General features: G+C 35.5%; 115 protein-coding genes, 2 tRNA genes and 3 other annotated features (2 of these 120 running past the window's edge). Of the genes, 20 read left to right on the top strand and 97 right to left on the bottom strand.

What is annotated here, in order from left to right; translation table 11 throughout:
• The 19 genes from recN to IGI65_RS06350 form a co-directional block, all read right to left on the bottom strand.
• Positions 1-1,261: the 5' portion of a DNA repair protein RecN gene (recN, locus tag IGI65_RS06440; protein ID WP_438773614.1), read on the bottom strand. Its footprint begins 416 nt before the window's first position; 1,261 of the gene's 1,677 nt are visible here — the first part of the coding sequence; its start codon is at positions 1,259-1,261; its stop codon lies beyond the left edge, outside the window.
• Positions 1,262-1,279: 18 nt separating this feature from the next.
• Positions 1,280-1,729, bottom strand: coding sequence for an arginine repressor (argR, locus tag IGI65_RS06435; RefSeq protein WP_438773613.1), 450 nt, complete (start codon positions 1,727-1,729; stop codon positions 1,280-1,282).
• Between the two features lie 280 nt (positions 1,730-2,009).
• Positions 2,010-2,825, bottom strand: coding sequence for a TlyA family RNA methyltransferase (locus tag IGI65_RS06430; protein WP_438773612.1), 816 nt, complete (start codon positions 2,823-2,825; stop codon positions 2,010-2,012).
• A complete protein-coding gene (locus IGI65_RS06425; RefSeq protein ID WP_438773611.1) occupies positions 2,826-3,722 on the bottom strand; it encodes a polyprenyl synthetase family protein in 897 nt (298 codons plus the stop codon).
• Positions 3,719-3,940 (bottom strand): exodeoxyribonuclease VII small subunit, encoded by a 222-nt coding sequence (locus tag IGI65_RS06420; protein ID WP_071863613.1) that lies wholly within the window; start codon positions 3,938-3,940, stop codon positions 3,719-3,721. Before IGI65_RS06420 ends, IGI65_RS06425 begins: the two co-directional genes overlap by 4 nt.
• 67 nt (positions 3,941-4,007) lie before the next feature.
• Complete coding sequence (gene xseA / locus IGI65_RS06415; RefSeq protein WP_438773610.1) at positions 4,008-5,345, bottom strand: exodeoxyribonuclease VII large subunit; 1,338 nt, start codon at positions 5,343-5,345, stop codon at positions 4,008-4,010.
• Positions 5,346-6,203: a bifunctional methylenetetrahydrofolate dehydrogenase/methenyltetrahydrofolate cyclohydrolase gene (locus IGI65_RS06410; protein ID WP_438773609.1), complete on the bottom strand. Its 858-nt coding sequence runs from the start codon at positions 6,201-6,203 to the stop codon at positions 5,346-5,348.
• A 152-nt stretch (positions 6,204-6,355) separates the two neighbouring features.
• Positions 6,356-6,805: a transcription antitermination factor NusB gene (nusB, locus tag IGI65_RS06405; RefSeq protein ID WP_071863610.1), complete on the bottom strand. Its 450-nt coding sequence runs from the start codon at positions 6,803-6,805 to the stop codon at positions 6,356-6,358.
• Complete coding sequence (locus tag IGI65_RS06400) at positions 6,798-7,220, bottom strand: Asp23/Gls24 family envelope stress response protein (RefSeq protein ID WP_071863609.1); 423 nt, start codon at positions 7,218-7,220, stop codon at positions 6,798-6,800. The genes nusB and IGI65_RS06400 overlap by 8 nt, the downstream gene beginning before the upstream one ends.
• Before the next feature lie 26 nt (positions 7,221-7,246).
• Positions 7,247-7,804 carry an elongation factor P gene (gene efp / locus IGI65_RS06395; RefSeq protein WP_071863608.1) on the bottom strand — a complete coding sequence of 186 codons (558 nt, stop codon included), beginning with the start codon at positions 7,802-7,804 and terminating at the stop codon, positions 7,247-7,249.
• Positions 7,805-8,133: 329 nt separating this feature from the next.
• Positions 8,134-9,201: a M24 family metallopeptidase gene (locus IGI65_RS06390; protein ID WP_438774416.1), complete on the bottom strand. Its 1,068-nt coding sequence runs from the start codon at positions 9,199-9,201 to the stop codon at positions 8,134-8,136.
• A 191-nt stretch (positions 9,202-9,392) separates the two neighbouring features.
• A complete protein-coding gene (locus tag IGI65_RS06385; RefSeq protein WP_071863607.1) occupies positions 9,393-9,629 on the bottom strand; it encodes a GlsB/YeaQ/YmgE family stress response membrane protein in 237 nt (78 codons plus the stop codon).
• 115 nt (positions 9,630-9,744) lie between these two features.
• A complete protein-coding gene (locus IGI65_RS06380) occupies positions 9,745-10,134 on the bottom strand; it encodes a DUF956 family protein (protein WP_095007112.1) in 390 nt (129 codons plus the stop codon).
• 108 nt (positions 10,135-10,242) lie between these two features.
• Positions 10,243-11,154, bottom strand: a complete 912-nt coding sequence (locus IGI65_RS06375; protein WP_071863777.1) for a PTS system mannose/fructose/sorbose family transporter subunit IID — start codon at positions 11,152-11,154, stop codon at positions 10,243-10,245.
• 22 nt (positions 11,155-11,176) lie between these two features.
• Entirely contained in the window at positions 11,177-11,986 is an 810-nt protein-coding gene (locus tag IGI65_RS06370; protein WP_412259390.1) for a PTS mannose/fructose/sorbose transporter subunit IIC, read from the bottom strand.
• Positions 11,987-12,010: 24 nt separating this feature from the next.
• Positions 12,011-13,003 (bottom strand): mannose/fructose/sorbose PTS transporter subunit IIB, encoded by a 993-nt coding sequence (locus IGI65_RS06365; protein ID WP_071863604.1) that lies wholly within the window; start codon positions 13,001-13,003, stop codon positions 12,011-12,013.
• Positions 13,004-13,090: 87 nt separating this feature from the next.
• Positions 13,091-13,582: a PTS system mannose/fructose/N-acetylgalactosamine-transporter subunit IIB gene (locus tag IGI65_RS06360; RefSeq protein ID WP_180708274.1), complete on the bottom strand. Its 492-nt coding sequence runs from the start codon at positions 13,580-13,582 to the stop codon at positions 13,091-13,093.
• A 229-nt stretch (positions 13,583-13,811) separates the two neighbouring features.
• Positions 13,812-16,661, bottom strand: coding sequence for a sigma-54-dependent transcriptional regulator (locus IGI65_RS06355; protein WP_438773608.1), 2,850 nt, complete (start codon positions 16,659-16,661; stop codon positions 13,812-13,814).
• 152 nt (positions 16,662-16,813) lie between these two features.
• Complete coding sequence (locus IGI65_RS06350) at positions 16,814-16,987, bottom strand: hypothetical protein (RefSeq protein ID WP_169818335.1); 174 nt, start codon at positions 16,985-16,987, stop codon at positions 16,814-16,816.
• 192 nt (positions 16,988-17,179) lie between these two features.
• On the opposite strand from IGI65_RS06350, the gene IGI65_RS06345 reads away from it, so the two are divergent.
• Positions 17,180-17,252, top strand: a tRNA-Glu gene (locus tag IGI65_RS06345).
• Positions 17,253-17,318: 66 nt separating this feature from the next.
• On the opposite strand, the gene IGI65_RS06340 is transcribed toward IGI65_RS06345, so the two are convergent.
• The 5 genes from IGI65_RS06340 to rplU all read right to left on the bottom strand — a co-directional run bounded on the left by IGI65_RS06340 (position 17,319) and on the right by rplU (position 19,262).
• Complete coding sequence (locus IGI65_RS06340) at positions 17,319-17,876, bottom strand: GNAT family N-acetyltransferase (protein WP_438773606.1); 558 nt, start codon at positions 17,874-17,876, stop codon at positions 17,319-17,321.
• Positions 17,877-17,945: 69 nt separating this feature from the next.
• The gene (locus tag IGI65_RS06335; protein ID WP_071863600.1) at positions 17,946-18,155 is read right to left on the bottom strand and encodes a cold-shock protein; all 210 of its coding nucleotides are present in this window, start codon (positions 18,153-18,155) and stop codon (positions 17,946-17,948) included.
• A gap of 124 nt (positions 18,156-18,279) precedes the next feature.
• Positions 18,280-18,573, bottom strand: a complete 294-nt coding sequence (gene rpmA, locus IGI65_RS06330; protein WP_016172551.1) for a 50S ribosomal protein L27 — start codon at positions 18,571-18,573, stop codon at positions 18,280-18,282.
• A gap of 12 nt (positions 18,574-18,585) precedes the next feature.
• Positions 18,586-18,930, bottom strand: a complete 345-nt coding sequence (locus IGI65_RS06325; protein ID WP_071863599.1) for a ribosomal-processing cysteine protease Prp — start codon at positions 18,928-18,930, stop codon at positions 18,586-18,588.
• Positions 18,931-18,953: 23 nt separating this feature from the next.
• Positions 18,954-19,262 carry a 50S ribosomal protein L21 gene (gene rplU, locus IGI65_RS06320; RefSeq protein WP_016172553.1) on the bottom strand — a complete coding sequence of 103 codons (309 nt, stop codon included), beginning with the start codon at positions 19,260-19,262 and terminating at the stop codon, positions 18,954-18,956.
• Between the two features lie 19 nt (positions 19,263-19,281).
• Positions 19,282-19,353 (bottom strand) — a sequence feature (ribosomal protein L21 leader region).
• A 167-nt stretch (positions 19,354-19,520) separates the two neighbouring features.
• On the opposite strand from rplU, the gene IGI65_RS06315 reads away from it, so the two are divergent.
• Positions 19,521-20,153, top strand: a complete 633-nt coding sequence (locus tag IGI65_RS06315) for a uracil-DNA glycosylase (protein ID WP_438773605.1) — start codon at positions 19,521-19,523, stop codon at positions 20,151-20,153.
• Positions 20,154-20,253: 100 nt separating this feature from the next.
• On the opposite strand, the gene IGI65_RS06310 is transcribed toward IGI65_RS06315, so the two are convergent.
• Positions 20,254-21,303 carry a glycosyltransferase family 4 protein gene (locus IGI65_RS06310; RefSeq protein ID WP_438773604.1) on the bottom strand — a complete coding sequence of 350 codons (1,050 nt, stop codon included), beginning with the start codon at positions 21,301-21,303 and terminating at the stop codon, positions 20,254-20,256.
• Positions 21,304-21,573: 270 nt separating this feature from the next.
• Between IGI65_RS06310 and IGI65_RS06305 the strand changes: the two genes are divergently transcribed.
• Positions 21,574-22,230 (top strand): hypothetical protein, encoded by a 657-nt coding sequence (locus tag IGI65_RS06305; RefSeq protein WP_438773603.1) that lies wholly within the window; start codon positions 21,574-21,576, stop codon positions 22,228-22,230.
• Positions 22,231-22,480: 250 nt separating this feature from the next.
• Positions 22,481-22,630: a hypothetical protein gene (locus IGI65_RS06300; RefSeq protein ID WP_438773602.1), complete on the top strand. Its 150-nt coding sequence runs from the start codon at positions 22,481-22,483 to the stop codon at positions 22,628-22,630.
• A gap of 927 nt (positions 22,631-23,557) precedes the next feature.
• On the opposite strand, the gene IGI65_RS06295 is transcribed toward IGI65_RS06300, so the two are convergent.
• The 4 genes from IGI65_RS06295 to IGI65_RS06280 all read right to left on the bottom strand — a co-directional run bounded on the left by IGI65_RS06295 (position 23,558) and on the right by IGI65_RS06280 (position 25,895).
• Positions 23,558-23,631: transfer RNA gene (locus IGI65_RS06295), tRNA-Arg, on the bottom strand.
• Positions 23,632-23,712: 81 nt separating this feature from the next.
• Positions 23,713-24,531, bottom strand: coding sequence for an alpha/beta hydrolase (locus IGI65_RS06290; RefSeq protein WP_438773600.1), 819 nt, complete (start codon positions 24,529-24,531; stop codon positions 23,713-23,715).
• Positions 24,532-24,588: 57 nt separating this feature from the next.
• Positions 24,589-25,269, bottom strand: coding sequence for an O-methyltransferase (locus IGI65_RS06285; protein ID WP_438773599.1), 681 nt, complete (start codon positions 25,267-25,269; stop codon positions 24,589-24,591).
• A gap of 116 nt (positions 25,270-25,385) precedes the next feature.
• Entirely contained in the window at positions 25,386-25,895 is a 510-nt protein-coding gene (locus tag IGI65_RS06280; RefSeq protein ID WP_095007120.1) for a signal peptidase I, read from the bottom strand.
• A 330-nt stretch (positions 25,896-26,225) separates the two neighbouring features.
• Between IGI65_RS06280 and IGI65_RS06275 the strand changes: the two genes are divergently transcribed.
• Together IGI65_RS06275 and proS are read left to right on the top strand one after the other, a co-directional pair.
• Positions 26,226-28,070: a hypothetical protein gene (locus IGI65_RS06275; protein WP_438773598.1), complete on the top strand. Its 1,845-nt coding sequence runs from the start codon at positions 26,226-26,228 to the stop codon at positions 28,068-28,070.
• Between the two features lie 320 nt (positions 28,071-28,390).
• The gene (gene proS / locus IGI65_RS06270; RefSeq protein ID WP_438773597.1) at positions 28,391-29,830 is read left to right on the top strand and encodes a proline--tRNA ligase; all 1,440 of its coding nucleotides are present in this window, start codon (positions 28,391-28,393) and stop codon (positions 29,828-29,830) included.
• A gap of 45 nt (positions 29,831-29,875) precedes the next feature.
• Here the strand turns inward: proS and IGI65_RS06265 are convergent, their stop codons facing one another.
• From IGI65_RS06265 to IGI65_RS06220, 10 genes are all read right to left on the bottom strand, one after another.
• Positions 29,876-30,880, bottom strand: a complete 1,005-nt coding sequence (locus IGI65_RS06265; RefSeq protein ID WP_438773596.1) for a lipoate--protein ligase — start codon at positions 30,878-30,880, stop codon at positions 29,876-29,878.
• Positions 30,881-30,932: 52 nt separating this feature from the next.
• Positions 30,933-31,667 (bottom strand): MBL fold metallo-hydrolase, encoded by a 735-nt coding sequence (locus IGI65_RS06260; RefSeq protein ID WP_438773595.1) that lies wholly within the window; start codon positions 31,665-31,667, stop codon positions 30,933-30,935.
• A 195-nt stretch (positions 31,668-31,862) separates the two neighbouring features.
• Positions 31,863-32,945, bottom strand: coding sequence for a M42 family metallopeptidase (locus IGI65_RS06255; RefSeq protein WP_438773594.1), 1,083 nt, complete (start codon positions 32,943-32,945; stop codon positions 31,863-31,865).
• A 174-nt stretch (positions 32,946-33,119) separates the two neighbouring features.
• Positions 33,120-34,379 carry a D-alanyl-lipoteichoic acid biosynthesis protein DltD gene (gene dltD, locus IGI65_RS06250; protein WP_438773593.1) on the bottom strand — a complete coding sequence of 420 codons (1,260 nt, stop codon included), beginning with the start codon at positions 34,377-34,379 and terminating at the stop codon, positions 33,120-33,122.
• Between the two features lie 2 nt (positions 34,380-34,381).
• Entirely contained in the window at positions 34,382-34,618 is a 237-nt protein-coding gene (gene dltC / locus IGI65_RS06245; protein WP_016172567.1) for a D-alanine--poly(phosphoribitol) ligase subunit DltC, read from the bottom strand.
• A 16-nt stretch (positions 34,619-34,634) separates the two neighbouring features.
• Positions 34,635-35,831, bottom strand: a complete 1,197-nt coding sequence (gene dltB / locus IGI65_RS06240) for a D-alanyl-lipoteichoic acid biosynthesis protein DltB (RefSeq protein WP_438773592.1) — start codon at positions 35,829-35,831, stop codon at positions 34,635-34,637.
• Positions 35,831-37,342, bottom strand: coding sequence for a D-alanine--poly(phosphoribitol) ligase subunit DltA (gene dltA, locus IGI65_RS06235; protein WP_438773591.1), 1,512 nt, complete (start codon positions 37,340-37,342; stop codon positions 35,831-35,833). Before dltA ends, dltB begins: the two co-directional genes overlap by 1 nt.
• Positions 37,343-37,355: 13 nt before the next feature.
• Positions 37,356-37,505, bottom strand: coding sequence for a teichoic acid D-Ala incorporation-associated protein DltX (locus tag IGI65_RS06230; RefSeq protein ID WP_438773590.1), 150 nt, complete (start codon positions 37,503-37,505; stop codon positions 37,356-37,358).
• A gap of 195 nt (positions 37,506-37,700) precedes the next feature.
• On the bottom strand, positions 37,701-39,749 hold the full coding sequence (locus IGI65_RS06225; protein WP_438773589.1) for an ABC transporter permease: 2,049 nt from the start codon (positions 39,747-39,749) through the stop codon (positions 37,701-37,703).
• Positions 39,739-40,506: an ABC transporter ATP-binding protein gene (locus IGI65_RS06220; RefSeq protein WP_438773588.1), complete on the bottom strand. Its 768-nt coding sequence runs from the start codon at positions 40,504-40,506 to the stop codon at positions 39,739-39,741. The genes IGI65_RS06225 and IGI65_RS06220 overlap by 11 nt, the downstream gene beginning before the upstream one ends.
• A gap of 433 nt (positions 40,507-40,939) precedes the next feature.
• On the opposite strand from IGI65_RS06220, the gene nrdD reads away from it, so the two are divergent.
• Complete coding sequence (gene nrdD / locus IGI65_RS06215) at positions 40,940-43,129, top strand: anaerobic ribonucleoside-triphosphate reductase (RefSeq protein ID WP_438773587.1); 2,190 nt, start codon at positions 40,940-40,942, stop codon at positions 43,127-43,129.
• Between the two features lie 106 nt (positions 43,130-43,235).
• Positions 43,236-43,838 carry an anaerobic ribonucleoside-triphosphate reductase activating protein gene (gene nrdG, locus IGI65_RS06210; protein WP_438773586.1) on the top strand — a complete coding sequence of 201 codons (603 nt, stop codon included), beginning with the start codon at positions 43,236-43,238 and terminating at the stop codon, positions 43,836-43,838.
• Positions 43,839-44,012: 174 nt separating this feature from the next.
• Here nrdG and dinB read toward each other — a convergent pair whose 3' ends face one another.
• The 10 genes from dinB to dnaX all read right to left on the bottom strand — a co-directional run bounded on the left by dinB (position 44,013) and on the right by dnaX (position 52,615).
• Entirely contained in the window at positions 44,013-45,149 is a 1,137-nt protein-coding gene (gene dinB / locus IGI65_RS06205) for a DNA polymerase IV (protein WP_438773585.1), read from the bottom strand.
• A gap of 269 nt (positions 45,150-45,418) precedes the next feature.
• Positions 45,419-46,300 carry a 16S rRNA (cytidine(1402)-2'-O)-methyltransferase gene (rsmI, locus tag IGI65_RS06200; RefSeq protein ID WP_438773584.1) on the bottom strand — a complete coding sequence of 294 codons (882 nt, stop codon included), beginning with the start codon at positions 46,298-46,300 and terminating at the stop codon, positions 45,419-45,421.
• A 75-nt stretch (positions 46,301-46,375) separates the two neighbouring features.
• A complete protein-coding gene (locus tag IGI65_RS06195) occupies positions 46,376-46,717 on the bottom strand; it encodes a DNA replication initiation control protein YabA (protein WP_034864815.1) in 342 nt (113 codons plus the stop codon).
• Positions 46,704-47,588, bottom strand: a complete 885-nt coding sequence (locus tag IGI65_RS06190; RefSeq protein ID WP_438773582.1) for a PSP1 domain-containing protein — start codon at positions 47,586-47,588, stop codon at positions 46,704-46,706. Before IGI65_RS06190 ends, IGI65_RS06195 begins: the two co-directional genes overlap by 14 nt.
• A gap of 51 nt (positions 47,589-47,639) precedes the next feature.
• A complete protein-coding gene (holB, locus tag IGI65_RS06185) occupies positions 47,640-48,578 on the bottom strand; it encodes a DNA polymerase III subunit delta' (protein WP_438773580.1) in 939 nt (312 codons plus the stop codon).
• Between the two features lie 12 nt (positions 48,579-48,590).
• Positions 48,591-48,920 carry a cyclic-di-AMP receptor gene (locus IGI65_RS06180; protein WP_071863575.1) on the bottom strand — a complete coding sequence of 110 codons (330 nt, stop codon included), beginning with the start codon at positions 48,918-48,920 and terminating at the stop codon, positions 48,591-48,593.
• Positions 48,921-49,064: 144 nt separating this feature from the next.
• Positions 49,065-49,703 (bottom strand): dTMP kinase, encoded by a 639-nt coding sequence (gene tmk / locus IGI65_RS06175; RefSeq protein ID WP_016172582.1) that lies wholly within the window; start codon positions 49,701-49,703, stop codon positions 49,065-49,067.
• 60 nt (positions 49,704-49,763) lie between these two features.
• Positions 49,764-50,360 (bottom strand): recombination mediator RecR, encoded by a 597-nt coding sequence (gene recR, locus IGI65_RS06170; RefSeq protein ID WP_071863574.1) that lies wholly within the window; start codon positions 50,358-50,360, stop codon positions 49,764-49,766.
• Between the two features lie 37 nt (positions 50,361-50,397).
• The gene (locus IGI65_RS06165) at positions 50,398-50,712 is read right to left on the bottom strand and encodes a YbaB/EbfC family nucleoid-associated protein (protein WP_071863573.1); all 315 of its coding nucleotides are present in this window, start codon (positions 50,710-50,712) and stop codon (positions 50,398-50,400) included.
• Positions 50,713-50,737: 25 nt separating this feature from the next.
• Complete coding sequence (gene dnaX, locus IGI65_RS06160; protein WP_438773578.1) at positions 50,738-52,615, bottom strand: DNA polymerase III subunit gamma/tau; 1,878 nt, start codon at positions 52,613-52,615, stop codon at positions 50,738-50,740.
• A 206-nt stretch (positions 52,616-52,821) separates the two neighbouring features.
• Between dnaX and IGI65_RS06155 the strand changes: the two genes are divergently transcribed.
• Genes IGI65_RS06155 through IGI65_RS06145 form a run of 3 tightly spaced genes read left to right on the top strand, consistent with a single transcriptional unit; the run spans position 52,822 to position 56,087 of the window.
• The gene (locus tag IGI65_RS06155; RefSeq protein ID WP_438773577.1) at positions 52,822-54,075 is read left to right on the top strand and encodes an SPFH domain-containing protein; all 1,254 of its coding nucleotides are present in this window, start codon (positions 52,822-52,824) and stop codon (positions 54,073-54,075) included.
• A gap of 45 nt (positions 54,076-54,120) precedes the next feature.
• Positions 54,121-55,284 (top strand): TFIIB-type zinc ribbon-containing protein, encoded by a 1,164-nt coding sequence (locus IGI65_RS06150; RefSeq protein ID WP_438773576.1) that lies wholly within the window; start codon positions 54,121-54,123, stop codon positions 55,282-55,284.
• Positions 55,281-56,087, top strand: a complete 807-nt coding sequence (locus tag IGI65_RS06145; RefSeq protein WP_412257817.1) for a TPM domain-containing protein — start codon at positions 55,281-55,283, stop codon at positions 56,085-56,087. The genes IGI65_RS06150 and IGI65_RS06145 overlap by 4 nt, the downstream gene beginning before the upstream one ends.
• 76 nt (positions 56,088-56,163) lie before the next feature.
• On the opposite strand, the gene IGI65_RS06140 is transcribed toward IGI65_RS06145, so the two are convergent.
• From IGI65_RS06140 to ptcA, 7 genes are all read right to left on the bottom strand, one after another.
• Complete coding sequence (locus IGI65_RS06140) at positions 56,164-57,135, bottom strand: pyridoxal-phosphate dependent enzyme (protein WP_071863568.1); 972 nt, start codon at positions 57,133-57,135, stop codon at positions 56,164-56,166.
• Positions 57,136-57,284: 149 nt separating this feature from the next.
• Positions 57,285-58,082 carry a MurR/RpiR family transcriptional regulator gene (locus IGI65_RS06135; RefSeq protein ID WP_071863567.1) on the bottom strand — a complete coding sequence of 266 codons (798 nt, stop codon included), beginning with the start codon at positions 58,080-58,082 and terminating at the stop codon, positions 57,285-57,287.
• A gap of 8 nt (positions 58,083-58,090) precedes the next feature.
• Positions 58,091-59,188: an agmatine deiminase gene (gene aguA / locus IGI65_RS06130; protein WP_438773575.1), complete on the bottom strand. Its 1,098-nt coding sequence runs from the start codon at positions 59,186-59,188 to the stop codon at positions 58,091-58,093.
• Between the two features lie 151 nt (positions 59,189-59,339).
• Positions 59,340-60,326 carry a carbamate kinase gene (gene arcC / locus IGI65_RS06125; RefSeq protein WP_438773574.1) on the bottom strand — a complete coding sequence of 329 codons (987 nt, stop codon included), beginning with the start codon at positions 60,324-60,326 and terminating at the stop codon, positions 59,340-59,342.
• A gap of 2 nt (positions 60,327-60,328) precedes the next feature.
• Positions 60,329-61,429 carry an agmatine deiminase gene (gene aguA, locus IGI65_RS06120; RefSeq protein ID WP_071863564.1) on the bottom strand — a complete coding sequence of 367 codons (1,101 nt, stop codon included), beginning with the start codon at positions 61,427-61,429 and terminating at the stop codon, positions 60,329-60,331.
• Positions 61,416-62,804: an APC family permease gene (locus IGI65_RS06115; protein WP_071863563.1), complete on the bottom strand. Its 1,389-nt coding sequence runs from the start codon at positions 62,802-62,804 to the stop codon at positions 61,416-61,418. The genes aguA (IGI65_RS06120) and IGI65_RS06115 overlap by 14 nt, the downstream gene beginning before the upstream one ends.
• Before the next feature lie 104 nt (positions 62,805-62,908).
• Complete coding sequence (gene ptcA / locus IGI65_RS06110; protein ID WP_438773573.1) at positions 62,909-63,943, bottom strand: putrescine carbamoyltransferase; 1,035 nt, start codon at positions 63,941-63,943, stop codon at positions 62,909-62,911.
• Positions 63,944-64,338: 395 nt separating this feature from the next.
• On the opposite strand from ptcA, the gene IGI65_RS06105 reads away from it, so the two are divergent.
• Both IGI65_RS06105 and IGI65_RS06100 read left to right on the top strand, forming a co-directional pair.
• A complete protein-coding gene (locus tag IGI65_RS06105; RefSeq protein WP_438773571.1) occupies positions 64,339-65,040 on the top strand; it encodes an MgtC/SapB family protein in 702 nt (233 codons plus the stop codon).
• A 66-nt stretch (positions 65,041-65,106) separates the two neighbouring features.
• The gene (locus IGI65_RS06100) at positions 65,107-65,979 is read left to right on the top strand and encodes a helix-turn-helix domain-containing protein (RefSeq protein WP_438773570.1); all 873 of its coding nucleotides are present in this window, start codon (positions 65,107-65,109) and stop codon (positions 65,977-65,979) included.
• Between the two features lie 221 nt (positions 65,980-66,200).
• Here IGI65_RS06100 and IGI65_RS06095 read toward each other — a convergent pair whose 3' ends face one another.
• The 4 genes from IGI65_RS06095 to IGI65_RS06080 form a co-directional block, all read right to left on the bottom strand.
• The gene (locus IGI65_RS06095) at positions 66,201-67,418 is read right to left on the bottom strand and encodes a M20 family metallopeptidase (protein WP_438773569.1); all 1,218 of its coding nucleotides are present in this window, start codon (positions 67,416-67,418) and stop codon (positions 66,201-66,203) included.
• A 79-nt stretch (positions 67,419-67,497) separates the two neighbouring features.
• Positions 67,498-68,343, bottom strand: a complete 846-nt coding sequence (locus IGI65_RS06090) for a MetQ/NlpA family ABC transporter substrate-binding protein (RefSeq protein WP_412257835.1) — start codon at positions 68,341-68,343, stop codon at positions 67,498-67,500.
• A 27-nt stretch (positions 68,344-68,370) separates the two neighbouring features.
• The gene (locus tag IGI65_RS06085; RefSeq protein WP_438773568.1) at positions 68,371-69,051 is read right to left on the bottom strand and encodes a methionine ABC transporter permease; all 681 of its coding nucleotides are present in this window, start codon (positions 69,049-69,051) and stop codon (positions 68,371-68,373) included.
• 1 nt (position 69,052) lies between these two features.
• Positions 69,053-70,123: a methionine ABC transporter ATP-binding protein gene (locus IGI65_RS06080; protein WP_438773566.1), complete on the bottom strand. Its 1,071-nt coding sequence runs from the start codon at positions 70,121-70,123 to the stop codon at positions 69,053-69,055.
• 131 nt (positions 70,124-70,254) lie between these two features.
• Positions 70,255-70,490, bottom strand: a binding site (T-box leader).
• 38 nt (positions 70,491-70,528) lie between these two features.
• Positions 70,529-70,777, bottom strand: a binding site (T-box leader).
• Between the two features lie 275 nt (positions 70,778-71,052).
• Between IGI65_RS06080 and IGI65_RS06075 the strand changes: the two genes are divergently transcribed.
• Entirely contained in the window at positions 71,053-72,162 is a 1,110-nt protein-coding gene (locus IGI65_RS06075) for an ABC transporter ATP-binding protein (protein WP_071863555.1), read from the top strand.
• A 111-nt stretch (positions 72,163-72,273) separates the two neighbouring features.
• Here IGI65_RS06075 and celB read toward each other — a convergent pair whose 3' ends face one another.
• The 24 genes from celB to IGI65_RS05955 form a co-directional block, all read right to left on the bottom strand.
• Positions 72,274-73,614, bottom strand: a complete 1,341-nt coding sequence (gene celB / locus IGI65_RS06070) for a PTS cellobiose transporter subunit IIC (protein WP_438773564.1) — start codon at positions 73,612-73,614, stop codon at positions 72,274-72,276.
• A 14-nt stretch (positions 73,615-73,628) separates the two neighbouring features.
• Entirely contained in the window at positions 73,629-74,132 is a 504-nt protein-coding gene (locus IGI65_RS06065; RefSeq protein WP_438773563.1) for a hypothetical protein, read from the bottom strand.
• Positions 74,133-74,211: 79 nt separating this feature from the next.
• Positions 74,212-74,541: a PTS cellobiose transporter subunit IIA gene (locus IGI65_RS06060; protein WP_071863776.1), complete on the bottom strand. Its 330-nt coding sequence runs from the start codon at positions 74,539-74,541 to the stop codon at positions 74,212-74,214.
• Between the two features lie 48 nt (positions 74,542-74,589).
• The gene (locus tag IGI65_RS06055; RefSeq protein WP_438773562.1) at positions 74,590-76,572 is read right to left on the bottom strand and encodes a BglG family transcription antiterminator; all 1,983 of its coding nucleotides are present in this window, start codon (positions 76,570-76,572) and stop codon (positions 74,590-74,592) included.
• A 16-nt stretch (positions 76,573-76,588) separates the two neighbouring features.
• On the bottom strand, positions 76,589-76,903 hold the full coding sequence (locus tag IGI65_RS06050; protein ID WP_071863551.1) for a PTS cellobiose transporter subunit IIB: 315 nt from the start codon (positions 76,901-76,903) through the stop codon (positions 76,589-76,591).
• Between the two features lie 23 nt (positions 76,904-76,926).
• Positions 76,927-78,360: a 6-phospho-beta-glucosidase gene (locus IGI65_RS06045; RefSeq protein ID WP_438773560.1), complete on the bottom strand. Its 1,434-nt coding sequence runs from the start codon at positions 78,358-78,360 to the stop codon at positions 76,927-76,929.
• Positions 78,361-78,650: 290 nt separating this feature from the next.
• Positions 78,651-80,018: a gluconokinase gene (locus tag IGI65_RS06040; RefSeq protein ID WP_438773559.1), complete on the bottom strand. Its 1,368-nt coding sequence runs from the start codon at positions 80,016-80,018 to the stop codon at positions 78,651-78,653.
• 161 nt (positions 80,019-80,179) lie between these two features.
• Complete coding sequence (locus IGI65_RS06035) at positions 80,180-81,538, bottom strand: PcsB-like coiled-coil domain-containing protein (RefSeq protein WP_438773558.1); 1,359 nt, start codon at positions 81,536-81,538, stop codon at positions 80,180-80,182.
• Positions 81,539-82,078: 540 nt separating this feature from the next.
• Positions 82,079-82,555 (bottom strand): glutathione peroxidase, encoded by a 477-nt coding sequence (locus tag IGI65_RS06030; protein ID WP_095007146.1) that lies wholly within the window; start codon positions 82,553-82,555, stop codon positions 82,079-82,081.
• A gap of 260 nt (positions 82,556-82,815) precedes the next feature.
• Positions 82,816-83,454 (bottom strand): bifunctional 2-keto-4-hydroxyglutarate aldolase/2-keto-3-deoxy-6-phosphogluconate aldolase, encoded by a 639-nt coding sequence (locus IGI65_RS06025; RefSeq protein ID WP_095007147.1) that lies wholly within the window; start codon positions 83,452-83,454, stop codon positions 82,816-82,818.
• Between the two features lie 9 nt (positions 83,455-83,463).
• On the bottom strand, positions 83,464-84,006 hold the full coding sequence (hxlB, locus tag IGI65_RS06020) for a 6-phospho-3-hexuloisomerase (protein ID WP_071863545.1): 543 nt from the start codon (positions 84,004-84,006) through the stop codon (positions 83,464-83,466).
• On the bottom strand, positions 83,993-84,628 hold the full coding sequence (locus IGI65_RS06015) for an orotidine 5'-phosphate decarboxylase / HUMPS family protein (protein ID WP_438773556.1): 636 nt from the start codon (positions 84,626-84,628) through the stop codon (positions 83,993-83,995). The genes hxlB and IGI65_RS06015 overlap by 14 nt, the downstream gene beginning before the upstream one ends.
• Positions 84,629-85,588 carry a sugar kinase gene (locus IGI65_RS06010; protein ID WP_438773555.1) on the bottom strand — a complete coding sequence of 320 codons (960 nt, stop codon included), beginning with the start codon at positions 85,586-85,588 and terminating at the stop codon, positions 84,629-84,631.
• A gap of 24 nt (positions 85,589-85,612) precedes the next feature.
• Positions 85,613-86,884: a gluconate:proton symporter gene (locus IGI65_RS06005; RefSeq protein ID WP_438773554.1), complete on the bottom strand. Its 1,272-nt coding sequence runs from the start codon at positions 86,882-86,884 to the stop codon at positions 85,613-85,615.
• Positions 86,885-86,896: 12 nt separating this feature from the next.
• Entirely contained in the window at positions 86,897-87,142 is a 246-nt protein-coding gene (locus tag IGI65_RS06000) for a hypothetical protein (RefSeq protein WP_071863541.1), read from the bottom strand.
• Positions 87,139-87,879 carry a sugar phosphate isomerase/epimerase family protein gene (locus IGI65_RS05995; protein WP_438773553.1) on the bottom strand — a complete coding sequence of 247 codons (741 nt, stop codon included), beginning with the start codon at positions 87,877-87,879 and terminating at the stop codon, positions 87,139-87,141. The genes IGI65_RS06000 and IGI65_RS05995 overlap by 4 nt, the downstream gene beginning before the upstream one ends.
• A 184-nt stretch (positions 87,880-88,063) precedes the next feature.
• Positions 88,064-89,050, bottom strand: a complete 987-nt coding sequence (locus tag IGI65_RS05990) for a LacI family DNA-binding transcriptional regulator (protein WP_438773552.1) — start codon at positions 89,048-89,050, stop codon at positions 88,064-88,066.
• Positions 89,051-89,218: 168 nt separating this feature from the next.
• Positions 89,219-89,536, bottom strand: a complete 318-nt coding sequence (locus tag IGI65_RS05985; protein WP_438773551.1) for a DsrE family protein — start codon at positions 89,534-89,536, stop codon at positions 89,219-89,221.
• A 29-nt stretch (positions 89,537-89,565) separates the two neighbouring features.
• Positions 89,566-90,714 carry a cation:proton antiporter gene (locus IGI65_RS05980; RefSeq protein ID WP_438773550.1) on the bottom strand — a complete coding sequence of 383 codons (1,149 nt, stop codon included), beginning with the start codon at positions 90,712-90,714 and terminating at the stop codon, positions 89,566-89,568.
• A gap of 210 nt (positions 90,715-90,924) precedes the next feature.
• Positions 90,925-91,812 carry a diacylglycerol/lipid kinase family protein gene (locus IGI65_RS05975; protein ID WP_438773549.1) on the bottom strand — a complete coding sequence of 296 codons (888 nt, stop codon included), beginning with the start codon at positions 91,810-91,812 and terminating at the stop codon, positions 90,925-90,927.
• A gap of 342 nt (positions 91,813-92,154) precedes the next feature.
• Entirely contained in the window at positions 92,155-92,586 is a 432-nt protein-coding gene (locus IGI65_RS05970) for a hypothetical protein (protein WP_438773548.1), read from the bottom strand.
• 804 nt (positions 92,587-93,390) lie between these two features.
• On the bottom strand, positions 93,391-94,371 hold the full coding sequence (locus tag IGI65_RS05965; protein WP_071863529.1) for a hypothetical protein: 981 nt from the start codon (positions 94,369-94,371) through the stop codon (positions 93,391-93,393).
• Positions 94,372-94,905: 534 nt separating this feature from the next.
• Positions 94,906-95,283, bottom strand: coding sequence for a DNA cytosine methyltransferase (locus IGI65_RS05960; RefSeq protein WP_071863528.1), 378 nt, complete (start codon positions 95,281-95,283; stop codon positions 94,906-94,908).
• Positions 95,284-95,318: 35 nt separating this feature from the next.
• Positions 95,319-95,501, bottom strand: a complete 183-nt coding sequence (locus tag IGI65_RS05955; protein ID WP_084035430.1) for a DNA cytosine methyltransferase — start codon at positions 95,499-95,501, stop codon at positions 95,319-95,321.
• Between the two features lie 284 nt (positions 95,502-95,785).
• Here IGI65_RS05955 and IGI65_RS05950 point away from each other — a divergent pair, with 284 nt between their 5' ends.
• Positions 95,786-96,064 (top strand): hypothetical protein, encoded by a 279-nt coding sequence (locus tag IGI65_RS05950; protein ID WP_084035429.1) that lies wholly within the window; start codon positions 95,786-95,788, stop codon positions 96,062-96,064.
• Positions 95,950-98,370, top strand: a complete 2,421-nt coding sequence (locus tag IGI65_RS05945) for a TrlF family AAA-like ATPase (RefSeq protein ID WP_346190129.1) — start codon at positions 95,950-95,952, stop codon at positions 98,368-98,370. Before IGI65_RS05950 ends, IGI65_RS05945 begins: the two co-directional genes overlap by 115 nt.
• Before the next feature lie 135 nt (positions 98,371-98,505).
• Here the strand turns inward: IGI65_RS05945 and IGI65_RS05940 are convergent, their stop codons facing one another.
• From IGI65_RS05940 to IGI65_RS05900, 9 genes are all read right to left on the bottom strand, one after another.
• On the bottom strand, positions 98,506-99,258 hold the full coding sequence (locus IGI65_RS05940; RefSeq protein ID WP_071863527.1) for an ABC transporter permease: 753 nt from the start codon (positions 99,256-99,258) through the stop codon (positions 98,506-98,508).
• Positions 99,255-100,142 (bottom strand): ABC transporter ATP-binding protein, encoded by an 888-nt coding sequence (locus tag IGI65_RS05935; RefSeq protein ID WP_095007159.1) that lies wholly within the window; start codon positions 100,140-100,142, stop codon positions 99,255-99,257. The genes IGI65_RS05940 and IGI65_RS05935 overlap by 4 nt, the downstream gene beginning before the upstream one ends.
• Positions 100,143-100,157: 15 nt before the next feature.
• Positions 100,158-101,822 (bottom strand): ABC transporter transmembrane domain-containing protein, encoded by a 1,665-nt coding sequence (locus IGI65_RS05930; protein ID WP_071863525.1) that lies wholly within the window; start codon positions 101,820-101,822, stop codon positions 100,158-100,160.
• Positions 101,823-101,843: 21 nt separating this feature from the next.
• The gene (locus tag IGI65_RS05925; protein WP_071863524.1) at positions 101,844-103,073 is read right to left on the bottom strand and encodes a radical SAM/SPASM domain-containing protein; all 1,230 of its coding nucleotides are present in this window, start codon (positions 103,071-103,073) and stop codon (positions 101,844-101,846) included.
• A gap of 2 nt (positions 103,074-103,075) precedes the next feature.
• Positions 103,076-103,321 (bottom strand): hypothetical protein, encoded by a 246-nt coding sequence (locus IGI65_RS05920; RefSeq protein WP_438773547.1) that lies wholly within the window; start codon positions 103,319-103,321, stop codon positions 103,076-103,078.
• A gap of 237 nt (positions 103,322-103,558) precedes the next feature.
• Positions 103,559-104,035, bottom strand: coding sequence for a CPBP family glutamic-type intramembrane protease (locus IGI65_RS05915; RefSeq protein WP_161870181.1), 477 nt, complete (start codon positions 104,033-104,035; stop codon positions 103,559-103,561).
• 651 nt (positions 104,036-104,686) lie between these two features.
• A complete protein-coding gene (locus IGI65_RS05910; RefSeq protein WP_071863521.1) occupies positions 104,687-105,952 on the bottom strand; it encodes a sensor histidine kinase in 1,266 nt (421 codons plus the stop codon).
• A complete protein-coding gene (locus IGI65_RS05905) occupies positions 105,949-106,680 on the bottom strand; it encodes a LytR/AlgR family response regulator transcription factor (protein ID WP_071863520.1) in 732 nt (243 codons plus the stop codon). Before IGI65_RS05905 ends, IGI65_RS05910 begins: the two co-directional genes overlap by 4 nt.
• Before the next feature lie 23 nt (positions 106,681-106,703).
• A complete protein-coding gene (locus IGI65_RS05900; RefSeq protein ID WP_438773546.1) occupies positions 106,704-107,564 on the bottom strand; it encodes a helix-turn-helix domain-containing protein in 861 nt (286 codons plus the stop codon).
• 178 nt (positions 107,565-107,742) lie between these two features.
• Here IGI65_RS05900 and IGI65_RS05895 point away from each other — a divergent pair, with 178 nt between their 5' ends.
• The 4 genes from IGI65_RS05895 to IGI65_RS05880 all read left to right on the top strand — a co-directional run bounded on the left by IGI65_RS05895 (position 107,743) and on the right by IGI65_RS05880 (position 110,755).
• Entirely contained in the window at positions 107,743-108,093 is a 351-nt protein-coding gene (locus tag IGI65_RS05895) for a hypothetical protein (protein ID WP_071863518.1), read from the top strand.
• Positions 108,094-108,297: 204 nt separating this feature from the next.
• Complete coding sequence (locus tag IGI65_RS05890; RefSeq protein ID WP_095007162.1) at positions 108,298-109,143, top strand: rolling circle replication-associated protein; 846 nt, start codon at positions 108,298-108,300, stop codon at positions 109,141-109,143.
• Positions 109,144-109,164: 21 nt separating this feature from the next.
• The gene (locus tag IGI65_RS05885; RefSeq protein ID WP_071863516.1) at positions 109,165-109,437 is read left to right on the top strand and encodes a DNA-binding protein; all 273 of its coding nucleotides are present in this window, start codon (positions 109,165-109,167) and stop codon (positions 109,435-109,437) included.
• A gap of 94 nt (positions 109,438-109,531) precedes the next feature.
• A complete protein-coding gene (locus IGI65_RS05880) occupies positions 109,532-110,755 on the top strand; it encodes a site-specific integrase (protein ID WP_071863515.1) in 1,224 nt (407 codons plus the stop codon).
• A 31-nt stretch (positions 110,756-110,786) separates the two neighbouring features.
• On the opposite strand, the gene IGI65_RS05875 is transcribed toward IGI65_RS05880, so the two are convergent.
• The 4 genes from IGI65_RS05875 to nagE form a co-directional block, all read right to left on the bottom strand.
• Positions 110,787-111,050 (bottom strand): type B 50S ribosomal protein L31, encoded by a 264-nt coding sequence (locus IGI65_RS05875; protein WP_071863514.1) that lies wholly within the window; start codon positions 111,048-111,050, stop codon positions 110,787-110,789.
• 98 nt (positions 111,051-111,148) lie between these two features.
• Complete coding sequence (rho, locus tag IGI65_RS05870) at positions 111,149-112,447, bottom strand: transcription termination factor Rho (RefSeq protein ID WP_438773545.1); 1,299 nt, start codon at positions 112,445-112,447, stop codon at positions 111,149-111,151.
• A complete protein-coding gene (locus IGI65_RS05865; protein ID WP_438773544.1) occupies positions 112,444-113,721 on the bottom strand; it encodes a UDP-N-acetylglucosamine 1-carboxyvinyltransferase in 1,278 nt (425 codons plus the stop codon). The genes rho and IGI65_RS05865 overlap by 4 nt, the downstream gene beginning before the upstream one ends.
• Before the next feature lie 187 nt (positions 113,722-113,908).
• Positions 113,909-115,343 carry the 3' portion of an N-acetylglucosamine-specific PTS transporter subunit IIBC gene (gene nagE, locus IGI65_RS05860; protein ID WP_438773543.1) on the bottom strand. It continues 533 nt past the right edge of the window, so 1,435 of the gene's 1,968 nt are visible here — the last part of the coding sequence; its start codon lies beyond the right edge, outside the window; it ends in the stop codon at positions 113,909-113,911.

The following is a 115,343-nucleotide window of genomic DNA, read 5'->3' as shown; positions in this document are numbered from 1 at the left end:
TAGTAGTTAAGTAAAATTCCACTTCATCAAATCCAGCTTCTTGGAGTATTTTTTTTCCATTCAAAAAGCGTACTTCAAATTGACTGTGTTCCATATACAATTCCTTTAGCTCTGTGACGATTGCTTGGGAAAGTTTATGAGCAATTTGTTTTCGCTCTAAGTGGAGCTGCTCCGCTAAATTCCACGTTACTTCTTCTTGCTCTTTGACCTCTTTTTCTAAATGTTCCAACTGCCCTTCTGTATAAGCAGATTCCGTTAATTCTTTTGTGATCTCTTCATGATAGGCTAAAATTTCTGGAACAGTTTCGCCATATTTACGTTTTAATTGCCGAATTAACTCTAAGCGCTGGTTCACTTCTTCTAGACGCCCCTCATCAAAGGCTAAACTATCAAATTGGCGTGAAATATCGCCTGCTGCCTCTTGCAACAAATAAAAAGCTGATTGTAAATTTTCACTAATCGTTTCATACTCACTATCTAAATGCGCAATATCTTGCATGCTGGTCAAAGCTGCGCCTACACCGTCTAAACTGTTGCCTTCATCATTAGTTAAAAGGGCATAACTCTGGGCTAAACTATCGACAATTTTTTGATAATTACCGAGTTTTTCCCGTTCCTCCACTAGCTCTTCTTCTTCATTTGGCAAAAGATTGGCACTAGCAATTTCATCTTGTTGAAAATGTAACATATCCATCCGCTGGACATATGATTGCTCATTGGCTTGAATTTTTCGCATTTGTTGCTTTAAATGCTGATACGTTTCAAAAGCTTGGCGGTATTTTTCTAATAATCCTTGAAATTTTTTACCTCCAAATTGATCCAATAAATGCAAATGCCGCTCAGGTTGTAGTAGCTCTTGATGCTCATTTTGACCTTGAATATCAACTAAAAAAGCACCAATTCGTCGCAAATTAGCTAAAGTTAATGTCCGGCCGTTGACCCGACAAATATTTTTACCACTTTGGCTAATATCCCGCTGGACGATTAACAACTCGTCTTCTGTTTCAATCCCCAGCTCACTTAAAAGCTCATGAAACGCATGGTCATTTGGCAATTCGAATAGACCTTCTAAACTACATTTGGTCGCACCTTCACGAATATAGTCAGCCGAGCCACGACTCCCACATAAAAGCCCCATTGCATCAATAATAATTGACTTACCAGCCCCGGTTTCTCCGGTTAATGCCGTCATACCTTTATGAAATTGGAGACGCAAACTGGAAATAATGGCAAAATTCTTAATTCCTAATTCTACTAACATCTGCCTCAACTCCTGCTTTTATAAAAAGCGTAAAAATTCTTGTCGTAAGTCTTGCGCTACTGTTTCTGTCCGCGTAATCATTAAAACGGTATCATCATCATTTAAAACAGAAAATAAGCTTTCTTGAAATCTTTTTTCAATTAAATTAGCAATCGCAGAAGCATTACCTGGCAATGTTTTTAACACCACAAATTTCTCCATTTGATCAACAGAAACAAAGGCATCTTTTAACATTTTTTCTAATTTTACCCCTACATCTTCTGCCGTTTCAGCCGGTAAGCTGTAACGATAACCGCCTTCTTGGGAGGGAACTTTAATCAATTTTAACTCTTTAATATCCCGAGAAATTGTCGCTTGGGTAACCACCACACCCCGACTTTTTAATAACTCGACAAAGTCTTCTTGTTTTTGAATATTTTTTTCTGTCAACAAGCGGGTAATCAAACGATGACGCTCTTTTTTTCTCATAGCTTGCTCCTTCACATAAAATAAAGCCGCAGTAATTGAAACTACCTCCAATTGACACGCCTTTTCCTCAAAAATTATTTTACTTTGAATTCTTATTAATAATAACGTATTTTTCCGTATAAATAAAGGCAACACAAAACTAAAATTTGACGGTTAAGTTGACCTAAGAAAAGAAAAAACCAAACAGTTGCTGTATTGAAGTATTTACTATCACGCATGCTAGTAAAAATTACTAACATTTTCAATATAGCACCTGTTTGGTGATATTTTTTACAAAAGATTATTGCTTTAATTGTTCATGGGCTGCAGTTACAACAGTGGCAATATCAATCTCAGGGGCAATTAGAGGCATATTGCTTTTTTGTAAATGGGTAATAAATTCAATATTCCCCTCACCACCTTTAATTGGAGAATAATCGAGCCCTATTACAGAAAAACCATTTGCTAAAGCCATGGCTAACGTCTTTTCCAACACATTTTGATGAACTTTGGGATCTCTGACAATTCCATGTTTTCCTACTGCTTCTTTTCCTGCTTCAAATTGTGGTTTAATAAGTGCCATGACATCACCGTCTTCAACTAAAATCTTTGCCAATGGCGGCAAAATTAGACTTAAAGAGATAAATGAAACGTCAATCGTGGCAATTTGTGGTAATCCTTCAGTGAAATCCGCTGGTTTGCTATAACGAAAATTCGTCCTTTCCATCACAATCACGCGCGGATCTTGGCGTAATTTCCAGGCTAATTGATTATAGCCCACATCTAAAGCATAACTTAGCTTTGCACCATTTTGTAAAGCTACGTCGGTAAACCCACCAGTTGAAGCACCTATATCCAATAAAATTTTATCTTGCATAGTTAATTGAAAAACTTGCAAGGCTTTCTCTAATTTTAATCCACCACGTGAAACGTAAGGTAGTTTGGCACCTTTTAACTCCAACAGTGAATCTATAGGAATTTTCTCACCCGGCTTATCTAAACGCTCACTATTTTTTGCCAAGTAAACTAAGCCAGCCATAACCCCTCTTTTGGCCTGTTCTCTAGTTTCAAATAAACCTTGTTGGTGCGCTAAAACATCCACTCGTTCTTTTTTCATTTACGCTTGCACCTCCAAAGTCAATTCTTCGATTAAAGACATTAATAATTCCGGTTTGACCAATGAAGTCATTTGTAATGTTTTAAGACAGTCCTTTGTTGCAGCCAATTCAGCAGCTAATAATTGTGAACTTTTTGCAACACCTAATAAAGCTGGGTAGGTGCTTTTATTTAATGTAGCATCATGTCCGACGTTTTTGCCTAGCTCGTCTTTTGTTGCGGTAACATCAAGGAGATCATCGCGAATTTGAAAGGCAAGGCCCAAATGTTGCGCTAAAGTTTGTAATAAATCAACTACACTTTCTTCTTGTTCTGCTAACAAGCCACCAGCAGTCAAAGCAAATGTGAACAAAGCGCCGGTTTTACGCTGATGAACGAAGGCCATTTCCTCTAGGCTCAACAACTTCCCTTCCCCTTGAACATCTGCTGCCTGGCCGGCAACCATCCCCACGGTACCACTTGCTTTAGCTAAATTTTGTAATAACAATAACCGTAGCTCACTGGATACTTCTGCTCTACTTAATAAATGAAAAGCTTCAGTTAATAGACCGTCGCCTGCTAATGTGGCCATTCCCGCCCCAAATTTGATATGATTCGTTGGTATGCCACGGCGTAATTCATCGTTATCCATTGCCGGTAAATCGTCATGAATTAACGAATAAGTATGAATCATTTCCAAAGCCGCGGCGGTTTGATAGGCACCTAAAGTAATCTTCTGATTAAAACCGGCCATTGTAGCAAGTAGTAACAACGGACGCAAGCGTTTTCCCCCGGCGTCAATGGAATAGAGCATACTTTTTAATAATGTTTCATCTGTGGTCTGTTGTCGCAAAAATTGGCGCATTTCTGCTTCAACTTTTGTGAGATGAATTTCTTTAAATTCGGTCAATAAACTCATTTTTCTTCCTCTTCAAAGACAACAGCCTCGCCATTTTCTTGCATAATTTTAGTCAAAGCATCTTCTGCTTTAGTCAACGTTTCTTGGCATTGTTTACTCAACGTAATACCTTTTTTAAAAGCTGCTAATGCTTCTTCTAAAGGGACATCGCCTTGTTCTAGTTGCTTTACAATTGCTTCTAGTTCTTGTAGTGATTCTTCAAATGTTTGTTTAGCCATTATTTCCTCCATTTTACTCATCTGATTATTTAAAGTGAAAATCTTAAACTTATAATTTGTTCACTGCTTACTTTTCTTCAGACGTGATTTTTGTTACCGCAGCTTCTACCTGACCATCTTGGTAATGAATAACTAATTGATCACTAGGTGCAATTTCTTTTACACTTTTGATTACCTTTTCTTCTTTAGTCGTATAACTATAGCCTCTCCCCATAATTTTTAAAGGACTGAGTAAATCTAAAGATTGGACGACATTTTGAAAAGATTGCTGCTTTTGTTGGAAAAGCTGTTTCATACTTTTTTCTAAGCGTTCTTGTAAATAATTCTGTTGTTGTTTTAATTCATTCACCCTATTTTTAGGATTAAATTGCCTTAAATTGTGATTTAATTGCATCACTTTTCTTTCTTCTTCAAAAAGTCGGTTTTGTGTACTTTGCAACAGACGTTGGGTTAATTGATCTAACTTTATAGATTGGGCTTCATAAAGTCGTTCCGGCTGTCGCAGAACATAAGATGCACTTAAGCGTTCATAGCGCTCTTTTTTTAAAGCCAATTGATGCATAAAGGCCTGTTCTAATCGCGTTTGTTTTTCTTTAATTTTTAAAATTTCATCACTTAAAACCGGAACTGCTAACTCAGCTGCGGCAGTAGGTGTTGCCGCCCGCACATCGGCTACTAAATCTGCGATAGTAGTATCTGTTTCATGTCCGACCGATGATATAATTGGCGTCTTTGCCGCAAAAATAGCACGAGCAACTTTCTCTTCGTTAAATGGCCATAAATCTTCAATGGAACCACCACCACGTCCAATAATCATCGTATCAAAATCCCCAATGGCTTCTACGCGAGCAATATTAGTAACGACATCTCCTGCTGCTTTGTCTCCTTGTACGACAGTAGGAAATAAAGTAATTTCCGCAATAGGATACCGTCTTTTCACCGTTGTCATAATATCTCGAATCACAGCACCACTAGGACTAGTTAAAACCGCAATTTTTTTAGGATATTTGGGTAAGTTTTTTTTAGGCGCTAAAAATAAACCTTCTTTGTCCAACTTTGCTTTTAATTGTTCGTAAGCCTGATATAAAGCCCCAATGCCGTCTGGTTCCATTTGCTCGACATAAATTTGATAATTGCCACTGGCTTCATATAATGAAATGCGGCCAACAACAAAAACTTTCATCCCTTCTTCTGGTTGAAACTTCAATTTACTAAACGCACCTTTGAACATTACAGCCGAAATTTTAGCTCCATCGTCTTTTAAAGAAAAATATTGATGATTAGGTCGCAAACGAAAATTAGAAATTTCACCAGTCAAATAAACCTTTTCTAAATAGGGATCCACATCAAATTTGCGTTTTAAATATTTGGTTAAAGCCGTAACTGTTAGATACTCTTGGGCCATCTAAACACCTGATTTCTGCAAACGATACGCTTTAATGGTTTGATAAAGTAACATGGTAATGGTCATCGGACCTACACCGCCTGGAACAGGTGTAATAAAATCGGCCATTGGTTTGACAGCCTCAAAATCAACATCTCCAATTAGTTTATTATTCGCGTCACGGTTCATCCCCACATCGATTACAACCGCACCTTCTTTAACGTAACTTTCATCTACTAAATGTCCTACACCGACTGCGGCAACTAAAATATCTGCTTTTTTGGCAATTTCAGGTAAGTTTTGTGTTTTAGAATGTGCAATTGTCACAGTTGCATTTTCTTGTAATAAAAGATGTGCCATTGGTTTTCCGACAATATTACTCCGACCGATTACCACAGCATTTTTGCCGGCCACTGAAATATCATAAGCTGCTAAAAGTTTCATAATGCCATAAGGGGTACATGGAATCATTACTGGATCACCTGTAAACAAGCGACCAATATTTAAAGGGTGAAAACCATCAACATCTTTTTTGGGATCAATTGCTAAAATTACTTTTTCTTCGTCAATGTGAGCTGGCAGAGGCAGTTGGACCAAAATTCCATGAAACTGCTCATCTTGATTATACTTTTCAATTAAAGCCAACAATTCAGCTTCTGTAATTGTTTCAGGACGACGATCTACTTTAGAATAGATGCCCATTTTGCTGGCAGCGACTTCTTTATTGCGCACATAAATTTGACTCGCTGGATCTTCTCCTACTAAGATGACAACCAATCCAGGCACAGTACCATCTTTTTCTTTTATAGCCGCTACTTCGGTTTGCATTTTTGCTTGCATTGTAGCTGCTAATTTTTTTCCATCTAATATTTGGGCCATGAAAAATCGCCTCTTTCATTCATTTAGCCTTATTCTAGCACAGGGAGGTTTTGTTGTGAAAGTTCAGCAGATAATTTTACTGAAAATTTGGCAATCAAACAAAAAAGCAGCTAAGAATAATATTCTTAACTGCTCCAAGTTCTAGACAATTCTTATGCTTCCTTGGTTAAATCGGTGTTAATTGCTGATAAAACACCGTTAACAAACTTACGTGATTGATCGTCACTAAAAGTTTTTGTTAACTCTAAAGCTTCGTTTAATGCCACTTTATTAGGCACGTCTGCTTCATACATCATTTCATAACTGGCAATACGTAAAATACACAAATCCATTTTAGAAAGACGTTTAATACTCCAGCCTTTTTTCAAGTGTTTTTGAATCAATTCGTCTAAATCAGCCTTGTGTTCACAAACTCCAGCCACTAATTTATCCAAATATGCTGGTACAAAATTTTCTTGTTCTTCATCCACCATTTCGTGGTGTTCTAACTCAATCGCTTGCATAATGGCATCTTTTTTATCCAAATCTTGATTAAAATCAAGGGGAAACAATGCTTGTAGTGCCATTTTTCGAATCTCGTGTCGAGACAATTCTTTACTCATTTTCTTCCTCATTTTCAAATAATTCATCTAAATCTGGTGTTTCAACTTTTTCAGGTACCACTGCCACCACATGAACATTTACTTCTGCTAATTCAACATCTGTCATAAACAAGACTTGTTGTTTGACACGTTCTTGAATTTCCATAGCCGTTTTAGGTACAGAAATACCATACTTCATGTAGCAGTAAAGGTCAACCTTAATTCCATCTTCTGCAATGGTTAAAGATACCCCTTTACCGTGATTGGAACGCCCGAGTAATTCTGTTACATTACTCGTAAAACTTCCTTGCATGTCATAAACACCGTCAACTTTGGAAGCGGCAATTCCAATAATTACTTCAATCACTTCAGGAGCGATGACAATTTCACCTAAATCTTGATTTGTATCTAGTATTAAATTTTTTTCGTCAGCCACAATGACTTCCTCCAGTCTAATTACAATTATGCGCGAGAAACATAGGAACCATCAGTTGTATTGATGATTAATTTATCTCCTTGATTAACAAAAAACGGTACATTTACCGTAACACCGGTCTCCATTGTTGCAGGTTTTGAACCACCAGAAGAAGTATCTCCTTTGATATTTGGTTCTGTTTCAGCAACTTCTAAAACGACAGTATTTGGTAAATCGACCCCTAAGATCTCTGAACCATACATGATAACTGTTACTTCCATATTTTCCAACATATATTTTAGTTCATCTTTAATCTGTTCTGTCGGAATTTCAATTTGTTCGTAAGTGTCTAAATCCATAAAGACATGACTATCGCCACTTTCGTACAAATATTGCATTTTACGATTGTCGATTTGCGCTTTGGCAACTTTTTCACCGGCACGGAAAGTTTTTTCCTGAACAGCACCTGTTCGTAAATTTTTAAGTTTTGAACGAACAAACGCAGCGCCTTTACCAGGTTTCACGTGTTGAAAATCGACCACGCGCCAAATATCACCATCAACTTCAATTGTTAAACCCGTTTTAAAATCATTCACTGAGATCATGGCTATCCTCCTTATTTACAATTACCAAAAGGCTATAAAAAAAATCCTGCATATTCGTTAATAGTTTATCATTATTTTAAAACAAAGGCTATAAAAACCCATTTTTCAAATAGCAAAGACGACTCATACACAAAATGCAACACAGACTCCTTTGACTCTCAAGTAATAAGATTCAATTTTAATAAATTGTTCCTCAAATTTTTTATATTCCATCTCAAAGATACTATGAATTTGTTTCTAAAAGTATTGCAGTTATTTATTGCAAAAATCACCACTTCTTTATCAATAAAAAAACCACGCTACATCCTTTCGTAGCGCGGTCATAATTTCTATAAAATAATCAATTCTTTCGGTGATTTGGTTAGGACTTCATTACCTTCAGACGTAATTAACAAATCATCCTCAATCCGAACGCCACCAATACTAGGTAAATAAATACCAGGTTCATCGGTAATGACATTATTGACTACAAATTGCTTATCGGCTCTAAAGGAAACATTCGGTCCTTCATGAATTTCTAAACCAATTCCATGTCCAGTTGAGTGGCCAAAAGCTTCACCATATCCAGCTGCTGCAATGTGATCTCGGGCAATAGCATCCAATTGAATTCCTGTTAAACCAGGCTGTGCTGCTTCAATCACTTTTAATTGAGCCTCTAAAACGATTTGATAAATCTCTTTTAATTTTGTACCAGGATCTCCGATAGCAAACGTTCTCGTCATATCCGATACATAGCCATCATAGTAACAACCAAAGTCTAATGTAATCAAGTCACCTTGTTCAATTACTTTTTCACTTGCCACACCATGAGGCATTGCAGAACGTAAGCCGCTTGCCACAATTGTATCAAAAGAAACGCTAGTAGCTCCTAAAGAACGCATATAAAAATCTAATTGGTTAGCCACTTCAATTTCAGTCATGCCTGGACGAATAAATTTCAGCACATGCTCAAAACCTTGGTCGGCAATCTGACAAGCTCTTTTAATTGTTGCAATTTCATTTTCGTCTTTCACTTCTCTTAATTCTTCAATCATACCGTGAATTGGCACTAATGGCGTTTCTTCAATAATCTCTTCTAAAACGGAGTACTCAGAAAAACTGACAAAGTCTTCCTCAAAAGCAAGTGCATTAATATTTTCGTCTGCACAAATTTTTGCTACTTCATCAAAAATTGGTCCTACGTTTTTAACTATTTCAAAGTCTGGTGCTTGAGCTGCTGCTTGTTCTGTATACCGAAAGTCTGTTACAAAAAAAGCTTTATCTAAAGTAATTACAGCTAAACCAGTCGTGCCAGTAAAATTAGTTAAGTAACGCAAATTATATGGACTTGTTATTAAAAAACCATCCACTTGTTCTTTACGCATTGCTTGTCGCAGTTTTTCTACACGTAACATCATCATTAAATTCCTTCTTTCTTTTGCATTTCCTTATTCATTATAGCAAATAAGCCACAAAATAAAAAAGATTGCGACAATATTATCATAGCTACCATAAAAAAATTCTTTGTGTTAGCCGCAATATAATTTTGGCCAATACAAAGAATTAACAAAATGAGAACAAGCAAAACAAAATTTTTCTAAATTGTATCTTACTGCTTCGTTTTTCCAAAGAAAAATGAAACGACAGCAACAATAATAACCGCGCCTAAAATTGCAGGGATTACAGCCATTCCAGCCACATGTGGTCCCATATCGCCAAACAAAGCCTGCCCCACAGAAGCTCCTGCTAAACCAGCAATAATATTAAACAAACAACCTCTTTTTTCACCGGTAATGCCACCAGCAATCGCACCAATAATAGCACCTACGATTAATGTCCAAAGCATATTTCCCACCTCTTATTCTTCACTATTTTACTTCAATTTATGGTAACACATTTCAAAAAAATAATAAAAATATGTAATCAAAAAAAAATAACCATAAAAGCATAAGCCTTCACGGTTATTGGTTCTTTTTCGTTAATTTCATTTTCCATCCCTTTAAACCACGTTTAACAACTTGGAAAAAGGTTAATGAACGCACAAGATGATCAGCTGGAACATAATTGCCTATCGCCCGCAACACTTTTTTTGGTTGCTTTGAGGAAAACGAATAAATCCCATTTTTCTTTGTTTGAATAGCATAGCGGGGAATCCACTTACCTTTTAAATAAACAGAAGCTACGACAAAATCCACTTCTTCCCAAGGGATCTGAATAAATTTATTAATATCGCGATCATTATAAAATTCAAAGGCCTTATCCCCGACCATAATTTTACCATATTCACCGATGCCTAAATAAGACGTTGCATCAATGGTTAAATCGACCTTCGTATTTAAAGACTGAACCATTACTGACACTCCATTCATGGATATTTATTAAGTATTATAGCTAACATTTGTCCTCAATGTAAAATAAAAGCTCAGGGAAAAGTCCCTGAGCACTTGTAAAAAATCCAATTACATGATGTGTAATACGTGTAAACCAACACCGACAATAAACAAGCCAATGATGATAACGATTGGAGAAACTTTTTTCTTCAATAACCACATGCAAAGTAATGTTAGTAATAAACCAGCAAGGCCTGGAATCAATTGATCCAAGTTATCTTGTAATGTTGTAACTTTTGTAGGTGTTTGAGAAAGACCAGCACCTACTTGACTGAAGGCTTCTTTAATACCTTCCCAACCATCAGGTAATTTATCCCAGTGGATGTAAGCTTTGTCGTCTAATTGAACTTCTGAGACAACCGGTGTAAATTTAACACTTACCCAACGTTGTACCAATGAACCTAAAACGAACATCCCTAAGATAGAAGCACCTTTAGTAACTTTTTGTAATAAACCGCCAGATAAGTCATCTGTAATTTTAGAACCAGCTTGGTAACCAAATTCTTGTGTGTACCATAAGAATGCAATACGGATAATATTCCAAGCAAAGAAGAATAATAACGGACCCATGATGCTACCGCTCATTGCAAGTGAAGCACCTAGCGCACCTAACATCGGACGTACAGTAAACCAGAATACTGGGTCACCCACACCGGCTAAAGGTCCCATCATACCAACTTTAACCCCTTGAATTGCAACATCATCAACAGGTGCACCATTGGCACGTTCTTCTTCAAGAGCTAATGTAACCCCTAATACTGGAGCTGCTAAATATGGGTGTGTATTAAAGAATTCCAAGTGACGTTTTAAAGCTGCCGCACGATCTTCTTTAGTAGTATATAATTTTTTGATTGCTGGGATCATTGCGTAAGCCCAACCACCGTTTTGCATACGTTCATAGTTCCATGAACCTTGAAGGAACATTGAGCGGAACATGACACTTCTACGGTCTGCTTTTGTTAATTGAATTTTTTCAGCCATTGTTTGTTCTCCTCCTTCAAGATTAATAGTCGTTCAAAATATCGCCTAATGGGTCACCAGTATTACTGCCACCGCCGTTACCTGAACCACCTGTTTCTTCTAAGTGTAGGTAAATTAAAGCGATAGAAATAGCTAATGCACCTAATGCGATTAATGTTAGTTCTGAAATTGCAGCCACAACAAAACCAATAGCAAAGAATGGCCAAACTTCACGTGTTGCCATCATGTTGATAACCATTGCATAACCTACGGCTACAACCATACCACCACCGATAGCCATACCATCTGTTAACCAAGCTGGCATAGATTCTAAGAAATTACGAACAGTGTCAGCAGGAATCAATAGTAAAGCTGCGGCAGGAATTGCAATACGTAAACCTTGCATACAAATTGCAATCCATTGCCAGATTTCAATTTTACGATAGTTGCCTTCTTCAGCAGCACTATCCATAATATGGATAATTGGCACGGCTAAAGTACGTGCAATCATTGTTAAGAATAAACCAGCAACAGCTAATGGGATAGCAACGGCAACAGCAGATGCAACCCCTGCTTTACCTTGTCCACCTAAAACTAAAATAATTGCAGATGCGACAGCTGCTAATGCAGCATCGGGTGCAACTGCGGCACCAATATTTGCCCAACCTAGGGCGATCATTTGTAATGAACCACCTAAGATGATTCCGACTTCTAAGTTACCAGTTACTAAACCGATCAACGTACATGCTACTAGTGGTTGGTGGAATTGCCATTGGTCCAAAATACCTTCCATACCAGCTAAGAAAGCTACGATGACCACTAAAATCATTTGGATTATGTTTAAATCGTGCATGATTAAGCCTCCTCTTTCTTATGTCTAATTGGCATTTGCCAATTCAGTTTTTGCTTTCTTCAACAATTCGTCAAAGTTTTCTTTTGAATTGCTTGGTACTTTACGTACATCAAAAGTAATGCCTTTGTCTTTTAGTGCTTCGAAAGTTTTAACATCTTCTTCGTTCATTGACAACACTTTGTTAACAAGAACTTTACCAACTGAATGGGCCATTGAACCAACGTTAACTTCTTTAATATCAACGCCACCTTCAACAGCTTTCAATAAATCTTCAGGGTTTTCAAATAACAACAAAGCTTTTGTATTACCAAAGCGTGGATCTTTGGCTACTTCAATCATTTTAGCGATTGGAATAACATTAGCTTTAACACCTGGAGGAGCAGCTTGTTCAATTAATTTTTTACGCAAATCATCTTTAGCTACTGCATCAGAAACTACGATAATACGATTAGGACCAACTGCTTTAGTCCAAGCAGTCGCAACTTGACCATGTAATAAACGAGAGTCAATACGTGCTAGAACAAATTTGATATGACCATCACCTAAAACTGTTCCTGGAGGGATAGCCCCTGTCGGTTGTGCAGCTCCAGCTGCAACTGGTGCAGTTGTTTTTGGTTCCAATTCTTCTGGTTTAATCCGCACACCTTCTTTTGCTGTTTCAATGATATGAGCTGCAATTTCTTGTGCAGAGTTCATTGAAAAACGTGATGCATACGCTTCAATAACCATCGGCAAGTTCATGCCAGCGACAATTGCCCATTTGTCTTTGTGCGCTTCAAACAAGTTATTAGCTTGGTTGAATGGTGTACCGCCCCAAAGATCGACCAAGAATAATACTTCATCTTGATCATCAAAAGACTTGATCGCTTCTTCCATTTTGGCTCTTACATCATCAGGTCCTTCACTAGGCATTAACGTTACTGCTTTAACGTTTTCTTGTTCTCCGAAAATCATTGCACCGGATTGCAAGATGCCTTCTGCGAATTCTCCATGACTAGCCAGGATAATTCCTACCATCTGTATACCTCCTATTAACATTTTTGTTTTAATAATCGTCTAAAGTATAAATAAATAATTTCTAAAAAGGGCGACGATTAAAACCAACTAGACAAAATTTTCCTTTTCCAACAATTCCATTAAGTAGACTTTGCGATCGGCCGGAACTTTACGAAGCTCTAATTCAATGCCTTGTTTTGCCAAGTATTCAAACGCTTCAACATCTTCTTGATCTAAAGAAACAAAGTTTGTCAACATTTTCTTGCCTACTGTAAAACGCATGCCCCCGATATTAATTGAAGTCAATTTGACGCCACCTTGTACCAAGCGTGCGACTGCATGTGGATCGGTGAACAACAACATGACTTTTTGCCCGGCCAATAAATCTTCATGATAAAGCGTAATCATTTTTTCTACGCTAATGACATTTGATTTAATTCCAGGCGGAGATGCTTCTTGCAACAAAAAACGACGTAATTGATCCTGGGCCACTTCATCTGAGACGACTAAAATGCGTTCAATCCCGGTCTGTTTTGACCAAGCTGTTGCGACTTGTCCGTGAATCAGACGATCATCAATGCGCGCTAAGCGAATATCAATGCTCATAAGTAACCCTCCTACTTAACAAAACTGAGCAGCAAAAATTTTAAACTCTGCTCACTTCAGAGTATTTCACCTCCTGTGTCATTTATATATAAGCAAGATGTGTGCCAACTTTAAAGACGACACACAATTTTGTAAATCCTTAATTATAAAGAATTATTTATGAATTTTACGACACACAAAAAGCGATACACTGCGTTAATGTGTATCGCTTTTTGTGTGTCATTTAGATTTCTTCTGAAGATACAGTTTTCTTGTCAGCTTCTGCCACTCGTGTTTTAATTACTTCCAAAACATAATATTCCTCAGCCGAAGGAATGTTCAGGCGCAACATACGTCCAAAGGATTGAATGTGATTGTGCACTTGATCATAAAGAGGTTCAGTTATTAATTGGTTAGCCTCAGTTGTAGTGACGGCTAGCGGCTGCTTTAATAAAACACGCTCTAAAATCCCCGCAGTATGTAAAGCCAAGTTAATTTCTAAACCAAATTCATGATCGCTTAAACCGACATCTTCAACTAAATTAGTGACAAAATCCCAGATTGGTTGCGCCAATTTATCGCCATTAATAAAGGTAAAGTTTTCACGAATAAAATGCTTAATCAAATCAACTGCTTTACTTGCTTGCATCGCTTCTTCTGGATAAGTAATTAACTGGTCATGATCTAATAATAGGCGATTTAAAATTGCTTTGACATCTTGGTTAATAAAACGATCCAAGGGAATAAAAGGAGCACTGATTTTAGGATCAACAATCCCTGTTGCAGCTAGCAAATCATACTCTGCTTGGATTTTTTGTAAGTGTTCTGGTAAGGTGACAACTGATTGCGTAATAACTCGGAGTTGTTTTTGTTCTCCGATTAAGGAACGTTCGATAATTTCTTTAATCCGCTGGGCAGTTCCTTCACCAGAAGCGCAGACTGCTAAAATAGCAGTTGGTTTTTTAGTGGCCTCGCTATTATTTTGTTCTTTTAAAGTATAGCCATTGAATTTGCGTAACGCATCATATAAGCTGTCTAAATCCGTCCCCAGTACCGATGCTTTACGGACTGTTTCTAAAACAACAGCCGTCGTCACCATATCAATAGTTCGCACCTCAATACCAGTATTTTGAGTAATCTCATTGCCAAAAGTCGCTAATGACCCCATATCCACAAGCAGCATCACGCCAGAACCGTCATCTACATCCATGACTGCCTGGCTTACTTTTTCTAAAGCAACTTTTGGAGGCATATCAAGGGGCATATCGACAGCTTGCACTTGATCAATATCTAATAATTGCGTTACTACTTCCACCATACTAGTTGCGGTACTGTTACCGTGAGCCGCCACCACCACACCAATTTTGCCATCTTTTTGGTTGGCCCTTAAAGAAATTAGTAGTACAGCTAGGTAATAATCTTCACTCTCAGGAATTTCTACTGCAAAACTTTCACTAATATAGTAGCGAATTTTGCGGGCAATTTGAAACTCCGCCGGAAATCCTGCCACCATCTGACGAATATTATCGTTAGTACTGCGCTCTTCACCGTGTTCCAATTTTTTCAAAAAAGAACTAATGTGCAGACTCATGGCGTAAACAAAATTTTGTTGAAAAGCATAACCTAATTTTTCCCGTACCATGTCATAAATGCGATTTGTTGTATCAATTACTTTTTGATCAACAAACTCCGCTAATTTATTATCTGCATTAAAAGCAAAGCCATGATTTTTATAAAAGGATTTTAAATGGACATTGATATCTGTTGAGATAAAATGGTTAATCGTCTTTTGGTCTAATCCGTCTGCTTTTAATAGCGCAGCTTTATCACCGATAATATCATATAAATTATAAGGTAATTCATAAGTATCTTGTTGAATCAAAATCATCTGATCATTCGGTGTAATCACAATCTTGGGATCTAAAACTTTTGAGAGCTCATTTAACGCTTCTCTTTTATTAGCTAATAATAACAATCCCGACCGTATGCCTTCTGGTAAGTCGTCAATTGTGATATTCATTTCTTCACTGTTCATGTGGTTTAAAAAGCCCCGGGCACAAACAAGTTGGACGTTTGACTTTAACTGGCCAATATTCCCATAACTGACGCTGCCAATTAAGGCCTTTACCACATCTTCAGATAATGAAATTTGTCGATCAATCCGACCTGCTTCTTGAGCTACCATCACTTTTACCAAATCAACTTTTTCACTAGCAGGACGCTGATCAAAAGCGGGCAATTGAATGTTAATTGGAATTCGTCTAACAAAAGTATCCAGTAAAGAAGAACTCGGATCTTCTGTTGTGGCACCCACAATGCGAACGTCAGCTCTATGATTTTTACTACTTTCTCCTAAACGAGAAAAAGTACCATGATCCATAAAATAAAAAACCATTTCCTGACCTTCAGGAGGCAAACGATGAATTTCATCTAAAAAGAGCATCCCCCCATCAGCTTGATCAATAATACCTGTTTTATCTTGCTCTGCCCCAGTAAATGCCCCTTTCACATAGCCAAATAAATGGCTCATCAGCAATTCTGGATTATTAGCATAGTCGGCACAATTAAAAACAATTAATTCTTTTTCTCCATCAATAACTTGACTTGTTACCGCAAATCGAAACATCGCGTGAGCGAAATAAGTTTTACCCGATCCAGTCGGTCCGGTAATCAAACAATTTAACCCTTTAGGCGGATATAAAATCGCGGCTTTCGCCTGCTCGACTGCATTTTTCATACTACCATTCGAACCGATAATACGTGAAAAAATATCCCCGCGAAGGAATTCTTGTGAGCCATTATTTTTTTGTCTAGCGGAGGGATTTTCTTTATAACTTTTTACGTGCTCTTTTTTAGGATATGGCTTTTGTGTTGAACTATCCATTTGAAGCTCTGCCTTTTCAGAAACAGCATAACGAACAGGTCGGCCATCAATTTTAATTAAGCGTTCTGCCCGCACCAATTTGTTCAAATCTTTACTAACATTCGTGCGTTGCAACATAAGTCCTTCTGCCACATCATTTGTGGTGAGCCCGGTTTGAAACTGATCATTGCTGGCAACAAACTGATAAACACGTTCAATTCTCTTTGTCATTGCGTCTCCTCACCTTATTTGCGCTAGTGTATCATCTGTATTGTTTCATTATAACTTTTTTCGATTAAAGCGCAAACTAAAAAGCCATTGAAGAATATGTCATTGCTCCAATGGCTTTTCTACTATTACCGATAAATTGTATCACACAATCCTCAAATGCCCAGATGCGGCATAAACATAATAAAAGAACCGACAAAAATTAACAACGCCGCCAACTGAAATGTTTCAGACAGCACGATATTTTGTTTTGCTGTTTTTTTCTTTAAAAGAGCTACCCCCAATAATAGCAAGCCAAAAATAAAACTTCCCACTCCAATTACACTCATCTTTTCACCCCTTACAAGATTTCATGCTTTTCTCAAATAGAAATAACACTTGTTTACTCATTAAAAGCAGTGTAACAAAATCAAATGTAATTCGCCTTTTAAAGAACTATCACCCAACGAACAATTTTGTAAGTTAAAAAGACATCTTACTTTACAGTAAATAAAAAAGTGCTAAGATAAGAAATGTAATACGACCTGTTAGTCAAGCGGTTTAAGACGCTGCGTTCTCAGCGCGGAGACACGGGTTCGAATCCCGTACAGGCTATAAAAAAGACTTGCGCATTTTGTATTGATTCTAAAAAGCGAGATTTTTATCTCGTTTTTTAGAATTCTACATGGTAATGCGCGTTTTTTTATTTTTAGGAATAAATTCTTCGGGAACTACATCTGGCTTTTGTAACGTCTTTTGTAGCCATAAAACGTCATACCATTTATTAAATTTGTAACCTAGATTAGAAAAAGTTCCAACTTCTTTATAGCCTAGTTTTTCATGAAACTTAATACTACTGATGTTATCAGCAGTCACACAAGCCAATAACTGAATAACATTTTGCTTTCGTAGTTCTGCTTCCAACGCCTGATAAAGACGCGAACCCAAACCGCGACTTTCCATGCCCTTGGCTAAATAAATCGTAACTTCACAACTCCAATCATAAGCTGCCCGCTCTTTATACACTCCTGCATAGGCAAAGCCAATTACAACCCCTTGCTCATTTTCTGCCACCAAATAAGGATAGCGAGCTAGAGTTTGACTAATTCGTGCTTCAAAATTCTCTAATGTAGGAACCTCGTATTCAAATGTAATGGCAGTCTCTTTGACATAAGGCGCATAAATTGCAAGTATCGCTTTAGCATCTTCTTTTTTTGCCATCCGAATTGTTTCTTTCATAAGCCTCCCCCTTTTAAAAAAGCGTAACATAAGGTTTTTTCTTAGACAAACTACTTATGACTTGCTTTGTTAGGTTTTATCTACTACTTTTACATTAACCGCTTTTTTCTGACCGTTTTTATTGGTCACGACATCATAAACTACTTTTTGATCATCCAATAAGATCTTATCAGCAGGACTTATAATATCGTCGCGATAAACAAACATCACTTGATGATGTTCATTTTCTAAAAAGCCATAGCCACCCTTTTCATTAAACGACTTTACCTGACCTTCCATTTTACCCTTCCTTTTTTATTACATTTTTATATCACTTTACTGATAAAAAACTGCTATTTGTTTTTAATGTACTACAAAAAAAAGGTGTTAGCATTCATTCGAATACTAACACCTTATCATTTCATTAAGCTTCTTTCGCTACTGGGTAGACAGATACTTGTTTTTTGTCACGGCCTTTACGTTCGAAACGTACTACGCCGTCAACTTTAGCAAATAAAGTATCGTCGCCACCTTTACCCACGTTTACACCTGGATAAATTTTAGTACCGCGTTGGCGGTAAAGGATTGAGCCACCAGTAACAGTTTGACCGTCCGCACGTTTAGCGCCTAAACGTTTAGATTCTGAGTCACGACCGTTAGAAGTAGAACCGCCACCTTTTTTATGAGCGAAGAATTGCAAATTCATTTTCATCAACATGAGATGCACCTCCTATTTTTCTGTAATGGTATTAATTTGAATAAACTCACTATTTTCGGTTTCAATTGACTGTAAACCTAACAACAAATTTTCTAAAAGAATTTGTTCAATGTTAGTTTGTTCTTGAGTTAAACCTGATACGACATCCATTTTAAGATAGCCGCCTTCAGATTCATTTGCTTCAACTTTAGGTGCAACCCCAGCTAAAGCATCAATGCCGTTAATGGTACTGATTGCTAATGCGGAAACACCAGCACAAACAATATCACTACCATATGGCCCAGCTTCGGCATGTCCTGTCAATGTGAATGTAACAATCTGGCCAGAGTCATTGCGTTTGAATGTCCCTTTGATCATTAGTGCGACCTTTCTCGCAAGTATTAAGCGTTGATTGCGTCGATAACCACTTTAGTATATGGTTGACGATGACCTTGCTTGCGGTGAGAGTGTTTTTTAGGTTTATATTTGAAAGTAACAACTTTCTTTTGTTTACCGTGTTTTTCAACAGTTCCTTCAACAGTTGCGCCTGCAACAGTTGGTGCGCCAACTTTCGTTGATTCGCCACCTACTAAGATAACTTCGTCAAAAGTGACTTTGCCACCAGCTTCAACGTCTAATTTTTCAACGTAGATTGCTTGACCAACTTCAACTTTAACTTGTTTACCACCAGTTTTGATAATTGCGTACATGCTCTAAAGCACCTCCTTATAATATACTTAGACTCGCCATCCCAAGTGACAAAATGTACTTAATACTTGTTCTGAGCGGTTGTAGCTGTGGAGTCCACAATTACAACATTTACACTTTAACAAAAAATAAGCGTGTCGTCAATTAGTTTTCTTTAAAAATTAGAAGATCACTTTTACGTACGCTTTTAACGCTAAATTGAGAGCTCCTTTTTTATTATTTACCTTCTTCACGTTATACTAAAGACGGAGGGGATGAGGATGGAATATCCAGTGGAATTAGTTGAATTCGTAAACAAACGTTCGCAAAATTTTAATTTAGAAGGATTTGTCTCAGGTCATGGACCACTTTATCCCAAACTGATGATTGTCGGTGAAGCACCCGGACGTAAAGAAATTGAAAACTTTATTCCTTTTAGTGGCCAAGCCGGCAAAGAACTAATGGCGTGTTTCACTAGTGTTAATTTAACTAGAGATGATGTTTATATTACCAGTGCCGTTCGTAGTCGTCCTTATGCAATCAAAGAACGCATAAATAAAAAGACAGGGACAAAAGAAATTATTTACCCCAATCGGACTCCTACTAAAAAAGAAGTCTTAGCTCATGCGCCTATTTTAGATTATGAAATAAAACAGGTAAAGCCAAAATTAATCGCTCCAGTCGGCAATATCGGCCTTAAAAGACTTCTAGGAAATCAGTACAATATCTCTAATTATCACGGCCAAATAATCCAGCATCCCATTCAAATATTAAATGAAACCATGGACGATTATATTTGGTCAAAAGAAGATTATACGCTTGTTCCTTTATTTCACCCAGCCGCTATTTTTTACAATCGCAAGCTTGAATCACTGATAAAATCAGACTGGCAAGTAATTGGTAACTTACTGTAACACATGTAACTCACTAAACTTTGCTACTAATTTAAAAGCGAAAAACGCAGCTACTACTTCCACGCTGAAAATAAATCAGCAAAAAGTAGTAGTTGCGTTTTTAAACATTTGCCTTTTCTGTTTCATCATCGGTTTTTAATAAGCCAGTATAAAAATCATACCAAAGTTCTCCTACGTGGGCTTCAGAATAATAATTTGAAGCCTCATGGGCTAAACAAGCATATTTTTTTAATAAGTCGTCGTCAGTTTGCAACGCTTTAATGGCACGATCCATTTCCCAAAAATCATCTGCTCCCAAATAGTAGCCAGAAATAACCGCCTCATATAAATCCAAATTACGCACCATCACAGGTGTTTGACAGCTAAAAGCTTCCAAAATACTCATTGGAAACAATTCGTTATAAGAAGGCAATAAGAAAATATCAGCAATATTATAGTAATTAACCAATTCACTGCGATCAATAATACCGGTAAAGGTTAAATTTGCCGGTGGATTTTCATATACTTCTTTATATTCTTCATAACCATCCGTTATTTTGCCAAACGAAAATCCTCCGACCCAAATAAAGGATACTTCCGGATTTTCTTTTGCTAGCCGAATAAAGTCATCAACGCCTTTTCGTTTTTGAATTTGTCCAACTCCTAAAATGACAAACTTATCTGATGAAATTTGATACTTTTTCCTTAACTCGTCTTTTTTATCAGGAGTCATCTGATAAAACTCTTCGTTAGAGACAAAATTTGGAATATAGTTAATTTTTTTTTCCGGTATTCCAGCTTTAATCAATTTCGGAGTAAAACTGGGATTTACAACCACTAATTTATCCATACGGCGATAAAAAGATAAAACATACCAATTAAAAATCTTTTGAATTGGTTTTGCCAAGTGGATACTACCTTCTAAAGTCTCAGGTAAAAAGTGCACATATCCTACTGTCACACCCCGACGTCGTTTAAAAAAAGTCGACAAATAAAATTCAGGATTAATCGTGTGGTAATGAGAGATATCCGATTTTTTATATTCATTGATACGCACATCAAACGTTTTATTAAAACGCGCTTTTAACATTCTAATTAATTCATTATAAGCACTCCCCACTCCCTGGCCTTTAACAGTGTCAGCGCGAGAAAACATAGTTATTTTTAACATAATTAAATCCCTTCAAAACTTAATTTAAAAAATAGTGAAAACCGTTTTTACCAACCGTGATTCCGCTCTATAAAATAAAGCGAGAATAAAAAAGGTTTCAATAAAATTAGACTATTAATAAAGGAGTCTATTTTATGATCACTACAATTATAGCATAAGCCCAAAATGAATAAAATCATCCTAAAGCCTGACTTTGGACTTGCGTTGCACCTTGCAAATGTTAAAATTTAATTAAAGATAGAAATTATTTCAATAGAAAAGAGGATTGTTATGAAAAAAATATTGCTACTAGTATTTCTGAGCTCAACATTGCTTATATCAGGCTGCCAAAAAAAAGCAGACAACACTCTCACTTCAAGTCAACATAATTCAACCGACAGCTTACATCAGACTACCGCTACTTCAGCAACTGAAAAAGACCCTGATTTACTAATTAATCAAGCAAAATATCAGCAATTAGCTGAAAAAACCGGGGCCACTAAAGCAAAATTAATCGCTACGAAAGAATATAACGTTACGTTGACAGACGCTACTTGGGAAAATGTTACTATCACAAGTGACGAGTGCACAATTATCCAAATAAAAAACTATAAAGATAATCAAGATAAGCAATATGAAGGCTACGTTTTAATTCATTTTACAATTACAACTGGTGACACGCCGGTTAATGTACAACCAGAAAAAGGAACTCTGCTAACAAATACTAGCGAAAAAACAACTGGAAACTTAGCTATGGATGAGTTTGGTGGCGACCTGGCAGCTCACAAAACCGTTGCAGGCACCGCTGCATACCCCCTAGAAAAGTTAGCCGATCCCGATGCGGTTACCTCAATTGAACTAAAATTTACTGCCAAAAAAATCGATGCTTCAAATTCTGATCAAAATGCGACCCATGATTACGATTTTGTTTTAAACAAAACACGCTAAATGGCAACAGTTCTTCATAGATACAATGAAATTTTCAATTCAAATATTTATTTTCTTGAAGCATAATTTGATATAAAAAGCGCTATTTTTACAAGAATTGTTCTGTTTTTATTTTGTTTCACCTTTTCTCTATTGCTTTTTACTTTTCACATTAGCCTGTCTTTTTGTTCATCAACGTACAAGCAATATCTTCGAAAACTCATCAAGATGGTGCTAACCTATAGATACATTAATCTTAGGAGGGATTATTATGAAACAGACAAAAGAAGAAATTTTAGCCCGTCGTATTGATAATTATAAAAAATCCCGTGAAAAAATCATTAAGACTGCTTTAAATGAAACGAAACCTGAAAGACCTAAAACCATCCATTTTAAGCTTGTCCGCTCTACAATTTCATGATAGACCTATAATAAAACAAAAAAGCCTTAGGAGCAGTTTGACTCCTGAGGCTTCTTTTACGAGCTATCGTTCTTTTTTTCTGTCATTCGTTCTCACACGCAATACTAAAATTTCACTTATCAGTAAGATAAACGCTTAGACCACGGATATGCACATAGCCATCAGCTCTTATTGGTAAAGATTTTTATTACTATTTTTAAACATTTTCAGGTGTATAATGCAGTTGTTAATCTTTTTTTCAACCATTTTTAGCAAAAAAATAACTCATGTACTTTTTACCCATACCACTTTATTCTGTTTTCAATAAGTTGATGAGTTAATTTCACTTAAAATTAGCATCAGTTATTGTTTATAAATTAATACAAAGGAGCGGTCACTGGATTAATCTAAAAAATAATTCAATTCTTTATTTTGGAATTGTTGTCATCATCCTAAATGCTCTGTTCTTTGGTTTCAATTTTTTTATCAACATATCCGGCTTATTTTTCATTGTATTTTCTGATTCCATCACAAAATTCGTTAATCGCCTTCTAAAAGAAAATTGGTAATTGATTTTGAATGGATAGATTAAAAAAACGTACGGAGAACATGGACTAAACAGCTCATGTTTGAAATGATTCAGTAATCTTTATAACAAAAAAGAGAGCAGGAATGATAGAGGCTGTTTTAAATTCGCCCAAAGCCATAAGTAAGACAGTAAAGCTTCTAGTAATTTTAATATTATCAGCTTTTTACCTATTTTTCTAAATAGAAAAAGTCACAAAATTCACGAGATTTTCTGCAAAAACAGTTGTCTTGTGGCTTTTTTGTGACTAAGTGACTAATTTGCGACTGATTTTTCGAACGTGCATTCGTTTATTTTCAAATGAAAAACCCCGCCAAATTAACATTTGGCGGGGTTAAGTAACTCTTTTCAGAGTTAGGTAGCGTCACAGGAGGGATTCGAACCCCCGACCGTCCGCTTAGAAGGCGGATGCTCTATCCGGCTGAGCTACTATGACATCAGCAACAAAGTCAATTATAAAAAACTGACTACCTAATGTCAATTAGTTTTGCTAATAATTGTGTTATTTTTCTTCTAATCAGAAAAAATCTTGCAACAAAGCTACTAACTCGGGATTTGTCACAAGTTGGCTATGCTTAGCTTGTTGTGTCAAGATTACCTCTTGGTAGCTTTGACTATCGCCATAAAGGATTCGTCCTGCTAAGACACTCGTTACCGGAACCGTACCGTCAGAATTACCGGTTGCAACATTTCCTGCAATATTTATTACGTCTACTTCTTCTGGCAAACGCAATGCTTTAGCCTTATACCGCTCAAAAATTGCGCTATTTTCCTTCACTGTAGTAAAAGTGCGCGTCATTTCATTATATTTCCAGCCTACATCATTAAAGGGAGTTCCTAAAAAAATGATTTTTTCTGGCTTAGGATCAATTGAAAGATAGACGTATTCCAAATAATCAGTCATCACTAAGCCGCCATTGGAATGTCCTAAAAAATTATATTTTTGCACATTATAAGTTTGTTGTACATAATGAATTGCTTTTTGAAACCAGACTGCCTGTTTTGGGACCGCCGCTTCTGAACTATCAGCAAAACCGATTACAATCACAGGCTGGTGATTTTCTGCGGTGAGTTTGCCACTAATCGTTAGCTGTCCGTTTGTTTGAACTGTAATTTTCAAAACATCTATTTCATTTGTCTTTTGTAGTTTTAAAAGCAATTGATCAAAGCGATCGACACTTGCACCTGTCCCTGGAACCATTACCAAAGCTTCATTTTTAAGGCTGATGGGTTGTTCTTTTTTTTCAGCTTCTACTTTTACTAACTGAAAACTATTTAATAAAAATGCCAAAAGCCCCACTACTAAAACTCCTTTTAAAAACTTCTTTATTTCCATCTGCCATCCTCACTTTTTAAAGTAAGAATAAGTCAGATAGCTTAAATGAAAATTAAACTATAAAACAATCGTCTCTTTTTCTTTAGTAATTAGTAAAACCCCATCTCCTAAAGGCACTAACGTTGAAGTTAAGTCTGGATGCGTTAAAACAAGATCTAAAAATTGATTTAATTTGCGATGGATACTGCGATTTTTACGAGGAATATCTTCGATTGCATCTAAAATCGTCCCACCTTGAAAGACATCATCCACCATTAAAACACCACCGACCTTTAAAAGTCGTAAACACTCGGGTAAAAATTCAATGTATTTTGATTTTGCACTATCCATGAACATAAAATCATAAGGTCCGCTAAGTGTTGGTAACACTTCTGCAGCATCACCTTCTAATAAAGTGACTTTATCTGTTAAACCTAATTTTTCATAATTAGCCTTAGCTTCTTTAATCATTAGATCAAAGCGATCAATCGTCGTGACATGACCATCCCCGACAAACTGCGCCATTAAACTAGAAGAAAAACCAATTGCAGCTCCAATTTCTAAAACTTCTTTTGGTTTTAACTGGCCTAGTAAAAATTGTAAAAAGACTACTGTTTCATGGGGAATAATTGGTACGCGTCTTTTGTGCGCATCTTTTTCTAACTCTCCTAATTGGCCTGGTAGAAATTTTTGCTTTGTCCGCATATATTCCACCAATCGTTTATTTACAACTGGTCGATCCATCATTTCATTTAACATTTTCTCCACCTCGCTTTTGCTATTATACGTAGGAACAAAAACTTCCGCAATCTTTTTACCAAATTATTCTACTTATCAACTAACTGTTTTTCAGAACAAAAAAAGTCCGTTCTACCTCAGTAGTTACGGACATGACGATTATGTATAACATGTTCAAATAGATGCCAAATTGTCGTTAAAGTAATAAAGCCAGCAATTAACCAAAAAACTTGTTGCAATAACTCAAGCAACTCACTTGAAACGAAATGACCTAAGTAAGGCAAATGAATGACCGGTTGCCCGATTAAATTACGACTACTAACATATCCAATTTCCATTTGCTCATTGCCATCACCTTTTGTGTAAAAAACTTGATTTTCTTCTTTCGCTACTACCCGTCGTGTTTGAATGCTTTCCCCTTGATTAACGTAATACGTAATAACCTCGCCAACATAAATATCTTGGGGATTTTCTTGGCGGACAAAAATTAAGCTACCTTTTGGATAAGTAGGCTGCATATCCCCGTCTTTTACGATTGAAATTGTCATCCCAAAAAGATGTGGCAAAAGCGTAATTAGTAAAGCCAATGCCATCACGACAGTTACAATAATCGATCCCAACAAGCCCATATGTCTGAAATTAGCCATTCCACACCTCACTCATAATTTTCTTCTTTTTCTCTAATTATAATTAGATTATATCACACGTTTTAAAGTGAATAAATCCCAAAAGCTTTTTTAAGCCTTTCCTTAAGCAAGTAAATCACAAATATAAATAAAACAATTATTATCTTTTTTTAAATAAAAATCTTTATTTTAATAACACAAAAAATTAAAGTATAATGGTTTAAAACGTTACAAATAGCTATAGTAATTTTTAAAAGAAACATTTCCATTGTAAAGATTCTATAAAAATATACTTAAGCAAAAAAATAATCATATTTTATTTAAACTAAACGAAGGGTTACGATACTCATTATGAAAAAATTAAATAATGAAATTTTAAAGAAAAAAGATCGTAAAATCAGCTGGGTTCCCTATTTGTTAGTGGTACTAGTTTTCATGGCAATCGGTATCTTTTTCATTCAAGCTTTAAATACTCCTTTTTCTAAAGGGAGCATGGCCGAAATAAAAGATACCTGGGTCTATTATGCCAAAGATGATCCTATCACTTTATTTAAAAGTCGTTACGTCAAACGACTAAATAGCGTTTCAACTGATGAAACGATGGTTATGGAAAGAACCATGGTGCGTAAAGTAGCTAATCCTACACTCTTAATTCAAGGAAATCATCAATGGTTAACCGTTACTTTAAACGGGGAGATTCTCTATCAATATAACCCTAACACGGTAAAACCAACCCCTTTTGGCAAAAAAAACCCCGGAAACATTATGACTGAGGTCCAATTACCCAAAAACTACGTTGGCAAAATTTTACGAATTGAAGTAAAGAGCCCCTATAAAAATTACGCGGGAATTCCAGCGCGTGTCTTCATAGGCGAAGCTGATTCGCTCATGTCTTATATTGTTTCTGTCTCAATGCCACAAATCTTAATCTTAATTGTTTGCACCTTTATCAGTATTGCCATTATGATTTTTATCGGGGCTGAATTGATAAAAAAACAGCGCTTAAATTGGGAATTGATTTTACTAGCTTGCTTTGCTTTGACTATCGCCTTGGAAGCTGCAGCAGGAGATATTTTAGCAGGTTTATTATTTAGTCCTTTAGTTAATTCGACGCTTGCGATGTTACTTGCTATTTTTACACCAATTTTTTTAATTTCCTATTACTGCTTAAAGATGCAACAAAGCCAAAAATATTATCGCCTGTGGGTATTTTTCCATATAAGCTTCGACTTAGCGATTTTACTTTGGGCTGTTTTAACAAAAGTGGATTTACCTGAAGTCAAATTTTATATCGATGCGGCTAACATTTTTGGAACACTTGCGACGACCATTGCCGCCATTACAGAAGCCCACCAAAAAAATCGTTTTTTTGTCATTTGCACCCCGTGGATTGTCTTAGTTGCCATGGCCCACTGCTTTATCTATATCACAAGTGTGGTGCAATCCAATTTTTACCTGGTCAACATTTCAGGACTTTTATTTGCTGTAATTTTACTCGTTATTTTTACTTATACACTTGTTGAAGGTGTCGCCAGAAGCGAAAAAAACAAACGTCAAATGCACTTTTTAGAATTAAAAACGGAACTATTAGAAGATAATCACGCCTCTGTCATTACTCATCTACAAGAATTAGAACAACTTCGAAAAGATTTTAGACAAAATTTACTGTTAGTCAAAGACTTAGGTGAAGATGGTAATCTACCGGCTGTAAATGAATATTTAGGCAAACTTTTAGAAGAAACCAATCAACTGGATATCATCGGTTCTTTTTCTGACCATACGTTAACCAATTTGATTTTAAATCGTTACCAAAAAAACGCTGAACAAAGAAGTATCGCGGTAAATTTCGAGGCAAAATTACCGGCAACATTGACAGTCGCAGATGATGATTTAAGTCAGATTTTAGTCCATCTACTTGAACATGCGATGCGTGAAACTTATGCTATTCACGATCCAAAAGAACGCCAAATTCATTTGCAAATACAATATAGCGCAGAAAAACTAGAAATTAATTGTAGCCATACCGCCCACTACCATACGAATATTTTTGAACAAGGGATTACAACTGATTTTCCCAAAAAAGAAGTATTGGATCTTTTTGTCATTGAAAAAATCGCAAAAAAATACCAAGGTCAATTAAACCATGCAAAAGATGAAACAAAAGATCAAATTAAGCTTTTACTTTCACTTAACTAGTTCAGCATAATTTTAACTTGCAATTTTTAGTGTTTACCATTAGCATAGAGACAGTCGGATTAGTATTTAAATTATGGTTTAGAGAGCCAATGACTTGCTGAAAATTTGGTACCCGCTAATTTTTTGAACCTCCCGATGGTAATGATTATGAAAATAATCGGGTTAAGGCCCTTATCCTTGTCTTGAGTTGGACTGGTAAACCAGTCAATAAAGGTGGTACCGCGAAATTCACGCATTTCGTCCTTTTTAGGATGAGATGCGTTTTTATTTTGACCTTTAATCTTTTAGTCAAAATAGTAAATATTTTAGGAGGAAACAACATGTCTGAACAACAAAAAAATGATTTTACCGAATGGTATTTAAAAACCATTCAACAAGCCGAATTAATGGCTTATTCGCCTGTCCGAGGCTCTATTATTTTCCGGCCAGATGGTTTTGAACTGTGGGAACATATTCAAGAAGAATTTAATAAATTCTTGAAAACCCAAGATATTCGCAATGCCTATTTTCCAATGTTAATTCCCAAAAGTTTCTTTATGAAAGAAGCGGACCATATTGAAGGCTTTGCACCTGAATTACCTTGGGTAACAGAAGTCGGTGATGAAAAACTAGATGAACCGTTAGCTTTACGTCCTACTTCTGAAACAATGATTGGTTCTGCTTTTTCAGATTGGATCAACTCTTATCGCGATCTACCTTATGAAATTAACCAATGGGCTAACGTCTTTCGTTGGGAGAAAAAAACATTGCCATTTTTACGTACTTCTGAATTTTTATGGCAAGAAGGTCACACTGCCCACGCCAATGAATCAGATGCCAGAGAACGGACAATGGGAATTTTAGATGAATATGCCCGTTTAGCTGAAGAGTTTTTAGCAATTCCTGTGTATAAAGGCCAAAAAACGCCTTCTGAACGTTTTGCTGGTGCAGTAGATACTTATTCTATTGAAGCGATGATGCAAGATGGTAAAGCAGTGCAAGCTGGGACATCTCATTATTTAGGGACAAAATTTGCTGAAGCTTTTGATATTACTTACCTAACCAAAGAAAATAAACATACCTATGTGCATACCACTTCTTGGGGCATGTCCACACGTTTATTAGGTTCATTAATTATGACGCATGGTGACGAAAAAGGTTTAGTCTTTCCGCCAACTGTTGCGCCAACCCAAATCGTTTTAATGCCAGTGGGCCCTTGGAAGAAAAATCCTGCGATTATGGAAAAATTAGATGAATTATTTGCTAAATTTAAAAAAGCTGGCTACCGGGTACGTCTTGATGATACGGATAATTCACCTGGCTATAAATTTAACGAGTGGGAATTAAAAGGTGCTTGCTTGCGGATTGAATGTGGCCCTCGTGATTTAGAAAATGGTCATGTGATGGTTAAAGTCCGGGATTTAGATGAAAAAAATACTGTCACTTTCGCAGAATTAGATGATTATGTTGCAGAACAATTGCAAATCATGCCAAAACGTTTACTAGAAAAAGCACGAGCACGCAATAAAGCCAATGAACATTATGATATTAATACATTAGCTGAACTAAAAGCTCATATTGAAAAATCTAATGCAGAAGGAACAGTACCTGGTTTTGTCTTAGTTGGTTGGGATGGTAGTGAAGAAACAGAAGCTAAAATCAAAGAAGAAACTGGCTTTACTACCCGTAATATTCCTTTTGAAGTGCCAATGGAAAAAGAATTTGACTTGGTAAGTGGTAAACCAGCTAAATATACTTTATGGATTGCCCGCGCTTATTAATAAACTCAAACATAAAAAAATCACGACCTTAAAGGTCGTGATTTTTTAATATAATAATTCTAAAAATTCTGCTTTGGTAATATTACCAAAGTATTTGTGAACATCAATTTTTTCTATCGCAGCTTTTAATGCTTCTTTTTCATATTTGACACCTACTAAAGCTTGTTCCACATCGTGAATATCACCTAAACCAAAGAAATCACCATAAATTTTAGCAGCCGTGATAACACCTTTTTGGACATTTAGGCGTACTTCAATTGAACCGATGGCAAAGCGTTTACGACGTTCTAAATCAAATTCAGGGGAACGGCCATAATTCCAATCCCAATTACGATAATAATCATTTGAAATTTGATTAATTTTTTCCCAATCACTATCTGTTAATTGATATGTTTTAACGTCTTTTACATCAGAGACGCCAAAAATTTTCAATAAGATTTCTTCGCGGAAATCTTTTGTTGTCATGTCTTGTTTATCTGCTGGTAAGAACGGTTTAACATTTGTGACACGAGAACGAATTGATTTTATTCCTTTTGATTCAATTTTATCCTTACGCACTTTTAAAGCATTCACAACTTCATTAATATCACTGTCAAACATAATTGTACCATGAGCGAACATTCTCCCGTTAGTTGCATACATCGCATTACCAGAAAATTTTTGATCATCAATTACTAAATCGTTACGACCTTTTAATTGTGCTCCTTTAACGCCCATTTCTTGTAAGGCAGCGACAATAGGTTTAGTTAGTTTTTCAAAATCACGGAAAGAGTCGCCATCATCTGGCATAATGAAACTGAAATTTAAGTTGCCCAAATCATGATAAACGGCCCCGCCACCACTCAATCGACGTACCACATGAATACCGTGTTCGTCCACATATTCTTGATTGATTTCTTCGATTGTATTTTGATTGCGACCAATAATAATAGATGGTTCATTAATATAAAACAACAAAATTGGTTCCGTTAAAGGATATTCTTGAACTAAAAAGTGTTCAATTGCTAAATTCACTCTTGGGTCATTGTTTTCATTTGGTACAAAAATCACAGTACATCCTCCTATTCATCAGCGACACATTTCTATCTGACACGCTTCATCCTTAAATTAAAAATTCTTTGCCAACAGCAGCTAATTCTACAGGTATTGCGCCCGCCGCTGTTTGTGCTTGTTCTTTTAATAGTTGCAAATCACCAAATTGTGGTAAATGCGTCAAAACAAGCTTTTTAACTGCTGCATTTTTCGCAAAGCTTCCCGATTCTTGTGCGGTAAAATGAGCCTTGTGGTGTTCATTACCATTAAACAAATAAGTATCAGCTAAAAAGAGATCTGCACTTTTCGCAAAATCATTAAATTCCGCCAAATAACCTGAGTCTCCGGTAAATACAAATATTTTACCTGTATCATTTTCCACAAAACGCATTGCATAACAAGTTACAGGATGAATCGTCTTCATAAATGTAACAGAAAACGGTCCCAAATCCAACTGTTTTGTTTCGTAATATGGACGACCTTCTGAAACATTAGCCATAGTTAAATCATTAAAATGAAATTCATCTAAAGTATGCCCATAAATTGGCAAAATTTTCTTATTTTCAGCCGGAAAAAGTTGAAAATAATACTGTAAAACACCTAAATCAGCAATATGATCGTGATGGTAATGAGAAATTATCACAGCATCAAGATCTAGCGGATCCAATCTTTTTTCCAATTCTACTAAAGTTGTACTCCCACAATCCAATAATAAATTAAAGTCACCGGATTGTAATAAATAGCCAGTTGTGCCTTGTCCTTTATAAGGGTATGCTCCTAGACATCCCAATACGGTTAATTTCATCTTCCTCACACCTTCCTTTTCTTTTATGCTAGCACAATTTTATCTTTTCACGAAATAATTCATTTAACAAGTATATTATTGGTTTTTAATCGCCAAAAAGGCTTCACCAACTTTTTTGGGGAAGCCTTTTGACAATTTTATGCTGATATAACCCATTTCACGCCTTTTTAAAGGGTATTTTTTATTCACGTAAGGTTAATAGCTACGAATATTTTTGACCGCTTCATCGTCTAAACGACGGACAACCTCTGTGACTAATTTAACCGTATTTAAATAATCATCTTCATGAATAATCGAAGTATGCGAGTGCAAGTAGCGCACTGGTACTGTAATGGCTAATGATGGTACACCATCACGAGTTAGATGCATTTGCCCAGCATCGGTACCCCCACCAGTAATAACAGTGTATTGGAATGGAATTTCCAATTCTTCTGCTACATTAACGACAAAATTCAATAATTTCTTATGCGGTACCATTGAAGCATCAAAAATTAAGACTTGTGGTCCTGCCCCTAATTTGGAATCTGCTTCTTTTGGTGTCATACCAGGAGTATCGCCAGCAGTACCTGTATCTAACGCAATCGCAATATCTGGATTAACTAAATGCGTGCTCGTTCTAGCTCCTCTTAAACCGACTTCTTCCATCACGTCACTACCAGCAAAAAGACAATTTGGATGGCCCTCTTTAGCTAGGTTTTCTAAAACACGTAATGAAACAGCAGTTCCCACTCGGTTATCCCATGCTTTAGCTAGTAAAAATTTACCGCCGTTTAAACGTTCATATTCGATATAAGGCGTAATCATATCGCCTGGACGAATTCCCCACTCTTGTGCTTCTTTTTGGCTTGTAGCACCAATATCAATAAACATATCTTTAATTTCATAAGGTTGTTTTCTAGCTTCTGGTGTTAAAACGTGAGGTGGTTTACAACCAATTACACCACGAATTAATTTACCTGCTTGGGTTTTAATTTCAACTTGTTGGGCTAACATAACTTGACTCCACCAGCCACCTAATGTTTGAAATTCAATAAAACCTTGTTCGGTAATTTTTGTCACCATAAAACCAACTTCATCCATATGCCCTGAAATAAAAATTTTAGGGCCACCGCCTTCACCGACGTGTTTTGCGATCACACTACCTAACCCATCAAAAGAAATATCTTCTGCAAAAGGCGCCGCATACTTTTTGAAAACTTCACGAACTTCATCTTCATTACCTGGAACCCCTCTAGCTGAGGTCAGTTCAATTAGTAACTGCTCTTCACTTTTATCCATGTGCGCTGCCACTCCTAGCATTAATTATTACGCCTTTGATTATAACATGAGGCATTATAAAAAACAGTAGTTCAGCGACAACTGAACTACTGCATCATTTATAAATAAAATGATTATATTTTTTATCAAGATTTCGTCTTATTACTAGGGTACTAAAAATCTATTCCGCTTTTATTACTTAATGGTTGCCGGATTTTGATTTTGCCAACCATTTGAATAAAAGTAATTATTTAAATGATAAGTTGGACTTGAAGTGGTATTTTCCAAAAATGGTTTAATATATTGATCTGCTGCTAACCAACCACGCCAACCCAAATGAATGGTGTCAGTCATGAAATATGGTTCATGATCTTTATTGGTAAAGTCAGCAATATGATTAAACCCTTGCGAACGTAGCTGATAGGTTATCTTTTTACTAAATTCTTGCAACATATTTTGCGACAAACCGGTATATTCACTCCACTTGCCATTAATTGGAGGAATAATGAAAAGCGCTTGCGTATTTTCTTTTGCCAGTTGATCTAAGACTAATTGAAAATCGGAAAATTCTTTGGAATAACGATAGTCCCAATTGGCTTGGGAATCGGCAAATTTTTTCAAACGTGGCTTAATTCGCCGACTATAAAACTTATTTTCAATCCCAAAATCATTATTTGAAGTTGCCTTTTGACCAATTTTTTGTGCTTGCTCATCTAGTTTTTGTTCGTTATAAACTGCAGGTAATTTCTTTGCTTGGTGGTCAATTTGGCCATTTTTAGATACTAAACCAATTTCACTAAAAAGTTCATCTTCCCGATTCAACATGTTGATATGAAATTTGGCAACATCCACTTGTTTAGCAGCTGGTAATTTTCCATTAGCAATTTCTTTTAACATTAAACGAAGCGTTTCATCATGATCGACTTTTTCATAAGCCAATAATCGAGCCGCTAAATATTTGTCTGTTTCAGAAATTTTATCTAATTTGACAGCCCAAGTATAGGTTTGCAACTCAGAGAAATAAGCGTCAAAATAAGCTCGTTTAATTCCCCCTTTAACAAACCATTGCGGTGAAATAATAAAGACTACCTTTTTATCTTTTAAGTCATTACCAAAAGACTGCATCATCATATATTGAGTTAAAGATTGTGTGCCAGGTGCACCAAGTAAAAATGGCGTATAGTTACGCTGGTATTTCTTAGCTAAAACTGAAGGGTGAAAAGGACTGATCCGGCTTAATTCAGAAGAACCAAAAAACGGTACATACTCCCCAGATTTCACAGCTTCGTTTTTAATCGAGTTGCCGCGTAAAATATTGCCTGACATCGAACTGCTAGCTTGGGCCCATAAGTCTTTATTTTCATCGTTAATTTTAAATGGTGAAAAGAAAAACAGTGCCAGCAGGACCGTAGCTGCTATAAGCGGCCCAAAGATAGCAAGAAGCTTTTTTTTCATCACTAGTTCCCTTTTAATTCAGAAACTTTAGCAATAATTTTATTTGGTGTATCCCATTCTTCACGGTCAAATTCTGAAACAGGTACTTGGACATCCAATTGCCCTTCTAATTCTACTAATAATTGAACTGTCGCCATCGAATCCATTAAACCTTCATCAAATAAGTTGACATCCAAATTTTGTTTGACTTCATCTGTCCCGGTAATTTCTTCTAAAATATCTAATACTGTGTCTTTCATTGTTCATTCTCCTCTTTTACATTAATTTATTTAAAATACCTGAAAAAATCATAAAACTAAAACATACCGCTTGAAAATTTAAAAAGATAGCAAGCGCATGCGTAAACTTGTTCGATGGTAAATTTTTATGCTTTTTCTTAAAACGTAACCACGCATCCGTTAAACAAATCAGCGTTGCATGATAAATACCATAAACAATGTAGTACCAAGCTAAGCCATGCCAAATTCCCATAATCAAGAAAAGGGCAAAATAACCAACATTTGATGCTACGATACGACTTTTAAAAACTTTCTTTTTCAATAAAGTAAACATTAAACGCATATAAATGTAATCTCGGAACCAAAAAGACAGTGTCATGTGCCAACGATTCCAAAATTCTTTAATGTTCCAAGCTAAAAATGGCTTATTAAAGTTCATTGGGGTTTCATAGCCTAAAATATTACTCGTTCCGACTGCAAATAAACTATAACCCGCAAAGTCAAAAAACAAATACATACTATAAACATACATATAGCCAACTAACGCCCAAGAAATACCACCATGAATCAAAGTTGCTCGTTCAATTGGTGGTAATAAAACTGAGCCAAAATAGTAGCCGATAATAAACTTATACAAGAACCCCATAAAGATACGATGAACTCCCGTGCCTAATAAATCGACATATTTTTCTGGTGTTGGCGGATTATCTAAGTCCTTATCAAAACGTCGGAAGCGATCAATTGGACCTGATGAAATGGTTGGAAAAAACAAAAGAAATTGGATGTAGTGCCAAACCTTATAAGATTTAATCATGCCATCTCTTGTTTCCATAATCATCTGTACTGACTTAAAGGTTAAATAGGAAATACCCAAAAATCCTAATATGGAACTATGTCCACCATTAAAAAACGGCACAACCTTCGTAATTGCTAAAGGTAAAATTGCTAAAAAGACTGCACCGTAAAAAATACTGCTACTATTTTTGTGCTGGCGATAGGAAAAGTACGCATAAACTAATAGTGTCTGCCAAACAACATAAAGTATTAACGCCACACCTTGATGCCAACTGGCACCACCAAAACTTACGTATAAGAAAAACAACGTCACTAGACTTTGGTACCAACCAGGTCTTTTACCCGCAATCAGCATACTCAAAATTAACGGAATAAACGCAATTAGTAACAGCAAAAAGTATTTTGGATCTGCGTAAGGAATACTATGAGGAAAGACCATTAGCCGTTCACCTCATTTATCAAGCCTTTGCGATCGATTTTGCCATTAGCAGTTCGAGGTAATTGCTCTACATAGACAAAGCGTTGGGGAATCATGTAATCCATAACACCTTCGGCTAATTCTGCTTTAATCGCTTTTGTTAATTGAAATTCTTTAGCAAAATTATTTTCATTTGCTACAACAAAGGCTACTAATTGTTGTACTTTATGATCTTGATATTTAGGCACGACTGTTGCTTGTTTTACAAAGGAAACTTGGTTTAAATGATGATCAACATCCTCTAATTCAATCCGATAACCATGTAGCTTTACTTGAAAGTCCATTCGCCCTTCATACCGCAATAAGCCATCTGCAGGTAAACTTCCCGCATCGCCGGTACGATATGCCCATTTATCATCTAACCAAAAGAATGCTTGTTCGGTCTTTTCTGGGTTATTTAAGTAGCCTTTTGAGACGCTAGGACCAGAAATAACAATCTCTCCCACCTCACCAGCGGCAAGAACTTTATCTTCTTCCATGATTGTAACTGTTGTATCTTCTTTTACGTAGCCAATCGGTAAACGATCGACTTGTGCTAATAATGCTGGTGTAATTTCCACACCTGAAATCGCTACTGTTGCTTCAGTTGGACCATAAGTATTATAAATATGAGCGTTAGGGAAACGTTCCAATAAACTTTGCGCCGTCTTTTTAGTTAACTCTTCACCACAAAAGATAAAAGTCGTTAAACTGGGAATATTTTGGGTATTAAATTCTTTTTCCATTAAACAAATATCCATAAAAGAAGGCGTAGAAACCCAAACTTCTAAGGCTAATTTTGGTAGAGTTGCAAACAATGTTTTAAAATCGTTAATTACTTCTTTTTTCAGTGGAACCAGTGAACCCCCAGAACATAGTGCTGGATAAACATCAAAGACCGATAGATCAAAGGAATACGGTGCTTGTGATAAAAAGCGACTATTTTCTGGTAAAACAAAATCTGCTAAAGTCCAATTCACAAAAGATAATAAGTTACTGTGACTAATCTGCACGCCTTTTGGTACTCCCGTTGTGCCAGAGGTAAAGATTAAATAGTAATTTTCATCACCTTTTACACTTTCAAATGTTGGTAAAGTTCTTTTTCCCTCAAAAATAGTTTTTAGTTCTTCAGGGTTTAAAACTTCACAATCTGTGTCAATTTCAGGCCACGGTTCTACACTAATAACTAAAGCAGGCTGAGCGACTTTTAAAATTAACTCAACCCGATCATTTGGTGTATTGGCTTCAATCGGGATATAAGCATGCCCTGCTTTACTGACACCTAAAAAGGCTGCTAGCATTTCAAACTCCAAATCGCCATATACGACAATCGGTTTGCGCCCTATCAATTTTTCACTTAAAAAAGCGGCAAGTTGATCTGACCAATCTTTTAGCTGACCGTAGGTATATTCCCTCTCAGCAATGTAAGCAATTCGATTGGGTTCAGTTAGCCCCCAAGAATCAATTTGTTCAATAATATTTGTTACAGTCATCTGCACTCACCTCTTAAAATTCGTTATAAATAAATGTGCCACCTTGAATATTTTTGTAATGATACAAATAAATCAAAATAATTAAGACACAGAAGTAAAAGAGCGTTTTGCCAATAAAAGTTAACCAGTAATGTGTGCTTTCTTTATGCAACCAATTTTTCATGCTCACTCTCTCCTTTTCAAACTCAGTATAAATGACTTATTTAGAATAAAACATTTTTTTGACTTACACCAAAAATAAGAATCTAACACTTTCGTCACTTAAGGGCTTACAAAAAAACCTAAGAAATAAAAACGTCAGACTAAGTCCAAACGTTTTATTTCTTAGATTATTGTTTTTTATTTAATTCTTATCAGTTTAACTTTCCCAACTGTGCAAGAAAAATTTGACGGTTAAAATATAGGCAATAAAATAAATGACCGCCACAATTCCGCAAAATAAATAAGCTAACCAGTAACTACCGGTTGTCACAAACTGTGACCAAGTGTAAATGGCAAAGCCTGCATGTCCAGAAACCAATAAGACTGGTGGTGCAAATATCCAAGCGTTTTGATAATATAGATTTCTTTTCATTTGTTTGCGACTAACACCTAATTTTTGGAGCAACAAGTAATCTTTTTTGCCATTTTCCACTTCTGATAACTGTCGTAACATAACAATTGCAGCTGTCGTAATCGATGCAATCATCCCCAGAAAAGTCGCCACATACATAAAAATTCCCGCTTCTCTGGTCGCGCGGCGGACAATTGGAAAGCGACTTGTATGATTTAAACGAGAATAATTACCAGTAAATGTTTGTGGGATGTTATTTTTTAATGCCTTTGTAGTAATATCACCTTTTAAATAACCAGCTTGATATGAAAAATCATAATAAATGTCATTTCCCCAGTCTGAGTTTAATTCTTTTTCCACAGCATTGGCGAGCTTTTCTTCATCTTTTGTCTTAACATTTACCATGGCAATGGTATACGTAACACCTTGAATAGCCTCAAATTGCGCATCAGGTAAAACCAATACTCCAGCATTGTAACGCAATAAAGAGTCCCCCAATAAATCAGAATAAAAATGTTGTACTGTGATGCCCACGCCATTTGGTAACGTAATTTTTCGTCCCACTTCACCCACACTATTGTAGAGAACATAATCATAATTAAATAGCACACCGCTATTATTTTTCAATAAATCAATTTTTGGTAAATCATCATGTTTCTCTTGAAATTTTTGGTAATCACTTAGTTTTAAAACATTAATAAGATTAAACTGATTTATCGCTTCGCTACTGAATAATTTTAAAGAAAAACGTCCTGCAGTCACTTTATAATGTAAATTTTGACTAGTAGTTATTTTCCCATCATTATCTTTTATAATCTTTTTAAGTTTGTCTAGTTCATTAGTGTGTATTTGAAAATCAGTTGGTGTTTCATTTTGGCTTACTTGGCTTTGAATACTAACTAAAGAAATCGCTCCACCAATTAATGCAATCGCTAACGCCGTTAAAAGAGTAACCAATGCCAATGAGCGCCAATTTTTTAAAATTGCCACTAACCCCCGACTTCGTTCATAATAATTTAAGCCATGATAACGACGCTTTTTTTTATCTAAGAAGTAAAAAATTGTTTTTAAACCATAACGATAAAATAAATAAGTTCCTATAATACAAGCAAGTAAAATACCTCCAGGTAACCAAAATAAAATCGAAAAACTTTCACTTATGGAAACAAAGCGAAATGTTAAGGGCCGGATAAAAAATGCCACCAAATAGGCGCTAATAATTAGCAACAGACTAAATATTCCTAAACTAATTTCATAAGGTTTTATTTTTAATTTTTGTAAATCAAAGGAAGATTTCGCTGAAAACACACCGTCTACTTGTTTTTTTGATAAAACCATTACGTTTTGAACCGCGCTAATAATAAAAACAAAAATAAAAACAGCCGCTGTTACGTAAACAGATTGCCAAGAAAAAAACAAGGAACTCGTCACGTCTAGCGCCATTGCTTTAACTAAAATCATGGAAAAAAGCTTGGAAAAAATCACTCCAAAACCAATTCCAAGTAAAAAAGCCAGTAAATTTAAAGCAAAAATTTCGACTAAAGATTGAAAAATAATGCGTCGACGCTTCATTCCAAATAATTGATAAAGTGCGACTTCTTGTTGTCGCTTCGCAATAAAAAAGCGATTGGCACTTAAAACAAAAAAGACCATCATGACGATAACAAAAAAACTTCCCACTGTTAAAATGTTTTCAATTTTAATATCTTGAGCCGCTCTTTTAGTCAACGGTTGATCATGGGTCATGGCATTAAAAGAATAATAAATCATTACAGCCATCGTAATACTAATTAAATAAATACCGTAGCTGCGGAACTGTTTTAAAAAGCTTCGCCAAGATAATTTATAAAGCATTGCGACGTCCCCCGCCTCCTAAGGTTGCTTGCATATCAATTACTTGTTCAAAAAATTCTTGCCTACTTCCTCTTTTGACAACTTCAGAAAAAAAGACACCATCTTTAATAAACAAAATCCGATTACAATAACTGGCAGTGTAAGGATCATGGGTGACCATTAAAATCGTTTTATTCTGCTTTTGGTTTAATTCGCTTAAATAATACAACAACTCGGTGGCAGATTTTGAATCAAGTGCACCGGTGGGCTCATCGGCAAAAATAATGCGTGGCCGGACGACTAACGCCCTTGCAGCAGCTACACGTTGTCTTTGCCCTACAGATAATTCATCAGGATAGCGTTGTAAAATTGTTTTAATCCCCAATAAATCAGCTGCTTCTGCCACTCTTTTTTCAATTTCTTCCAATTTTAAAAAATCAATCGCTAAAGGCAAGATAATGTTGTCTTTAGCAGTAAGAGTCGGCAGTAAGTTGAACTCTTGAAAAATAAAACCTAAATCTTTCCGACGAAAATCACTGAGCTGATCTTCTTTTAAGGCAGTTAAATCTTGACCAGCTACTTTTACCGTTCCAAAAGTAGGCAAGGCAATTGAGGATAAAATATTCATTAAAGTCGTTTTGCCTGCTCCACTTGGGCCCATAATGCCAACAAATTCTCCTTCGTCTACGCTAAAGGACAAATTATCTAAAACTTGGGTTTGATTCATGCGATTACCATAAGTTTTACTCAAATGTTTTACTTCAATTATCTTTTTCATATTGTCCCCTCTAGTCTGTATGCAAAATAATTTCAAAATAATTTAAGGTTAAGGTCACTTTTTTTCTCTATCGTAGCATAAGCTGTTTTAAATACGCAGTTTTTAACTTAAGCCAAAGAAAATTTTTAAATAAAAACTTTTTCTTTCATCCAATTCTTTTTTTATACAACTTTTAATTTTTTATAAATATCAAAATCCCTTCCCTATCTGCTTTCAAATTTTTTACATATTTTTTATACACTATATATAGTGTTGAATTATAATAAACAAACACAAGGGTACTATATCTTGTTATGCTTTTGGTTGCACCTTACTTCTTTTTCCGCTATCATATTATGTGAGTAAGGGCACAAACAAAGCCTTTTTAGACCAAATTGTTTAGCAAAAATAAGGACAAACAATTTGGAAGTGAAGAAATAAAGGAGTGGGTAAGATGATGGATTTAAAAAATGATTTACGCATAAATAATTTACATCCTCAATTACAGACGATTAAAATCATCAAAAGAGATGGACGATTAATGGACTTTGATGATCAAAAAATTTACGATGCATTAGTGAAGGCTAAACAGCAAATTCATGGCGAGCTTTCTCCAATCGATCATGAACGTCTGTTAGAAATAGTGGAACGCATCGATGCGGAAATCGGTCAACGCTTTACTACTGACGTGAAAATTTATGAAATCCAAAATATCGTTGAACACATCCTCCTTGAAAAAGGCGAATATGAACTGGCGGAAGCTTATATTAACTACCGGACCCGCCGTGATTTTGATCGCAGTAAAGCAACAGACATTAATTTTACAATCGGCCGTTTAATTAATAAAGATCAAAGTGTCGTTAATGAAAATGCCAATAAAGATAGCAACGTCTTTAATACCCAACGTGATTTAACAGCTGGCATTGTGGGTAAATCAATCGGCTTAAAAATGTTACCAAAACATGTCGCCAATGCCCATCAAAAAGGTGATATCCACTATCATGATTTAGATTATCACCCGTATACACCAATGACAAATTGTTGTTTAATTGATTTTAAAGGTATGTTAAATAATGGCTTTAAAATTGGTAATGCTGAAGTAGAGTCGCCAAAATCGATTCAAACAGCGACTGCCCAAATTTCACAAATTATTGCAAATGTCGCTTCAAGTCAATATGGTGGCTGTTCGGCTGATCGTACTGACGAATTATTAGCGCCCTTCGCTCAACTCAATTACCAAAAACATTTAAATGATGCTCTAGAATGGATTGAAAATCCTGACCGACGAGAAGAATATGCTAAAGCAAAAACGAAAAAAGATATTTTCGATGCTATGCAAAGTCTAGAATATGAAATTAATACACTATTTACTTCAAACGGCCAAACACCTTTTACCTCACTTGGTTTTGGTTTGGGCACTAACTGGTTTGAACGAGAAATTCAACGGGCTATCTTACAAATTCGCATCAACGGCTTAGGTAGTGAAAAACGGACAGCTATTTTCCCTAAGTTGATTTTCTCAATTAAAAAAGGGGTAAATTCTGATCCAACTGATCCCAATTATGATATTAAGCAATTAGCTTTAGAATGTGCCACAAAACGGATGTATCCAGATATTTTAAATTACGATAAAATCGTGGAATTAACAGGAAGTTTTAAAGTACCGATGGGTTGTCGCTCCTTTTTACAAGGCTGGCAAGATGAAAACGGCAAAGAAGTAAATGTTGGACGCATGAACTTAGGTGTCGTGACGTTAAACTTACCGCGTATTGCTTTAGAAGCTGCCGGTGATGAAGAAAAATTCTGGTCAATTTTAGAAGAACGTCTCGCAACTGTCAAAGATGCTCTAGTTTATCGTGTCGAACGGTGTAAAGAAGCTATTCCCGCCAATGCGCCAATTTTATACATGTATGGAGCGTTTGGGAAACGATTAAGCCGTACAGATGCTGTTAATGAGCTATTTAAAAATAAACGGGCTACTGTTTCATTGGGCTATATTGGGCTATATGAAGTTGCCTCAACATTTTATGGTGGTACTTGGGAAAATAATTCTGCAGCTAAAGAATTCACTTTAAATATCGTGAAATCATTAAAAGCGCATGCCGATGATTGGGGCAATGAATATGGTTACCATTTTAGTGTTTACTCTACCCCTAGCGAAAGCTTAACTGATCGTTTCTGTCGTTTGGATACTGAAAAATTTGGTCTAGTAGAAAATGTAACCGATAAAGAATACTACACCAATAGTTTCCATTATGATGTGCGGAAAAATCCCACACCATTTGAAAAATTAGATTTTGAAAAAGATTATCCTAAATATTGTTCAGGTGGTTTTATTCATTACTGCGAATACCCAATGTTGCAACAAAATCCGAAAGCCTTAGAAGCTGTTTGGGATTATTCTTATGATAAAGTTGGTTATCTTGGAACTAACACACCGATTGATCACTGTTATGAATGTGGTTTTGAAGGCGACTTTACACCAACCGAGCGTGGTTTTGAATGTCCACAATGCGGCAATCACGATCCTAAAACGTGTGATGTAGTCAAACGAACTTGTGGTTACTTAGGAAATCCGCAAGCACGTCCAATGGTTCATGGCCGTCACAAAGAGATTTCTTCTCGGGTAAAACACATGAAATAATAGTGTAGATAAAAATTAGAATAACCCGAGCATCACGGTTATGATTCGGGTTATTCTCTTTGTATTTGTATGCAATTGGTTCACTTGAAAGAAAGAAGGCATTTTTATGCGCAATCCTAAGCCCAAAGAGTGGCAAGCAAGTCACTATAGTAAAAATTATATAGCCGATTATAAAGCATTTAACTTTGTAGATGGCGAAGGTGTCCGCAATAGTCTATATGTCAGTGGCTGTCTGTTTGCTTGTGAGGGCTGCTTTAACAAAGCCGTTCAAAGATTCAACTATGGTACTCCTTTTACAAAAGAACTAGAAGATCAAATCATCAAAGACTTAGCGCATGATTATGTTCAAGGTCTCACTTTACTAGGTGGTGAACCTTTTTTAAATACCGCCGTGTGCCTGCAAGTGGTTAATCGGGTACAACAGGAATTTGGCACAACCAAAGACATTTGGAGTTGGTCTGGCTATACATTTGAAGAACTTTTACAAGAAACAGACGATAAATTAGAGTTATTAAGTAAAATTGACATTTTGGTAGATGGGCGGTTTGAATTAGCTAAGCGAAATTTAAATTTACAATTTCGTGGCAGTAGTAATCAACGCATTATTGATGTAAAAAAATCCCTCGCTTTAAATAAAGCTGTGATTTGGGAAAAATGTCATGACGCTACAGAAAGTTTTGAACAGATAAAAAAACAAGATTTAATCTAATCAAGCTTAAATGGCACAAAACAAAAAAAGACAATAGCTTTTCTATTGTCTTTTTGTTGTGTCCTCACTCATAAAACACTAATGCGGCTAAACGCTATAACAGCCGAAACTTATTTATACTTTTAACGATTTTTTTTCCTAGTGAAACACCGGCAAGCTAATTCTTATCCTAATTTATTCCTTTTTCTCTTCTTCTATCACTTCATCCCACAATGGTAATGTTAGATTCTCAAATGTTATGGGATCTAAATTTGTCACCGTAATTCCCAATAAACGAATCCCCTTTTCAAGTCCGGCAACTTCCTCCCATATTAAACTCGCCTGAGAAAAAATAGCTTGTTTATCAGCTAAATAAGTCGGCAATGTTTTTCTTTTAGTCACCGTTTCATAACCAGCATAGCGGACTTTTAAAACCAGTGTTTGCCCATGTTTGCTACTTTTCTTTAAGGCTGCTGCTACTTTTTCAGAGAGTTGGCGTAATTGGGACAAAACAGCATCTTCAGTTGTTAATGGCTTACCGTAAGTGTGTTCTTTTCCGACTGACTTTCGCTCTCTTTTGACAGCTACCGGTGAGTCGTGAATTCCCCGTACTTTACGATATAAAAAATAACCCATCTTCCCAAAAGATTGGATTAACTCCATTTCTGTTTTTTCAAATAAATCAGCTCCGGTAAAAATTCCCATTTCATGCATTTTCGGTACTGTCTTTTTCCCAACACCGTGAAATTTTTCAATGGGGAGTGCTTTTAAAAATTCCTGGGCATCCCGCGGTGGAATAACGGTAATTCCTTGGGGTTTCATGAAATCAGAAGCCAATTTGGCCAAAAATTTATTATAACTGACACCAGCTGAACAAGTAAGATGAACTTTTTGCCACACATCCCGCTGAATTAAGCGTGCAATTTTTACAGCAGAATAACTATTGATTTTATTTTGTGTCACATCCAGATAGGCTTCATCAATTGAAACAGGTTCAATTACATCGGTATATTTCGCAAATATCTCCCGCACTTCATTTGAAACTAGGCGATATTTTTCGTGATTTCCCGGCACAAAAATAGCATGGGGACAAAGTTCGTAGGCTTTTTGCGCACTCATAGCCGAATGAATACCGTACTTTCGTGCTTCATAATTGGCAGTAGTTACAACGCCTTTGCCGCCAGTATCACTGGGGTGACGGGCAATTACTAAAGGATGTTGTGCCAATTCAGGATGATCCCTTTCTTCCACAGAAGCAAAAAAAGCATCCATATCAATATGAATAATTTTACGACTCGTATCATTTTTTAACGGAAACTGTAATTCTGCCATCAGCCCACCTCCTTAGCTCCTACCATTATACTAGCCCAAACGAATGTTCGCAACCTCTAGCTATTTAGTAGGCTAATTAGAAGCTAAATGTAATCTTTCCGTCTTAAAGTAATAATAAATAAGCCAAAACCTCAATAAATTAATTATAGCTTTCACGATATTCCAACTGACTGCTCTAAAATTCGATTAAATTAATCCTTAAGTCTGAACATCGCTTTGCTTTGTAAAAAAGAGCACTTTTTAACGGTTCATAAAAAAAACCAGCAGACTTATTCTGCTGGCACTTCAATTTCATGATAGGCTTTATAGACGACTTGCTTTTTAATTTGATTGTTTTGAGCCACGGTTTTAATTGCCGCATTAGGTTTTATACCTTCAGTAACTAAAGCTTGTACTTGTTGTTTAAGAGTCAATTCAGAAGGTGCTATTGGTGTAGCTTCAAGGCCATCAAAACCTGCCACCATTAGACAGCACTCCCCTTTAATTGGATTTTCGCTCAAATAATCCGTTAGCTCAGCTAAAGTTCCCCTTAAATATTCTTCATGTACTTTGGTTAATTCTCGACAAACGACAGCTCGGCGGTTACCAAACACTTCACTTACTGTCTTAACCGTTTGTTTTAAACGATGTGGCGATTCGTAAAAAATTAAAGTGGCCCCTTCATTTTTTAAAGTTGTTAATTCCTTAACCTGCTCATTTTTTTTACGAGGTAAAAAGCCATAAAAGTAATTTGGTTGTGGAGATAGACCAGAAGCAATTAAAGCTGTTAAACCAGCAGTAGGACCTGGTAGGGAAACGACTGGAATATTAGCTTTAATACAAGCAACCACCAGTTCATGACCTGGATCACTAATAGAAGGCATCCCCGCGTCACTTACTTGGGCAATATTTTTACCTTGTTCTAGTAGTGTCACTAACTCTGGCACCCGTTCTTTAAAATTATGTTCATGCAAACTTTTTTGGGAAGTCGTAATTTCAAAATGATTTAATAACTTTTGCGTATTACGTGTATCTTCACTGGCAATAAGTTCTACTGTCCGCAAAGTTTCGACTGCACGATAAGTCATATCTTGTAAGTTTCCAATTGGTGTTGGCACCAAATAAAGTGTGCCACTTAATTGTTTGCCTTTGAAACTGCTTTGTTTTTGCACTTGTTACCCTCATTTCATAAAGTGAAAAAGAATTGATAAAAAAGAAAAAATCCTCTTTAATCAATTCCTTATCACTTAATTTTGACTTTCTCGATATAAAACTTCTAAACAAAAAACACATTGTTCATCATTTTCTCTTCTGGCACCGTAAGATTCACGGCAAATATGAAAGCCTTCTTCATAAATTTTCTCTAAATTCATACGAGACTTGGACATGCCTTGTTTTACTTCTTCTGCTGCGTTTTCCTCTTTTAATTCTTGTAAGTACTCCCGCAACTTTTGATTTTCTAATTCGAGTGTCGTATTTTTCTCAACAATTTCTTGTAAGGCTGCTTTCATTGCCGTTAATTGTTGCAATGAGCTTTCTAGATCTAATTCTAACTTGCTTAAACCATCATAAATATCACGTTTGTCCATGCTCACTGGCATCACCTGCTTTTTTTGCTTCATCGGCTGAGGCTGTTGTTTTAACAGCAACTTGTTGGGCCGCAAAATCTTTTAATTCATCATAATGATATTCCATTGGTGTCTCTTTTTGATAAAGGCGAACTTTGACAATTCGACTTAATAAATTTAAACCGATCACTTTGCCCTTACCATCTGGCGTATTAATTTCTTTACCATAATCTGGTAATTCTTTTTTAGCCGCTTCGTATTCGTCATTTTCATATTTTAAGCAACACATTAAACGACCGCACAAGCCTGAAATCTTAGTTGGATTTAAAGATAGCCCTTGATCTTTAGCCATCTTGATTGAAACCGGGATAAAATCGCCTAAAAAAGTTGAACAACACAACTGGCGACCACACGGACCAATTCCACCTAATATTTTGGCTTCATCCCGCACACCAATTTGTCGTAATTCGATCCGCGTACGAAATTCACTCGCTAAATCTTTTACCAATTCACGAAAGTCAATCCGACCATCGGCTGTAAAGTAAAAAATCATCTTACTACGATCAAACGTATATTCCACTGAAACCAATTTCATCGCCAATTCATGTTGTCGGATTTTCTTTTTACCAATTGTAAAAGCCGCCTTGGCATCTTCTTCATTTTGAGCAGCTCGTTGTAGTTCCTCGTTTGAAGCAATATGTAAAATCGGCAGTACTTCATCTGGTAAATCACCACTGTCAATTTCCACTTTTGGAATAACAACTTCTGCCAATAATTTAACTTGTTGCGATTCAACGATCACTTTTTCTTCGTACCGGTATTCCTGCTGTTTGCCAGGGCGATAGTAATAGACATGACCAGCCTCTTTGTAGCGGACTCCTACCACTTCCATTAAAGTCCCTCCCTTACTTTAAGTTTATCTGTCTTTTATTAACCAGATACTTTATGAAAGACGAACAATTCGCAAAACCAATTGTTCACATACATTTTGAAAGGCAACATTTGCCCGTAATTTTTGTTCCGCTTGCAAAATAAGTTCTAACGTTTGGTTAACTATTTGTAAGTTTTGCTTGTTCTCAAGCTCATTTTGTCGCTGCTTGCGAAAATAAAACAACAGTATTTGAAATAATGTAAATTGTTGTTCCTTTTCTTTTGCTAAGGGAACCAGTTTTTTTTGAACAAAAATAAAAGCTTGTAAATCGGCTTTTTCAAGGTAACGATGCCAAGTTAAAACAGCATCCTTAGCACTATTAAACCATTCATCTGATGAGAATTCAATCGCTTTTTCATAACTATTGGTAAGGCTTGCAAGTAAAAGCGCGCTTTGTTCTTTGATCCCTTGTTTTTTTAAACTTTCAACCAATTGTCCCTTTGATAGAGGAGTAAAATGAATCAGCTGACAACGGGATTGTATAGTTGGTAAAATACGTCCCAGCGCATTGGTTTCTAAAATTGCCAATAGGCCTGCTTGGGGTTCTTCTAAAAATTTTAACAAACTATTGGCTGCATTGTGATTCATTTTTTCTGCATCGGAAATAATGAACACTTGACGCTTGGACTCAAATCCTTTTTTGCCAAATTCTGCTTGCAATCGACGCATTTGATCTACTTTAATCGTTTGGCCTTCTGGTTTAATTACTTGCACATTTGGGTGTTCGTTTAAAGCAATCCGGGTGCAGTTATTGCATACATTACAGGGCTCATTTGCGACTACATTCGTACAAAAAAGACGTTTTGCTAGCCACAAACTCATCTGATGTTTGCCTGTTCCCGTCTCCCCTTCAAAAAGATAAGCATGAGCCAGACGCTCATGCTCGACACTTTTTTTTATTTGGGCAAAGACATGAGGCTCATTTTTTAATAAAAATTCTTGCTCTGTCATTTTCTTTGCTCCTTAATATTGATGAAATCCTTCAACTGGTAAAACAAACACTGTCGCGCCACCGACTTCAACTTCCACCGGATAAGGCACTTGACCATCTAAAGAAATATCTAAAGACATTGGAGTAGAAACATATTGTTTTCGTGATTGACAAGTCTTTTTAATTAACTCTAATGCTTCTTGCATCCGCTCATCTTCAATCCCGATAATAAAAGTGCTGTTACCAGCTTTTAAAAAGCCACCAGTAGAAGATAATTTGGTTGCGCGGATATTATTATCGATAAATTCATTTGCCAAACGGTTACTATCTTTATCTTGTACAATCGCCATAATTAATTTCATAAAACTGCCTCCTTTTAGTGGAAAAACTATACAAATTACTCATTTAAGTTTACCCAAGTAACGCCCTTAACTTCAGGTTTAGTTTAAAGATAATTAACACGCAGCTATCTTTAAAACTATTTTCTTTCATTTCCTAATGGTGAACTAAAAAAACTGCGGATACGCTTCTGTAATAGCAGTAAAACTCGCATCGACGACTTCTTGTAAACTCATACGGGCATCAACTTTGTGAATTCGGATAGGATCTTCTTCTGCTAATTTCAAATAAGCATGTCGCACGCGTTGATGAAATTCTAAACTTTCAATCTCCAAGCGATCTGCTTCACCATGACGCGAATTTTCGATTCGTTTTAAACCAGTATCTGAATCAACATCCAAATAAAGCGTGAAATCTGGTTTCAAACCCTCTGTTGCAAATTCATTAATCTTAGCAATTTCTGGAATACCAATTCTGCGTCCAGCTCCTTGATAAGCCAAAGAACTATCCACAAAACGATCACAAATCACGATTTTACCAGCATTTAAAGCCGGCATGATCACTTCGACTAAATGTTGTCGTCTAGCAGCTGCATATAATAAAGCTTCCGTCCGATCATCCATCTCTTCATTACGTGGGTCTAAAATAATTTTTCTGATTTTTTCAGCGATTTTTACACCGCCAGGTTCCCGCGTTTTAACGATGCCGCGTTTGGCAATCAGCTGAATCCGAGGAAATAATTCATTAACAACACTGGTTTTGCCAGCGCCGTCTGGTCCTTCAATCGTGATAAATAATCCATTCACAAGTTTGTCCTCCATTATCGATTAACATTATTGTACAAAAAAAACGTAAAATTTGAAACTTTATAACTCACGCCGGCCCTCAACAGCTTTTAAAAGCGTCACTTCATCGGCGTATTCAATATCGCTACCAACAGATAAACCATGAGCTAAACGCGTTACTTTAATGCCAGCTGGTTTAATTAAGCGTGACAAATAAATTGCGGTGGCTTCTCCTTCAGTGGTTGCATTTGTTGCTAAAATTACTTCTTTTACTTCATCATCATGAAGTCGTTTTAAAAGGCTCGGAACATTGATATCTTCTGGCCCTGTTCCTTCCATTGGTGACAAAACACCGTGTAAAACATGATACAACCCATGATATTCCCGCATCTTTTCCATTGCCATGACATCTTTTGGCTCTTCCACTACTAAAATTGTACTACGGTCACGACTTTGATCCGAACAAATGGGGCAAGGATCTTCTTCTGTGATATTGCCACAGATGCTACAAAAATGTAAATCGCGTTTGACACTTAAGAGGGATTTGGCAAATTCATTGACAACTTCATCTTTCATATCAATGGTGTAAAATGCTAAGCGCGTTGCGGTCTTTTGTCCAATTCCGGGCAATTTCATATAACTGTCTATTAATTTGGCAATTGGTTCTGGATATTGCATACATATTTCTCCTTAGCTAAAACGGCTATTACTTGCTTTAAAATCCGGGCATGCCTTTAGTATATTTACCTAACGTTTGTTCGGTTTCTTTTTCAATTTTTGTTAGCGCGTCGTTTACCGCCATCATTACTAAATCTTGTAGCATTTCACTATCTTCTGGATCAATGACATCTGGTACGACCGTTAACCCAATCATTTTGCGATCACCTGTAAAAGTTGCTTTAACATATTCATTGGTGGAAACACCCACAAATTCTTTTTCGTTTAAAGCCGCTTGTGCTTTGGTCATTTCCTTTTGCATTTTTTGTACTTGTTTCATCATGCCTTGCATATTTCCCATGCCACGCATCATATCAACCACTCCTTTAAATTTTTAATTAATCATCAATTACTTTTACAACATCTTCACCAAATAACGCCACAGCTTTTTGGGCTGGGTCTTCTAGTGGCATCTCCTCAGGAGGGAGATGATTTAATAAATCATCATCTTCTATTCCCGCTTCCGCTAAATCAGAAACACTATTTTTTGTCTTCTCAACTTTTGAATCAGTTGAACTTGCGGTTGGCTGGGCATCTTCTTGCTCATTTTTTTCATTGCTGTCTTCTGCCAACAAGCTGCCATTTTTTTGAGCAGTCACAAACTCTCGTCTTAAATCTTGCCAACTCGCACTTGTTAAATAGACCGGTGTCGGGGCATAATTTGGAATCATTTTACTTAAATTTGTCCCTACTAATTGGCTCATTTCCTCGTCATCGATCGCCTTTTGACAGATAATTTCGTAATCAAAAGTAATCACCAATCCTGCTGGACTTGCTGCTCTGACTTGGCCTTGTCGTAAGACAGCTTTTTTGGTAATCGGTAAACTTGCCAATAAATCTTCCCAAACATTTTGCGTTTGATGGAGATTCTCTTTGGTTGCGGCTTTTAATATTGTAAACACTTGGTTACGAGGAACTCGTAAATTATTTTGCTTTTGTTTTGGTGTATGATCCGTAGTTTTTTTAGGAGCTACGGTTATTTGACTATCAGCTACTTGTAACTGTTTTAATCTTGTTTCAAGTTGCGCTACTTTTTGCTTTAATTCAGTAATTACAGCAGCTGTTTCATCGTGATCTACCGTTAGTTGCTGAGCAGTCTGTTCTTTTGGTATGGCAGATATATTTGCTTCAGGTTGCTTACTTTCTGCTAATTTTACAATACAGACTTCTAAATAAATAGTTGGGCTATTTGTAAAACGCACCTCATTTTGTGTTTCATTTAACGTTTTAATCCAATAAAAAATTTGTTGACTACTTAATTGCTGGGCTAATTGTTTAAATTCGGCAGTCAAATGGCCGGCCTTTTTTTCTAGCAATTGGGGTGCCTTTTGATACAACAGTAAATCGCGACAGTAGACTAACAAATTTTCAATCAACCGTCTCGCTTCTTTTCCCTCTGCTAAGATATTCGCTAAAGTAGTTAAGGCAGCAGCGGCATCATGGTTTAAGCACTGAGCTAAAAGTTGATCCATCATCTCATAGGTCAAACTACCGGTAACTGCCATCACATCCGCTAAAGTAATCGTACCATCAGCAAAAGAAATAGCTTGATCCAACATCGACAATGCATCCCGCATACCACCTTCTGCGGCTTGGGCAATAATTTCTAAGGCTTGCTCTTCGTAGGGCTGATTACTTTCTTCCAAAATATACGCCATCCGACCGACGATTGCGCTTGTATCAATTCGTTTAAAATCAAAACGTTGCGTTCTAGAGATAATTGTCGCTGGAATCTTATGAGGTTCTGTAGTCGCTAAAATAAAGACTAAACTTTCTCTAGGTTCTTCTAGCGTTTTTAACAACGCATTAAAAGCACCAGTAGAAAGCATGTGCACTTCATCGATAATATAAACTTTATATTTTCCCTTAGTTGGAGAATAATTCGCTCGTTCTGTTAAGAAACGAATTTCGTCCACACCATTATTACTAGCTGCGTCAATTTCAATTACATCGTCAAACTGACCATTTGTGATAGCACGACAATTTTCACACTCATTACAAGGTTCACCATCGTGACTATTCGGACAGTTAATTGCTTTGGCAAAAATTTTTGCTGCGCTGGTTTTACCTGTTCCTCTGGGCCCAGTAAATAAATATGCATGTGAAATTTTTTGTTGACTAATCGCATTTTTTAAGGTTTGCGTAATCGCATCTTGGCCCACCACGTCATCAAAACGCTGAGAACGCCAAACACGATAAAGGGCTTGATAGGCCATATTTTGCCTCACTCTCTTTAAATTCACTATTTTCTATTATACGCAATTTTCAGCAAAAAAACTAGTTTTGACGTGTTCTTTTATCAATTCTAAAACCTTGTTTCGTCAAAGCAGGCAGCAGCTTGTTACTATGCTATAATTTTATTATAGTAGACGCTTTCTTAATTTTTGAAAGTGCTATCGTGATAAAAAAAGGAGGATTTTACATGGGAATTATTAAAGCTGCAACAGGAGCCGTTACTGGTGGCTTAGCCGATCAATGGCTAGAGGTGATTGAACCGGCGGATATGGGTGATAATACTGTGTTAACCAAAGGGGTTCAAGTTAGAAAAGATGCCAAACGTAACGCTAATAAAAAAGCTACAAGTGATGTCATTACAGATGGTTCTGTCATTCACGTTTATCCTAATATGATGATGCTTTTAGTAGATGGTGGTAAAATTATCGATTATACCGCTGAAGAGGGTTACTACACTGTCAAAAATGACGCAGCCCCTTCTCTTTTTAATGGTTCATTAAAAGATGCGGTAAAAGAAACATTCAGTCGGTTTAAATTTGGCGGCACAACACCACAAAAACAACAGGTCTTTTATATTAATTTACAAGAAATTAAAGGCATTAAATTTGGCACTCCCGCACCTTTAAATTACTTTGATAATTTTTATAATGCGGAATTATTTTTAAGAGCTCATGGAACGTATTCCATTAAAATTACTGACCCAATTTTATTTTATACAAATGCTATTCCAAAAAATAAAGATCAAGTAGAAATTGACGACATCAACGAACAATATTTAAATGAGTTCTTAACTGCTCTACAAGCAACCATCAATCAGATGTCTGCCGATGGGGTCCGTATTTCTTATGTTCCCTCAAAAAGTATGGAATTAAGCAAATATATGGCCGAAGTTTTAGACAAAGATTGGAATACTTTACGCGGCATGGAAATTGTGGTCGTAGCCGTAGCAAGTATTTCATATACCGATGATTCGACTAAACTAATCAATATGCGTAATGAAGGAGCTATGCTGGGGGATCCTAATATTCGCGAAGGTTACGTCCAAGGTTCTGTTGCCAGAGGGATGGAAGCAGCCGGTAAAAACGATGCTGGCGCTGCGACTGGCTTTTTTGGTATGGGAATGGGGATGAATGCTGGTGGTAATTATTTAAATCAAGCTAGCCAAAACAATCAACAACAAATAAATAATCAGCAAGCAAGTAAACAACAAACTAACCAAGATACAACCGCTGCTAGTGAAACTTGGACTTGTCCGCAATGCGGTAATGAAAATACAGGTAAATTCTGTAGCAATTGCGGTAAACCAAAACCTGCTGCCTCAGGTAAAGTCGATTTAAAAATGAAATGCAGTGAATGTGGTAGTATTATTGATCTTTCAAACGGCATTCCAAAATTCTGTCCGGAATGTGGTAAACCATTCAAAGGCGTACCACTTGATTAACGATTAAAATAAAAATTTTCCAATAAAGAAATAAGGAGTGACGCCATGGACGCATTAACCCATAAATGCCCCAACTGCAATGGTCCACTAACTTTTAATCCTGACGATCAGAAGTTTCATTGTCCTTATTGTGGCAGTATTTTTACCGTGGATGAATTAAGCGCTTTTGAAGCAAAACAAAAAAGCACGCTGGAACAACCTGAAATTCCACCTGAAGTAAATACCGATACGCCCGTTACTGGTGGAGTAACAACAGAAAAAAATGCAACGACTGATACCGTAGACAGTAAAGTAGCTGCTACAGATAACGCTACAGAAGCCACTGTAGAAAAAATGGAACTTTACCTTTGTCCCAACTGTGGCGCAGAAATTGTAACGGATGCTACGACCGCTGCCACTTATTGTTATTACTGCCATAACCCGGTCGTCTTACAAGGGCGTCTTTCAGGTAAATTTTTACCCGATAAAGTATTGCCTTTTGCAATTGGCAAAGAAAAAGCGACAGCAGATTTTTTAAATTGGGCGCAAAAAAAATTCTTTGTCCCAAAAGACTTCTTTGATGAAAATCAAGTTGAAAAATTAACGGGTGTCTATTTTCCTTACTGGCAAGTTGATGCAAAAGGATCAGGCAGTCTAATGGGAAACGCAACATCTATTCGCGTTTGGATTATAGGGGATATTGAATATACCGAAACTAAGCAATATGCCATTAGCCGTAAGGGAAAGCTGACTTTTAAAGAGCTTGTCAAAAACGCGTTGACCAAAAATACACCGCAAAAAATGGTTGCAAGTGTTCAACCTTTTCCCTTAGAAAAAGCCGTTCCTTTTAAAAATCAATATTTAGCTGGTTTTCAAGCCGAAAAACGCGATATTGAATACGCCGATTTAAAAGATGAAGTTGCCGAAGAGTTAAGTGATTACGGTGAAAAGAAACTACGAGAGACCGTGGGTAGCTTTACCACCTTTACGAAAACACAACAAGATCTCACGCTGACTGAAACAAAATCTTCTTACCTACTATTACCTGTCTGGCTTGTTACCTATCGCAGTTCCAATCAAGATAAAAAAGTTTTTTATTATGCGATGAATGGGCAAACCGGAAAAGTCAGTGGTGTTTTACCCATTAGCTATAAAAAATTAGGACTAGTCTCTGCAGGTATTTTTTTAGGTCTATTTCTACTATTTTTATTAGGAGGTTATTTCCTATGAGAAAAATATGCAGTAGCCTGACCTTACTTGCCACTTTTCTTTTTTTATTGCTACCTTTACCAGTCTACGGAGCAACGGATTATATTAACGATGAAGCACAGCTTTTTAGCCCTGAACAGATCAACCTGTTAAATCAAGAAGCAGAAAAATTAGGGCAAAAAATAAAGGGTGGAATTTATCTTGTCACTACCGATACCAATGAAGAGGAGCCCCGCAGTTTTGCAAATGAGTATTTGCGAGACAAAGTAGGCAATAATCAAAATGGTGCCGTCTTTTTAATTGATTTGAACCAACGAGAAATGTACGTGGCAACTTCTGGCAATATGATCGACTATTTGACTGACTCACGTCGCGAGGAATTTTTTGACACTGTGAGTAGTGATATGAGTAGTGGTAATTATTACGCTGCTAGTACTACTTTTTTAAATAAAATGACAGAATATGTCAATGCTGGCGTTCCTGGTGGTCATTATCGCATTGACGAAGAGACGGGTAAAATTACCTATTATAAAACAATCACCTTATTAGAAGGTTTCATTGCTTTTGCACTAGCCCTAGTGGCTAGCATTGCCTTTTTTGTCATTGTCAAATCCCGTTATCAATTAAAATTAGGGACATATAAATATCCCTTTAGAGCAAATACACAACTTGAACTAACTGAAAATGAAAATCGTTTGATTAATTCTTTTGTTACCACCAGACGTATTCCTCGTAATAATACTAGCGGTGGTGGCGGAGGCGGCGGTAGCACTACTAATTCTAGTGGTGGTGGTACTTTTGGTGGCGGCGGGCGTGGCTTTTAGTGCCTTGTTCCAAAGTCTAAAAAAACTAGCGCTTGATGATTCACTTCCCAGCGGTGAAAAATCAAGCGTTAGTTTTTTAAATTATTTCTTTAAAAACAGAAAAATCAATATTTCCACCTGAAACAATGGCAATCGTTTTCTTTCCTTTCAGCAGATGATCGATATGACCACTTAAAATTGCCGCAGTACTCAAAGCTCCTGCACCTTCAGCAATTACTTTTTCTTTTAAAGCTAGATAATGAATCGCTTCTTCGATCTCTTCTTCTTCAACTAGCACAGTTTCATCAATGCGCTCTTTTAAAATTTCATAAGTCAATTCCCCCGCTAAAGCCACATCACAGCCATCAGCCAAAGTTTTAAAACTTCGATTAGCAATGAGTTTTTGTTGCCAAATAGACGAAATCATTCCGTGTACATGATAAGATTGTACGCCAATAATTTTCACTTCGGGCCGGTAAGTTTTAAGTGCTAAGGCAATACCCGCAATTAGTCCCCCGCCTCCAATTGGAACAATGACATTGTCAACTTCTGGCAAATCTTGTAACAGCTCAATTCCAATCGTTCCTTGACCGGCCATAACTGCACAATCATCAAAAGGTGATACAAAAACTTCACCACTTCTTTTAACTTCCGCTAATGTAGCAGTTTTTGTTTCATCAAATGTATCACCAACTAATTCTACTTTAGCACCATAACTTTCCGTTGCAGAAATTTTTGTCTTAGGCGCCCCTTTTGGCATAAAAATCCGCGCATTAATATTTAAAAGAGAAGCTGCAAGAGCTACTCCTTGCGCATGATTACCAGCAGAACAAGCAATTACACCACGCTGTTTTTCTTCAGGAGTTAACGTTGCTAATTTATTATATGCTCCCCGGGCTTTAAACGAGCCTGTGCGTTGTAAATTTTCTAATTTCAAATAAATTTCGCCGTTTTTTTCTTGTCCCAAAATATTACTTGGAGCCAAGGGAGTATGAATCATTAAAGAATTGATCCGTTCATAAGCTTTTAAAATACTATAAAGCGCTTGATTTTGTGTTTCTGAAATCATTTTCTCACCTTCTTGTTAGCGTTTACAAATACATTGAAACACGAATTAAAATAAATAGCAATAACCTTTTACAAAACAAAAAAATAACAAGAGTTACCATATATTTATCGGCTACTCTTGCTATCGTTTTACTGTATGTAGTGAAATAATCAACGAAAAACTAAATGATAATTCTCACTGCCACTTGTTTCAATAAATTGATATAAAATCAATTCCATTAATGCAATCATCGAAATATGAGAAGTAATATCCAAATGATTTAAACTGATCTCATCAGTAAACAAGTAAAGGTTTAAGTCACTTGAATTTTGTAAAAGGTTATTATCTGCCCCTGTAATAGAAACAATTAGCGGGTGGTTTTGACTTTTTAACTTCCGCACTGCTTCAATTAATTCTAAATCTTCCCCTTTGTAACTGAAAATAAACACAATATCATTTTTTTCAGCTTGCTGCTGGGCAATTGCACGGGTTTGATGGTCTTCAGGAAAAATAACAAAAAAACCAGCCGTGTTATACAAATATTTTACATAGCGCATGATTTCTTTACTAAGGCCTTTAGCAAAAAGAAAAATCTTAGGCTTTTTTTGTAGTTGGGTCACAATTTGCGTTACTTTATCCGTATCCATCACTCGAACCGATTCAACCAGATTTTTCAAATATTCTTCACGATAATCTTTTTGACTTACAACAAACGGGCTAGACTGGGGAATTGTTTTTTTGTTTAAAAGAGTGTATTTAATTACTGTTGTAAACTCACTGAAACCTGAAAATCCCAGTTTACGAACAAAGCGCAAAAAGGTAGTGGTCGAAACGAAACAATCATCAGCTACTTCACGAATACTTTTATTTTTGATGTTATCTAGATTCGTAATGACGTAATCAAACAACACTTGTTCATTCTTAGTCAATTCTGCAATATGACTGTTGACGATTTCAAAAAAATCCATCGTTTCTCTCACCTTTCATGTTGTGGTATTCCTTGTGCAATACAGTGAATATTGCCGCCTCCAAGTAAAATTTCCCGGGCTTTTATCCCAATCACTTCATAGCCTGGATAAAGTTCTTTTAATAATTTTTCTGCCTTTTCATCATTAGGATCATCAAACAGGGGAAAGACGATTCCATTATTAGCCGTATAATAACTAACGTAAGTTGCAGTTAAGCGATCTCCAGCTAACCGAGGCAACATGCCATTAACTGGATCTACACCGGCTGCTTCTTCATTAGTAATATACAAAGATTTCGGCAGTTCCAATTTATGAATTTTAAATTTTCTACCTTTTGCATCTTTTTGGCTTAGTAAAACAGCTTCAGCTTCCCGGGTAATCTCATACATAGGATCATTAGGATCTTCACACCAAGTTAAAACAATTTCCCCTGGTGCAATAACATTTAACAAATTATCAATATCGCCATTAGTTTCATCTAAGAAAAAGCCTCTAGGAAACCAAATAACTTTTTCAATTCCACAGTATTCTTTTAAGATTTCTTCTATTGCCGCTTTTTTTAATTGGGGATTACGTCCTTCTGATAATAAGCATTCTTCTGTAGCAAAAAGAGTTCCCTCGCCATCAGTATGAATGGAACACCCTTCTAAAACAAAATCTTTCAATTGATAATAATCGATTCGTTCCAAATCACAAAGCTTACGAGCCAGTAAATCATCTTGATCCCAAGGGAAAAACAAACCATCTAATAGCCCACCCCAAGCATTAAAACGAAAATCCACACCGCGTAATTTTCCTAGCTTATTCATGACTAAAATAGGACCTGTATCTTTTAACCAAGCATCATCATTACTCATCTCCACCACCCGAATTTTATTACTCAGCTGATGACGCGCATTCAAAAATTGTTGTTTTGAAACCAGAACTGTCACATTTTCGAATCGACTAATCGCTTCTGCTACTTGTTGATAAACTTTTTGAGCAGGTTTACCACCATGTCGCCAGTTATCCGTACGCTCTGGCCAAATCAAGTAACATTCTTTATGAGGTAGCCACTCGGGAATTATTTGAAATCCATCTCGCCTTGGTGAAGTTTCTACTAACATCAAAGCTTCCTCCTTATTTTATCTCTTAACTTTTATAGTTTTTAATTTTATTAGCTCAGATTTTTTCATCTATTTAACTATACCACAGCTCTAAATCTTTTGTTATTTTTTGTCAGAAAAAGCCGAGCCATTTGGCTCGACTTTCCCATTTTTAATTTGCTATAAAATCTTTCAAATGACTTTTTTGTTCCAAACTTTTGCCACCATAAAGAATGGTACCAGCATCTTCTTTTAATAGAGCATCTAAATTAGCTAAAGAAGTAATGACCGCTCGCGCATTAGGACGGGCTTTAACAAACGCCAAGGCTGCTTCTACTTTTGGTAACATACTTCCAGGGGCAAATTCACCTTGTTCTTTGTATCTTTCTAACGTTTCAATATCTACTGTTGTAAGATTTTTTTGCGCTGGTGTATTGAAATGAACAGCGACGTTTGAAACCCCAGTTAAAATAATCAATTCGTCCGCATCAACAATTTCAGCGATTTTTTCTGATGCAAAATCTTTATCAATTACCGCTTCTACACCTGTTAAGCCTTCGTTTGTAGTAATGACTGGAATCCCGCCACCACCACCTGCAATAACTAAAGTATCAGTTGCTACTAGCGCTTTAATCGTTTCAGATTCGACAATATCAATTGGTTTTGGGGAAGCCACCACTTTGCGCCAACCACGACCAGCATCTTCTTTATAAGTAACCTTATTTGCTGCCATTTCCATTTTTGCTTTTTCTGCTGTTAAAAAAGGCCCCACAGGTTTAGTAGGATTTTTAAAACCTGGATCGTCAGCCGCAACAATCACTTGTGTTAATAAAGTTGCAACTGGTTTTTTTATCTTGCGCTTTTTTAACTCGTTATCTAATGCTTGTGTTAACCAATATCCAATACTTCCTTGTGTCATGGCGACACTAGTATCTAAAGGCATTTCTGGATTTTCTGGAGAAGCAGCGGCTTTTTGTTGTAGTAAGAGATTTCCCACTTGAGGACCATTTCCATGAGAAATTATGACTTTATAACCCGCTTCAATCAGACTGACTAAAGCAGTTGCTGTTTTTGCCAGTGCTTTTTGTTGTCCTGCAGCTGTTGGATCATCAGTTAAAATAGCATTACCACCTAAAGCCACCACAACTGTCTTAGTCATCTTCATGCCTCTCCTTTCGGAATTTGTTGGGTGATACAGTGAATATTACCGCCCCCTAGTAAAATTTCCCGCGCATACACGCCTACGATTTTACGATCTGGATATAATTTTTGTAATGTTTCTTTTGCTTTTTCATCCATTGGATCATCAAATAAAGGATATATAACCCCACCATTTGCAGTATAGTAATTAACGTAACTAGCAGCCAAACGGTCGCCTACTTGGCGTGGTAAAGTACCATCGACTGCATCAACACCGCCGCTTTCTTCTTCATTAATTAAAATCGGTTTTGGTACATATAATTTAGTCACATTAATTTTTCGACCTTTAGCATCTGTTTCACTTTCCAAAATATCTAAACATTCTTTTGAAATTTCATATTGCGGATCATTTTTATCATCTGTCCAAGCTAATGCTACTTCGCCTGGGGCAACAAAATTAGCAATATTATCCACATGACCGTTTGTTTCATCTAAATAAATACCACGTTTTAACCATATTACTTTTTCAATATTTAAGTATTCTTTTAAAATATTTTCAATCTGTTCTTTTGATAACTGTGGGTTTCGTCCTTCTGATAATAAGCACTCTTCGGTTGTAATTAATGTTCCTTCGCCATCAACATGAATTGAGCCACCTTCTAAAACAAAATCGTTTAATCGATAGCGATCTTTCCATTCATTTTCACAAATTTTTTGCGCTACTTGATCGTCTTTATCCCAAGGGAAATATAAGCCATCAACCAAACCACCCCAAGCATTAAATGTCCAATCAACGCCTCTAGTTTCTCCTTTGCCATTCGTCACAAAGGTTGGGCCACAATCTCTAACCCATGAATCATCACTGGCAATTTCAACTACCCGAATATTTTCTGGTAACATATGACGGGCATTGTTGTATTGATCGGGATTCACCCCCATTGTAACTGGTTCAAAAGCAGAGATTGCCTTCGCAACTTCCACAAAAGCTTGTTGGGCAGGCTTACCTCCATCGCGCCAATTATCTGGACGTTGTGGCCACAACATATATACGCCCTCATGTGGTGCAAACTCTCCTGGCATTTTAAACCCATCTTGACGTGGTGAACTATCAATTGTTTTCATCTGTAATAACTCCTTTTCCATGTTTTTCTCTTGCTGAGAAGCGAATCACAATTTCACCTATCACAAAAGCGAGTAGTGTACCAATTAAAACAGGTATTTTGGCATTCATTTCTGCACTACTTGTATCAAGGGGTACAACTGAAAAAATTAAAGTAATAACTAATAAAATCATCGGTACAAATGTCATAACTTTCAATAACCAGTTTGGTCCGGGTACTTTAAACGGTCGTACTGCATCTGGATCGATTTTGCGTAGTTTCAAAAAAGCTGGAAACATCATAATGTAAGAAAGCAATAAGGCGACAACATTTAATGAGAAGAACGCCCAAAAGATATTTTCATTTGGAATAAACGGTGCTGCTACAACTAAGATAGAAGCGATAATACCATTTACAATAGAAGCGCCAACGGGCATATCGTTTTTAGGATTTTCTTTAGCAAAAATAGCTGGCATGTCTTGATTTTTAGCAGCGTATAAAGCAACATAGTTTACACCCAGCGCCCAAGAGATTAGATTAGCTGCCAAAGTATACATAAATAAGATTCCAATAATCACTACGAAAGGATTTAAGCCGCCAACTAATAAAATAAAGCTATCAATTAAACCACCCGAAGCAGATAGTTGGTCTGCAGGTACCGCAGCCCCCATACCAAAAGCGGCAAAAAGATAAAAGAAGGCGATTAAAATGCCACCATAGATAATAGCTTGTGGAATTTGCTTTTTGGGATTATCCATATCACTTGCTAAGGTAGTAACGACTTCAAATCCTAAAAAGTTAAACAAAATGACCGATAAAAAGCTTAAGTTTTGAATATCAAACTTCGGTAATAATGCTGCACCGGAAAAATCATTGGCCATTCCTTTAGTGACTGCATGATAAATACCTAAAATACCCAAACAAACCATAATTGCAACTTTTGCAAAAGCAGCAATATTTAAAATCCATTTACTATCACTAACCGGATAACAACTAACAATCGTGACAAACCAGATAAAAATAAGTTGAATCAACACTAAAACGGGAGTACTTAAGTGAATTTGAAAAATTTGTGTTAACACTTCTTGGAATAAAACCGCAAGACTTGCCATCCAAATTGGAAAGTTAATCCAATAAAACCAAGCAACACGTGCTCCCCAACGACGGCCATAAGCTTTTTTCACCCAATCATAAATACCACCTTCGTCATCATAAGTTGTCCCAAGTTCTGCTGAGATTAAACCATAAGGGAGGAAAAATAAAATTAATAATAATCCCCACCAGAAGAATTGCGAAGATCCAATTGCCGCAGCTGGTGCTGCCGACTCTACTACCAAAATAACAACGACGGCCATTAAGACCGCATCAAAAAGACGAAACTTCTTCTTTTCCTTCATAATTGTGCTCCTTTCAATGAGCCCGAACTGAAAAGTTGCTCAAACTCAACCCGATTAAAAAATCAGGTCAAGTTTGCAGGAACTTTTCAAAATTGCGAAATTTTTTAGTCTTTGCGTTCTAATTGACGTTTTGGTTGCAACATATATTGTAATTCACCATCAAACTTAGCCGCTAATGCATCATCGGCATAATCTAAATAAGGATTTAAGAAGTAAACCAGTAAAGCTCGCATAGCAGTTAAGCGATTTTCTGCTTCATCTAAAACGACAGATTGTTTGCCGTCTAATACTTCATCTGTGACTTCTTCTCCCCGTGTTGCTGGTAAGCAATGCATAAATTTAGCATGAGGTGCTGCTTTTGCCATTAGTTCATCATTGACTTGATATTTTGGATAAAAGACATTCATTCGTTCTTCTTCTGATAATTCAGCTTCATATAAGCCATACCACACGTCGGTATAGACAAAGTCTGCATCTCGCAACGCTTCATCGGCATCTTCTGTAATTAAGACACTGCCACCAGATTTTTCTGCGTTTGCTTTACCAATCGCTAATGTTTCTTCTTTAATTTGGAAACCTTTTGGACCAAATTGAACAAAATCCATTCCCATTTTGGTTGCCATAAACATTGTTGAAACACAAACTTGTGTCGCGTCACCGACAAAAACAATTTTACAATCAGATAATTTTTTCCCAGCCGGCAAATGTTCAGTCATCGTGATAATGTCCCCTAATTCTTGCGTTGGGTGATTATAATCACTCATACCATTAATAACTGGAATCGTAGCATCTTTTGCTAGCGCTACAACCGATTCATGACGTTCTACGCGCGCCATCAAAATATCAACTAAACGAGATAATACACGAGCTGTATCTCCCAAACTTTCATGGCCACCTAATTGAATTTGACCTGGTGCTAGATATTGTGCATGGCCACCCAATTGAGTCATTGCTGTTTCAAAAGAAACGCGGGTACGGGTAGAAGATTGTTCAAAAATCATTCCTAATGTTTTATTTTTAAGTAATAATGGATAATGTCCGTGTTTGATACTATCTTTAATTTTTAAAGCTAACGCGATTAAATATTCAATTTCTTCTTTAGTAAAATCATTTGTGTCGATAAAATCTCTTTTTTGCATGGTATAACGCTCCTTTAAGTGATTGATATGTTTGTCTTTACTCGAGTAATGCTTTTGACATCTTCAGCATACCGTGAGGCACTTATTTTAGAAAGGGGTTTCAAGTCTTTAGAAAGGAGCTTGTGATAAAGAAAACATGTTACATTTCCCGTAACATGTTACACTAAACCTTAAAAATGATTTAAAGTCCTTTTGGCTAAATATTTTATTACAGTTAACTTATTGTATTTTCGTGATAAGTTGACTTTAATTTGCGGAATTTTTAGCAGAAGATTATAGTAGAATTAGTAACATTTATAAAAAATCTGATTTCTTATATAAATAAATTTGCTCTAAATGTACTAAATAGCTACGGGGATTTTGAGCGAAAATTTAGTGTTAAAGGAGATGAAAAAATGTTTCGTGTTGGTATTTTTGAGATTTTGTGTCGTTTAGGTCTAGTTATTTTAACAAGTGGTATTATCGGGTTTGATCGCGAACAAAAAAATCGCCCCGCTGGCATGCGTACCCATATTCTCGTCGGAATTGGTGCTTGCATTATCGCCATGATGCAACAAGAAATTGCAGCTCAAGCGGTGATCTTTGCCAAAAGCAACCCGCAAATCGCTACTGTCATTCGAGCCGATCAAGCTCGTCTTATCGCTCAAGTTGTTAGTGGTATTGGTTTTCTTGGCGCTGGAACAATCGTTGTGACCCATCACTCTATTCGTGGGTTAACTACCGCTGCTTCTTTATGGGCCACAGCCGGATTGGGTTTAGCAATCGGCATGGGCTATTATGCGATTGCATTGTTAAGTTTTATTGCCGTAATTGCCGTTTTAGTTTTACTAAAGAAAATTGTTCATGTGCCAACAAATAAAAACTTTCAAATTAAATATATCAATCCTGAAGAGGCAGAACCCTTTATTAATGAATTTTTTAAAAGTCGCAAGATAAAGGCAATTACCACCGACTATTCCGTTGATACACAAGATGAGGTAAAAATTTTTCGTAAAAAATATGCAATTGCTTTTATTAGTGCTGATACTTCAGCAGAAATTATTGATGGCCTAGCACAAAATAAAAATATTATCGCTGTACGGGCCTTAGAAAAATAAGCTAATTAATCTGTGATAGAAGTTTTTTACTTTATGTAAAAACAATGAATCTTAAAGGAGCTTTCTATGACATTTGAAAAAATTCAACAAATCTATCCCAATGCGCGTTTTAGTAATACGCCGGTGGATGATCCTAAGTTTTATTCTATTCGGCTAGAAGACGGCTTTGCACTCTTACTTACAAGTAGCCTAACCAAAAATGAACGTAGCCTCTTACAACTACTGTCAAATCCCATAAAGGAACCCAAAAATGCCGCAACTCATCGCTGGTATCGTATCTTGTTTAAAGGCGACAGCACACCAAATACTAATCAAGTGCGTATTTTACAAGTGAAATTAAAAGGTGGCAAAGATTTTGAAAAAACAACTTGGCAACAGGCTGTAACAGAAATCATTCAAGCTGTTGCTGATGCATTTTGGCTTAGTCAAGATAATTTTATTTTAGTGGAAAACAAGGAAATCGGTAATTTTTCAACAAGTGAACTATTTAGTATTTTCCAAGCTCTTGATAGTGATTTCGACTCTTATAGTCAGGTTTTTATTGGCGAATTTCATAAAACTGACGGTAACATTTCCCAAGATTTTCAAACCGAAAGACAAATATTCTTGCAACAAGCGCATCGCAATAATAGTCAACAAAATTTTACATTAGCCAATTCAGCTGTTGACTATTTTATGTTTGAACCAATGCAAAACATTCCGCTTTTTAAAAATTTATTTCAATTATGGTTTAATGACTCTGAAATGACCGCAATTTTAGAAGCGTTATGGCAAGCCCAAGGCAATGTTAGTTCTGCAGCGAAGACATTATTTTTGCATCGTAATACTATTAGTTACCGGATTGACAAATTTCAAGAAGCAACGGGACTTGATTTGAAGAAAATGGACGATTTAATGTTTTGTCATCTATTGATTACTTGTTTTTCTGAAACAAAATAAAAAGATTGTAGCAAGTTAGTTATCTGAAAGAATAAGAATAAATTTGGCAAAAAGTAAGGTATTATAATATTTTTGTCACACCTTGCTATCATTCAAAAAGCAAAATAGAGGAGAGGTAACAAAAGTCTTGTTACCTCTCCTCTTTTCCGAATAAACGTTGTGACAAAAGCAACTTCTATCACACCTTCTTTATTTTTAACACGTTTTTTAGATCAAAATTTTTAATTTCCTTTTTCTAAGCTCCTTTTGTGATCCGCTTTAATTTGAGCCAATAAAGCTGGTTGCGTAAATAAATCCAAAGCTGTTTTAGCTAGTAATTCTGCGGCAATTGCAATTGATGCTAAACCTTTATCACTTTTTGCTGCTGCTTTAAATTCTTCTGAGTGACCGGCAATATAAGTATCTGAAATAGACACAGTTGGTTGAATGGTGGGAACAACTTGACTAACATTCCCTACATCAGAAGAACCTAAGCTCGTTTTTATGTTCGTTTCAATCTCATTTGAAGGAATTTTTAACGCTGTCAAATGTTGAAAGAAAAGAGCATCAAAACTCGGTGTGACAATCACATCGTCAACAGCATTTTGAAAAAGCCCAAATTCATAAGTTGCCCCAGTTGCTAGTGATGCGGCCTTGACGATATTTTCCACTTTTTGATAAACCTCGTTTAATGTACTGCGATTTTTTGCCCGCAGATAAAAACGACCCGCGGCATATTCGGGAATGACATTGGCCGCCACACCGCCGTCAGTAATAATGCCATGAATATTTACATCTTTTGGCAAAAATAGACGCAAACTATTAATTCCATTAAAGACTTGTAATAGGGCTTCTAAAGCACTAATCCCTTTTTCTGGTGCGCCAGCTGCGTGAGAGGCACGGCCATAAAATTTAATATCAACTGGATCATTGGCTAAAGAAGCTGTCGTTTTACCATAACGATAAGCCGGATGGACACATAACGCAGCATCAACATCTGCAAAAAATCCTTCACGAACAAAACTTCCCTTAGCAGAACCATTTTCACCACCTTCTTCGCCTGGAGTTCCATATACCCGAATTTCACCACCAAAATCAGCGATTACGTCTTTTAAAGCACTAGCTGCTAAAACAGAATAAGTTCCAAAAAGATTATGCCCACATGCATGACCAATCCCAGGTAGCGCATCAAATTCTGCTAAAAAGACGATGACAGGACCTGGTTTACCAGAAGTAAAACGGGCGTCAAAACCGGTTCTATGACCAGCCACATCTTTTTTGACCGTAAAACCTTCTTTTTCCAATTGTTTCACTAACGCATCAGATGAATAAAACTCATAATTACTAACTTCAGGATGATTATGAATATCTAAAGCAATTTCTTGATAAGTTGGCAAACTAGCTTTAATAAATTCTTCGATGTGTTGCTGTCTTGTAGTTGTAGTTGTAGTTGTAGACATATTCTTCACTCCTCTTTTTTTTATCGGTTGCTACATTCGTTTTTAGTTGAAATGATGATTTTTATTGCGAATTCTATTTTTATTTACGACCAAAGGTTTCCCAAGCAGGAATACTGGATCCTTTTGAAGTTTCTTCAATCACTTTTTCAGTTGCTTTTGTTTGATATGCATCTACAATTTTTTGATAGACTTTGTTATTTGCATCTTCTTTTCGTGCCACGATTATATTGACATAAGGGCGGGCATTGTCATCAACAGGTTCTAAAAAAATGGCATCTTTTGTCGGAGTGAAGCCTGCATCCACTGCCACTCCACTATTAATGACAGAAATATCCACATCAGATAAAGCGCGGGCAGTTTGAGCAGCATCTAATTCAGTAATTTTCAAATCTTTTTTATTTTCAGTGATATCAGAGACAGTTGGTGTTTGTTTTTTAGCTGGATCGACTTTGATTAAACCCGCTGTTTGAAGTAATAGTAAAGCACGTCCACCATTTGTGACATCATTTGGAATGGCAACTTTCGCGCCATCTTTTAATTCTTTTACATCTTTTAATTTGTCAGAATAAATTCCTAAAGGCGCATTGACGGTATTCCCAATTGAAACCAAATCCGTTTTATGTTCTTTATTGTAGTTATCTAGGAAAAATTGATGCTGAAAAGAATTTAAATCAATTGATTTGTCTGCTAATGCAGCATTGGGCTGATTATAGTCTGTGAATTTGACATATTCTAAATTAATTCCTTCTTTTTTAAGACGATCTTTTACATTATCCCAAACATCTGTATCAGACCCAATTACGCCCAGCTTCACTGTTGTTTCTTTTTGTGTTTCACTTTTTGCCTTAGCATCACCTTTTGAACAACCTGTACCAACAAATAATAACGCAAGTGCAACGACACCAAATTTCACTAATTTTTTCATTCCAAATTCCTCCACATTCTACTTATATTAATGAGTAATTTTTTTAATCACTTGATTACTAATAAATTGACTGATAAAAACTAAAATTAAAATTAATAAGGTTGCCACAATCGTCACATCGGTTTGGAAGCGATTATAGCCTCGAGAAATTGCTAAATTACCTAGCCCCCCTGCACCAACTGCTCCTGCCATCGTCGTTAATCCAATCACATTAATTATCGTTAAGGCAGAAACACGGACAATGCCTGGTAAACCTTCTAGTAAATACACACGAAAAATAATGCCTAAAGGACTCGTTCCCATTGATTCTGCCGCCTCAATTACCCCTTGATCAACTTCTAATAGTGCATTTTCAATTTGACGCGCAAAAAATGGAACAACTCCTACAACTAAAGGAACTAATGCTGCTTTTTCACCAATAGTTGTTCCGACCACAAAACGGGTTACTATGGCTAAAAGCGAAAGCATAATGATAAAAGGAATGGAACGGATGATATTAATCAATTTATCTAAAATGCTATATAATAAATGATTTGGTAAAATACCTTCTGGGCGGCTGACTACTAAAATGACACCTAATATGATGCCAAATATCCCACCAACTAAAGCAGTCCAAAATGACATGTAGAGTGTCTGTTTGGTTGCTTCAATAAATTCATCAGGTATAGCTAAAACATTGGGAAAATACTTTTCTAATAATGATTGCATCTTAAAAACCTCCCATAACAACTTTGTCACTTTCTTGGCGATACTTTAAAACATTGGTATAGACACCGAGTTTTTGCAAATGTTTTAAGGCTTGGTGTCGCTGATTTTCTTCACCCGCAAGTGACACAACCAAACTTCCCAATGGCACATCTTGAATGATTTCAACATTGCCGTACAAAATATTGGTAGTTACTTGGTAGCGGCTATACAATTGGGCAATCAATGGTTCATTCGTTTGATCTCCCACATAAGCCAACTCCACTAACCATTCATTATCTGCTAAAAGACTAAACTTTTTACTACTCAAAATCGTCTCTAACGCTTGATCGATATGCGTAGCAGTCCGAATAAAATCACGGGTTAAAACTTGTTTGGGTTGGCTAAAAACTTGGATACTACTCCCTTTTTCGATAATTTTTCCTGCTTGCATTACCGCAACTTTATTACAGATTTCTTTAACCACTTGCATTTCATGAGTAATTAAAATAATCGTCAATTCTAATTTCTTATTTAAATCTTTTAATAATGATAAAATCTGTAACGTTGTTTTTGGATCTAGTGCACTTGTCGCTTCATCACATAATAAAATACTGGGGTCATTGGCTAATGCTCGTGCAATAGCTACCCGTTGCTTTTGCCCCCCTGATAATTGGGAAGGATAACTATTAGCTTTATCTGCAATACCAACAAGACTTAATAGTTCTGCGACTTTTTGTTGACGCTCCTGTTTGGATTTTCCTGAGTATTTAAGCGAAAATGCCACGTTTTCAAAAATCGTCCGACTATTCATTAAATTAAAATGTTGGAAAATCATCCCAATTTCTTTGCGTTTTTCTCGCAACGCTTTATCTTTTAAAGACGTTAATTCAATGCCGTTAATCGTTACTGTCCCAGTCGTTGGGCGTTGCAATAAATTAATAACCCGCACCAACGTACTCTTACCTGCACCAGAGTAACCTACAATGCCATATACATCCCCAGTTTGAATATGCAAGTTTACATCTTTAACAGCGTGAATTTCTTTGTCTTTTTCTTTAGTAAAAGTTACCGAAATATCCTTTAAATCAATCATGTTTCTCCTCCTAAAAATCCTTGTTATTTCGTCTTTTTAAAAGCGTCACATTCGTTTTTGTCCCATCTTATTTATCCTTTCTTAAAACATTTAGTAAAAAAAAGCATCCTCAAACAAAGAAATATTCTTTGCTTGAGGACGCTTTTTTGCGTGTTACCACCTCATTTTGAATTTAGCTTACACTAAATTCCTCTTCAAGTACTAGCATACTCTAGTGCTATAACAGGCACACCTGCTAGCTTCTCACTTTTTGCTCGAAGCTAGATTACTCATAGGCCATTTTCAACAACTTCCTTTTACTTCTTTTCAGCTACCGAAGCTCTCTTTAAAAAATTTCATTGTTTACTTACCTAATCACAGTAATGAATATAAAAATAAAAAAAGTCCTCTTATAGATTAACTCTATAAAAGGACGAATGATCGTGTTACCACCTTAGTTTGAAAGCAAATGCTTTCCTCTACCCAACGTTTATGAATCGTGAATCGTATCATAAAGATTGGTGTTTCTTTTAACGGTGAAACCTCCGAAGTTGCCTACTTATCGACAAACTTATTCTCCAAGGCCATTTTCAGTCTTTTGTCCATAACACTTTTCACCAGCCAGTGTCTCTCTAAAATGTACGCCAAACTTACTTTCCTCATCAACGAAATTTTATTTATTTGTTGAAATGAAGTTTACGCTAGCTACTATTTTTTGTCAACTGCAAAATAAAATTTATTTCTGATGATTGGTAGATAAATACAAATGAAGGGCGCCATTATAGCTTTTATAAAACATAAAATAAATTTTCAGCCAACAATTTGCAACCCCTTTCAAAAAAGTGCACAAAAAAACCACTTCATTTTGTGCACACTGTCCTAACGATTAAAAACGTTTACATTTATACTATGAATATAGTAAAACAAAAAAAGAAAAAGAGGTAGAAATTATGGTACAAATGGCATTAAACCACGTTTACAAAAAATATGACAATGCGGAAAACTATTCCGTTACTGATTTTAATTTAAATATTGCCGATCGTGAATTTATCGTTTTTGTTGGTCCTTCAGGCTGTGGTAAATCAACAACTTTACGAATGATTGCCGGTCTTGAAGATATTACAGAAGGCGAACTTTCGATTGGTGACAAAGTAATGAATGATGTGGCACCAAAAGACCGCGATATCGCAATGGTATTCCAAAACTACGCACTATATCCGCATATGACAGTATTTGATAACATGGCATTTGGTTTGAAATTACGTAAATATAACAAAGAAGATATCAAAACTCGGGTAGAAAATGCAGCTGAGATTTTAGGTTTAACCGAATACTTAGATCGTAAGCCAGCCGCTTTATCTGGTGGACAACGTCAGCGTGTTGCCTTAGGTCGTGCCATTGTGCGAGATGCAAAAGTCTTCTTAATGGATGAACCTTTGTCAAACTTAGATGCTAAATTACGGGTAGCAATGCGGGCAGAAATTGCTAAATTGCACCAACGCTTAAATACAACAACGATTTATGTAACCCATGACCAAACTGAAGCGATGACCATGGCTGACCGAATTGTTATCATGAAAGATGGTTTCATTCAACAAATTGGTACGCCCCAAGAAGTATATGACACACCAGTAAATGTCTTTGTAGCAGGTTTCATCGGCTCTCCAGCAATGAACTTCTTCAACGTTACATTGAATAACGGTGTAATTACAGATGGCTACGGCTTAAAATTACGCATTCCAGAAGGAAAAAATAAAATTTTAGTAGAAAAAGGATACGAAGGTAAAGAAGTTATCTTTGGTATCCGCCCTGAAGATATTCACTCTGAACAAGTAGCTATTGAAGCTTCACCAGAAGCAACAGTTAACGCTGAAGTAGTCGTTTCAGAATTACTTGGGGCTGAATCAATGCTATACACTAAAACCGGCGAAACAGAATTCGTTTCAAAAGTTGATGCCCGTGACTTCCACAAACCAGGTGAATTCATTGAATTAGCTTTTAATATTAATAAAGCCCACTTCTTTGACAAAGATAGCGAAAATGTTATCAAATTACCTTAATTTTGTTCATTTCTTATTTTCCCATAAAGGCAAAAAACGTTCGCAAGCGCGAGCGTTTTTTGTTTACTTGACTATACAAAAAACCGTCACGTCAAAACGTGACGGTTTCTTTTAAGCAGCAAGCTCTTTGGCTTTTTCTTGTTCTTCTTTCAATAATTTATTGTCATAGAATTTGATAAACGGAAACCAGATAATAAATGCTAAGATTGCACATAAGATTGCTAAAACTGCAGCTTTCCAGTCACCACCAGAACCAATAAAGGCTCCAATACCAACAGGAGATGGCCATGGCATTTGCGCTAACATCGGTTTTACAAATTCAAATTTAATTGCAAAATAAGCAAGAGACGCTGATGCCATTGGCGCTAAAAAGAACGGTAATGCTAAGAAGGGATTATAAACAATCGGCATCCCAAAAATAATGGGTTCATTAATATTGAAAATACCTGGTACAAGAGAAGCCTTACCTAAAACTTTTAATTGGTCAGATTTTGCCATAAAAGCAATAAAAATAATCAAACCTAACGTTGCCCCAGAACCCCCAACTGTTACATAAGAGTTATTAAACTCACCAGCTAGTGGATAATTGGCGCCAGCAGCATTGGCTGCCATATTTGCTAAAACAATTGGTGTTAAAAAAGAAGTGATGATATTGGCACCATGTATCCCAACAATCCATAACGCATGAATTAAGAAGTAGATCACCATAATTCCCAACCAGGTATTGGTTAAGTTGGTTACAAAACTAAATGGAATATAGATTACTTTAAAAATATCTGTTCCCAATGCAATTAAAATACCATTAATAATCATTACCACAAACGCAATCACAAAAGTTGGAATTAATGCAGTAAAAGAACGTGACACACCTGGTGGTACAACATCCGGCATTTTAATAACAAGATTACGTTTAACGCATAGACAATACAATTCTACAGCAATAACGGACATAATAATCCCAGTAAAAATCCCAGAAGTACCCAAACGATCAGCAAAAGCTCCCATCCGAATTCCGTTAACAACTTTTTCAGTATCCGTAATTGAATTAATTAATGTCATTTTGCCATCTGTTAAAGCGATTTCAGGAATACACATGAAAAAAGCAAAAACTGCTAACAATGCTCCTGTTAATGGATTAACATTAATTCCTTTTTCATCCCGTTCGATGGCAGTTAATTCATAAGCAAAAACAATAGCAAAATAAATAGCTAAAATTCCCATCGTCATCGTATTGGCAACCATATAAAGATCACTTACTTTAAAAAAGGTTGCTTCAAAGAAACTTTCCAATCCTGAAAAAGCTACAGGTAATACATTTAATACTAAAAACATGGAACCAACAATAGTGAAAGGAATGGACGCCATCCCAGCTGCCATAACCGCCCGCACAATTTTCATTTGAGCCAGTTTTCCCATCGGCCCCATTAAATATTTTTGTAAAAAGTTAAACATATCTTACTCCCCTTTCATAAATATAAAGATTTTTCATATTGCTTAATGCGATGATAATGTTTATCCCGATTATTGCTAATATCATGTATCCGGTGTTTAATAACCAAACAAAGTAAACTCCCAACTAATAAAAACATGACAATAAAAGCTCTACCAGATACTCCTGGATTCATAAAAGGGAATACCCATGAAAATAGTGGTGTAAATGCAGATAATAACAAACCTAAGTTTACTATTAACTGTAACCAATAATACATCTCTGTTTTGGGCACACTATTATTCGGCGTATTATATAATTTTGCTTGTTCAAAAACCGCTGGCAAAATACTCATTATTAAGATAGCCGGAACAAAAAACAGCTTTGAATCTACTAATAGTAATGCGATCAGCCAATACAAATTAGAAAAGAAAAAAACTGCACTAAGATACCGAACCAAAAGATAGCGATTAAAATACATATTTTTTAAACTCAATTTTTTTCGATCTAAATCAAGCGCTTTTTTATCGGTATCTTTCATAATAATTCCTCCTTTATTTTCTATAACTTCTTTTCAACGAATTATTGATTTATTATCATTCATTATTTTTAGCAAAACACTATTTATGATTGTGTTTTGCATTTTCTTCATACAAATATTTCATTTCTTGAGCCACTTCTAACAATGTCATCGTTGTCATCAAGTGGTCTTGGGCGTGGACCATGATAATTTCCATTTCAATTTTTTTACCATTCGCATAGTCTTTCAATAGTTCTGTTTGCGATTTATGGGCGTTTAAAATTTCACTATTCGCAGTTTCTAAAAGTTCGTCTGCCTTTTCAAAGTCGTTTTTTCGCATCGCGGCAAAAGCATTATGAATCGTGGTACGTGCATTGCCACTATTCAAAATAATCTCAAAAGCCGCAACTTGAATTTCTTCACTATTCATCACATCTTCATTTTTATTTTCTCCTGTCATATTCTTCCTCCTCTCTTTTTACATCAATTGTAAGAATAATTTACTGAAATTCTCAAAAGTTGGTTCTGCCAGCATCTGCTCTTGAAACTGTTGGCAATCTACTAATCTCACAATCGCCTTAGTAATTACAGTAATTCCTTTATTTTCAATATAAGAAGGTGAAATTAAAAAGACAAAGCGAATGTTTTCTGCTTGATCCCACTGCATGCCGTTAGGAATTAGCGCGATCGCAATTTTAGTTGAAATTCCTACTGGTAGGGCTGGATGTGGCACAACAATACTATCGCTAAAAATAATTTGTCCCATCTGCTGGCGGTGATTAATTTGTTCTAATAATTCTTTCGGATAATTTTTAGATTCATTAACACTTAATAATTCTGCCAGTTCCACTAAAACCTGTTCTTTAGTCGGCTTCACTTTATAAAGTTTAAAATACTTTTCTCCCATCTGTTCTAGTAACATGTTTTGTTTATATTGTGCTTTTTCATCAACTAATGGCAGAGTAGTCCTCTGTCGGAGTTTGGTAGTCATTTGCTGAATCGTTTTACGAATTTTTGTTACATCTTCATCATTTAAAAAAACGCTGACATGAATAACTGGAATGGGAAAAACCATCGCAGAAAGATCAATTGATGAAATGATTAGATCTGCATCATTGAGGCTCGTTTCATTAATTTCATAATAGCCTTGAACATTGGTCACGGTAATATACTTATCAAACTCGTTTACTACTCTATTTTTTAACAATTGGGCACTACCATAACCTGTTGCACAAATGATTAAAGCATGAACTTTACTCTTGTCTTTGGCCTTTTCCATTGCCGCTAGGACATGTAAAGTTAAATACGCCCATTCATCATCAGTGATTTGATAATCTTTTAAAATAGGCATCTGACCTAAATATTTTTTAGTCACTTCAAATGCTTGGGGATAATTATTTTTTATCTCATCAGTCAATGGATTATCTAATGAAATCTTGCGCTCCAATCTAACTAGTAATGGTTTTAAATGATCAAGTAGTCCCGTCTTTAACTGATAATCGTCACTTAAAGAATACCCTAAACTACTGCTTAATAAAGAAAGCGCATGTGTCAATTCTCCAGTTAATTCTTGATTTTCTTCTCCAACAGGATGATTTGATTTTGCCATTAAATGTAAAGCAAGATAGGAAACCTCTTCTGACGGAAAAGAGATGTTAGCAAAAGTCTCAATTCGTTTAACTATTTTTTGTGCAACTTCATACTCTACTTTTTGCGAAATATCTGCCGTTATCCCAAGTTCTTTAATTTCAAAGCCTTCTTTTAGACGTTTGATACTTAAGGCCAGATGTAAAACCAAATTTTGAATAATAATATCCGAGATTTTTAATTTGGCTTCTCTGATTTCATCTAAAATAATAATCGTCACTTCTTCAAAACTAATATCTTGAAAAAGCGGACTATTGCCTAGATACTTTTTCAGTGAATTTGTGTAATTTTTGCCGAAAAAAGTGTCTAAAATAAAATGCCGTTTACTCCGCTCATCCCCTTTAACAAATAGACCCACACCGTGTTTTGCAATCAGTTGTAACCCATAAGGCTTCAACTTTTCTTTAATTGCTTGAATATCCTTGCTTAACGAGGAACGACTAATAAATAATTCTTCTGCTAAATCATCCAAATTTATCATTGTTTCTTCTAGTAACAATTTATTTAAAATATAATTTTCGCGATCGGTAATATCAGAAAACAATGGTAGTTTTTCTTCATTGCTTAAGGTAATTCCTTGTTTTGATAAGAAAATATCAAAATTTAGCTTATTTAAAATACTTATACAATACCCATATCCTTGTTTTGAAGTAATTTTTCCGCCATTTTCTTGAACGATTTCTTTTAAGTTATTAATATATGTGCGAATCGTGCGGTCAGACAACGACAACCAAGCGGCCAAGCTCTGGCTAGTAACAAACTCATCTTGATGACGAATCAATTGGATGAGTAATTCTCTTTCTTTTGGTCTCATTATCTTCCCTCTTTTTCTATATATTTTCTTCGATAACTTCGCTCAATTTTTGAATACCCGTTGGAATTGGCACATATGCTTGAAAAGGTATGCTCACAACTGGTTTGCCAACTTCAGAACCTAACTTCTTGAATTTATCTAAAAACATTGTCGTCTGAGGAGAAATAAGAAATAAATCAAAATCACTCGTTTTAATCATATTATCTCCCTCTGTAGCTGAAACTGCATCGACTACAATATCTTCTCCTTTATTTTTAAAATACTCGGTTGTTTTTGCGGCCATCATTGAAGAAGACATCCCCGCTGCACAAATAATTAAAGCTTTTTTCATCATAATTCCCTCCTGAAATTTATTTATACGTTGCTACCATTGGTTTTAATAACATCTTGATACCAATAAAAAGAATCTTTACGGCTTCTAGCCAAAGTACCATTTCCTCTATTATCTTTATCTACGTATATGAAACCATAACGTTTTTCCATTTCACCTGTGCCAGCAGAAACCAAATCAATGCATCCCCAAGGCGTGTATCCCAATAAATCTACACCATCTTCTATGACAGCTAATTTCATTTGCTTAATATGTGCCTTTAAATAGTCAATTCGATACTCATCGTGTACACTGCCGTCCCCTTCTTTTTTATCATAAGCACCAAAACCATTTTCAACAATAAAAAGAGGTAGGTGGTACATATCTGTAAACCAATTTAACGCATATCTTAACCCCACCGGATCAATTTGCCAGCCCCAATCAGAAGCTTTAACAAACTCATTTCGAACTAAATCTTTTGTTTCATCATAATCATAATAATGATTTTCCTCCCGATATTTTATTGCGTGAGACATATAATAACTAAACCCAATATAATCGACCGTGCCTTCTTTTAAAGCAACTTCATCTTCTGGCGTAAAATCAATATCTATTCCCTTACGCTGCCAATATTTCAAAATATGATTTGGATAAAAGCCATGGACATGTACATCACAAAAATAGTAACGTTTCTCCATTGCTTTTAAAGACATTAAGGCATTTTCAGGTTTGTCATTTAAAGGATATAATGGAGAAAAAGCAATCATACAACCAATTTGAAAATCAGGATTAATCTTTTTCCCAATTTTTACGGCTTTTGCACTTGCGACAAGTTTATAGTGAGCAGCTTGATACATGATTGCTTCACGATCTTCTCCTTCTTGATAAAAAACACCTGAGTTAGTAAAAGGCGCAAAATCTTCATGATAGTTTGCTTGATTATTTATTTCGTTAAAAGTCATCCAATACTTCACTTTATTTTTATATCGTTTAAAGCAAACGTCAGCAAATCGTAAGAAAAAATCGATTAATTTGCGATTACGAAATCCACCGTACTCCGTCACTAAATGATAAGGAAGCTCAAAATGAGAAAGTGTTACCACTGGTTCAATATTATATTTTAAGCATTCATCAAACAAATCATCATAAAATTGTAAGCCCGCTTCATTTGGCTCAGTTTCATCTCCATTTGGAAAAATACGCGTCCAAGCAATTGAGGTCCGAAAACACTTAAAACCCATTTCTGCAAATAACTTAATATCTTCTGGATAACGATGATAAAAGTCGATTCCTTCATGGTTGGGATAATATTCATCAGCTAAAACACCCTTTGTGATAGCGCGATAATGAGTTGGCGAGCCTACTGTCATAACATCAGCGACACTCACGCCTTTTCCACCTTCTTGCCAAGCCCCTTCAAGCTGATGTGCAGCTACTGCTCCTCCCCACAAAAAATCTTTTGGAAAACTCGTGGTCATTTATTCTCCTCCTTACGTTTTTAATTACATACACAGTATATTTTGCAAACGCTTTCTAAACAAACGAATTATTTCCTTAGCAATCCGGAAAAAAATTCCATTTTCTTCTTATAAACAAAATCTCAGAATATTATATTCAATAATTTTTCGTTATAGAATTTAAGGAATAAATATTAACTATTTATGATAATAATTAGTTCGTTTATCTTATTTCATTACCATACAAATTTTTATAAATTAAAAATCATTGCTATAAAAGCTAAGCTTCAATAGCAATGATTGTTTTTCATTTATCTAAAATAATCTTCAGCAAGTCTTTCATAAGCCGCTTGTTCTTTTTTATTCGGTATAAAGTGAGTACCGGTTATTTCTTTTTTTATTTTCGGTTGAAAGTATAAATAGTATAAACCAAAAATTGGTTCATTCTCTGATGCATAAATACATTCTGCTCCAAAAATTGTACTTGCTAACTGCGCAAGTGCCGGCGTTTGAAAGAAGCCACCACTCACTGATAAGATTTGGTCAGGAGCTACCAATTGAACAAGTCGTTTGATATTTAAAAGCATACCCTCAATCACACTACGCAATAAGTCTTCTCTAGTATGATGTAGTGCTAAATCATAAAATCCCCCTTTCGCATTCTCATCCCAAAGTGGTGCTCTTTCACCATTCAAATAAGGTAAAAACCGTAAACCATGCGAACCTACAATAGTTTTTTCAAGTACATCTGGTAATTGTTGATAAAATGCCAAAGTGTCTTTTGCTAATTGCTCAGCTGACCACTCTAATAATGACGCACCATTGTTTGAAGGAGCCCCAATGACAAAATAATCTTTATTCAAATAATAACAAAAATTTTGCTTAGTAGGTTCTAATTTTATACTATTAGAGATTTGTCGTACTGCAGCACTCGTTCCAATTGTTAAACTTGCTGTCCTTTTTGTACGATAAAAACTAGCATACGCTGCTAGTGCCCCATCGCTAGCACCTGCCACAACTCTTACAGTTGATGCAAAACCAAAGTAGCGAATTTTTTCTGAAGTCATCTGAAAAGATGCCGCAGTATCAACTATCTCAGCTAATTGGTTCGTATCAATCGCTAGATACGATAAAATTTCTCCACTCCATTTTTGATTTCGCAAATCATAGTAGCCCGTTGCTGAAGCACAGGAACGATCAATTATAAATTTCCCCGTAAAATATTCTAAAACCAATTCTTTTAAGCCTAACCATCGCGTTACTTTTTGATACTTATTAACTTCTTTAAAATAAAGCAATTTTGCAAAAGGAGACATGGCATGAATAGGTGTACCCGTTAACTGATAAAAATGTTTTGCCAATTTCGTTTTAGAAAATTCAGTAATTGTTTTTCCTGCCTGTAAGTCTGACCATAAAAAAATCTTTTGACTATTAGCTGGCATCAGACTATGCATTGCCGTACTAAAACTAATTATGGAAATTTCTGCTCGTATATTTTTAGGGATTAAAAGTATCCCCTTTTCTAACGCTTCAATAATCTCTGAAGCATGCTGATATCTTGCCTCTCCATCTTCATATGTTGTCAGTACCAAGCTAGTTTCAAATAATAGTTGTTGTTCTTTTATTACTCCTAGTTTAATCGCTGTAGTTCCAATATCAATTCCTAAAAATACAGTCAAATTTATCCACCTCTATTTTAACTCGCTTAAAACATTCTTCTTATTCTAGCATAAGACTGCTTTTCACTAAAACTATGATACTTCAATTCAATTATATTACATTCAATCAAAGCCACAAAAAAAGACGTCGATACTATGATCGACGTCTTACTATTCAAAAATTAACGGTGAATATAAGTTAAACCAGAAGCGCTTATCGTTTCAATGTTTGGACCAGTTGGAGATGAGAAGCCCATACCACCTTGTGAAATTGTGATTGTGTTGTTAGCAGCGTTGTATGATTCTACGTAAGCTACGTGTCCATAAACTGGATCTGCATTCCAACTACCTACACTTTGTCCACCAGCAAATACTACAACTGCACCAGCAGCCGGTGTACCATCAACGCGATAACCATCAGCTGCTGCTGAAGCACCCCATTGTGCACCATTACCCCAATAGGTTCCTACCCAAGGAGCAACTTGTTTTACATACCAAGTACACTGACCTTGTGCATACATGTTACCTGAACCTGAATGATCAATACCGCTACCAGAGCCACCGCCCCAGCTACTACCATTGTCATTGTTATTGTTATTATTTGAGTTATTGTTGCTTGAATTATTTGAGTTATTAGAATTGCTTGAGTTACCTGAATTACCTGAATTACTTTCTGTATTGCCTGTTTGGTTTTCTTGAACTGGTTTACTTGTTTCAGTAGAATTTGAAGTTGAACCAGTTGAATTACTTACAGATGTAGTATTTGATTCTTGTTGCGCTTGAGCAGCTAATTTTTCTTGACGAGCTGCTTCTTCAGCGGCTGCTTTTTGAGCAGCTTCTTGTTCTTTGCGAATACGTGCAGCTTCTGCTTCTGCTTCTGCTTTTTGTTTATTTAATTTGTCTTTATCACTCTTAGCAGTTGCTTCTTCTGCTGCAAGGTTTGCTTTTAAAACATTTAATTCAGCTTGTTTGTTTGCAATATCATTTTTTTGTGTTTCTAATTCTTTTTGCGTTGTAGCTAAAGCATTGACTTTTTCTTCGTTTTCTTTAACTTTTGTTTCAACGGCTTGTTTATCACGTTTTTGCTGTGCGACTAAGTCATTGTTTGCTTTAACAATTGTTGTCATCGCTTGAACACGACCAATAGCGTCTGATAATGAATCAGATTCTACTACAGCATCGATAAAGTTAGTGCTTTGACCATTGACTTGTACGTCACGGGCTTGCTTTTTAATTGCTTCTTCACGTTTAGCAATGCGCACTTTTAATTTGGCAATTTTATCTTGTAGTTTCATTGTGTCGTTGTTTAATTTATCTTGTTTTGCTTCTAAGTCACTTACTTTTTCAGCGACTGCAGCAATTTCAGCTTCTAATGAACTAATTTGGTTCGCTACATCAGCTTGTTGTCCTTTTAAGCTGTTAATTTTTTGATCTTGTGCTTCAATTTTTTCATCAATAGTATCTGCAAAGGCTACATTACTTGGTACGGCAGCAAGTGTTAGTGAGCAAACTAATAATGCTGATAACAAACTCTTCTTCACGTAAAATTCCTCCGAATGGCGTCTTATTTAATAAATAATAATTACAGGTTAAAAACTTAAATTTCTTTTAACGCTAAGAGCAGTTTAACATAGTGATGTGTCAAACAAATAATAACTATGTTACAAAATTGTTTCAAAACATCCCGTTTTTTTTACAGTTATAAAAAAAGTGATTAAATCAATGATTCTAGCTAGATATCCGCTAAAATTTATTCGTTTTTTTGTTCTTTTTAAGCAAAAAAAGTTTCTTTTTTATGCAATTAACTAACGTTTTTGTCATTTGAAAGTAGAAAAATAATATTATTTGCTAACAATATTTCTTCAACTTTACTTTATCCTTTTTTCACACTCTGGCTGGAAAAATTCATCATATCTACCATCTTATGAAAAACAGCTGATCTCCTCTCCAAATAAAAAAGCCAGCTAACGGGCCCAGACTGTAGACAAAAGACGTTCCAAAATCGTAATTCAATTTTGGGACGTCTTTTTATATGTTTCCTTTTTTATACCTTATCTAAGTTTCTCAAAAGCAGAACATTACTATTGGAGTAGCGGGATCAGGGTATCTACTATTTTTTCTGGTGGTGTTGCTGAAGCAAATCGTTTCACAACATTCCCATTACGATCCACCACAAACTTGGTGAAATTCCACTTAATGGCTTTTCCTAACCCTTTTTGCTGACTTTTTAGAAATTGGTATAGTGGAGCAGCCTCTTCACCATTTACCTTAATTTTTCCAAATGTTTTAAAAGTTGTGTGATAGCGTAATTGACAAAATTGTTGAATTTCTTCATTACTACCAGGAGCTTGGTTTCCAAATTGATTGCAGGGAAAATCTAGTATTTCTAGTCCCTCCCCTCGATATTTTTGGTATAAATTTTCCAAACCTTCATACTGAGGAGTAAAGCCACAACCTGTTGCAGTATTAACAATCAATAATACTTTTCCCTTGTAGTCCTCTAACGAAACGGGATTACCACTAACATCTTTTACAGTGTAATCATATATTGTTTTCATCTGCCATTACCCCTTTACAAGTAAGGTATTTCAATCAGTATACGTTACCTTTCTTTCTTTGAATAATTTTTTGTTTAGCAGAACGATTCTGATCCGGTAAAATTTTCCTTTTCAAATGTATAGAAAAAATCAGTTTAGTAATTATCTTCTTAGTTGCATCTTATTTTTAAGACAACAAAAATAGACTTGGTCTTAAAACATAACGTAGTAGCTAAATCATTTAACCAACGCTAGACCAAGTCTATTTTATCTTTCATTACTTAAGCTTGCTGCCATTTTTCACTGTAAGCAGTCGCTGTCTTTGTTACTTTTACATAATTATTTTCTGCCACACCTTGAAAGAGATTGCCCCCGACCCCAACCAAAAGTGCACCTGCTTTTTTCCAGTTTAATAAATTGTCCAAATTAATGCCACCAGTCGGCATAATATTAATTTGCGGCAAAGGTGCTTTCACACTTTTAATTAACTCTGGCTCAAAATTATTAGCTGGAAACAACTTCACAATTTCAGCACCACTCATTAATGCCTGTTGCATTTCAGTGATAGTCATACACCCGGGTAGATAAGGAACTTGATATAAGTTACAAATTTGCGCCGTTTCTAAATTGAAACTTGGACTAACAATGAATTCTGCACCAGCTATAATAGCAAGTCGAGCTGTGGTAGCATCTAATACCGTACCTGCTCCAATTACTACACCACTTGATAAAGGATACATTTTTTTTAATTGTGTAATTACAGAAGCTGCATCAGGGACAGAAAAAGTTATTTCAAGCCCCAAAATACCACCTGCTACTACTGCTTGTGCTGCTTTTAAAGCCTGCAACTCTGTTTGTTCACGAACTACTGCAACAACCCCTGTTTTTTCAAGTCGCGATAAAACTTCCCCTTTTTTCATAGCATTATCCTACTCGACGTTCACATGTTCATGTAGTGCATCTTCATTAGAAGTTTGATCACGAGCAGCTAATTTTAAAGTCAATGCATCTAAAGTAATATGAACAGTTTGGTCAAAAAGACTTGATAACAATTGCACTGATTGAATACCCGCGCCTGTTTTTGTCGCACCAGGAACAACAATAACTTTATCAGCTAATTGGGCTAGTGGAGAGTTGGGATCACTCGTTAAAACTACAATATCTAAGCCTAACTTTTTGGCCGCTGTGGTGTCTGCTACAATTCCTTTTGTCGTACCGGATCCAGAAATAGCGACCCAAGTATCTCCTTTTTGAATCGATGGCGTAATGGTTTCGCCCATGACAAAGTCTGTATAACCAATATGCATCAACCGCATCGCAAAACCTTTTGCTTGAAAGCCGCTTCTTCCAGCTCCAATAACAAAAATCCGTTTGTCTTTTTTAAATAATGGCAAAGCTTGATCAAGCTGTGATTCATCAACTAACGCCATTACTTGATTAATTTCGGTCATAATTGTTTCAATTGTTTTCATAATGAACTGCCTCCATAAATTCTTTTACTGCCTTTACTGGATCTTGTGCTTTGGTGATCTTTGAGCCGACGATAATAATTTCCAAAATTCCTTGTGCAGCTAATTTTTTCGCCTGCATTAAATCAATTCCACCAGCAATTGCTAAACGTTTAATTGTCGGGAATTTTTCATGAAATGCCGCTACACTTGCAACTGCATCTAATTTATCTTTACGATCAATTGAATGATGTAACGCATAAATTGCTGTTGGGAAATCTTTTATCATGGCAATTTTTTCGTCTGTTACTTCTAATAAATCAATCATCATCGTTTTGTTTTCTTTTTGTGCGACTTCATAACAAGCTGCTAATGTATCATAAGAGGCCGCCCCCATTACAGTCACAATATCCCCGCCATGTGAAAAGGCTTGATTAAATTCATATGCGCCTTCATCAATTGTTTTACTATCAACTAACAATGTCGTTTGATTTAGTTTTTCTTTTAATCTTTGAATGGCAAGATTGCCATAATCTTTAACTAGTGAGGTACCCATTTCCAAAATGTCCGTTTTACCCTCTAACTGTTTTGCTAATGCTTCAGCTTCTGACAAAGAAACCCGATCAATTGCCGTTTGTAACTTCATCTATTTCACCTTCTGATTTTGTAAAAATTCCGCTAATTGTTCAGGCGTTGGGTAGCCGTCATTATCCCCAGGGGATTGAACAGCCATCGCACCAATCGCATTTGCCCGAATAACAGCTTCTTTTAATTCTTTTCCTTCAATTAATGCCGTAATCAAGCCAACAGCAAAACCGTCTCCGGCACCAACTGTATCAACAACTTTTTCTACCTTAAAGCCAGGAACCGTATAACTTATGCCATCTTTTAATTTCACAAAAGCACCTTCTGTTCCTAATTTTACGATAACTGTTTTAGTTGCAGTACCATTATTTAAATAAAAGTCAGCAATAGCTTCTGGATCACGACTACCCATCAAAATTTCGCCTTCATTAATTCCAGGTAAAACAATTTCTGCGTGAGAAGCTAAATCGTTAATCGTTTCTACCATCTCTTTTGTACTTGCCCATAATTGTGGTCGTAAATTAGGATCAAAAGTCGTCCGTATTTGATGTTTTTCCAGTAATTCAATCAAGTAGCGAAACGCGCTTTGTGCAGCTGGGGAGATTGCTGGAAAGATACCAGATAGATGCGCCATTTTCACTTCCGAAAAATCAATCTTATCTAAAACTTCTTTTTCAAAATGAGCAGCAGCCGATCCTTTACGGAAATAAAAAATACTTGGATCACCATCGCTTACTCTATCTTTTAATTGAAAAGCTGTCCAAAAATCTGCTGTTTCTGAGATATAATCAGTACCAATTTTATTTTCATGTAGCCGGTCAATAATAAATTCACCAAAGGGATCTTTTCCCACTTGGGTAATATATTCACTACTATGACCCAAACGTGAAACACCCACAGCTACGTTAACCTCAGCACCAGCCAAAAATTTTTGAAAATGAAGTACATCTTTTAAAGATTTATCTACTTCTTCTGATCCAAACAATGCAATTGGTTCGCCGATTGTTAAAAATTCACTCATGTTAAATTCCTCTTTTCTTTTATTTTAAAGTAAAATATATGCTGCAATTAAATTTAAAACAGTTGCGGCCCACGCCCATGGTAGACCCGTTAATAAAAATGTTTTTGTATCAAGTCCAGCGTATTGGACCGACCATAAATTCCATGATTGTGTAATACATGCAGACACACCCATCATAGATGGCACAACGAGTAAGCCATATAAAAAGTATTGATCAAACATTCCAGTTCCCACTAAAATCGCAGCTGTAGCGGCACCTGCCCCATAAAGCATCAACGGCCCACGGAAGTAAGAAAGTGGTGCGATAATAGCTACGATAATGATTAACGCTAATTTATTATCGGGAATGATTTGTTGAAAGACGGTCGTAAAACCAGACATCGCATGAACAGCCGCTGATTGGAACATAGTTAAAACAAACAACATAATTAATAATCCTGCGATATCACTAATCGCATGTTTAGCTGTTTCATTCATCATCATGACAAATTTGGTATATTTCTTCATATTGCCAGTCGCTGCAAAGGCAATAATTGTTGAAAGAAGTAAAGCAGGGACTGCATCCCACTTTGCAAAAATACTTAACGCTACTGGTAATACGGGTAAAATATAAGTCCAAATTGGAACTTCAGCGATTTCTTCTTCGGTCTGACTTTCAACAATTTCTGGTTTTCCATTCCGAATTTTTTTGGCGTTAAACAAGATGAATAAGACTAAAATAATCATCTGAATTCCCATCGCGACAAACCCAAAGCGTTGATAGTGTGGTCCCCACGCAACTTTAGGAAAGAAAACTTGAAATTGAACGAATAAGACATTATTAACATACATAGCTGCACCAATTGCGATTGTAAAAACAGATACCGCAATATTACGAGGCACCCCAATCGAAAACATAATTGGAAATAAGATGACACCAACAGCAATTGCAGAACCAACGCCATAAGAACTCGTGAAGATTAAAGCGATTACAAAAGCAATTAAAATGGTTGCCAGCACCGGACTTTTTTTGCCCACTTTTTCCGTTTTTCGACTGATACTTCCGGCGATTCCAGTATCAACTAACACACGTCCAAACCAGGAACCAAAAATAATGTACGCCGCTGTTTTACCATAATTCAAAACTGGTTCAGTAAAAATTTCTTTAATCGCTTGGTTAAAAGGTACCAAGCCTATCATCGTCCACAACACTGCCATCACGAAGAAACCGACAGTTAAGTTGCCACCTTTCATGGCGTAGATGACAAATATGATAAAGGTTAATGCAAGTAAAATTCCAGTTATTGCGCCACCCATGTTTTAGGCCTCCTAATATTTATTTAGCTCACTTAAAATACGTTGGTAATTTGATACTGGTTTTTTATGATCTTCTACAAAAAAGTCATTTTCTAAATGATTAAATTTTTGAATTAAATAATAAGCGGTTAAGTATGCTGCCAACGCTTCTTTCGCTGCACCTTCCATATTTTCAGTATCAATTTCGGGTCGATTAATTGTATCCATAAAATGATAAGCAAATTTTTCAGCATCAATTTTTGTTTGTTGATCACTCATTTTACTTCCTCCTCTAAAAGACTTTTTGCTTCTAAAATTTCTTCATTAGTATTTGTTGGGTATTCAATTGCAATCGGAAGATTAGCTGGTAAAATACCTAGTACTTTGCGCCAATCAATAACACCGTGATCTAATCCTGTTGCTTGTGGTTGATCATTTTCATAACGAACATCTTTGACGTGAATGTAATGCACATATTCTGCTAATTCTTCAGCTGCTTTTATTTCATCTTCTCCCACAAAACGCCAGTTGCCTAAATCATAGACATAACCAATACCTAAATCTGTTGTTTTTACAGCAGTCATATATTTTTTTATTGCTGCAATAGTTCCCGAGGTTTGGGTTTGATCATTTTCGATCGTTATCCCTACCCCAGAATCAACAAGCGCTTTCAATTCTGTTGTATGAAGTTCGCCCTTAAAGTCACCAATATTCCACTTAATTTGCTTAACTCCCATTGCTTTTGCCTCTTGTATATATTCTTTTAAATTGGGATTAATATTACCAGCAACGTAGACTTCATCTGGCACACTGTAAAATAATGTCAGGTTCAAACGGGATGCTTCTTCTTTAATAAGAGGTATTTCTTTTTTTATATCTTTAAAGTATTCTCTTCTAATTTCTACTGCCTGAAAGCCGAGTGCTTTACTATCGGCTAATAATTCATTTTGTAGGCTACCATTTGCAATTTTGTCAGCAAAAACTAAAAAATTAAGTACAATCTGTGTATTCAACATAAATCCCATCCTCTCAACTAGTTAACCGGTTTCTATACACAGATAGTAAACCGGTTTCCAAAAAATGCCAACGGTTTCATGATTAAAAAACAACACTTGAAATATTAAAATAGCAAAGCGCTTTAGGAAACCGGTTCCCTAAAGCGCTTTGCTAACTAATATTTTTTTAAAAAAAAACTTTTACTTAGACAGATTTACGCCAACGAATTGTCGAAGGCACGATAAATTCTACGGGTTGCTCACTATTTTCCACGACTATCTTCAATAATTCTGCAGCTGCAACCTCACCGATTTTTTGCGAAGGCTGTTCAATACTCGTAATACCGGGTCCTACAAGGGCTGTCAAACTCCAATCATCAAAGCCTGTTATCCCAATTTCATCTGGCAAAGTAATTTCTTTATTAATTAATACAGTTAAACTTTCCATTAAAACACGACCATTTGATGCAAACAGAAGTTTTTTGTGCGGATTTGTTAAGATCGTATCGATCGCCTTGATCAGCTCTTCTTTACTGTTGACTTCTATGATCTGACATTTTTTGTTGGCGGCTAAAACGGTTTGAACAACTGCTTGAGAACGCAATTCACGCGTACTAACATTTTTAATGGGTTCACTTAAGACAAAGAATTCTTCATATCCTTGATTTAAGGCTTTTTCTAAAACCTCTTTAGTTGCCGTAACATTATTAGTTAAAACAGAGGGCCATTGTTTTGGTTCTGTTTGGCGATCGACTAATAAAAGCGGAATATTATGTTTTTTGATAAATTCATATTGTTCAGATTGTCTTGCAGAAGGTTGCAAAATGATCCCTTCTACACTTTGATCTAGTAAACGTTGCAATAATTCTTTTTCGCGGCTAACAGAATTGCCAGCATCCATAATAATCATTTGGAAGCCACTTCTTTCCAAAATTGTCCCGATTCCTTTTAATAATAAAGAAGAATACATATTTGAAATATCCGCCACAACCACACCAATTAAATAACTATGCTTTGATTTTAGCGCTTGCGCTTGTTTACTAGGACGATAACCCAAACGCTGAATAACTTCGGCAATTCTTTCTTTTGTTTCTTTAGACATATTGCCATAATTATGGTTTAAAAAACGTGAAATAGTGGTTTTGGAGACACCTGCTGCTTCAGCTACTTCTTTGATGGTAATTTTTTTCATTTTTATATTCTCCAACGAGGTATTTTTTCTTATTGTAGCGAACTTTTTTTTAAAAGAAAAGAGCGGAGCAGATGGCAGAATCTTTTTTGATAAGAAAATCGACTAAAAAAGACAATAACATCTAAAAACCCCAAAAAGTTAGACTTTTTAGGGCTAGGAGTTTTTACATTATGGTTTAATATAAGCATAGCCTGCTTGTTGTAAGTTAATTAAATCCAAAACGCCAGCTGGAACAATTTTTACTGTTGCTGGTAAATCTACTTCTGTCATGTGAAAAGCTTTCAGTGCATTTTGGCAGGCGTGAAAAGAAACATTGGGATTTTCGCTTATAAATTTTTGCGCCTGTTTTAACTGATAACTTTGAATACCGCTTCCGTTAACCAATAAAACAACTTCAGCATTTATTTCTAAGTGAAGTAAATTGCGAATGTTATTTGTGGCCTCTTGCCACTTCTCCATTTCATCTACATGAAATACAACTTTCATCCTGTCTCCTCCTTTAAGATACGTTTTAACTAAGCATAAATTTTTTTAGTAAAATATTTCAGTAAAAATGGCGAGCAAAGTGTCGTCAATAAAATAATTAAAACAAATGCAGAGTAATAATTTTCAGCTACCAGTTGGGCTTGAAAACCGAGCTGAACAATGATTAATGCCATCTCTCCTCGCGAAACCATTCCTGATCCCACCATCAGACTACTATGATTGTTAAAACCGGCCAATTTACCGCCCAGAAAACCACCAATCAATTTAGAAAAAATTGCAATCGCCGTTAACGCGATAATAAGTAGCAACTGTGAACTAATGCCGTCAAAGGAAATTTCTAAACCAATGCTGACAAAAAAGACTGGAATAAATACAGCGTAGCCAATTGCCTCAGTATTATGTGAAACTTCTTGCCACACTTTTGTTTGTCCAATCGCTACCCCGGTAAAAAATGCCCCAATAACCGAACTTAAGCCAATGAAATCAGCTAAATAAGACATCCCCAAACATAAAATCAACGAGACAATAATGATGGAAGACTCTGCCATTAATTTTTTACTCAATTCCATTAAATATGGTGCACCCCAACGAATCAAAAAGAAAATTGCAATGAAAAAGAGTAATTGTTCAACTAACATAATCCCTAATGAATTATGGCTACTAGACTGCGTGCCTATAAAAGACATACTCAAACTGACAATTAAAACAACTAAGATATCATCTACCACCGAAGCCCCTAAAATAGTGGAACCTTCTTTAGTATTAATCACATTTAATTCTTTTAATACTTCAACAGAAATACTGACTGAAGTAGCGGCTAGTATTAATCCTAAGAAAAATGATTGTGTCAGCTGGATGTTAAACAGCATTCCACCTAGCGTCCCCATTAAAACTGGCAGAAAAATTCCTAAGATTGCTACATACATTCCCGGGCGAAAATATTTTTTTAATAGCGACAGGTCACTTTCAATTCCCGCTAAAAACATCAATAAAATAACGCCGATTTCCGAAAAATCTTCTACTAATATATCCGGATGAACAAGTTTTAGCCCGGCATTACCTAATAATATTCCGACTAATAATTGCCCGATGACAGCTGGTATCCCAATCCGGCGGGAAAAATGTCCCGCAATTGTTGTGCTAGCTAAAATCAAACATAAAATCCCAATAAATTCCACTATTTACACCTTCTTTTTTTCACCATGATGTGCTTTAAAACGCAATACAAGGTTTACTCTTAGTCTATCCAAAAAGCTGCGGAATGAAAAATAAAAGGACTTATTTGTTATTTCACATCTCAAATAATTAATTAAAAACGATTACGATTAGTAGCTAGAAAAACAGAAACCAACAAGTTGATTTCTGTTTCTTTCTTAACAGTATTTTACTTAATGGTATACCTCTAAATGAGCTGGTAAAACAGTGATTGTAACCGGTAGAATATCCCCTTCATCACCATCAACATTAGTCACGAGTTTTTTATCGCTATTTTCTAACGAAATTACAGCTTGGTCAAAAGCTAAATAACCGACATTTTCAGTTGCCTTAGCGACACCTTTTAGTAAATCTGGGACGGATTTAATGGTATCGATTAAAGAAGGATCTTTTAGATAAATTAAATGGAGTTTTCCGTCATCTACCTTTGCTTCAGGCAAGAGTGATTCAAAACCACCAATTGAATTCGTAGAACCAATTAGTAATGTGCTACTTGTGATTTCTTGTTTTTTGCCATCAATTGTCACTAAAAAAGAATAAGTTTCATTATTTGATAATTCTTTAAAGCCAGAAATAAAATAAGTCAACTTTCCAAATTTCGTTTTTTGCTCACTATCCACATTGTTAATCGCCTCAGGTATTGCTCCTATGGCGACAACATTCATAAAATAAGAATCATTAATCTTACCTATATCTAACGGCGTTGTCTTAGTAATTGAAAAATTAGCAATAGCTTTTTTAGGATCAAGGGGGATATCTAAAGCGCGGGCTAAATCATTGACTGTACCTAAAGGAAAGAAACCAAATTTAGGACGATATTTTTCTTCGGCTAAACCACTGATGCCTTCATTTACCGTTCCATCTCCTCCCATAACAAAAACACTGTCATATTTTTCATTTGCCGCTTTTTTGGCAAATGACTTAGCATCCCCTTTTTGTTCAGTCTGACAAATCTTCACTTCATCAAAAGACTGATTCAATTTTTCTTGTGCGAGTTGTTGATATTCTTTGGCCTTTTCACCACCTGAACTAGGATTAATAATCAAAAGTGCTTTTTTCATTGTATACCTCCTCTTTACTTCCTATTACTAGCATATCATGTGCATAATAACTCAGAAAAGTTTGACACCCATGATTTCTTTTACTATTAACTAGTAAACAAGTGCCATAATGATAATTTGAGTGCAACATCAAAAAAGTTCTATCCAAATAAAAAAACAAAAAACTAACAGTGATACTACCCAAGTAAAAAAGACTTCACCAACTGTGAAGTCTCTTCAAAATAAATTAGGAACGAGAAAAGATTTTTTGCTCGCAATAATTGAGTTACATTTTTCTTTTAAACTACTATTCAATCGGTCACTTATTTTTTACTACTTTTTGTTAACTCTTAACATGACGTTTTACTCCAGCCGGTAAAAAAATCTATTTATCCCTACCAATGCAAGAAAGAAAATCCCCCCGATGATTGGAGTGATAACATTTTTTAAGACATCTCCATATTGGCTAGCTGAAGTAGAGACCCGATAAGGCTTATCTTGCTGATAATAAATCGTCACCTGCTCCCCAGCAGCCAAATTCTGATTGTCAGTTGCAACACCATAATGATTACCAGTAAAATTCAATGTTTTAACCTTATTTTTATCTACTTTTACTACCGCTTGCGTTTTAATTTTATGACTATGTAAAAATTCTTGCTGTATTTTCCAATTACCAAAAGCAATATAAAAGAGCAAAATCCCGACCAGTATTAAGATAATTGAAAAGATATATTGCATCTTTTTTGAACTAATAATGTTATCCAGTCGTTGACAGAAACTAAATAATTTTTCCAATTTTTTCTCCTTTTTTCCAATTTTTTCCTCACATTTTCTATTTTAACTGATTGTGTCACCTACGAATAGAAAATTAACAATATTTTATTTATTATCATACAAATAACCATCAAAACAGATTAACTACACAAAAAACCATAATGAAGGTGATGTACTCTTAAGCAACAAGATGGAATTTTAATAAATTATTTTTCAAATTTCTATAAATTTCAGCTTATCGCTGTAGAAAGTTCGTTTATGAAACCAGACACCAATAGGCTTTAGTATAAGGCCCCGCTACCTATAAAAAACAGACCATCCTTATAGGATAGTCTGTTAAACATTCTTGAAAGATTGTGTTGATTATTCCACAGCGTTTGCGTCTTTGAGACCGTATTGAGAGCTGGATTGATTTCTGGTGCTACCTGATAGTCAGAAAACAGCTTAGATATGGGATTATTGACAAATTGCAAAATCTAATACAATCCAGTGAATTTTGATTGAGAAGGTCAAAAGTATGGTCAAAAAATACTCGCCAGTATATTATACTTTTCATATGAGTTAAGATGTTTTATCCGTTTTTGTAAAACCTGATTCATTTACTCAGATTTTATATACGCTTTAAAAGCCATTAATATCAAAGAGTATTACCTAACTTGCACTGTAAAATTTCAACTGTTTTCAAATAATATTAAATCCATAATATCGATTTAACGAGAAAACCATGCGAATTGAAACGATTTTGTCATGTACAATTTGCTAACTTTGAAATTGATGACTTTTCGATCAGATTAAGTATCACAGAATAGCATTCCTTTAACTGAACTAATCATTTTCATAATAAAGAAGTCCCCTTGACATTTCTGTAACTTGGAACCCCTCTATTTCTCGGCCTATTTTTCCACCGACGTAGTTTTCACGATTTTCTAGAAGCTCTTCAATGGTTACAACAATTGGGAAAGTTTTGAGATACTTTTCCCTATCAGGTGACCAAATATCAATAACATCAGCAATTAATAGATTAAAAAAGAATATAAGTGTTGCCTGTTGTTTGTAATCAATCCATTTAGTAGTTTTAACCCATCTTTTATTATTCTTGTCATCTTTTTTTACTTGTAAATATGTTAATGAATCACCATGTACTGATAAAATTTCATTCGTTCCTCTTGTACCACCATAAGAGAACCCATTTTCTTTTTGCGTTATTTGTAGCCCATGCTTGTAAGAGTTATAATCCTGTCTGTTATCCAGATATGTTACCGCAAATTGAATATACCTTTTAAAACGCTCTACTATTTCTTTTTCAGTCAAATTTGTCTTATCAATAATCTCCGCTGGGACACTCTTACTTCCATAAAATACAGCAGTAATAATTTCATCATCGGTAAAGTCAGATAAATTAAAAATATTATAGACTTGCTTTTTCAATTTCTGTATGTTGTTATTATATTTTGTTAAGGTCATGTCCGCTAAATCTAACCAAGGACATCCTCTCATAGAGCAATGTGCCATGTACAAACGTAAAAAAGATTCCAAACAATGGAAAACTGTTACCGCCAATTCTGTTTTTGCATATTTTAAAATTTCTTCTTCTTCAAAAGATCTTTCATATTCTAAAATGCCTACTTTCATATTTGACCCTTTACAGTAAGATTCCGAGGACTCAATCATTTTGAGTAAAGAATCTAATTTTATTGAATAATAATCTTTGTTGTAATTCTTGTAAAATTCATCATTGAGTTCTTCAAACTGCTCAGAAGCTAGATTGAAGAAAGGATTGTTACTCTTCTTTGCTTTTTTAGACACTTCTTTTCACGCCCCTATACATATCATCAATAACAAACGTTTGCTTTGTTAAATTTTCCCTTATTATATCAATAATTCCAAATCATGGAATCTATTAGTCCATTCATACGCCACAAACGTGATCATTGTGCCTGTCAAGGTGATTGACTACCACAAATTGTCACTAAAAGCTACGAATCAAAATAGGATCAACAAAGGTATCAACAATAAGAATATGCTTCACAAACTTAGATGTGAAATGTCTTATTGGTATAAAGCAAATATTAATACTAAAAAACTATGAAGCTTTACGAGCTTTCTTAAGACCTGGTTAGCCCAACCGTTTTTTCAAACAGCTTCATAATGCTTTAATAGCAATGATTTAAAGAGATTGAAACAAGAAAAATTTTATTGACTTTCAAATTATTTGAAAGCAATGGTGTCAATTACCTGCGAGCCGATTCAATTCTATCAACCAATTTCACAGCATTCAACAATTAAATATTTTTATCTAAAAACTTTTAGTTATCCTACTCTACATCATTTGATTCCAACTTAAATAGTTTCTACTATCTCTTTACCAATTTCTGTTACAAGTCCTACAACTAACGCATTTCCCATCGTAAAATATCGATTTGTATTAGTGATACACTCTGTTTTTTTCCATCTCTCCTGGAACATATTAAATAATTCTGCTTCTTCAGGAGAGATTAATCTTTTTTTATTGTTCCCCGAATCTTTAACAACATGACTCATTTTAGAAATTGTGTGCTCACTCGTAATCATTGTTCTTGCTGGTTCGTCCAAACTGTCTGGATAGGTAATTGCTCCCACTCCACATTTATAAGGATGCCCCGTTTTAGATATTTTTATCTCTCGAAAATCCGCCTGTATCTCAGCAAACTTCTTTTTTTGTTTCTGTGATAAATACAATGAATCATCTTCAATATTCGGCTTGATTATTGTTCTTAAAGCAAGTACATTAGCACTCCTTTTTTACCTTCTATTCCTTTAGCTCCTGATGAAGCAACGGAGTAGTCCTGACAAGGAAATCCTTGTACTAATAAGTCCATATCTGGAATACTGGTCTTATCTATCTCATTAAAATCTTCATTTGTTACATGTGTTTCCGGACAACGTTTTTTATATATTCTAACCGCAAACTGATTATTACGAGACGGTTTATACTAACACTAGATTAGTATTGATTGGAGTACTTTTTATTACAATCTCTTCTAGTGTTTATTTATGGAAACGAAAAAAATAATTCTATAAATATCGCAAAGATACCTCAATCACGAGGTATCTTTGCGATTGGGGTCACAATACACAAATCTAATTTGCAAAACACATTTGTTTTATCTTATCATCTATACAAAGCGTTTCCAATGATGTACATTTATCAATATACATACCAAAAATCGGGAGGAAAAATATGTTTGAAAATGGTACTCAATGGATTCGCGCAGACTTTCATCTTCACACCAGAAAAGATAAAGAATTCAAATATTCAGGAGATGAGGACAGATTTGTTTCGGACTATATTGATAAATTAAAGGAAGAAAAAATCGGATTAGGGGTTATTACCAATCACAATAAATTCGATTTAGGAGAATTCAAAGCACTCAAAAAAAAGCTAATAAATCCGATATTATTCTTCTTCCTGGTGTTGAACTATCTGTTAAAGAAGGTTCTAATGGTATTCATTGTCTAATAGTATTTAAAGATACCGATTGGATTAACGGACAGAAAGAATCAATTAATCAGTTCCTAGATGAGGTATTTAAAAACATAGACAATCGAGAGAACGAAAATACAAGATGCGCTCAAGACCTTCCACAAGTAATGTCCACATTAAATTCTTATGGTAAAGACTATTTTATTCTAATGGCGCACATAGAGCAAAAAAGCGGTTTTTATGAAGAATGTAATGGCGGCCTCATAAACTCGTTAGCGAACCACTCAGATTTCAAATCTCGAATTCTCGGTTTACAAAAAGGTAGAACTAGAGATAAAATGCGGCAAATCAAAGAGTGGATGGGTTACGAACTACCCTATATTGAGGGCTCTGACTGTAAATCGATTTTGGATATTGGTAAAGGGAAACATAGCTACATAAAAATTGGAGATAACTGTTTTGATGCTGTAATGCTCGCTTTTAAAGATTTCAAAAATCGAATTTCTTCTACAAAACCGGAAATAACTCACGGTTATATTCAATCAATTGAGTTTATCGGTGGAAAGCTAAATAAGCAAATAATTAATTTATCTGCGGAATTAAACTGTTTAATCGGAATAAGGGGAAGCGGCAAATCAAGCATCATAGAGGCAATAAGGTATGCACTAGACATGTCCCCCTCTTCATCTGATTCAGATTACAAAAAAGATGTGGTTAGTAATCTTCTCGGATCTGGTGGGCAAATTATTTTAAAGTTGTATGATAACTTCGGTAAATCATATAAAATTAAAAGAATTCTAGGTGAACAGCTTCACGTTACTGATGCAAACAATCAAGTAATAGGTGCAAGGGCAAGTTCAATTTTAAAATCACCATTGTACTTTGGGCAAAAAGATCTCTCTTCAATGGATAATGGATTTGAATTAAATTTATTAGATAAGATGGTTGGTGAAGCACTCCCGTCTTTACACACTAAAACTTTAGCTGTTGAAAATGAAATATCAGATAAGATTAAAGAACTTATAACCTTGGAAGATAAAATAGACTCTGTTACAGATCTATCGAATACGTTATCTGACATTGAGTATAAAATAAAAATTTTTGAAGAAAAAGGACTATCAGATAAACTTTCAAAACAAGTAAACTTTCAAAAAGATAAACTGACTATTGACAAAATCAATAAATTCGTTAAGAAATATAAACAAGCTCTAAAAGAGATTATCTCGTCAGATAATATATCTGAACTAATTTCGTTGGAGTCCATTGACTCAGAAGAAATACCTACTGTATTTAACGATTTAAAAATAGAGATTAAAAACATAACTAATACGCTAAAAGATATTGAAAAAATAATTACGATTGTTGAGAAATCACAAAATGAAATAGAATCTTTATCAAGCACATTTAATTCAATTGTGACTTCTTTAGAAGAAGAATTTGCAGAAATCAAAAGAGAAATTGATATTCCTAACTTAAATCCAGATGAATTTTCAAATTTGAAAATAAGGGAAGCTGAATTAATTGAATCTATTCAGAAGATTATTAGTCATAATTCTGAGAAAGACATACTAACTACTGAGCTTAAAGTTTTAATTTCTCAAAGAAATGATGCTTTACTTGAAGAGTTGGATATTTATAAAAGTGAGATAGCTAAAATTAATGCAAGTCAAGATTCCTTACAATTAGCAATTTCGTTTAAAGGAAATAAAACTACTTTTCTAACAAAGTTGAAATCTAGTTTAAAGGGCACCGGAGTTACTACTTCTGGATATAACCAATTATTAGAAGTCCTGCCAGATTTTACAGCATTAGTTATTGATGTGTTTCTTGATGAAGGAAAAATTATATCTTCCGTGCTACCCGAATCACATGTAGTCAAAGTTAAACAAAGGGTAAGAGAAAATTACAATTCTTTTCTAAAAATCAGAACACCAAATTTAATAACCATAAATTACCATGGAAAACCTATTACGAAGCACTCCATTGGTCAACGGGCTTCGGCTTTAGTTCTATTTATTCTTTCGCAAAAAGATAACAACTTAATAATGATTGATCAGCCTGAAGATGATTTAGATAATCAAGTTATCTATAACGAAATAATTAAAGAGATTAAGCTTAGAAAGCCGGATGTCCAATTCATTTTTGCAACCCATAATGCGAATATCCCTGTTTTGGGAGATTCTGAGCAAGTAATCGCTGTTTCATATGATCCAGAAAAGATCGAAACTACTACTGGGAGTATTGATGATAAACTAATTCAAAATAAGATTGTAGATATTATGGAAGGTGGACAAGAAGCCTTTAATAAGAGAACCGAAATCTATAATTTGTGGAAAAATTAAAAGTACTAAAAAAGGCCTCACATAAGTTGGGCCTTTTTGTATGGAGGTATTGATAAGATTGATACGGAGCTCTTAAAATAAGAATACTTAGTTAAATTAATATAAAATTTCTCTATTTATATGTCGATAATTTTACTAGTAATCTTTTTTTTCCAAAAAATTAATAGTCACATAAATCAGTGTTCCAATAATAAATCCCATTATAAACAATTGGTACGTTACTATTAGCAATGAGAAATCATTATCATCAATTAATGTATAATACCCTGGTATCCATATACGAATGCTCTGAATGCTAGAAATAAATTTCAATAAAACATAAATAGATAAAGATAAGAGGACTGCCCTAAAAGTTCCGAAGTTTACTGACACTACCATCGCTATAGAAATAAACATAATAAGAAATAATACTCCACAAATACTCACAAGGAGCAAGCGACTATGGTAACCTTCAATATCCCAACTGATTCCCAATCCATTTTTTGATCTCGCTACAAAAACAATATAGTATAGACTGGAAAGAGCCATGCTAAGGATATAAAATGACACTAATACCTCTACAATCGAAATAAACTTCCCTAAAGCCAATGATTTTATTGATCTGACTCGTGTGATTTCTAACGTGAATTGCCCATCAGAAATTTCTCCACCTAGAGTCCCTGCAGCTAAGAAAGTAAATAAGACAAGTGGAATTCCGAGCATCATTAATAAGGCCCACATACTTGTAGAAAAAGAGATAAGATCCAATTTCCCATTTATATCTATGAAACTCCAATTGAAATAAATTCCCAAAGAATAGACTAAAGAAAAATTACTAAGTAAAAAAATACCAATAAAAATTTTTCTTTTCCACATTTTAAATAGTTCTACGTTGATAACATCCCTCATTTAGAATCACCTCTAAATAAATCTACCAAATTATCATTCGTTACCTGAATATCAGTAATCTCCCCATGATTTTGATAGATAATCTTTAAAACCCTATCAATCAGTTCATTCTTTGCCTCAAATAAAACATCGTTATGCTTTATATCAGCAATTGATTGCAATTGATTAAGTAATAGCTTATCTGGATTATTCAACTTGATAAGGTATTTCTTACTAGAGTTTTTCGTCACTTCCTTAACTTTCTGATTAGTAATATATAAATATCTATCACTAATCTGCTCAACTTCATTTAACTGATGTGACGATATCAATATCGTAATATCCAAGTCCTTTCTCAAATTCGAGATGAAGCCAAGTAAGTGCTCAATTCCCACTGGATCTAAACCCACAAACGGTTCATCTAATATTAGGAAATCTGGTGTCCCCATTAAAGCCATTGCTAATCCAAGTCGCTGTTTCATCCCGAATGAATAACCCTTCACTCTCTTCTTAGAATTTGGTAAGTCAACCAAATCCAATAGTCCATTAATTTCTTCTGCAATTTCAGTCTTAGTTTTTCCTTGCCAATGATTTGCATATTTTCCGACAGTATACAAGTTGTCATACCCACTCAAATATTCAAATAATTTACAATCTAACAGATAACCAAATTCCCTTATACTTTTAAAGGACTTCAAATAATTCGAGTTTCCCTTATACTTAATTTCGCCAGCTTCAGAAGAGGTTAGGCCAAGTATCACCTTCATTAAAGTAGTCTTACCTGATCCATTTACTCCAAGTAATCCAACTATTTCCCCTTTCGTTATCTCAAATGAAACATTATCTAAGACTGTTTTAGTGTCATATTTCTTTACTAATTGATTGACAGAAAGTAATAGTTCCATAAAATCCCTTCCTTATCAGGAGTTTTTCAATTTTTTAAAGAGTCCATCATGGTTCAAAATTTCCGAATAACTACCTTGTTCAACGATAGTGCCGTTATCAATAAAAATCACCTCATCAACAGAACCCAAAATATTTTCTCGAAGATCATGCGTGATAAAAACAATTGTATAGTCTACTATTGACAGAAGTTCTTCCAAAATATCTCCTCCTGTTTTATAATCCAATGCTGAAGTCACTTCATCCATAAGGAGCAGGTTTGATTGATCTGCAATTAATCTTGCAATAGCTATCCTTTGCTTTTCACCACCAGATAGTGAATTCCCATTTTCACTAAATTTAGAACTTCCATATCGAGCCCTAATCCTAGGAAGCTTAGCCATACGGATAGCTTTTTCTACTTCCTTCTTACTTCGTTCAGACAAAAGTGTAATATTATTTTTTAGATTATCATTGAAGATATACGGTTCCTGATGGGCAAATGAAGATCTTATCTTCTCATCTGATTTGCTTAGATTTTTTCCGTTATAGATTATTTCACCACTATAACAATTCAATAATCCACCGATAATTTTTAGCAAAGTAGTTTTTCCACTTCCACTCTTACCAACAATGGCATATTTTTTACCCTTTTCAAAAACCAAATTGATATTATCTAAAATTGTTATACCCTTTTCTGACTCATAACTGACATTTTTCAACTGAAGTTTTTCAAATGGTTCATCCAAAATATTGGGCATTTCAGTAGGAGAATCTATTTTGTCTACATATTTTTCTAACTTAGTTCGTATAGTTTTACTTCCAATTATCTCTATTACTGACGTTCCAAAAACTTGCAAGGGTTGAATTATCATATTTGCCATTTGAGTAACTGCTACCATCTCGCCCAATGATAACCTGTTTGATAAAACTAAAAAGCCGCTTGTACATAAACAAATAATCAAATTGAAATACTGGAGCGTTCCCATCATCAAATTATAAGCACCATTTTGATTTTTTAGTTTTTGTTGATTATTCTCCATTTGTTCTAAAAAACTGCGATTCCTTTTCTCAAATCTTTCCTCAACTTGAAAGGATTTGATCACTGTAAATCCTCCAAAAATATCCTTAAGGTCATTCAGATAATTACTTTTCAATCTTGAAGTTTTTTCAGTCAATGCATCTATTTTCTTACCTAGTAAGGAAGGAATTATTAAGGAAATAACAGAACAAAAAAATACCACAAAAGCAACTAATGGGCTTAGTAATAGCAGATAACCAAAGGCAAAAAAAAGAATAAAAGAGCTTTGAATTAGTTGTAAGATATTGTCCAGAAAATACTGTTCAAAAACTTCTAGGTCGTAATTGAAAAGATTAATTTTCTCACCTACAGTAGATTTTTCATACTGAGTTATATTCATGTGAAGAATACTTCTGATTATTCTACTTTTAACCGAAATATGGATTTTTTGAAGTAGGTGAGACTCAGATTTCACACTTAAGAAATGAAATAAAAAGTTAATTATCAAAAATATAAAAAATAAACACAGGGTGATATAAAACATTTTCCAATTTTTTTTGGAAATCGCATCGATAAAATTTTGAATAATCGGAGCAAAAGAAATTCCTATTAAGCTAGCTATCAGTGAAAGAATAGAAAATTGTATCACTAATATTTTTTCCTTCATAATTATCTTAGTCATTTCATACCCCTAAAATTATGATTAATTGTTTAGAAAAAGATTTGTAGTTAGATTTTCGTAATAGTTAAAAAATAACTCGCAATAAGGATCTTTTTTGTATATATCACGATGTTTCATATAGGCTCTCGCACGACACCCTCCTCCACACAAATATTTGTATTCACATCTATTACAACCTTTAACATTGTCTACCGATATAGAGGAAAAAAGTTTATTGGTATTCTCACGCATGTGAACAATCGTATGGTCTTTAATATTTCCCAAACAAAACTTCTCCTCCATAAGCATATGACACGGATAAACGTTTCCGTCAGTACCAATAGAAATCATAGTCTTTCCAGCTCCGCAATAGTTTTCTGCTTGTAGTGTTTCTCCTCTAATTGCACTATCCTCTAGACTTAAATCACTATCAATCATAAAATTACTGATACTTCTAATGTCTTTAGCATTTGGAAGGAATCTTTTCATTTCCCCTTCAAAACACGCTGAAAGAATACTAAAACTAACAGATACTCCCATCTTTTCAGCCAAGTTTACATATTCCAAAAGTTTATCTGCATTTAAATGATGAACTGTGGGAATGAGATTTACGTTATTTCCATTCTCCTTTAACAATGAAACGGTATCCATTATTCTATTGAATATACCTGAATCTCTAATAAATGAAGGACATTCGGCTGAATATGAATCCACAGAAACAGAAACTGTATCAACGAATTTAGACATTTCAGAAATAATCGTTTTGTTATAAACTGTCCCATTTGTAATTAATACAATATTTGGTATCTGACACTCTACTTTCGCGAATCTCAAAATTTTAATAAGATCCCGTCTTAGTAGAGGCTCCCCACCTGAAAAAACAAGGTTTTCAATTCCAGCATCTTTAAGCAGTCTTATTCCATTAAGCATATCCTCAAGAGTTAAATCTTCATCACGATTTCTTTTCTCATCATAAGAGTAGCAACCCACACAGTGTAGATTACATCTGTTTGTCAAATGTAAGTAAGCAGTGACAACTTGATCTTTCTTTATAAATGGACTATCTGAAATAAATTCATTTTCAATTAGATAGTTAAAGAAATCTGATTCCTCATCAGTTAATTGATTTTTTTCTGAGACTTGATGACTTATTACATCTTTATAAAATGCCAACCCTCGTTGATCAATTCCTGCAACAACGCCATTATCAAAATTGAAAAGCATATCAATATCTTTTACCTTTGCATAAGCTACATCAGGATTAATATACATTTCTATCCTCTTTTCATTTTTTTGACTATAATTCTAAAAAGCTCAATGATTACAAACGTTAATAAAAATATCATTAATATGGTCGAAAAATTATTGCTGAAATTTACATCTGCAATTGTTAAATTTCCTGATTTTCCAGCAAATTCTTCTGTGTTTGCTTTAATTTGATTGACAACTTTCTCTGATACTATTAAACCAATAGAGAAGAACAATGCGAATGAATATCCAATTGATAAAACGACGTCCATAACGATACATCTTTTGATACTTCCAACACTTGGTACAATAAACACGACAGACAATGAATAAAGAACTATCGGGATAAGAACAATTAAGAAAAACACTGATAATAAGTTGAAAGTTTTAATTTGTAGGACGTTGTATATCCACAATAGTACAAATAAAATCGGAAAAATAAACCTCACTATTCTTTTAAACAAGAGTCTTCCCCCTTTTTTCTTTCCTATTTCTCCTGTTCAGTACTTCTACGCAGCAATCAAAATTAAGTTATAAAATGCATGTATAGCTGAGGTATATAACAATGATTTTGATTTTAAGCGAAAGATACAAAAGAAAACGCCTAATGGAAACCTGTAAATCAAATTGTCCACTGGCGATTCTCCAATATGTCCAATCACTGAAAAAATTACCGAACTGATAATGATACTAGAAATAATTCCCCAAGACTCTAGTAATCTTTTTAAAATGATATTTCGATACAAGAACTCTTCACAAAAGGCCGCTATCATATAGTGAATCATTAGAAATAAAGTAATTTGACTACCAAACTTATCTTTATTAGTAACAAAGTAAATCAACGAAAAAAGCAAAATTCCAACAGCGGTATAAGCTATTTCTCGTTTTCTACATTTTAGATCTAAGAGATTCCGATTGCTTCTCGATAAAACCAAGATATATATCAAAGGAATAATAAACAGAGAAACTAAAATAGGTAAAGTCATACTAATCAAAATCGTTGACTCAAACGGGAGAATACTACCGAGCAAGATAAACACTAGCAAGCAAATTCCAGTTAGTACCGAAATAGCAGTACTGAAAAACAGACTGTTTAGCTTTTCATATTTTAAACTTTCACCCTTAGTTAGATTATTCGTAGGAATTCACACCTTTCAATATAGCGATGACACCACTTTCTAACGTAATGTCATCGCTATAAAGTTGTTGCTCTTCGTTTGATTCGAACCTTATTGAGTCAGAAATAATGACTAATAAAGTTCAGTCGATTGCTTTTAAACATCACTTTTAATTTCTTTAATGTAGTGACCCACAGATGCACAGAATAGTGCACCTACAGATACGCAACCCGCCTTTTTGCTCTTTTTCGTTGAAAAGAATAGCATAACGAATTCCCCACTTTCTTAAAGTATTTGTCCGAAGATTTAGAACTTAATTCCTCGTCGACACCCAAAGTATAGTACCTATATTCTTCTTTTTAGCTTTATCGTTGTAAACTGCTAGTTTTTATGTAGTAATCTGTAAAAAAAGTATTATTGGATCCTTTTTTAGATGCAAAAAAACTCCATAAGAACCTTATATAGCTTCCTATGGAGGTTTACTATATTATTTTGTGAATTGGTTTAGGAAAAAGTAGTTTATTGTGCAATACTCTGCCCTACTGGAATAATAATCAAAACTTTAAACTCATTTTCATTCCATGAAAAATCAGAGTATCCCTCTAATTTCTGAACTCGTTCTCTAATACTATTTATTCCTAATCCGTATCTTCCCTTTCTTTTCGCTGACCGGATCAGCTTACTAGAAATATTCAGATTATTTATCCTAGCCGGATTAGTTACTTTCATAATGATTTTATCATCACGATAATGAATAGAGATTTTTATCTCTTTTTTCGGGGAGTCTATTCTATTACATTCTTCTATCGCATTATCTAATATATTTCCAAGAATCGCACAGATATCGACAACATTATGCTTAAAATCAAGATCTGCCGGAATTTTTAGATCCAGTGAGTATAAAATGTTTTCAGTATTCATTTCATTTATCTTACTACTTAGTACAGTATCAATGGGCCAACAGCCAGTATATGTTTGGAATGAAGACGTAGCAGTTAGAGTAATATTTTCTAACAACTTCTGTGCTGTATCAACATTTCCTTGCGCTAACTGGAAATTTATACTTAATAATAGATTTTTTAAATCATGCTTTAAAATACGAAATTCTGATTGTTTTCTTAACATTTCGTCATAGTGCTGATTTTGCATTCCAGATAGTGTCTGTTGTTGTAATAGGTAAGTTTTTTCAGTTAGATAGTTGTATAAAAAAATGTTCATAATATTTACTATCAATAATCCAATACTTACCCAGATACTCTCAAATTGTGAAAAATGAAACGGATACATCAGTGTACCTATCGATAACAGTGGGGTTATAGACAACATAATATATTCTTTAGTTGCCAAGCCAATTTCATTGGTACTCTTAAAATAGTGAAGAAAAAAGATTATTATTAATGACAAAACTGTAATTGATATATAAGACAATATAAACTGTAAGAAAACAATATTAGAAGGATCACTCTGTGTAGCAACCAGTAAACTATTCTGAAATAAAAATAAAAAAATTACATAGAGGTAATGGTACATCTTTTTTGGGGCTGGTCCGTAGAAACAAAATATTACTAATCCAGCTACAACAATAAAAAAAATATAGGTTAAGTTTAACCTTAGATTTTGACTATTTATTGAAATCTTTGTAAAGAGAATCAATAGTATGCAAAGTGTATAAAAAGACACTTTTTTTATTTTTAGTTCTAAGAAGCTACTCAAATAAAACGCAACATACCATCCCTGTAATGCGCCTAAAAAAATGGCCAATATAAGTATAAATAATTCTTTCATATCCCTAATGACCTTTCAATGAAGTTTCTATAGCACTCTACAAATTTTTTCTTCTTCCCTCTACTAATTACCTCTTGATCTCCATTTGTCAAATGAACAATAGTATCCTCTATTCGCTCAATATAATTTAGGTTTATTATCGTCCCGTAATTTACTTGTACAAAAATGGAACTACCCAGATTAGCTATAATGTCTTTTAAGCGAGCATAGTAAACAATATCTTCCTGATTGTTACACATGGTGATTCGAAGTTTTCTCCCCTTCTCGGAGGTAATTCGAATTATTTGATCACATCGTACTTGATATTGCGTACGATTAACCTTTACGAAAAGGTATTGATTATCACTAGAAATTTTATCAACCGCTGCATCTAGGAGAATACGTATTTCATTTTCTTTAACGGGCTTTAGTAAATATCTAAATGGTGAAACTTCAAAGCTTTGAAGAGTATAGTCATCAAAGCTCGTAATATAATTTAATAATACTTGTTGATCACTTTCCCTGATAAACTTAGCAGTTTCAATGCCATTAATTCCATCCATTTCAATGTCTAAAAAAATCATTTGATAAACTATTTCTTGATTCCGAATCCCTCTCAATAAGGATTCTCCACTGCTATAAATATCAATATCTACTTCCAAGCCCTGATTTATCATATAGGTATCGATCATTTTTTCTAGGAGTGTGCTTTGGAGCTCTTCGTCATCACATATTGCAATTTTGTACATAGCCAGCCTCCCAGCAAGAGTTTTTATTTAAACCAGTCTTCCAATTCATCCGTACTGACTTTACTATAAATTTGGATTAGTGCCGGACGTAACGTTTCAAATGCTTCTATCAATTCTTCCCCACCAAATCTTCCGGAAAAGGATTTCTTCGTCAGTTCTTCGGACAATCGATTGATAAGTTCGACAGTTTTTTGTTGATCTGCCAAGATATTTATTAGTTTTCCTACTAAATACCGATCTTCAAAATTACTGTCTGCAAAAAAATCGTACTTATCGACTTCCTGCTTAACCAGATTAATCATATCATATTTTTTTTCATAATTAAATTCACCGGCTACATCCATGTATTCGATGATTCCACTTGTAATAACGGTGACTGCCTCATCTTTCTTCTGTTTAGATAATTCGTCGGCAATCGATAAATTCTTTATCTGATCACGTACCATCCTTTGAATTTCTTCTTTAATGACTTCTTGTTGCAGTTCATAAAAATAATCATCCATAAATTCCTCACATGGATAACCAACTTCATTTTCCCATGCAGGATTTTTAAATTCCCCAGTGTAAAACTCTTCTTTGATTGCTTTCACAACTTTTGGATGTTCTTGTACAATCCTATTCTGACCTTTTAACTGCAAATAGTCCGAAATATATTCTTCAATGTCACCAAAGTAAAACCAGCCTACCGGTTTCCCACTAATACTCGATAATTGGTTAATGACACTTTCAGGGGCTAACGCATAGCCTTGAACATACGAGCTGATTGTTGGTTTCTTTTTCCCCAAGCGGTTGCCTAACTCTGTAAAGGACAGATTCATACTCTCTTTGATTTCTTTGATTCGTTGTCCTACCTTCACTTTATCAGGTTGTAATAAGCCAAACATAGATTACTTCCTCCTTGTCATTTTCCCTATTATATCACTCGTATAAAATTTCGTATATATTTTTTCGCTAAATCTCTTGACTTCGTATAAATAAACGTATAAAATGCAAATCATAGATGGCCGTCTATATTTTTTAAACCAACCGTATAAATTATCGTATACCAAAAGGAGGGCTATTATGCCAATTAAAATCAATGATCTCACCTTACCAAAAGAAAAACTCGAAAAAGAATACCAAGTTGTCAATGTTACTCGCTGGCAAAAAGATGGAGAAATTCTAGGTTGGAGTTACGAATGTATCCTACCTAAACTCCGCTACGAGAAAATCAGTGTCAAAGTCAAATCTGAAAATCCTATAATCACTCCGGAAGAACTTACCCAACAAGGGTTGGCCATGGTTACATTTGCCAATTTAGTGATTGCACCTTGGGGCCGCTCAAACGGTCAATTCGTCAGTTATGGCTTATCGGCCACAGCAGATGCGGCAACTTTGATTCCGAAAAAACAAAGTTCCACTGTACAAAACTAATTTTCCTATGGGTTTGTTGGGTGGTTAGGACGAAACGGCGGGGCAGCGCCATAGAGCCGCTTCTGTCCGTTAAGACCGCCCAATAAACACATAGGCTGGAAGGACTGCTTTGCAGGACTTCCCCTTAACTTGATTTATAGAACAACATCAGGAGAAAAATGATGGTTCTTTGACAACTGAATACACATCAAGGAGTGATGATTTTTGAAAGCTTATAATCAGAAAATCATTGAAACTCCCACGTACCTTGAAATTTATGATTATGAAGCAATCATTACTCCTAAACAAAAAGCAGAAAAAAATGAAACCAACCCAAAACGAAAGAAAGAATTAGCTTGGCTTTATGAAGAAGAAAATACGACTACTGATAAAAGAAAAAAATATGATGAACTATCCGCTCAAGGGCAATACGACAGCTTAAAACGAAAACAAAAATACTATCAAAATATGCGCTTTGAAATTGCCCGACTCGTGGATACGAACTTTGACAATCGAACAAAATTTTTAACCCTCACTTTCAGAGAAAACATTCAAGACATTGCCTATGCGAATAATGAATTCAAAAAATTTATCAAACGACTAAACTACGAACTCTATCACACAAAAAAAGCACATCTAAAATACCTAGCCACGTGGGAAAAACAAGAACGAGGTGCGATCCATTATCACATTATCCTGTTTGACTTCCCTTTTATCTCCATTAATCGTCTTACTACTATCTGGGGACATGGATTTGTCAAAATCAACAAGATTGATGTGGATAGTATCGAAAATCGTGGGCGCTATATCAGTAAATATTTCGATAAAGACTTGGATTTGAAAGAGCATAAGAAGAAGGCGTTCTTCAAATCCCGTAACCTCAAAGTACCCAGCGTCACGAAGCAACTCGTGGATCAACCTTTTGATACCACAGATCAAGACGTACTTTATACCAATGAGTATCTTGTAAGACGTCCAATATTTTACAGCGCGATAAATGAAGGTGGAAATCCTGAACAAGTGATGGATTTTCAAGAAAGCACTGTTCGCTATACAAAAATAAAAAAATGAATCTCGAAAGTAGGTAAAAATATGACTGTTAATGTACCGATTGAATTCAATCAAGAAATAATTGAAGAGCTTGTTCAATTAACGAAGCAAAGAATTGAGGAAGAAGCACAGCAGCAAAAAATGAAGGAGTTACCTCCCTACCCAACGCGAAAACAATTAAAACAACAACTAAAGATTGGCGATACACGCCTCAATAATTGGATTGATCATGGATTGAAAGTCATTCCTTTTGGTAAAGAAACTCGCTTTGATCGTGAGGATGTAAAACTATTTTTAGACAGTCTAAAAATCTAACCTTGACTTACCTGTTGTTGCTGACTATGATACCGATAAGAAAGGAGCAAATCTTCTCTTTGATATACTGGCGAGTGAATCAAAGGAGACAATTATGATCAAAAAATATAAAAAGAAAAATGGGACAATCGCCTATATGTTTAAAGCATATCTTGGCATTGATCCGGTTACAGGAAAAAAGAAATACACCACCAAACGTGGTTTTAAATCACTGCAAGAAGCTAAGAAGGCTTATAATCGCTTGATGGTACAAGTAGAAGAAAATGATGTGGTGACAAATTCACAACGTCTTTTTTCAGAACTGGCAGATGAATGGTTTGAGCAATATAAAAACACGGTTCGTGAAAGTACCTATGTCGCCCAAAAATTGGCTTATAAAAAGCACATCTTTCCTCTTTTTGGAAATTTGAAAATCTCGAGAATTTCAATTCCTTATTGTCAAAAACAGGTAAACCACTGGTATAGCTATTACAAAAAATATTCCAACTTGATTGGTTTGACTTCATCTGTTTTCAAGTATGCTCTGAGTTTACGGCTCATCAGAAGTAATCCCATGGATGCTGTGATTCGTCCTAAACGTAAGAAACGGATTGACGAAGAGCGCTATTCTGCACCCTACTATGAAAAGGAAGAACTATTGGAATTCCTTGAAATTGCCAAAAACTATCCTGATCCAATTTATCCGATTTTTCGGATCTTAGCTTTTACCGGGTTACGAAAAGGTGAACTTTTAGCCTTACGTTGGAAAGACATTGATTTTGAGAAAAGCACACTCTCTGTTAAACAAACCTTAGCCACATGTGATAAATGGGAAATCAAATTCCAAGTTCCCAAAACAGAAAAGAGCCTTCGAACAATTTCGATAGACTCTGAAACCTTACAAGTGATTAAACGATGGCAGTTGAAACAAAAAGAATACTTCCTGAGAATGGGAATTAAACCTACAAAAGACGGTGAACAACTCCTGTTTGTATCAGAAGAAAACAAACCACTTTATTTAGACTATGTAAATCACAACTTGAAAATCATCATAAATGAAAATAACTTAAAACGTATCACACCTCATGGTTTTCGTCATACCCATTGTAGTCTGCTATTTGAATCCGGAGCTTCTCTTAAAGAAGTTCAAGTTCGGTTAGGACATACAGATATTAAAACGACTATGGATATCTACACCCATGTCACGAAAAGACAGACAGAAGAAACGGCAAATCGTTTTGCGGATTTCATGAGTTCCACAGAGGAAAAACAAGGAAGTTTGCAGAAGGTCAAAAGTATGGTCAAAAGCGAAAAAAAGCAGACTATCCCTATCAGATAGTCTGCTAAACGTTGATTTAACAATGTTTTGATTATTCCGCAGCGTTTGCGTCTTTGAGACCGTATTTTTTGTTGAAACGGTCCACACGTCCGTCGGCTTGCGTGAATTTTTGACGACCAGTGTAGAATGGATGTGAGTCAGAGGTAACTTCGACCCGAATTAATGGGTATGTGTTGCCATCTTCCCATTCAACTGTTTCTTGTGAAGTTTTAGTAGAACCTGACAAGAATTTGAAACCTGTAGTTGAGTCCATGAATACAACTGGATGATAATCTGGATGGATTTCTGCTTTCATTTACTTTCGCTCCTTTGCCCTGGTTCATTTGCTGCGCCAGAGTTTATTTGTCTAATTTACAACAAGAATATACTATCATGTTTTATCTAGAGATGCAATTATCTTTTTACATTTCTTCGTGGTGCCTTTTTTCCAAAAGAAACTTCTTTAAAAGCACTGAAAAGAGCGGTATTATTTTTAGTTTTCTTTAAAAATTGAACAAATTGGTCGGTATATTCTAATGAATCACCTAGCATATTGTTCCGCAATTTCCATGTTTCTTCTAATTGTTCAGGTTTCATTAATAATTCTTCTTTACGTGTACCTGATTTTTTAATATCAATAGCTGGGAAAATACGACGTTCTGCTAGTTCCCGGGAAAGATGTAACTCCATGTTCCCTGTTCCTTTGAACTCTTCATAAATGACATCGTCCATTCTACTGCCTGTATCGACTAAAGCAGTAGCTAAAATGGTTAAGCTGCCACCTTCTTCAATATTACGAGCTGCCCCGAAAAATTTCTTTGGCTTATATAAAGCAGCCGGATCAATCCCCCCACTTAATGTCCGTCCACTTGGCGGTACTACTAAGTTATAAGCTCGTGCTAAACGGGTAATGGAGTCCATCAAAATAACAACATCTCGTTTGTCTTCTACTAAACGCATGGCACGTTCTAAGACAAGTTCAGATACACGGGTGTGATTTTGTGGTTGTAAATCAAATGTCGAAGATACAACATCGCCTTTAACACTACGTTCTAAATCAGTTACTTCTTCTGGGCGTTCATCAATTAGTAAAACAATTAGTTCTACCTCTGGATAATTGTCGGTGATGCCATTGGCGATTTCTTTTAAAATGCTTGTTTTACCTGCTTTTGGTGGGGCGACAATCAATCCTCGCTGGCCAAAACCAACTGGGGCAAAAATATCAATCATCCGCGTTGCCAAACGACCCGTTTTGGTTTCTAATTGAATTTGACGATCGGGATAAAGAGGAGTTAAAGCTGGAAAATGCGGCCGTTCTTTTGCTTCTTCTGGATCTTTTCCATTCACGCTTTCAACATGCATCAAGCCATAATAACGTTCAGATTCTTTAGGGGGTCTGGCCTTACCGGCAACTTTGTCACCGTTACGTAGACCAAATCGGCGAATTTGTGATGAAGAGATATAGATGTCTTCAGCACTAGGGCCATAATTAATGGGGCGTAAAAAGCCGTAACCGTCTTGACCGACAATATCTAAAACACCTTCCATATAAAAGAAGCCTTGCTTTTCAGCTTGAGCCCGAATGACTGCTAATGATAATTCCTTTTTATTCATTTGACTATAATAAGGAATTTTGAATTGTTTAGCGTACTGATAAATCTCTTTTAAGGTACTATTTTCTAGCTCCGCCATTGTTAAATAATCTTTTTTCATGCTTGATCCTCGCGTTCTGTTTCTATCATTTTAACATCGGCACCTAGAGCTGTTAGTTTTTCAATAATATGATCATAGCCGCGCAAAATATATTCTACATTCATAATGGTAGTGGTACCTTCTGCCATCAAACCAGCAATTACAAGACATGCTCCCGCCCGTAAATCAGAAGCGATAACTTCAGCCCCATGTAATTGTTTTGGCCCATTTAAAATCATCATATTGCCTTCTATTTGCGCATCGGCGCCCATGCGCACAAGTTCTGGGATATGATTGATACGTTTGGAATAAATCGTATCGATAATTTCAGAAGTTCCGTTAGCTTTAATCAGTAGTGGTGTAATAGGTTGTTGCAAGTCAGTTGCAAAACCAGGATAAGGGTAAGTTTTGATGTGGACAGGATTCAATTTTTCAACTGGGAAGACTTCAATGGTATCTTCACTGATCTCCATTGGAACACCTAATTCTTCTAATTTGGCGATGTAACTTTCTAAATGCTCATAAATTACATTATGAACTTTAATTCCATTGCCACAAGCTGCCGCTAGCGCTAAATAAGTACCTGCTTCAATTCGGTCTGGGATAATTGCATGGCGACAGCCGTGTAATTCATCGACACCCTCAATTCTAATTTCATTAGTTCCCGCTCCCCGAATTTTTGCCCCCATGTTATTTAACAAAGTAGCAACATCAATTATTTCAGGCTCTCGTGCTGCATTTTCAATAATTGTGCGACCTTTGGCTTTTACAGCTGCCAACATAACATTAATGGTTGCACCAATAGAAACCACATCCATAAAGATGCGTTCACCTTTTAACTCTTTATTTTTAGTCCGCAAATACATCGCGCCATGTTCATTAGTAACAGATGCCCCTAAAGCTTCGAAACCTTTGATATGTAAATCAATCGGACGTGGACCTAAATAACAGCCTCCAGGTAAGCCCACGACAGCTTCGCCAAATTTAGCTAGTAAAGCGCCCATAAAATAATAAGAAGCCCGCAAACTATTGATTTTGCCACTAGGCATTGGTATTGAGACAATTTCAGTTGGATCAATCGTCATTGTATTATTTTCAAATTGGACTTTGACGCCCATAACTTCTAAAATTTCCATTAACGAATGCACATCGTTAATATCAGGTACACCTTCTAAAACGACAGGTGAGTCTGCTAAAATTGCAGCCGGAATTAGTGCGACTGCGCTATTTTTGGCGCCACTAATTGTTACTTCACCTTGAAGTTTACGGCCACCATTAATGATGATTTTTTTCATAAAAGCCACCTATTCTTATTTTATTCACACTCGCTAATTTTAACACAGACGTGCTCTTTGCAAAAGAGTGGACCATTTAGCTTAAAAAGATTTATAAGAAAAAAAGACACGCAAGTTTTCGTATCTTTCCCATAATAGATGATGGAAATGAATTCAAAAACGAACGTGTCTTTTACTTTTCTACAATTTATTTACTTTCAATTGTGCCAATAACATCATTGGCATTAACCTTTTGCAAGGCTACATCAAGCTGGGCTAACTCATTGCTATTGGTGCAAACTACCATAATATCGCTATCTTTTCCACTAGCTTTTACTTTAGCCAAATCCATTTTAGCTAACATTTGACCACGACCAACTTTTTGCCCTTCTGTTACAAAAACAGTAAAGGGTTCACCTTTTAGACTGACAGTATCAATTCCCATGTGTACTAGGATCTCCAAGCCATTATCTGCTTTAATACCAACAGCATGTTTAGTTGGGAAAACACTTGTAATCGTACCAGCTACTGGTGTAAAAATAGCATCATCACTTGGCGTTACTGCAAATCCTTCACCCATCATTTTTTGTGAAAAGACATCATCACTAACTTTTGTAATATCTTTTACAGTACCATTACTAATCGCAAAAATGTCTTGTTTTTTAGTTATTGTTTTTGCGACTGGTACTTCGTTTTTCACAGTTGTATTTGACACACCGCCTTGATGTAAACGAGTCATTTCATCTGCGACAAATTGTACTTCTGTCCCAACGATAACTTGAATATTTTTATCATCGATTACTTTAACCCCAGGCATACCAGTACGTTTAATTTTCCCTTGATCCACTGTACCAGTATCTTTTACCTGTAAACGCAAACGCGTCGTACAATTATCAATCGAAGTAACATTTGCTGCACCGCCCAAGGCATTGTAGATTTGGTTTGCAATTGTAGCAAACTTATCATCTCCAGCAGCCACAAATTGATCAATATCTTCTGTCGCTTCTTCTTCATCTTCTTCACGACCAGGTGTCATCAAGTTAAATTTCTTAATCACAAACATAAATGTTACATAATATACAACTGCCATAATTAAACCTAAGACAATTAACATATACGGTTTATTAGCAATTGGAACGCGTAAACTCAAGAAAAAGTCAATGAATCCTGCACTAAAATTAAAGCCCGCTGTCCAATGAAAAGTCGCTGCGATAAACATCGAAATACCAGTTAAAGCTGCATGAACCACATACAAAGGCCATGCCACAAACATAAATGAAAATTCTAGGGGCTCTGTTACACCTGTAAAAAATGATGCAAAAGCGGCAGCAACCATTAATGATGCAGTAACTTTTTTCTTTTCAGGTTTAGCGCATTGATAAATTGCCAATGCACCAGCAGGTAAACCAAACATCATAACTGGGAAAAATCCAGCTTGATACATCCCTGTAATTCCTTTTGTTCCTTCACTTGCCCAGAATTTACCAATATCATCAATTCCTGCTAAGTTAAACCAAAATACGTTGTTTAAAGCATGGTGTAACCCAGTTGGAATCAATAAACGGTTAAAGAAGCCATAAAGTCCTGCCCCAATTGGTCCCATACTTGAAATCATTTCACCAAAAGCAACGAGTGCATTATAA

This window comes from Enterococcus sp. DIV0755b (genome assembly GCF_051713765.1).
Lineage (GTDB): Bacteria > Bacillota > Bacilli > Lactobacillales > Enterococcaceae > Enterococcus_C > Enterococcus_C canintestini.
This window is presented reverse-complemented; position numbering and strand designations above follow the sequence as displayed.

What these genes read in the sequence shown, in the direction of transcription:
- argR (WP_438773613.1), bottom strand. Translation starts at nt 1,729, where the DNA reads ATGAGAAAAAAAGAGCGTCATCGTTTGATTACCCGCTTGTTGACAGAA.
- IGI65_RS06430 (WP_438773612.1), bottom strand. Translation starts at nt 2,825, where the DNA reads ATGAAAAAAGAACGAGTGGATGTTTTAGCGCACCAACAAGGTTTATTT.
- IGI65_RS06425 (WP_438773611.1), bottom strand. Translation starts at nt 3,722, where the DNA reads ATGAGTTTATTGACCGAATTTAAAGAAATTCATCTCACAAAAGTTGAA.
- IGI65_RS06420 (WP_071863613.1), bottom strand. Translation starts at nt 3,940, where the DNA reads ATGGCTAAACAAACATTTGAAGAATCACTACAAGAACTAGAAGCAATT.
- xseA (WP_438773610.1), bottom strand. Translation starts at nt 5,345, where the DNA reads ATGGCCCAAGAGTATCTAACAGTTACGGCTTTAACCAAATATTTAAAA.
- IGI65_RS06410 (WP_438773609.1), bottom strand. Translation starts at nt 6,203, where the DNA reads ATGGCCCAAATATTAGATGGAAAAAAATTAGCAGCTACAATGCAAGCA.
- nusB (WP_071863610.1), bottom strand. Translation starts at nt 6,805, where the DNA reads ATGAGTAAAGAATTGTCTCGACACGAGATTCGAAAAATGGCACTACAA.
- efp (WP_071863608.1), bottom strand. Translation starts at nt 7,804, where the DNA reads ATGATCTCAGTGAATGATTTTAAAACGGGTTTAACAATTGAAGTTGAT.
- IGI65_RS06390 (WP_438774416.1), bottom strand. Translation starts at nt 9,201, where the DNA reads ATGATGTTACGTGTAGAAAAACTGCGACAAGCAATGCGTAAAGAACAA.
- IGI65_RS06385 (WP_071863607.1), bottom strand. Translation starts at nt 9,629, where the DNA reads ATGCTTTGGACATTAATCGTAGGTGCTATTATTGGTGCGATTGCTGGT.
- IGI65_RS06380 (WP_095007112.1), bottom strand. Translation starts at nt 10,134, where the DNA reads ATGGTTCAGTCTTTAAATACGAAGGTCGATTTAACCATTGATGCAACG.
- IGI65_RS06375 (WP_071863777.1), bottom strand. Translation starts at nt 11,154, where the DNA reads ATGGCTGAAAAAATTCAATTAACAAAAGCAGACCGTAGAAGTGTCATG.
- IGI65_RS06370 (WP_412259390.1), bottom strand. Translation starts at nt 11,986, where the DNA reads ATGCACGATTTAAACATAATCCAAATGATTTTAGTGGTCATCGTAGCT.
- IGI65_RS06365 (WP_071863604.1), bottom strand. Translation starts at nt 13,003, where the DNA reads ATGGTAGGAATTATCCTGGCTAGTCATGGAGAATTCGCAGAAGGCATC.
- IGI65_RS06355 (WP_438773608.1), bottom strand. Translation starts at nt 16,661, where the DNA reads ATGACAAAGAGAATTGAACGTGTTTATCAGTTTGTTGCCAGCAATGAT.
- IGI65_RS06350 (WP_169818335.1), bottom strand. Translation starts at nt 16,987, where the DNA reads ATGAGTGTAATTGGAGTGGGAAGTTTTATTTTTGGCTTGCTATTATTG.
- IGI65_RS06340 (WP_438773606.1), bottom strand. Translation starts at nt 17,876, where the DNA reads ATGAAAGAAACAATTCGGATGGCAAAAAAAGAAGATGCTAAAGCGATA.
- IGI65_RS06335 (WP_071863600.1), bottom strand. Translation starts at nt 18,155, where the DNA reads ATGGAAGGTCAGGTAAAGTCGTTTAATGAAAAGGGTGGCTATGGCTTT.
- rpmA (WP_016172551.1), bottom strand. Translation starts at nt 18,573, where the DNA reads ATGTTGATGAAAATGAATTTGCAATTCTTCGCTCATAAAAAAGGTGGC.
- IGI65_RS06325 (WP_071863599.1), bottom strand. Translation starts at nt 18,930, where the DNA reads ATGATCAAAGGGACATTCAAACGCAATGACTCTGGCCAGATTGTTACA.
- rplU (WP_016172553.1), bottom strand. Translation starts at nt 19,262, where the DNA reads ATGTACGCAATTATCAAAACTGGTGGTAAACAAGTTAAAGTTGAAGTT.
- IGI65_RS06315 (WP_438773605.1), top strand. Translation starts at nt 19,521, where the DNA reads ATGGAATATCCAGTGGAATTAGTTGAATTCGTAAACAAACGTTCGCAA.
- IGI65_RS06310 (WP_438773604.1), bottom strand. Translation starts at nt 21,303, where the DNA reads ATGTTAAAAATAACTATGTTTTCTCGCGCTGACACTGTTAAAGGCCAG.
- IGI65_RS06305 (WP_438773603.1), top strand. Translation starts at nt 21,574, where the DNA reads ATGAAAAAAATATTGCTACTAGTATTTCTGAGCTCAACATTGCTTATA.
- IGI65_RS06300 (WP_438773602.1), top strand. Translation starts at nt 22,481, where the DNA reads ATGAAACAGACAAAAGAAGAAATTTTAGCCCGTCGTATTGATAATTAT.
- IGI65_RS06290 (WP_438773600.1), bottom strand. Translation starts at nt 24,531, where the DNA reads ATGGAAATAAAGAAGTTTTTAAAAGGAGTTTTAGTAGTGGGGCTTTTG.
- IGI65_RS06285 (WP_438773599.1), bottom strand. Translation starts at nt 25,269, where the DNA reads ATGTTAAATGAAATGATGGATCGACCAGTTGTAAATAAACGATTGGTG.
- IGI65_RS06280 (WP_095007120.1), bottom strand. Translation starts at nt 25,895, where the DNA reads ATGGCTAATTTCAGACATATGGGCTTGTTGGGATCGATTATTGTAACT.
- IGI65_RS06275 (WP_438773598.1), top strand. Translation starts at nt 26,226, where the DNA reads ATGAAAAAATTAAATAATGAAATTTTAAAGAAAAAAGATCGTAAAATC.
- proS (WP_438773597.1), top strand. Translation starts at nt 28,391, where the DNA reads ATGTCTGAACAACAAAAAAATGATTTTACCGAATGGTATTTAAAAACC.
- IGI65_RS06260 (WP_438773595.1), bottom strand. Translation starts at nt 31,667, where the DNA reads ATGAAATTAACCGTATTGGGATGTCTAGGAGCATACCCTTATAAAGGA.
- IGI65_RS06255 (WP_438773594.1), bottom strand. Translation starts at nt 32,945, where the DNA reads ATGGATAAAAGTGAAGAGCAGTTACTAATTGAACTGACCTCAGCTAGA.
- dltD (WP_438773593.1), bottom strand. Translation starts at nt 34,379, where the DNA reads ATGAAAAAAAAGCTTCTTGCTATCTTTGGGCCGCTTATAGCAGCTACG.
- dltC (WP_016172567.1), bottom strand. Translation starts at nt 34,618, where the DNA reads ATGAAAGACACAGTATTAGATATTTTAGAAGAAATTACCGGGACAGAT.
- dltB (WP_438773592.1), bottom strand. Translation starts at nt 35,831, where the DNA reads ATGGTCTTTCCTCATAGTATTCCTTACGCAGATCCAAAATACTTTTTG.
- dltA (WP_438773591.1), bottom strand. Translation starts at nt 37,342, where the DNA reads ATGACTGTAACAAATATTATTGAACAAATTGATTCTTGGGGGCTAACT.
- IGI65_RS06230 (WP_438773590.1), bottom strand. Translation starts at nt 37,505, where the DNA reads ATGAAAAATTGGTTGCATAAAGAAAGCACACATTACTGGTTAACTTTT.
- IGI65_RS06225 (WP_438773589.1), bottom strand. Translation starts at nt 39,749, where the DNA reads ATGCTTTATAAATTATCTTGGCGAAGCTTTTTAAAACAGTTCCGCAGC.
- IGI65_RS06220 (WP_438773588.1), bottom strand. Translation starts at nt 40,506, where the DNA reads ATGAAAAAGATAATTGAAGTAAAACATTTGAGTAAAACTTATGGTAAT.
- nrdD (WP_438773587.1), top strand. Translation starts at nt 40,940, where the DNA reads ATGATGGATTTAAAAAATGATTTACGCATAAATAATTTACATCCTCAA.
- nrdG (WP_438773586.1), top strand. Translation starts at nt 43,236, where the DNA reads ATGCGCAATCCTAAGCCCAAAGAGTGGCAAGCAAGTCACTATAGTAAA.
- dinB (WP_438773585.1), bottom strand. Translation starts at nt 45,149, where the DNA reads ATGGCAGAATTACAGTTTCCGTTAAAAAATGATACGAGTCGTAAAATT.
- IGI65_RS06195 (WP_034864815.1), bottom strand. Translation starts at nt 46,717, where the DNA reads ATGGACAAACGTGATATTTATGATGGTTTAAGCAAGTTAGAATTAGAT.
- IGI65_RS06190 (WP_438773582.1), bottom strand. Translation starts at nt 47,588, where the DNA reads ATGGAAGTGGTAGGAGTCCGCTACAAAGAGGCTGGTCATGTCTATTAC.
- holB (WP_438773580.1), bottom strand. Translation starts at nt 48,578, where the DNA reads ATGACAGAGCAAGAATTTTTATTAAAAAATGAGCCTCATGTCTTTGCC.
- IGI65_RS06180 (WP_071863575.1), bottom strand. Translation starts at nt 48,920, where the DNA reads ATGAAATTAATTATGGCGATTGTACAAGATAAAGATAGTAACCGTTTG.
- recR (WP_071863574.1), bottom strand. Translation starts at nt 50,360, where the DNA reads ATGCAATATCCAGAACCAATTGCCAAATTAATAGACAGTTATATGAAA.
- IGI65_RS06165 (WP_071863573.1), bottom strand. Translation starts at nt 50,712, where the DNA reads ATGATGCGTGGCATGGGAAATATGCAAGGCATGATGAAACAAGTACAA.
- dnaX (WP_438773578.1), bottom strand. Translation starts at nt 52,615, where the DNA reads ATGGCCTATCAAGCCCTTTATCGTGTTTGGCGTTCTCAGCGTTTTGAT.
- IGI65_RS06155 (WP_438773577.1), top strand. Translation starts at nt 52,822, where the DNA reads ATGGGAATTATTAAAGCTGCAACAGGAGCCGTTACTGGTGGCTTAGCC.
- IGI65_RS06150 (WP_438773576.1), top strand. Translation starts at nt 54,121, where the DNA reads ATGGACGCATTAACCCATAAATGCCCCAACTGCAATGGTCCACTAACT.
- IGI65_RS06145 (WP_412257817.1), top strand. Translation starts at nt 55,281, where the DNA reads ATGAGAAAAATATGCAGTAGCCTGACCTTACTTGCCACTTTTCTTTTT.
- IGI65_RS06140 (WP_071863568.1), bottom strand. Translation starts at nt 57,135, where the DNA reads ATGATTTCAGAAACACAAAATCAAGCGCTTTATAGTATTTTAAAAGCT.
- IGI65_RS06135 (WP_071863567.1), bottom strand. Translation starts at nt 58,082, where the DNA reads ATGGATTTTTTTGAAATCGTCAACAGTCATATTGCAGAATTGACTAAG.
- aguA (WP_438773575.1), bottom strand. Translation starts at nt 59,188, where the DNA reads ATGTTAGTAGAAACTTCACCAAGGCGAGATGGATTTCAAATAATTCCC.
- arcC (WP_438773574.1), bottom strand. Translation starts at nt 60,326, where the DNA reads ATGACTAAGACAGTTGTGGTGGCTTTAGGTGGTAATGCTATTTTAACT.
- aguA (WP_071863564.1), bottom strand. Translation starts at nt 61,429, where the DNA reads ATGAAAACAATTGATAGTTCACCACGTCAAGATGGGTTTAAAATGCCA.
- IGI65_RS06115 (WP_071863563.1), bottom strand. Translation starts at nt 62,804, where the DNA reads ATGAAGGAAAAGAAGAAGTTTCGTCTTTTTGATGCGGTCTTAATGGCC.
- ptcA (WP_438773573.1), bottom strand. Translation starts at nt 63,943, where the DNA reads ATGCAAAAAAGAGATTTTATCGACACAAATGATTTTACTAAAGAAGAA.
- IGI65_RS06105 (WP_438773571.1), top strand. Translation starts at nt 64,339, where the DNA reads ATGTTTCGTGTTGGTATTTTTGAGATTTTGTGTCGTTTAGGTCTAGTT.
- IGI65_RS06100 (WP_438773570.1), top strand. Translation starts at nt 65,107, where the DNA reads ATGACATTTGAAAAAATTCAACAAATCTATCCCAATGCGCGTTTTAGT.
- IGI65_RS06095 (WP_438773569.1), bottom strand. Translation starts at nt 67,418, where the DNA reads ATGTCTACAACTACAACTACAACTACAAGACAGCAACACATCGAAGAA.
- IGI65_RS06090 (WP_412257835.1), bottom strand. Translation starts at nt 68,343, where the DNA reads ATGAAAAAATTAGTGAAATTTGGTGTCGTTGCACTTGCGTTATTATTT.
- IGI65_RS06085 (WP_438773568.1), bottom strand. Translation starts at nt 69,051, where the DNA reads ATGCAATCATTATTAGAAAAGTATTTTCCCAATGTTTTAGCTATACCT.
- IGI65_RS06080 (WP_438773566.1), bottom strand. Translation starts at nt 70,123, where the DNA reads ATGATTGATTTAAAGGATATTTCGGTAACTTTTACTAAAGAAAAAGAC.
- IGI65_RS06075 (WP_071863555.1), top strand. Translation starts at nt 71,053, where the DNA reads ATGGTACAAATGGCATTAAACCACGTTTACAAAAAATATGACAATGCG.
- celB (WP_438773564.1), bottom strand. Translation starts at nt 73,614, where the DNA reads ATGTTTAACTTTTTACAAAAATATTTAATGGGGCCGATGGGAAAACTG.
- IGI65_RS06065 (WP_438773563.1), bottom strand. Translation starts at nt 74,132, where the DNA reads ATGAAAGATACCGATAAAAAAGCGCTTGATTTAGATCGAAAAAAATTG.
- IGI65_RS06060 (WP_071863776.1), bottom strand. Translation starts at nt 74,541, where the DNA reads ATGAATAGTGAAGAAATTCAAGTTGCGGCTTTTGAGATTATTTTGAAT.
- IGI65_RS06055 (WP_438773562.1), bottom strand. Translation starts at nt 76,572, where the DNA reads ATGAGACCAAAAGAAAGAGAATTACTCATCCAATTGATTCGTCATCAA.
- IGI65_RS06050 (WP_071863551.1), bottom strand. Translation starts at nt 76,903, where the DNA reads ATGAAAAAAGCTTTAATTATTTGTGCAGCGGGGATGTCTTCTTCAATG.
- IGI65_RS06045 (WP_438773560.1), bottom strand. Translation starts at nt 78,360, where the DNA reads ATGACCACGAGTTTTCCAAAAGATTTTTTGTGGGGAGGAGCAGTAGCT.
- IGI65_RS06030 (WP_095007146.1), bottom strand. Translation starts at nt 82,555, where the DNA reads ATGAAAACAATATATGATTACACTGTAAAAGATGTTAGTGGTAATCCC.
- IGI65_RS06025 (WP_095007147.1), bottom strand. Translation starts at nt 83,454, where the DNA reads ATGAAAAAAGGGGAAGTTTTATCGCGACTTGAAAAAACAGGGGTTGTT.
- hxlB (WP_071863545.1), bottom strand. Translation starts at nt 84,006, where the DNA reads ATGAAAACAATTGAAACAATTATGACCGAAATTAATCAAGTAATGGCG.
- IGI65_RS06015 (WP_438773556.1), bottom strand. Translation starts at nt 84,628, where the DNA reads ATGAAGTTACAAACGGCAATTGATCGGGTTTCTTTGTCAGAAGCTGAA.
- IGI65_RS06010 (WP_438773555.1), bottom strand. Translation starts at nt 85,588, where the DNA reads ATGAGTGAATTTTTAACAATCGGCGAACCAATTGCATTGTTTGGATCA.
- IGI65_RS06005 (WP_438773554.1), bottom strand. Translation starts at nt 86,884, where the DNA reads ATGGGTGGCGCAATAACTGGAATTTTACTTGCATTAACCTTTATCATA.
- IGI65_RS06000 (WP_071863541.1), bottom strand. Translation starts at nt 87,142, where the DNA reads ATGAGTGATCAACAAACAAAAATTGATGCTGAAAAATTTGCTTATCAT.
- IGI65_RS05995 (WP_438773553.1), bottom strand. Translation starts at nt 87,879, where the DNA reads ATGTTGAATACACAGATTGTACTTAATTTTTTAGTTTTTGCTGACAAA.
- IGI65_RS05990 (WP_438773552.1), bottom strand. Translation starts at nt 89,050, where the DNA reads ATGAAAAAAATTACCATCAAAGAAGTAGCTGAAGCAGCAGGTGTCTCC.
- IGI65_RS05985 (WP_438773551.1), bottom strand. Translation starts at nt 89,536, where the DNA reads ATGAAAGTTGTATTTCATGTAGATGAAATGGAGAAGTGGCAAGAGGCC.
- IGI65_RS05975 (WP_438773549.1), bottom strand. Translation starts at nt 91,812, where the DNA reads ATGAAAAAAGCACTTTTGATTATTAATCCTAGTTCAGGTGGTGAAAAG.
- IGI65_RS05950 (WP_084035429.1), top strand. Translation starts at nt 95,786, where the DNA reads ATGTTTGAAAATGGTACTCAATGGATTCGCGCAGACTTTCATCTTCAC.
- IGI65_RS05940 (WP_071863527.1), bottom strand. Translation starts at nt 99,258, where the DNA reads ATGAGGGATGTTATCAACGTAGAACTATTTAAAATGTGGAAAAGAAAA.
- IGI65_RS05935 (WP_095007159.1), bottom strand. Translation starts at nt 100,142, where the DNA reads ATGGAACTATTACTTTCTGTCAATCAATTAGTAAAGAAATATGACACT.
- IGI65_RS05930 (WP_071863525.1), bottom strand. Translation starts at nt 101,822, where the DNA reads ATGACTAAGATAATTATGAAGGAAAAAATATTAGTGATACAATTTTCT.
- IGI65_RS05925 (WP_071863524.1), bottom strand. Translation starts at nt 103,073, where the DNA reads ATGTATATTAATCCTGATGTAGCTTATGCAAAGGTAAAAGATATTGAT.
- IGI65_RS05920 (WP_438773547.1), bottom strand. Translation starts at nt 103,321, where the DNA reads ATGGACGTCGTTTTATCAATTGGATATTCATTCGCATTGTTCTTCTCT.
- IGI65_RS05915 (WP_161870181.1), bottom strand. Translation starts at nt 104,035, where the DNA reads ATGACTTTACCTATTTTAGTTTCTCTGTTTATTATTCCTTTGATATAT.
- IGI65_RS05910 (WP_071863521.1), bottom strand. Translation starts at nt 105,952, where the DNA reads ATGAAAGAATTATTTATACTTATATTGGCCATTTTTTTAGGCGCATTA.
- IGI65_RS05905 (WP_071863520.1), bottom strand. Translation starts at nt 106,680, where the DNA reads ATGTACAAAATTGCAATATGTGATGACGAAGAGCTCCAAAGCACACTC.
- IGI65_RS05900 (WP_438773546.1), bottom strand. Translation starts at nt 107,564, where the DNA reads ATGTTTGGCTTATTACAACCTGATAAAGTGAAGGTAGGACAACGAATC.
- IGI65_RS05895 (WP_071863518.1), top strand. Translation starts at nt 107,743, where the DNA reads ATGCCAATTAAAATCAATGATCTCACCTTACCAAAAGAAAAACTCGAA.
- IGI65_RS05885 (WP_071863516.1), top strand. Translation starts at nt 109,165, where the DNA reads ATGACTGTTAATGTACCGATTGAATTCAATCAAGAAATAATTGAAGAG.
- IGI65_RS05880 (WP_071863515.1), top strand. Translation starts at nt 109,532, where the DNA reads ATGATCAAAAAATATAAAAAGAAAAATGGGACAATCGCCTATATGTTT.
- IGI65_RS05875 (WP_071863514.1), bottom strand. Translation starts at nt 111,050, where the DNA reads ATGAAAGCAGAAATCCATCCAGATTATCATCCAGTTGTATTCATGGAC.
- rho (WP_438773545.1), bottom strand. Translation starts at nt 112,447, where the DNA reads ATGAAAAAAGATTATTTAACAATGGCGGAGCTAGAAAATAGTACCTTA.
- IGI65_RS05865 (WP_438773544.1), bottom strand. Translation starts at nt 113,721, where the DNA reads ATGAAAAAAATCATCATTAATGGTGGCCGTAAACTTCAAGGTGAAGTA.